The sequence below is a fragment of the Clostridium boliviensis genome (genome assembly GCF_033342255.1).
GTDB classification, from domain to species: domain Bacteria; phylum Bacillota; class Clostridia; order Lachnospirales; family Lachnospiraceae; genus Lacrimispora; species Lacrimispora boliviensis.
Genome location: NZ_JAWONS010000252.1, coordinates 1 through 115,343, shown reverse-complemented (window position 1 = coordinate 115,343; position 115,343 = coordinate 1). Strand labels below are relative to the sequence as shown.

Here is a 115,343-nt window from a genome sequence, read left to right as displayed (position 1 = left end):
AATGACGGACAGGAATACGTTTTTAACATGATCGATACACCAGGTCATGTTGATTTTAATTATGAGGTATCAAGAAGTCTGGCAGCGTGTGACGGCGCTGTCCTTGTCGTTGATGCTTCCCAGGGTATTGAAGCCCAGACACTTGCAAATGTTTATATGGCACTGGATCACGATCTGGATGTATTTCCGGTTCTGAATAAAATCGATCTTCCCAGTGCAGAGCCGGAGCGTGTGGTTGAGGAAATTGAAGATGTAATCGGCATTGAAGCCCACGATGCTCCCAGAATTTCAGCCAAGACAGGTCTTAATGTAGAAGCGGTACTTGAAGCGATTGTTGAGAAGATCCCGGCACCTGTTGGTGATCCGTCTGCTCCGCTCCAGGCCCTTATCTTTGATTCCCTTTACGATTCCTACAAGGGCGTTATCGTGTTCTTCCGTGTAAAGGAAGGAACGGTTAAAAAAGGAGACAAGGTACGTATGATGGCCACCGGTGCAGTAGAAGAGGTGGTGGAAGTGGGATATTTCGGCGCAGGCCAGTTTTTACCCTGTGAAGAACTTTCGGCGGGTATGGTTGGTTATTTAACTGCCAGCATTAAGAATGTGAAGGATACGGCAGTGGGAGATACCATAACCCATGCAGACAGGCCTTGCAAATCTGCACTGCCAGGTTATAAAAAAGTAACCTCCATGGTTTACTGCGGTTTGTATCCTTCAGACGGAGCACGTTACAACGATCTGCGTGATGCGCTGGAGAAGCTTCAGCTTAACGATGCATCCTTATTTTTTGAACCGGAGACATCTCTCGCACTGGGCTTTGGTTTCCGATGCGGATTTTTGGGCCTTCTTCACCTGGAAGTGATTCAGGAACGTCTGGAGCGGGAATACAATTTAGACTTAGTGACGACCGCCCCAGGTGTTGTATATTATGTATTCAAAAAAAACGGGGAGAAGCTGGAACTGACCAATCCATCCAACCTGCCTGATCCGACTGAGATTGAATATATGGAAGAACCCATTGTCAGTGCGGAAATTATGGTTACAACTGAATTTGTTGGAGCCATTATGAAGCTTTGCCAGGAACGCCGGGGTGTTTATCTTGGTATGGAATATATGGAAGCCACCAGAGCCATGTTAAAATATGAGCTTCCGCTGAATGAAATCATCTATGACTTCTTTGATGCACTCAAATCACGTTCCAGAGGTTACGCTTCCTTTGATTATGAACTCAAGGGCTATGAAAAGTCAGAACTGGTGAAGCTGGACATTTTAGTCAATAAAGAAGAAGTGGATGCGCTTTCATTTATTGTTCACGCAGAGTCCGCTTATGAACGTGGCAGAAGAATGTGTGAAAAACTGAAGGATGAAATTCCCAGACAGCTCTTTGAAATTCCCATTCAGGCAGCCATCGGAGGCAAGATTATTGCCCGTGAGACAGTAAAAGCCATGAGAAAAGATGTACTTGCTAAATGCTACGGCGGTGATATTTCACGTAAGAAGAAACTTCTCGAAAAGCAGAAAGAAGGTAAGAAACGTATGCGCCAGGTCGGTAACGTTGAGATACCGCAGAAGGCATTTATGAGCGTACTGAAATTAGATGATGAATAAAAAAAAATTAGAGATTTATGTGCATATTCCATTTTGTGCACAAAAATGTGCTTATTGTGATTTCTTATCTTTTCCAGGAAACAGTCAGATGCAGCAGGAATATACGGACCGGCTGCTGGAAGAGATAGAATACCAGAGTGCATATGCCAAAGAATATCAGGTCATCAGTATTTTTATTGGCGGAGGGACACCCTCTATTTTGGATTTCCATCAGATGGCTGCTGTTTTAACGGCCTTAAATCGTCAGTTTGATGTACATCCGGAGGCGGAGATTACGTTAGAAGCTAATCCGGGAACCGTGACTTGTGAGGCACTCCTTCATTACCGCGAGGCTGGTGTAAACCGGATCAGTATGGGACTTCAGTCCGCTGATGACAAAGAACTGAAATATCTGGGAAGGATACACACCTACGACGAGTTTTTAAAAAGCTTTCAGCGGGTCCGCATGGCGGGATTTGATAACGTAAATGTGGATTTGATTTCAGCAATTCCCGGCCAGACGGTGGAATCATGGAAGAATACATTAAAAAAGGTTACCATGTTAAAACCGGAGCATATATCCGCCTACAGCCTCATCGTAGAGGAAGGAACTCCGTTTTATGACCGTTACGGAGAGCATGTGGCAATGGACAATGATTCCATGTCACGAGAGGAACGGCGGAGTCTCATGGCTCTTCCGGACCTTCCTGACGAGGACATGGAGAGAGAGATGTATTACCTGACCAGAGTATTTTTAAACGAGCAGGGGTATGAGCGATATGAGATTTCCAATTACTCCAGACCGGGATATGAATGCAGGCATAACATCGGCTACTGGACAGGAGTTGAATACTTAGGTCTGGGACTTGGTTCGTCTTCCTATATGAATGGCTGCCGGTTTCATAATACAGCCAGTTATCAGGCTTATAAAAACGGCAGATTTGAAAAAACGGAAGATTTTGACCAGCTCTTAAGACAGGAGTTTGAACGGCTTACTACGGAACAAAAGATGGAGGAGTACATGTTTTTAGGACTCCGCCTGATTGAAGGGGTATCTGCTCAAGGATTTGTCAGCAGCTTTGGACAGAATATACGTCATGTATATGGTCCGGTTCTTGATAAGCTGGAGCAGGAAAAACTGCTTGAAATGAAAGACGGATACTACTGTCTGACAGAGCGGGGGATTGATATCAGCAATTATGTTATGAGTCAGTTTCTGATATAACAAAAAGGTCTGCAAAGAGAGCGGGAAATTATTCTCTCTTTGCAGACCCTTTTTTGCTTTGTTACTGAACCAGAAAAACTTCCATATTTCTGGTTCCATAAGCCCGTGTTTCCCCATGTGTGTTAAAGAAGATATCGATGTGATTTCCTTTTACACCGCCGCCGCAATCCTCTGCTGTGTAGATGACTCCGCCAATCATAAGCCGGGTGCCATAAGGAATTACTCTTGGATCAACGGATATAGTATGTCCTGCAGTAGCGACCGTGCCGGTACTGGTCCGTCCGCCCCATTTTCCGCAACAGCTCCTGCAGGGGCAGTAGGCAGTGGTTTTAAAAATGCCAAGAGAACGGATACCTGCAGCAGAGGCATAGGAACCGACTCCATATACTCTGGAACCGGAAAGCTTCTGTCCGCTGGCATAGGCCTCCACAAGATAGGAGCCATCGCTGTAGCTGCTCCATGGGACGGATATCTCAAAACCATAATTTCCCGTGCCTGTGCCCTGATCAGCTAAGTCTTTTCTGTATTTGGAGGCAGAAGCGGTCAGTTCCCCCACAACCGTACCGGTTGTCTGGCTGGTAATGGTGACATGAACCTCTTCGCAGGCAGATGGATCGGAGCTGTTCCACGCCCAGCCTCTGACACTGGTTTCATCCGCACCGTCTATAATTCCCGCAGTCTGTCCTGCAAGTGCTGCTGAGGGAAATGTTGTTAAAAATGTTATCATCAGTAAGATTCCCAGGAACCATTGAATTTTCTTAGAAATTTTCATGTAATACTTTCTTCCTTTCTTTTTTACAAAAAGTACATATGATTTAATATAATATAAATATATGTAACACATTTGTAATAAATGAGGTACAAGTACATATTTTACACTTTTTTCCAGATTTGTCAAGTTTTTGAATTAGATTCATGCCCGCAGCCACTTTTTCTTTATAAAAAAACTGCCGGAAAGCGATTGGCCCGCTTTCCGGCAGTTAATATGGAATATATTATTATCTTTCAATAACAGCAAATATCTCTTTCGGTCGTCTTCCAAAAGCAATGGCTTCTCCATAGCTTCCAAAATAAATATCTACTTTGTTACCTCTGATCCCGCTTCCGGTATCTTCTACTGTATAAATAATATCGTCAATCATGACTTTTGTTCCAAGAGGCAGAACAGTGAGATCGGCAGATAGTGTGTGCAGCGGCTGTGGAATCGTGCCGGAGTAAGTTCTCTGTTGTTTTCCTGAGCTGCTGGGGCAGTAGGCAGTTGCAGAGAATATTCCCAGTGATGCTCCTTTTTCATAAACCGGACCTGTGGGTTCGCTTTCTTCTGGCTGTACTTTCTTCTCTATGCCCGGTCCTACCTCGTCACTCATCGTGGCTTCACTTGCAGTAGCTACCGTTCCGGTACTGTTCATTTTCATTTGGTTATCCGTTTTAACACTCCAGGACTGTTGGTTTGCTGTACTTTGGCCTTCAGCGGTCTCGGCAGCCATTGCAGTAGTGGATAACAGCAGAATACAAAGGAGTGTCAGGAATCCGGTTACCCGTATTCGTCTTGAAAAACTAATCATGATTTACCTCGCAATCGTGTTGTTATGGTGTATCAACTACCATTATATTACAAAAGTGTTAAAAGTCAAGAAAAAAATGTCACAGGCTTTGTAATATTTGATAGAATTTTGATATAAATTGGACATGCAGGTAATAAAAACTTCATTTAAAAATTTTTAGGAATGTATTGACAAATGTAGAAAAAAAGAATATATTATGAAAAGAAGATGTTAGCACTCCTGAACGTTGAGTGCTAACAGAACACTCAGAAAGGAGCGTGGCAGTTTGGCTGATAAGGATCAACTGGATGGGCGAAAGATCATTATATTAAAAGCGATTATTAAAACTTATCTGGAAACAGGAGAGCCGGTAGGCTCCCGTACGATCTCAAAATATACAGACCTAAATTTAAGCTCTGCCACCATCCGCAATGAGATGTCTGATCTGGAAGAGATGGGATTTATCATGCAACCCCATACCTCTGCAGGAAGGATTCCTTCCGACAAAGGATACCGCTTCTATGTAAATCAGATTCTTCAGGAAAAGGAAGATGAGTTTACAGAGATCAAGGAATTAATGCTGAAGCGTGTGGACAGGGTAGAGCTTCTGCTGAAGCAGGTGGCAAAGCTGCTTGCACAGAATACCAATTATGCAGCCATGATCAGTGCCCCACAGTACCATCGTAACAAGTTGAAGTTTATCCAGCTGTCTAAGGTCGATGCAGGAAAACTTCTTGTTGTAATTGTGGTGGAAGGCAATATTATAAAGAACACCATTATCCCTGCTCGTTCAGAACTGAGCGATGAAGGGCTATTGAATCTTAATATTCTTTTGAATAGTGCTTTAAACGGGCTTTCGATAGAAGAAATTAATTTAGAAGTAATCAGCAGACTGAAGGTTCAGGCAGGTCCACACAGTGAAGTTGTGGATCAGGTTTTGTCGGAAGTAGCAGCGGCAATCAGAGCCGATGACGAAGATCTTCAGATTTATACCAGCGGCGCAACTAACATTTTTAAATATCCGGAATTAAGCGACGGAGATAAAGCAAGTCAGTTAATTGGTGCACTGGAACAGAAGGAACTGCTGCAGGAACTGGTAGATGATGTAAACAGTTCGGAAAGCAGTTCCGGAATACAGGTTTACATCGGAGATGAGGCACCTGTACAGACTATGAAGAACTGCAGTATTGTTACCGCGAACTATGAGCTTGGGGAAGGACTAAGAGGCACAATTGGTATTATCGGCCCTAAGCGTATGGATTATGAAAAGGTATTAAATACGCTGAGAAATTTAATGATCCAGCTGGATACAATATTGAAAAAAGAGGAAAGGTAAAGGGTAGAATATTGAGCATGGAAGATGTTAAAACAGACGGACAGCAGGTGGATGAGACGATCAGTCAGGAAGACACCGTTTCCGCTGAAAAAGAGATAGAGGAAACCTGTGAATGCAGCGAAGAAGCTGTACAGGAAGAGCCGGAGGATTCAGAGCCTGATAGCAAAGAAGATTCTGGAAAGAAAGGCTTCTTTAGCAAGAAGAAAGAAAAAAAAGATTTAAAAGATGAGAAGATAGATGAACTGACAGAACGTCTCCAGCGGTCGATGGCAGAATTTGATAACTTTAGAAAACGTACAGAAAAAGAAAAATCAGCCATGTTTGAGATCGGAGCAAAGGATATCATAGAGAGAATCCTTCCCGTAGTGGATAATTTTGAACGGGGACTGGCAGCAATTCCGGAAGAGGAAAAGGACTCACCGTTTGCTGACGGAATGGAGAAAATCTATAAACAGTTGATGAAAACACTGGAAGAAGCAGGCGTTAAGCCGATTGAAGCGGTTGGAATGCCGTTTGATCCCAATTACCATAATGCAGTGATGCATGTGGAAGATGATTCTCTGGGCGAGAATGTGGTTGCCCAGGAACTTCAGAAAGGTTACACCTATCGGGATACCGTGGTAAGACACTCCATGGTACAGGTAGCTAATTAACAACATAAATCAGAAACATACACAATTTTGTTTATCAAATAGGAGGAAAAAACTATGGGTAAGATCATTGGAATTGACTTAGGAACAACAAACAGCTGTGTAGCCGTTATGGAAGGCGGTAAACCAGTTGTTATTCCTAACAGCGAAGGCGTAAGAACAACACCATCAATTGTTGCATTTACAAAAAACGGAGAGAGACTGGTTGGTGAACCTGCAAAACGTCAGGCCGTAACCAATGCGGACCGCACCATTTCTTCCATCAAAAGACATATGGGTACTGACTATAAAGTAACCATTGACGGAAAGAATTACAGCCCTCAGGAAATTTCTGCAATGATTCTTCAGAAATTGAAAGCTGATGCAGAGGCATATTTAGGAGAAAAGGTTACGGAAGCTGTTATCACAGTACCGGCTTATTTCAACGATGCACAGCGTCAGGCAACAAAGGATGCAGGTAAAATCGCAGGTCTTGATGTAAAACGTATCATCAACGAGCCGACAGCAGCAGCGCTTGCTTACGGTCTTGATAACGAAAAAGAGCAGAAGATTATGGTTTATGATTTAGGAGGCGGTACATTCGACGTTTCCATCATTGAAATCGGTGACGGAGTCATTGAAGTACTTTCTACTAACGGTGATACTCATTTAGGTGGTGATGATTTCGACAACCGTCTGACACAGTGGATGGTTGATGAATTCAAAAAGGCAGAGGGTGTTGATTTATCCGCTGATAAGATGGCTATGCAGAGACTGAAAGAAGCCGCTGAAAAGGCAAAGAAGGAATTATCCTCTTCTACCACCACAAACATCAACTTACCTTTCATTACAGCAACAGCAGAAGGTCCGAAGCATCTGGATATGAATTTAACCAGAGCAAAATTTGATGAACTGACTCTGGATTTAATTGAACGCACCGCAGTTCCGGTACAAAGCGCATTAAAAGATGCCGGCATCACAGCAGCAGAACTTGGAAAAGTGCTTTTAGTCGGCGGATCTACCCGTATGCTGGCATCACAGGAGAAGGTAAAACAGCTGACAGGCAAAGAACCTTCCAAATCCTTAAATCCAGATGAGTGTGTGGCAATCGGCGCAAGTATCCAGGGCGGTAAGCTTGCAGGCGATGCAGGTGCAGGAGATATTCTTCTTCTTGACGTAACACCCCTTTCATTATCCATTGAGACAATGGGCGGCGTTGCTACCAGACTGATTGAGAGAAATACAACAATTCCTTCAAAGAAGAGCCAGGTTTTCTCCACAGCAGCAGATAACCAGACAGCAGTAGATATCCATGTAGTACAGGGCGAAAGACAGTTCGCAAGAGACAACAAGACTCTCGGACAGTTCCGTCTGGATGGAATTCCGCCAGCAAGAAGAGGTGTTCCGCAGATCGAAGTTACATTTGATATCGATGCCAACGGTATTGTGAATGTTTCCGCAAAGGACTTAGGAACAGGCAAAGAGCAGCACATCACTATTACTTCCGGATCCAACATGTCTGATTCCGACATTGATAAGGCTGTGAAAGAGGCTGCTGAATATGAGGCTCAGGATAAGAAGCGTAAGGAAGGCATTGATGCAAGAAATGACGCAGATTCCATGGTATTCCAGACAGAGAAGGCTTTACAGGAAGTGGGAGATAAGATCCCTGAGAATGATAAAGCATCAGTAGAAGCTGACTTAAATGCATTAAAAGAAGCGATTAACAGAGCACCAATCGAAGAGATGACAGATGCTCAGATTGATGATATTAAGGCAGGCCGTGAAAAACTGATGAACAGTGCACAGGCATTGTTTGCAAAGGTATATGAGCAGGCACAGTCTCAGGGCGGAGCAGAAGCAGGTCCTGACATGGGAGCAGCAGGAGCTTCTTATCAGGACAGCGATGTAGTAGACGGAGACTATAAAGAAGTTTAATATGAAGTCGTTTGACAGGGCTTTGGGAAAAGTGTTGTAGGAATACAGCACTTTTTCCGCAGGAATAAATTCCCTACAATTATGAGAGGTAGACCTAAGATGGCAGAAAGTAAAAAAGATTATTATGAAATCCTTGGCGTTCCCAAAGATGCAGATGATGCAGCGCTTAAGAAGGCCTATCGAGCATTGGCTAAAAAATACCATCCGGATACGAACCCTGGAGATGCTGCCGCTGCAGAAAAGTTTAAACAGGCTTCCGAAGCATATAGTGTTTTAAGTGATCCCGATAAGAGACGTCAGTATGACCAGTTTGGTTCTGCTGCTTTTGACGGAAGCGGCGGAGCAGGCGGTTTCGGCGGTTTTGATTTTAATGGATCAGATATGGGAGATATTTTCGGAGATATTTTCGGAGATATTTTTGGAGGCGGAAGAAGAAGCGCCCAGTATAACGGTCCGTTAAAGGGAGCCAACTTAAGAACCAGCATCCGGATCAGCTTTGAAGAAGCGATTTTCGGCTGTGAGCGGGAAATTGAGATCAATTTTAAGGAAGAGTGCGCTTCCTGTCACGGAAGCGGTGCAAAAGCTGGTACATCCCCGGTAACCTGCCACAAATGTAACGGCAAGGGCAAGATCATGTACACCCAGCAATCCTTTTTTGGCCAGATACAAAACGTACAGACCTGTCCGGACTGCGGCGGTACCGGCAAGGTGATTAAGGAGAAATGCCCGGATTGCTATGGAACCGGATATATAACGAAAAGAAAGAAGATCAAAGTTACCATTCCGGCTGGAATTGATAACGGACAGTCAGTCCGTCTGGCTGGAGCAGGAGAACCTGGAAGCAACGGCGGAGAGAGAGGAGACCTTCTGGTAGAGGCAGTAGTATCCAATCATCCTATCTTTAAGCGCCAGGATACCAGCATTTTCTCCACGGTACCGATTTCTTTTGTAAAAGCAGCGCTTGGCGGAACTATACTGATTAAAACCGTAGATGGTGATGTGGAATATGAAATAAAACCAGGAACCCAGACAGATACCAAGGTGCGCCTGAAAGGAAAGGGTGTTCCTACCCTGAGAAACCGTGCCGTAAGAGGGGATCATTATGTAACACTGGTAGTTTCCGTGCCTGAGCGGCTGACAGAAGCACAGAAAGAGGCCCTTAGAAGTTTTGATGATGCGATGAACGGTAATTCGGACAGCGATAAACATAAAAAGAAGGGACTTTTTAAATAAAACTTTTACATGTACATGTCACAGGAAGGGGGAAGGTATGAACGGGGTAAGAAAAAAACTGGTATGGGCAGCAGCTGTCATGGGAATGATGATCCTGCTGTCCATGAATGCAATGGCAGACTATGACAGGTCCGTGAGGGACTTTCCAGGCTGGAATGGCTCCGGAACGAAAGTTAACGGACCGGTTAACTCAGATTGCTTCTGGGATGACGAGGATGAAGACGAAGATGGTCCAGGGGACTATGATTATGTAAGAGGGTGGTACTACAGCCCTGCAGGCTGGTGGTTCCAGTATGGGGACGGAAGCTGGCCTAACAACTGCTGGAAATATATAAATGGCAGGTGGTACCGGTTTGACCAGGGAGGTCATATGCTGACTGGCTGGTATACGGACGCGGGCGGAGCCAGATATTATTTAAATCCGGTGGACGACGGAACGCTTGGCGCCATGAGAACCGGATGGCAGCTGATTGATGGAAAGGCCTATTATTTTAATACCATGTCGGATGGAACACTGGGCAGGCTCCTTTTAAATACAGTCACACCGGATGGCTATAAGGTGGGGGCTGACGGGGTATGGGTTCAGTAAGAACCGTTTCATACAAAAAAAACAGGAGAAATTTGTAATGACTGATCAGCCATTCAAATTTCTCCTGTTTTTCATTACAAATTCTAATTGCCTTTAGATTGTAATTTTGTAAAAAAGATTCTGCTCCGGTTCCGGACACTCAGGCGGGTGTGATGGAGTGTAATGCATCAAGGAATTTCGTTTACTTGATATTTTTTTTGCCCTTATATCCGGTACGGAACAAAAGTCTTTTTCATCCGTTCAATTAGTTAATGCAGCAGGAGTGATTTTTATTGCATACTTTTTAAAAAAAATTTTAAAAAAATATTTTTTTTCGGAATATACCCTGAAATGCCATGTTTTCTGCGCTTGCAACCCATATCATTGTATGTTATGATATCATGTGGTTTTCCATATGAAGAAACTTAATTCATAGAGTAATCTACAAAAGAAAGGAAACAGACGATGATTCAATATTTTATTGTGTGTCCTCTCGTTTTTCTTGCGGGCCTTATGGATTCCATTGCCGGTGGGGGAGGACTGATCTCACTGCCTGCCTATCTTGCAGCAGGAATACCGCCTCATCTTGCAATTGGAACAAATAAGCTGGGATCTGCCATGGGAACAGTGGTTTCTACGGCACGGTTTGCAAAAAATGGTTATATAAAAGTAAAGCTGTCCCTGTGTGCTGCGCTTTTGGCTATGGTCGGTTCTGTAATCGGAGCTCATTTATCCATGCTGGCCAGCGAACAGGTGTTAAAGACCATGATGCTTGTGGCTTTGCCGGTTGTTGCATTTTATGTTTTGAAAAATAAAGATATGGGAGAGCAGAAGGATAATAAGGAAATATCTGAGAAAAAAATGATTCTGGTTGCCATGGGAGCTGCCCTTATGATTGGCGGCTATGACGGTTTTTACGGTCCTGGAACGGGAACATTTTTAATACTTATTCTGACCGGACTTGCAGGTATGGATATCAGGAATGCATCCGGAACGACAAAGGTTATTAACTTATCTTCCAATATAGCGGCTCTCACAACATTTTTAATAAATGGAAAAGTATTGATTCCGCTGGGGCTTACAGCCGGCCTCTTCTGTATTGCCGGACATTACATCGGTTCAGGTCTTGTAGTTAAAAACGGTCTGAAGATTGTCCGTCCTGTCGTACTGGCAGTACTTTTGTGTCTCTTTGTAAAAATTATAAAAGGATAGGGAATTGTTATGAAATGGAAAAAATTTACACTTACTACAACAACGGAAGCTGTTGATCTGGTCAGCAGCATGTTTGATGAAATCGGAATTGAAGGAATTGAAATAGAAGACAATATTCCTCTTACAGAGGCAGAGACAAAGGGAATGTTTATAGATATTCTTCCGGAACTGCCGCCTGACGAGGGGATCGCCAGAGTCAGCTTCTATCTGGACCCTGACTCCGATACCAATATTGATGAAATGTTAGAAAAGGTGGAGCAGGGGTTAAATGAACTTTCCATGTTTACGGATCTGGGAGCTCGTACCATTGAGACCAGTGAGACAGAGGATAAGGACTGGATTAACAACTGGAAGCAGTATTTTAAACCATTTACTGTTGATGATATTTTAATTAAGCCTACCTGGGAAGAAATTCCCGAAGAACATAAAAATAAGCTTTTAATAGAAATTGATCCGGGAACAGCGTTTGGCACAGGTCAGCACGAGACAACACAGCTTTGCATCCGCCAGCTGAAAAAATATGTGACACCGGACAGCCTTGTTCTCGATGTGGGTACCGGAAGCGGTATTCTTGGAATCACTGCATTAAAGCTGGGCGCCAGAGAGGTATTCGGAACAGATCTGGATGAGAACGCCATTACAGCAGTTATGGAAAATATGGAATCCAACCACATTGATCCCGGAAAATTTCATGTTTTAAAGGGAAATATCATTGATGACAAAGAAGTAAAAGAAGCTGCCGGCTTTGAAAAATATGATGTTGTAGCCGCCAATATTTTGGCTGATGTTATTATCCCACTGCAGAAGGAAATTCCCGTTCATATGAAAAAGGGCGCTGTCTTTATTACTTCAGGCATCATTAATATGAAAGAAGAAGCGGTGAAAGAAGCCTTTGCTGCCAACGATGCTTTTGAACTGGTGGAGATCACTTATCAGGGAGAGTGGGTTTCTGTGACGGTGAGGAAGAAATAGGAGCGTGTCCTGCGGACATACCTTTATGTCCAAAAAACACGGACAGGAAAGAGGAAAAAATGTACCATTTTTTTGTGAAGCAGGAGCAGATCGGAGAGACAACTATCCGGATCTCAGGAACCGATGTGAATCATATTAAAAATGTCCTGCGCATGGGACCGGGAGAAGAAATTCTGCTCAGTAATGGAGTGGATAAGGATTACTTGTGTGAGATTGAATCTGTTTCAGCTGATGAGGTAACAGCGACGATATTAGAAGTCCGAGAAGGCGGCTCTGAGCTGCCTGTAAAACTTTATCTGTTTCAGGGACTTCCCAAAAGCGATAAGATGGAGCTGATCATACAAAAGGCAGTTGAACTTGGCGTATATCAGATTATTCCTGTTGAAACAAAGCGTGCAGTGGTGAAGCTTGATAAAAAGAAAGAGGAATCGAAAATCAAACGGTGGTCCGCTGTTTCAGAAAGCGCGGCCAAGCAGTCCAAGCGGCTTTTAATACCGGAAGTGGCAGGTGTTAAGACTCTTAGGGAAGCGTTTGAATATGCAAAGGAGTTTGATTTGCTTTTACTTCCTTTTGAGCACGCAGAAGGTATGACACACACCAGAGAGATTATCTCCCGCATAAAGCCTGGTATGAAAGTCGGGATTTTTATTGGACCGGAAGGCGGCTTTGAAGACGGAGAAGTGGAACTGGGAGGAACGTACGGCGCGAATACAATTACACTTGGGAAACGGATTTTACGGACGGAAACAGCAGGACTTTTTGTTCTGTCCGTACTTGCGTTTCAGTTGGAAAGCGTTTAAGGAGATGACTTAAATGGAAGCATATTTTGATAATTCGGCAACAACCAGAGTTCTGGAGACGGTAAAAGACATTGTGATAAAAACAATGATGGAGGATTATGGAAACCCATCTGCCAGGCATAAAAAAGGACTGGATGCGGAACGGTATATCAAAGAAGCAGCAGAAACTATAGCCGGTACCTTAAAGGTGGCTGCAAAGGAGATTGTTTTTACTTCCGGAGGATCAGAGTCCAACAATATGGCGATTATTGAGACTGCCATGGCCAATAAACGGGCAGGAAATCATATCATAAGTACCGGAATAGAGCACGCGTCCGTATACAATCCACTTGCCTATCTGGAAGAACAGGGATTTCGGGTAACCTATCTTCCTGTTAATGAAAAGGGACATATTAACTTACAGGAGCTGGAAGGTGCAATCTGTCCGGAGACCATTCTGGTTTCCATTATGTATGTGAACAATGAAATTGGTGCTATTGAGCCGGTGGAAGCAATTTCAAAAGTGATCAAGAAGAAAAATCCAAATATTCTATTCCATGTAGATGCCATACAGGCGTATGGAAAGCTTCTGATCCGGCCAAAGAGCCAGGGAATTGATCTTCTTTCAGCAAGCGCTCATAAGATTCATGGACCGAAAGGTGCAGGATTCCTTTATATTGACAAACGAGTCAAGATAAGACCTTTGATTTATGGAGGCGGCCAGCAAAGAGGGATGCGATCCGGAACGGAAAATGTTCCAGGCATTGCCGGATTAGCTGCTGCTGCAAGTTTTATGTACACCAATTACAGGGAGAAAATCCGGGGAATCATAGAGCTTAAGGACTATTTGATTGACAGACTATCTGAAATAGAGGGAGTAACGATAAACAGCTTTAAGGGAGAATTGTCGGCACCCCAGATAGTCAGTGCCAGTTTCTTAAATGCCCGCAGTGAAGTACTCCTTCACGCGCTTGAAGATCGGGAGATCTATGTGTCTTCCGGATCTGCCTGTTCCTCCAATCACCCGGCAGTCAGCGGGACCTTAAAAGGAATTGGATTAAGGCCAGAGTTTTTAGATGCCACCTTAAGATTCAGCTTCGGAGTTTTTAATACAAGGGAAGAAGTGGACTACTGCATTGATACCTTAAAGGAATTGCTGCCTGTGCTCAGACGGTATCAGAGAGGTTAAATGGGTTTTACAAAGAAAGGACAACAGATGCAATATCAATCATTTTTAATAAAATACGCAGAAATCGGTGTAAAAGGAAAAAACCGTTTCTTATTTGAGGATGCCCTTGTGGCACATATCCGCCACGCGTTAAAGCGTTTGGAGGGAGATTTTATCGTATCAAAGGAATCAGGACGAATCTATGCAACAGCAGAATCAGAGTATGATTTTGATGAGGTGGTGGAATCATTAAGCCGCATATTCGGAATTGCAGCTATCTGCCCAATGGTTCAGGTGGAAGACAATGGTTATGAGGATCTAAAACAGCAGGTTATATCCTATGTGGAACAGTATTATGAGGATAAGCATTTTACATTTAAAGTAAATACAAGAAGAGGAAACAAGCGTTATCCGGTGAATTCCGAACAGATTAACCGTGATTTGGGAGAAATAATTCTTCATACATTTCCGGAGACTAAGGTAGACGTTCATAAGCCAGAAGTAATGCTTCATGTGGAAGTCAGAAATAAAATTAATATATATTCCAAAATCATTCCGGGACCGGGAGGAATGCCGGTAGGTACGAACGGAAAAGCCATGCTTTTATTATCCGGCGGCATCGACAGTCCGGTGGCGGGTTATATGATTGCTAAGAGAGGCGTAAAGATTGACGCTGTTTACTTCCATGCTCCGCCCTATACTAGTGAACGGGCGAAGGAAAAGGTAATTGATCTTGCAAAACTTGTATCCAGATATTCCGGACCGATTCATCTTCATATTGTAAATTTTACTGATATTCAGCTCTATATTTATGATAAATGCCCTCATGAGGAGCTTACCATCATCATGAGACGGTATATGATGCGGATCGCAGAGCATCTGGCAGGAGAATCAGGGGCCCAGGCACTGATTACAGGAGAAAGCATCGGACAGGTAGCTTCTCAGACCATGCAGTCACTGGCAGCCACTGATAAAGCTTGCACAATTCCTATATTCCGTCCTGTAATTGGTTTTGATAAACAGGAGATTGTAGATGTATCGGAAAAGATCGGTACTTATGAAACTTCCGTACTTCCGTTTGAGGACTGCTGCACTATCTTTGTTGCGAAGCATCCGGTGACAAAACCGAGTATCAAGATGATTGAGCGGTCAGAAGAAAAACTGGAAGAAAAGATTGATGAGATGGTTGAGACGGCCATAAGCACTGTAGAAAAAATCTGGTGTTAGAAATAAAAAATGGGGTCCGGCTCCTTTGTAAAAGGACGGATCCCATTTGGTCATGATTCTTAATCCAATTAATCTACAATATATGGAGATAAAATGTTTAAGATTTCATCGACGGTGCTTTCGGAATGAATGTTTAAATCAATGGGTTTGGATAAATCCAGGCTGAAAATACCCATAATAGATTTTGCATCAATCACATATCTGCCGGAAACAAGATCAAAGTCTGTATCAAATTTTGTCAGATCATTTACGAAAGATTTTACTTTGTCGATGGAATTTAAAGATATACGAACTGTTTTCATGTGAGAAACCTCCTTGCGTGAGCTTTTATATTAATCAGGGAACCGCCCCTTTTTCACTTCAATACTACTGATTTATTGTATAAAAGTCAATGGTAATTTTACATGAAAATACTGAAAATTTCAGCATTATTTAGATAGGAGAAAATAAAATGAGAAAAGCAGCCCTGCATAACCTTGGTTGCAAGGTAAATTCATACGAAACAGAAGCAATGCAGCAGCTTTTGGAAAACGCAGGCTATGAAATTGTACCGTTCACAGAGGGAGCAGATGTATATATAATTAATACCTGTTCTGTTACCAATATCGCAGACAGGAAATCCAGACAGATGCTTCACCGAGCAAAAAAAATGAATCCCGGTGCAGTCGTTGTTGCAGCTGGCTGTTATGTCCAGGCAGCGGGTGAAGAGCTGAAAAAGGATGAAGCGGTAGATCTGGTTATTGGCAATAATAAGAAGACGGATCTGGTAACCATTCTGGAAGATTATTTTTCTCAGAATCAGGAAGCAGAAGAAGATACCGTGATTGATATTGGCCACACAGCAGAATATGAGAATCTTTCTATCAGCAGAATTGGAGATCACACCAGGGCTTTTATAAAGGTTCAGGACGGCTGCAATCAGTTCTGCAGCTACTGTATCATTCCTTATACCAGAGGCAGGGTCAGAAGCAGAAAACCAGAGGAAGTGGTAGAAGAGATCAGACGTCTGGCGGCTATCGGATATGAAGAAGCTGTTTTGACCGGTATCCATTTAAGTTCTTATGGAATGGATTTTCCCATGGAGGAACGAATCAGTCTGCTGGATTTAATCATAAAAGTACATGAGATTCCACAGATCAGACGGATCCGTCTTGGCTCTTTAGAACCCCGGATCATAACGGAAGAATTTGCAGATACACTTGCAGGGCTTAAAAAAGTATGCCCACATTTCCATTTGTCTCTGCAAAGCGGATGTGATGCGACGTTAAAACGTATGAACCGAAAATATACCGCCACAGAATATCTTAAAGGATGTGAGCTTCTCCGCAAAGCATTTAAGAATCCTGCGATTACAACCGATATCATAGTAGGGTTTCCGGGAGAAACCAAAGAAGAGTTTGAAACGACCAGGGAATATTTAAAGAAGCTTCAATTTTACGAAATGCATGTGTTTAAATATTCCGTCAGAAATGGAACCAGAGCGGCAGATATGCCGGATCAGATACCGGAATCCGTAAAATCTGAACGAAGCAGTGAGCTACTCGCCCTGGAACAGGAGATGTCACTTTCCTACAGGAGATCCCATTTGGGCACTGAGACCGAAGTGCTTATGGAAGAGGAATATGAGGTGGATGGAACTCGTTATATGATCGGTCATACAAGAGAATATATAAAAGCAGCAGTGCCATTTGAAAAAGGCATAAAGGGTACCATGGTAACGGGAACCTTATGGAAAATGCTGACCAACGATATTGTATTTTTAAAACACTGACAGACAAAATTTATTTTTATCTTGCCGAATCCATAATTATGGTTTAAAATAAGGAAGAACAGTTAAAGGACGTGAGAAACATGGGCGATATTCATAATACACAATTTTTTAAAGCAGTCCAGGAAAATAAGCTGGACGTAAGTCAGGTACTGGAACAGGTTTATATTGCCCTCACAGAAAAAGGCTATAATCCGGTTAACCAGATTGTGGGGTATATTATGTCAGGTGACCCTACCTATATCACCAGCCATAAGAATGCCAGAAGTCTGATCATGAAAGTGGAACGGGACGAGATTCTGGAAGAATTGATGCGGGTATATATTGATACGATGTTAAAGGATTGATGTCATATACGTCAGTCCGGTAGGTTTCAACTCTATAAGACCTTTGCAATGCAGCTGTCAGATGATGTGGAAAGAGGCGGAGTCTGACAGTTTGTTTTTATCCAGTTGGCTGCGAACCAGCTTTGTTTTGCTATACATTTTTTTAACAGTATGAGACTGGAATTTAAAAATTGAGCGCAATTCGTGCGCGGATAAAGGTAGTTTCCTGCGGACATCGTCCTAATGGACATACCTTTATGTCCAGAAAGCATGGACAGGAAAGAGGAAATATGAGGATTATGGGACTTGATTACGGTTCTAAGACTGTTGGAGTTGCTGTTTCTGACTTACTGGGTATAACCGCCCAGGGCGTGGAGACAATTACGAGAGAAGAAGAAAATAAACTAAGAAAAACCTGTGCCCGAATTGAGCAGTTGATTGGGGACTATGAGATTGAAACGATTGTTTTGGGTTATCCTAAGAATATGAATAATACGGCTGGTGACAGAGCCAAAAAAACAGAAGAATTTAAAGAAATGCTTGAACGCCGGACAGGTCTCCCTGTAGTTTTATGGGATGAGAGACTGACGACAGCCGCATCTGAGAGAATTTTAATGGAAAGCGGCGTAAGACGGGAAAACCGGAAAGCAGTAATTGACAAAGTGGCAGCAGGACTGATTCTGCAGGGATATCTAGACAGCTTAAAACAGGAGACAGGCAATGAACAGTGAAGAGAAGAAAATCACCCTGACTAATGACGATGGGGAAGAGATTGTTTTTTATGTTTTAGAAGAGACCAGAATTAATGGTATGAATTATCTGTTGGTAACAGACACGACAGATGAGGATGAAGAAGGAGAATGTTACATCTTAAAAGACTTGTCAAAACGGGATGAAGAAGAAGCCCTGTATGAGTTTGTTGAGGATGATAACGAGATAGATTATTTATTTAAAATATTTTCCGAACTGCTTGATGGAGCGGATGTAGATATTGAAAAATGATGGTAAGTGATTGAGGGACTGTTGTATGGAACAGGAAGTTTTTAAACATATGCTTCGAAAAAAAGGACTCAAGGTGACCAACCAGCGCATGCTGGTACTGGAACTCATGGCCGAGCGTCCGGGAGAACATCTGACTGCAGAGGAGATCTATGATCTGGCCAGACAGCGTTGTCCGGAGATAGGGCTTGCTACGATTTACAGGACTGTGCAGGTGCTTGTGGATTTATCAGTGATTGATAAGGTCAGCTTTGATGATGGGTTTGCCCGCTATGAACTGGGGGGCTTTAATCGTGAGTCCGGACATCACCACCACCATGCGATTTGCAACCGATGCGGTAAAGTATTTTCCTTTAAGGGCGACCTTTTAGATACTCTGGAACAGGCACTTCTTGATACAGAGGGGTTTATGGTAACAGATCATGAAGTGAAACTTCACGGGTACTGCAGGGAATGCCGGGAGGAAATGGAAGAACAGGACGGGAAATAATAAAACGGAGGTAAAAGATTGAAGAAACAAGACAATAACGCGAAAGTAAAAATCATTCCATTAGGAGGAATGGAGCAGATTGGTATGAATATCACTGCTTTCGAATACGACGACAGCATCATTGTTGTGGACTGCGGACTGGCATTCCCCACAGATGATATGCTTGGAATCGACCTGGTAATCCCGGATGTATCCTATTTAAAACAAAATTTGGACAAAGTAAAGGGATTTGTAATCACTCATGGACATGAGGACCATATCGGTGCACTCCCTTATATTTTAAGGGATATTAATGTACCAGTATACGGAACAAAGCTGACCATAGGTCTGATTGACAATAAGTTAAAAGAGCATAACCTGTTAAAAAACACAAAAAGAAAAGTGATCAAACATGGACAGTCCATTAACCTGGGGTGTTTCCGTATTGAATTCATAAAGACGAACCACAGCATCGCCGATGCTTCCGCCCTTGCCATATTCTCTCCGGCAGGCGTGATTTTACACACCGGTGATTTTAAGATTGATTATACACCTGTATTTGGAGAACCTGCTAATCTGGAGCGTTTTGCAGAATTAGGGAAAAAAGGTGTACTGGCTATGCTTTGTGACAGTACCAATGCAATCAGACCAGGATTTACACCATCTGAGAAAACCGTAGGAAAGTCTTTCGATAACATTTTCGCTGATCATAAAAACAACCGTATCATTGTAGCAACCTTTGCTTCCAATGTAGACAGAGTGCAGCAAGTTATCAATTCGGCTGCCAAATACGGACGTAAGGTTGTTGTGGAAGGCCGCAGTATGGTTAATGTAATTGGTACAGCAAGTGAACTGGGATATATTAACATACCGGAAGGAACCCTGATTGATATAGATCAGCTGAAAAATTATCCGGATGAGCAGACAGTGCTCATTACCACCGGAAGTCAGGGAGAATCCATGGCGGCGCTTTCACGAATGGCAGGCAGCACCCATAAAAAGATCTCCATTAAGCCGAATGATGTGATCATTTTAAGCTCCCATCCGATACCTGGTAACGAAAAGGCGGTCTCTAAGGTAGTGAACGAACTGTCCATGAAAGGAGCCGAGGTTATTTGTGAAGATACACATGTTTCCGGACATGCGTGCCAGGAAGAAATTAAACTGATGTATGCCCTGGTTCGTCCCAAATATGCGATTCCGGTCCATGGAGAATATCGCCACCTTATGGCTCAGAAGAAGCTGGTTGAGGCCATGGGAATACCCAAAGAGAATATCGTCATCATGTCATCAGGTGATGTGGTGGAGCTGGGACAGGAATCCTGTAAAATAGTGGATCACGTTCAGTCAGGAGGTATTCTGGTTGACGGACTCGGAGTTGGTGATGTTGGAAACATCGTATTAAGAGACAGACAGAATCTGGCTCAGAACGGTATTATTGTAGTCGTGCTCACATTAGAAAAATACTCCAATCAGCTTCTTGCAGGACCTGATATCGTATCCAGAGGATTTGTATATGTGAGAGAATCCGAAGACCTGATGGAAGAGGCAAGAACCATAGTCAATGATGCAGTACAGGACTGCCTGGAACGTAAGATCAATGACTGGGGAAAAATTAAGAATATCATCCGGGACAGCTTAAGCGATTTCCTCTGGAAGCGTATGAAGCGTAATCCCATGATTCTGCCGATTATTATGGAGGTTTAGGAGGCGAAAGGATTAGATCGTTATGAGCCGGACAACCAATGAGATAAATAAAATAACAGGAGCGGTCATTGCTGTTTCCATCAGACTTATCGTTTTAGCACTGGTCGTACTGCTGGTGTATGAGGGTGTGACAAGGGGTTATGATTTTGGACATGAAATATTTTATGCCTCCGCTGTAGAGCAGAGCCCTGGACATGATAAGAGCATTACTGTGGAAAAGGGAGCTTCAGCCGCACGGGTGGCAAAGCTTTTAAAGGGCAGCGGTTTAATCACCAATGAGTATTCCTTTATCATACAGGCGGAGTTCTTTAATTACAAGGTGAATCCGGGAGTCTATACCTTTAACACTTCCATGACCTCCAAAGAGATCCTTCAGATGATGAATGATAATACGGAGGAAAAGGAAGAGAAACAATGATTGTTAACGACAGGATAACGGAATATATAAAATCTCTGGAGACTGACCGAAGCGGACTTCTTACTAAGATCGGAACTAAAGCGAGAGAAGAAGGGGTACCCGTCATTCGGGAAGAGACTGCGGCCTTTCTGCAGACAATGACTGCAGCCATGCAGCCGCAGGCTATTTTAGAAGTGGGAACAGCTGTTGGTTATTCCACACTTTTGATGGCAGAGGTTATGCCAGAAAACTGCCATATTACTACCATAGAAAAATATGAGAAGAGAATTTTGCAAGCCAGGTCTAATTTTTTAATGGCTGGAGAAACGGAACGGATCACCCTGTACGAGGGCGATGCGCAGGAGGGATTAGAGGGGCTTAACGGCCCCTTTGACCTTGTCTTTTTAGATGCCGCCAAGGGTCAGTATTTAATCTGGCTTCCCAGGATTCTTGAACTTTTAAGGCCGGGCGGAATGCTGATTTCAGACAATGTTCTCCAGGACGGAGATATCATTGAATCCAGATATGCCGTAGAGCGTCGCAACCGTACCATTCACGGAAGGATGCGGGAATATTTGTTTGAATTAAAGCATTGCGATCAGCTTATTACATCGGTGGTTCCTATTGGAGATGGAATTACCGTCAGCATTTTAAAAGAGAAATACGAGAGAGGAGTTTCATGAGAAAGACCGAACTTTTGATTCCGGCAGGCAGTCTGGAAGTGTTGAAAACCGCAGTTATTTACGGTGCAGATGCTGTCTATATCGGAGGAGAAGCCTTTGGACTGCGTGCAAAGGCAAAAAACTTCACGAATGAAGATATCCGCAAAGGGATTGAATTTGCCCACGAACGTGGTGTGAAAATTTATATAACAGCTAACATTCTGGCACACAACGAAGATCTTTCCGGGGTTGAGGAATATTTTAATGAGTTAAAGGAAATCAGACCGGATGCGGTTATTATTTCCGATCCAGGTGTATTTGCCATTGCTAAACGAGTGATTCCGGATATGGAGATTCACATCAGCACCCAGGCCAATAACACAAATTACGGAACGTACCTGTTCTGGCACCAGCTGGGAGCAAAACGTGTGGTATCAGCCAGAGAGCTTTCCCTTGCTGAAATTAAGGATATACGTGGAAAGATCCCGGAAGATCTGGAGATTGAAAGCTTTATTCACGGAGCTATGTGTATGTCCTATTCAGGCCGCTGCCTGTTAAGTAACTTTATGACGGGCAGAGATGCAAACCAGGGAGCCTGTACCCACCCCTGCAGATGGAAATATTCCATTGTAGAAGAAAAGCGTCCGGGTGAGTATATGCAGGTTTATGAAAATGAACGGGGGACCTACATCTTTAATTCCAAGGATTTGTGTATGATTGAGCATATTCCGGAAATGATTGATGCAGGGATTGACAGTTTTAAGATTGAAGGACGTATGAAAACGGCTCTTTATGTGGCAACTGTGGCAAGAACTTACCGGAAAGCTATCGATGACTATAACAAAGATCCCGAGCTTTATAAAGCTAATATGGACTGGTATAAGTCTGAAATCGGAAAATGTACCTACAGAGAGTTTACCACCGGCTTTTATTTTGGAAAACCTGATGCTGCCACTCAGATTTATGACAACAACACCTATGTTAAGAATTACACCTATTTAGGGACAGTTGAAGCAATTGATGAGCGAGGGTACGCAAGAATCGAGCAGAAAAATAAATTTAGTGTGGGTGAAACCATTGAGGTCATGAAACCTGATGGAAGGAACTTAGAGGTTACTGTAAAGGGTATATGGAATGAAGAAGGTAAGACACAGGATAGTGCACCTCATTCCAGGCAGATCCTCTTTGTACATCTTGATGCACAGATTGATCCGTTCGATATACTTCGAAGAAGCGAAATAGAATAACGTATTATCAGATTTTTAACGCTGTCCGGTATGGCAGATTACTCAGCCGGACGGTGTTTTTCTTTTCCCCGGGCGATGTGTGGCTGTTGTAGAAACTGCCATATTGTGGTATGCTATACAATGTCTACATGGATGATAGAAAGAAGTTAGCAGAGCGGAGGCTTACCTATGATATGGATGTTATGGCTGACAGCTGTTTTATGTGTCATTTATTATATTGTGATTATCGTTTATTCAGGCTTAACCACTTCTTTTTCCCTGATTTGGCTGTTTTTTGCAGTCATATGCATGGGATTGGCAGCAGGATGGGAAGCTTATATAAAGCATAAGGATAAGGTGCCCCTATGGCTTCCGGTTTCGGTTGTTACCATGTGCTGTACCGGAGTCCTGGTATTTGCTTTGGTCGAAATTCTGGTATTTACCGGAGTAGCTGCCCGTGATACATCAAATCTGGACTATGTGATCGTACTGGGGGCCAGAGTCAAGGATACCGGAATCAGCAAGTCCTTAAAAAAACGTCTGGATAAGGCAGTGGAATATGCGGATAAAAACCCGGGCACAATCCTGGTGTTATCTGGTGCGAAGGGTGAGGATGAACCGGTTGCTGAGGCAGTTGCCATGAGAGATTATCTGGTGTATAACGGTGTGAGAGAAGAGCAGCTTATTTTGGAGACACGTTCCTATAGTACAGTTGAGAATATTGCATACAGCCGTGTAGCCATTGAAGAGGATCAGGCAAGGAAGAAGGCCCACAGGCAGAACGGCCCGGATATTATAATTCCGGGAGCCTTTGAAGAAGTGCCGGATAAGCCCATAAGAGTAGGCGTGCTGACCAGCGATTTTCATGTATTCCGTGCAGAGCAGATTGCAGAAAAATGGGGAATACCTGATATTTACGGGATATCATGCGGCTCAGATCCAGTTCTTTTTATACATTTTTGTGTGAGGGAATGCGCAGCTATATTAAAAGACAAATTAGTGGGTAATATGTAATTAATACAGTATTTCAGGAGGAAGAAATTATATATGAATCAGTTTAAAAATCTTGCAGCCTATGAGGTTGTTGAGGAAAAAGAAATTGTGGAGTTAAACGCTACAGGATGCGTACTCCATCACAAAAAAAGCGGAGCCAGAATATTTATCATACCATGTGACGACGAAAACAAGGTATTTAACATTGGATTTCGGACTCCTCCCAAGGACAGCACGGGAGTGGCTCATATTCTGGAGCACAGTGTTTTATGTGGTTCCGATAAGTTTCCGGTAAAGGACCCGTTTGTGGAACTGGTTAAGGGTTCCCTTAACACATTTTTAAATGCCATGACATATCCGGATAAGACAGTATATCCGATTGCCAGCTGCAATGAAAAGGATTTTCATAATCTGATGAATGTTTATATGGATGCTGTACTTCATCCAAATATCTATAAGGAAGAGAAAATCTTTATGCAGGAAGGGTGGCATTATGAGCTGGAGAGCAAAGATTCCGATCTGATCTATAACGGAGTGGTTTACAATGAGATGAAGGGTGCTTTTTCCTCGCCGGAAGAGGTCCTTGACCGGTTTACCAGAAAGGTGCTTTTCCCGGATAACTGCTATGGCCAGGAGTCCGGCGGAGACCCCTCCTTCATTCCTGACCTGACTTATGAGGATTTTTTGAATTTCCACAGAAAATATTATCATCCTTCTAACAGCTATATCTACCTGTACGGTGATATGGATATGGAGGAGAAACTTACGTGGCTGGATAAGGAGTATTTAAGCCGATATGACAAGACTGAGGTGGACTCCGGAATCGGAAGACAGAAGCCGTTTGAGAATCCGGTGCAGGAGGAGACTTACTATTCCATAACAGAAGGAGAATCCGAAGAGAACGCCACCTATCTTTCCATCAATACCGTAGTGGGAACCGATTTGGACCCCAGACTGTATGTGGCATTCCAGATTCTTGAATATACCCTTCTCGATGCACCAGGCGCTCCATTAAAGCAGGCGCTGATTGATGCAGGGATTGGACAGGACATTATCGGCGGGTATAACAACGGAATTCTGCAGCCATATTTTACTGTCATCGCAAAAAACGCCAGCAAAGAGCAGCTGGGTGAATTTCTGGCTGTGATCAAGGGGACCTTGAGAAAACTGGCAGATGAAGGAATTAATAAAAAGAGCTTAAAGGCGGGGATGAATTATTACGAATTCCGTTATCGGGAAGCGGATTACGGTTCAGCACCCAAGGGTCTGATGTACGGTCTGCAGTGTATGGACAGCTGGCTTTATGATGGTGATCCCATGACTCATTTACAGTACCAGGCTACGTTTGATTATTTGAAGAAGGTTGTAGATGACGGATATTTTGAACAGCTGATCCGGGAATATCTGCTGGATAATCCGTTCGAGGCAGTGTTGACTGTCAGTCCGAAGAAGAACTTAACAGCCCAGGAAGATAAAAAGACGGCAGGAAAGCTTGCAGAATATAAGGCTTCTCTTTCAGAAGCAGAGATTGGCCGGTTAATTGAACAGACAAAAGCATTAAAAGAATATCAGGAAATCCCCTCTCCACAGGAGGAATTAGAGAAGATTCCCATGCTTTCCAGAGAGGATATAAACAGGGAACCGGAACAGATTATCTGGGAGGAGAAGGAGGTTCATGGGGTTAAGGTCATCCATCATGGGATGTCCAGCTCCGGAATCGGGTATTTAAAGGTGCTCTTTGACACCTCGGTTCTTTCCATGGAGGATTTACCCTATGCAGGATTTTTAAAGTCTCTGCTGGGTTATGTGAATACAGAAAACTACACCTATGGTGATTTGACCAGTGAGATTCATTTAAACAGCGGGGGTGTCAGCTTCAGCGTCACGTCCTATCCTGATTTAAAGAACAGAGGCCAGTTTAAAGGTTATTTTATGGCAAGCGCCAGAGTACTTTATGATAAGATCGACTTCGGTTTTTCCATTCTCAATGAAATCCTGACACGTTCTCTCTTAGATGATGATAAGCGGGTGGGAGAAGTAATCAGCGAAACAAGATCCAGAGCAAGAATGAAACTGGAGGGTTCCTGCCACTCCGCAGCAGTGGCAAGAGCCACATCCTATTTTTCGCCGGCTGCATATTTTAATGATATAACAGGCGGTATCGGATATTATGAATTTTTAGAGAAGCTGGATAAGGAGTATCCAGCCAATAAGAAAATGTTCATTGCCAGATTTCAGTCCGTGGTGAAAAAGCTCTTTACAACCGGCAATATGCTGGTAAGCTATACGGCTGATGAGGAAGGTTATGCCCTTCTGCCCGATGCGATGAAAAAGCTGACTGATGCTCTGCCTTCCGGAGATGATGTGCGCCTTCCGTTTCTTTATCCGTCAGGAAACAGAAATGAAGGATTTACAACGGCTTCCCAGGTTAACTATGTGGCAAGGTGCGGAACCTTTGCAGGCACAGGACTTAAATATACCGGGGCATTAAAGATATTAAAAGTTATTTTAAGCTACGATTACCTTTGGATCAATCTAAGAGTTAAAGGAGGCGCGTATGGCTGCATGAGCGGATTCGGCCGTTCCGGCGAGGGCTATTTCGTTTCCTACCGTGACCCTAATTTAAAAGAAACAAACCGTATCTATGAAGGTGTGGTGGAATATTTAGAAAACTTCCAGGTAGAAGACCGGGATATGACCAAATATGTAATCGGAACCATCAGCGATATGGATGTGCCGTATCCGCCGTCTACCAAAGGAAACCGCGGCCTGTCCGCTTATATATCAGGTGTGACCAAAGAGATGATGATAAAAGAGCGGGAAGAGGTGTTAGATGCGTCCCAGGAAGATATCAGGAACCTGGCCTCTATCGTAAAAGCGGTATTAAGCACCAACAGTCTCTGTGTGATCGGCAATGAAGAGAGAATCACAGCGGATCACGCTATGTTTGCAGAGACTAAGAATTTATTCCATTCATAACACAAAGGAGAAACTATATGGATCATAACTATAAATCTGGCTTCGTTTCCTTAATTGGACGCCCAAATGTGGGGAAATCTACCCTGATGAATCATTTAATCGGGCAGAAAATTGCCATAACATCAGATAAGCCACAGACTACAAGAAACAAAATTCAGACTGTATATACGGATGACAGGGGGCAGATCATATTTCATGATACCCCTGGAATTCACAAGGCGAAAAACAAGCTTGGAGAATATATGGTGAATGTAGCAGAGCATACGTTAAAGGAAGTGGACGTAGTGCTGTGGCTGGTGGAACCCTCCACCTTTATCGGTGCCGGGGAGCAGCATATCGCAGAGCAGTTAAACCAGGTAAAAACACCAGTTATTCTGGTCATCAATAAGATCGATACGGTGAAGAATCAGGAAGAGATTCTTACGTTCATAAACGCCTATAAGGATATCTGCAAGTTTGCGGAGATTGTTCCTGTTTCCGCACTAAAGGATAAGAATACGGATTTAATGCTGGAGCTGATTTATAAGTATCTTCCGGAAGGTCCCCAGTATTATGATGAAGATACGGTAACAGATCAGCCTATGCGCCAGATTTCTGCAGAGCTGATCCGGGAAAAGGCTCTTCGCCTGTTAAACGATGAGATCCCCCACGGAATTGCTGTGACAGTAGAAAAGATGAAGGAACGGGACAACGGAATCATGGATATCGAAGCTAACATTGTCTGTGAAAGGGAATCCCACAAGGGAATCGTCATCGGAAAAGGCGGTTCCATGTTAAAGAAGATCGGAAGTGCGGCGCGCCGGGAAATTGAAAACCAGCTGGAGATGAAAGTGAATTTGCAGCTCTGGGTCAAAGTCCGCAAAGAATGGCGTGATAGTGAACTGTATATGAAAAATTATGGGTATAGCCAGAAGGATATTTAAAAGTGGTGGTTAACATTGAGGGAAACAGAGAAACTGACGGGGATGGTAATCAAGGTATCTCCAGTAGGAGAGATGGATAAACGTCTTGTAATACTGACCAGACAACGAGGGAAGGTCACCGCATTTGCCAGAGGAGCGAGAAGACCCGGCAATCCGTTTATGGCGGTGGCCAGGCCCTTCGCCTTTGGCCAGTTTTCCCTTTACGCAGGCAGGGATTCCTATACGCTCCAGTCTGCGGAAATCTCCAATTATTTTGATGAGCTGGCAGCAGATATGGAATGCACCTGCTATGGCTCCTACTTTCTGGAATTTGCAGATTACTATTCCAGGGAAAATATCGATGGGACTGGATTCTTAAAGCTTTTATACCAGTCAGTAAGAGCTCTTTTAAAGCCTGCTCTAAATAATCAGATGGTCCAGCGGATATTTGAACTGAAGGCCATGGTATTAAACGGAGAATATACGGAGCAGCCCCCCCGGCAGGTAAGTGATTCGGCTCACTATGCCTGGGAGTATGTGATCGCTTCCCCAATGGAGCATTTATATACCTTTACCCTGACGGAACCAGTACTTTTGGAATTCTCCCGATGCGTGGAAATCAATAAAAAACGGTACGTAGACCGGGAGTTTCATTCTCTGGAGATTTTGCAGACTATGATGGGGAGTAAAGTATTGAAATGACAGGCAGCATTTGGTATAATGCTCTCATATGTGCAAATGCAGGAGGAATTTGGATGAAAAAGAGAAAAGCGGTTCTGGCGGCTGTGCTGGCAGCAGGTATGATGACAGGCTGTCTGGGAATTGGCGGCAGCAGTACCCTGAATTCAGAGAGCAGCAGAATTTTTGTAACAGAAGAAGGAACCTTTCAGACTGCAACGGTGGAATCTTATGCGCAGCAGGATTATTACAGTGCAGATGAACTGAAATCATTTCTGGACGAAGCAGTTTCCAGTTATAACGGGGAAAATGGTCAGGACCAGGTAACCTTAGACTCCTGTACTCTGGATAACGGAACGGCAAGGATGATGTTTCATTATGCTTCCCCTGAGGCACTGATTGGATTTACAGCCAAGTATGAAGATAAGGCAAATCAGGTGGAATCCATTGCAGTAAGCAGACTGACTGACGTCTACGGCCAGAGCGAATCAGAGGGGATGACCTTTATAAAAGCTTCAGACGGGAAAAAGGCAGACAGGAAATCATTGTTGAAAAGAGGAGAAAATCAGGCGATAATAGTGACGTCGGAAAATCCGTTAACCATACAGACCCAGGGAAAGATATTGTTTGTCTCTGACAATGTGGTAATAAAAGATAAACATACAGTACAGACAACAAAGGGAAAAAGCTACATTATTTATAAATAAGAGAGGTTAAGATCATGGAAAAGACAATGGAAAAGATAGTGGGACTGGCAAAGTCAAGAGGATTCGTATATCCGGGCTCAGAAATTTACGGAGGTCTTGCAAATACCTGGGATTACGGCAATCTGGGAGTAGAATTAAAGAATAATGTTAAGAAAGCCTGGTGGCAGAAGTTTATCCAGGAAAGTCCCTATAACGTAGGAGTGGACTGTGCAATCCTGATGAATTCCCAGACCTGGATCGCTTCCGGCCACTTAGGTGGATTTTCCGACCCTCTCATGGATTGCAAGGCATGTAAGGAGCGTTTCCGCGCGGATAAGCTGATCGAAGATTACATGAGTGAACATGGAATTACCATAGAAGGTTCCGTTGACGCGTGGTCTCAGGAAGAGATGAAAGCATACATCGATGAGAAAAATATCTGCTGCCCCAGCTGCGGAAAACATGACTTTACCGATATCCGTCAGTTCAACTTAATGTTCAAGACTTTTCAGGGAGTTACAGAGGATGCGAAAAACACGGTTTATTTAAGACCAGAGACAGCACAGGGTATCTTTGTAAACTTTAAGAATGTTCAGAGAACTTCCCGTAAGAAAATTCCATTTGGAATCGGACAGATTGGTAAGTCCTTCCGTAACGAAATTACACCTGGAAACTTTACCTTCCGTACCAGAGAATTTGAACAGATGGAGCTGGAGTTCTTCTGTGAGCCTGATACCGATTTAGAGTGGTTTGCTTATTGGAAAGAGTTCTGCGTCAGCTGGTTAAAAAACTTAGGCATCAAGGATGATGAGATGCGTGTCAGAGACCATGAAAAGGAAGAGCTTTCCTTCTACAGCAAGGCAACCTCAGATATTGAATTCTTATTCCCCTTCGGCTGGGGTGAATTATGGGGAATTGCTGACAGAACCGATTATGACTTAACCCAGCACCAGAATACCTCTGGTCAGGACTTAACCTATTTTGACGATGAGAAAAAGGAACGTTATATTCCATATGTAATAGAACCGTCACTGGGAGCTGACCGCGTGACACTTGCCTTCCTTTGCGCTGCTTACGATGAGGAAGAGATCGCAGAAGGCGATGTGCGTACAGTTCTTCATTTCCATCCAGCAATTGCTCCGGTTAAGATTGGAGTCCTTCCATTGTCCAAGAAATTGAATGAAGGGGCAGAGAAAGTATTTGATGAGCTGCGCAGATACTATAACTGTGAATTTGATGACAGGGGAAATATCGGAAAACGTTACAGAAGACAGGATGAGATCGGTACACCATTCTGTATTACCTATGACTTTGATTCAGAAGAAGATCACGCAGTCACCGTCCGTGACCGTGATACCATGAATCAGGTAAGAGTTCCTATTGCAGAACTTAAGAGCTATTTCGAAGATAAATTCTGTTTTTAATAACTGAAGATCAGGGTGCAGGTAAGGGGCTGATGCCTTTTCCTGCACCTTTTGAATTTACTTTTCCAAATCAGATTCTCGTTTAGTCCAGTGCACGGTTTCCGGTTGATGGACAACTGGAGCATAGATACAATAGAGTTTCAGAGGGCGGTCTCCGGTATTAATCAGATTATGCCAGATATTGGCGGGAATTAAAACTGCGCAGCCATTGTCCAGCGGGTGTGAGTAAAAAAGGTTATATGGACTGTCACCCATATAAATAATTCCATCACCGTCTATCACACACAAATACTGATCCTCATTGGGATGGGTTTCCGCACCAATTTCATAATCCACAGGAATACTCATTAAAGTAAGCTGCATATGTTGTCCTGTCCATCTTGTTGTCCGAAAGGAAGGATTTCTTAATGTTTCGTCATGGATATTAAGAATGAGAGGAGTAGGTCCGTAGTCAGTGACATCCCAGGAATTATAGGAGTGGTGGCAGTTGGCATTACAAAAGGAATCACAATCAGACATTATGAGATCACTCTTTTCGTATTCTGTATTGTATTATATGGCAGTATTCTTTATCAGTGACTTTGAAAAAGGAAAAAATAAAATGCCGCAGGCCATAATCCAGTTGGATTAACCGGTCCTGCGGCATATTCGTTATCTCTGTCCTTTGTCGTAAGGAATTCCTTCCGCTTTTGGAGCCTGGGAATTCTTTGAGGTAAAGACAAGTACAATTAATGTTATGATATAAGGAACCATTTTGTAGAAGTAGCTTGGAATCCCCAGAGCGCTTAAAAGAGGAATTCCGGAATAGGAGGAAGCGATTGCCTTCATCAGTCCGAAGAAAAGAGAGCACAGCATAATATTCACGGGTTTCCACTGACCGAAGATTAATACTGCCAGAGCCAGGAAACCGTATCCAGCCACGTCAGCATTAAAGTTGGTGGAAGTTGGTACTACAAATACCAGGCCACCCAGACCGCCTAACGCTCCTGAAATCAGAACACCTGCGTACTGCATACGGTAAACGTTAATTCCTGCGGAATCGGCTGCCTGAGGATGTTCCCCGCATGCACGAAGTCTTAAACCAAATCGGGTCCGGTATAAAACAACTGCAGATAAAAGAAAGATGATTATACCAACGTATGTGGTAATATAAGTATTCTGAAATAACAGTGGTCCGATAAAAGGAATACTTCCTAATACCGGGACTGAGACGATGCGGAAGGTGTTGTTAAACGGAACCTGCTGTACACCCTGAATAACACGGGCTATAAAAATTGCAAAAGCAGGAGCGAACATGTTTAAGGCAGTACCGCTGATTACCTGGTTTGATTTCATATTGATGGAGGCGTAAGCATGGAACAGAGAGAATATCATTCCCGTTCCCATGGAAATTAAGATGGCGGCAATCAGCTGAAGCTGGCCGCTCATGGTATTCCCTGTTAAATTTAAAAACAGAATTCCGGTAAAAGCGCCCATGGTCATAATACCTTCCAGTGCGATATTGATAATACCGCTGCGTTCCGAAAACATCGCTCCAAGGGCAACGATCATGAGAGGAATCATGAAATACATGGTCTGCTGAAAAATAAAATAAATAACATTCATGATTTCGTTCCTCCTTTCTCTGTTTCGTTTGAGTTTGTATTTTTCTGGCTCATAAACTTTGACATAATAATCTTAACCATCAGGGCAAAGGCACTGAAGTAAATGATAACTGCAACGATTATATCAATAATTTCCGTTGAAAATTCAAACAACTGTAAATAGAAGCCGCCTGCTGTCAGGTATGCAATAAAAATTCCGGAGAACAGAACCCCGATGGGATTATTCAGACCAAGGAGTGCGACGGAAATACCTGTAAAGCCTTCCGAAGGGAGCACATCTTTAATTTCAATATGCTTTCCTGTACCTGCAAGAAACAGAAGTCCGCCTGCAAGCCCTGCAATGGCTCCTGCAATTACCATGGAAAGTATGATGCTTTTCTTTTCATCAATACCGGCAAATTTGCTGGCATCCCGGTTAAAGCCCACAGCTTTTAATTCATAACCGAATGTGGTTTTATTTAGAACCACCCAGATGAGAATGACAACCAGTATGGCGATTATAATCCCGCCGTTGACACTGGAGCCCTGAAAAATCTTATCCAGACCCATCTTTGGAATGTTGGCAGTAGCAGCCACGTTCTTTGATTCATTCCGCAGATTGTTAAACAGCGGTTTGTAGCTCTTGGTAATCCAGTTTACCAGATACATGCCGATATAATTCATCATAATAGAGGCAATTACTTCATTCACGTTGTAGTAAGCCTTTAATATTCCAGGCACCAGTCCCCACAATGCGCCCATGAGCACGCTGGCAGCCAGGGCTGCAATCCAGTGAACCGGTCCCAGTGAAGTCCAGAGAATGCCCACGTAGACGGCTCCAAAACCTCCCATGATAAACTGACCGGGAGTACCGATGTTAAAGAGACCGGTTTTAAATGCGAATCCTACGGAAAGACCGGTGAGAATAATCGGGGTAGCATAATAGAATACCTGACCGATCCCCTTGGAACCGTGGGTAAAGGCTCCTGTTAATATGGTAGCAAATCCTGGAAGCGCCTGCTCTCTGTTACACAAAAACAGGATTATCAGTCCCACAATCAGACCCAGAATAATGGCGAAAATGGAAGAGACGATACCTGTATGATCTTTGATCTGTTTCGGTTTCATATTTTGCCACCTTCTTTCTTAGCGCCTGCCATATAAAGACCTAATTCCTGAACTGTAATGTTCTGTGGGTCTAAGTCGGCCACAATGCCACCTTCGAACATGACTAAAATACGGTCGCTTAAATTCATAACTTCATCCAATTCCAGCGATATCAGTAAAATTGCGGCACCTGCATCTCGCTGCTTTACCAACTGGTTGTGAATATATTCAATGGCACCAACATCCAGTCCTCTGGTAGGCTGTACTGCAAGAAGAATGTCCGGTGCCTTTGAGATCTCCCTGGCAACAATTGCCTTCTGCTGATTGCCGCCGGACATGCTGCGCGTGGTGGTAAAGGGTCCCTCACTGCTTCGGATATCATAATTTTCAATCAGCTTCTGTGCATAATCAAAGATCTGGTCATTCTTTAAAAATGAACCGCTCTGGAATTCCTTATCGAAGTACTGCTGGAGAACCAGATTGTATGCCAGGTTGTATTCCAGTACAAGACCATGTTTGTGACGGTCCTCCGGTATGTGGGAGAGTCCATGGGTGTTTTTATACCGGATACTTTTTTTCGTCATATCCTCTCTGTTAATTAAGACAGAACCGGAATTTGGATCAGAAAGGCCGGTGATTGCATGGATCAGCTCTGTCTGCCCATTGCCGTCGATTCCGGCAATACAGACGATTTCACCTCTCCTTACCTGAAAGGAGACATCATGAACCAGCTTTTTGGTCTGTCCTTCCCGTTTGGCTTCTACGGATAAATCGTTTACCTCTAACACTACTTCGCCAGGTTCAGATGCTTTTTTCTGAATGGTTAAATTGACCTTACGGCCCACCATCATCTCTGACATCTCTTCCCTGGAGGTATCTGCCACATCTACAGTTCCAATATATTTACCGCGGCGCAGAACGGAACAGCGGTCTGCGACCGCCTTGATTTCATTGAGCTTATGTGTGATGAACAGAATGGATTTTCCTTCCTTTACAAGATCCCGCATGATCTGCATCAGTTCATCGATTTCCTGAGGGGTTAAAACTGCGGTAGGTTCATCAAATATCATGATTTCATTGTCCCGGTACAGCATTTTTAAGATCTCAACCCTTTGCTGCATACCGACAGTAATATCAGATATCAATGCATCCGGATCTACAAAAAGTTTGTACTTTTCGCTTAATTCCATAACCTTTTTTCGGGAATCATCCATTTTTAAGAATCCATGTCTGGTCATTTCCATACCAAGTACAATATTTTGTAAAACTGTAAAATTCTCTACCAGCTTAAAATGCTGGTGCACCATGCCGATACCAAGTGCATTGGCATCCAGCGGACCTGTGATTTTTTCTTCGTTACCACGAACCCGGATCGTACCTTTTTCGGGCTGGTATAATCCGAATAAAACACTCATGAGAGTGGATTTACCTGCTCCGTTTTCTCCGAGGAGGGCGTGTATCTCACCTTTTTTCAGCTGAAGTGTAATGTCATCATTGGCGATGATACCGGGAAATTCTTTTGTGATATGAAGCATCTCAATAATGTAGTCCATAAAATCCCCCTTACTTCGGTACCTATCTCTGGGACCCGGTACCAGGTTAATAAAGTTCTGAATCAAAAAGAAGATGCCGTAAGAGACCAGATCTGATATGACTGGTGAATCAAACGGCATCTCCTTTCCTTGGTATGTCAGCTGTCTGACATCGTGGTATCCCGAAGGGGCTACCTCTTCGGATTATTCTACAAAGTTAATTTTTGTTTTTTCAAGCTTTAAGTCTTTGGTCGGATCGTTATTATCCTGGGACGGCTGTACCAGGGTTACCTTGCCATCCTTTAATTCACCGAGAATTTTAGTGTAATCATCTTTTGTAAATTTGGTGAACTTGGAAGTTTCCATAGGAAGACCAATACCATCATTCTTAGCTGAGAAAATACTTGTCTCGCCGCCTGGGAACTTGTCGTCATAGAAAGCCTTCACACCATCGTATACAGAAACGGAAAGCTGTTTCATGGCAGAAGTGATAACTGTATCAGATTCGAAGCTCTGGTCTACATCAACACCGATTACTTTTTTGCCCTTTTCCTGAGCAGCAGCCATAACAGAGTTGCCAACAGCACCGCCGCAGCCGAAGATGACTTCTGTTCCGTTCTGATACCAGGATGCAGCCATGGACTGTGCTTCCGGAGTAGCAGCGAAAGCACCGGTATAGTTGTACATAATCTCAACATTGTCAATGCCCATTTCTTTCGCAGCGTAATCTGCACCCTCAGCAAATCCGTAACCATAACGGATTACTGCAGGAACTGCCATACCGCCTAAGAAGCCAAGCTTAGTATTGCCGTCTTTTACTGCAGCATAACCAGCTAAGAAACCAGGCTCGTCCTCCTGGAACAGGATAGGCATAACATTGGATTCAGTCTTATATTCAGAATAATCCCCGTTGTGTGGTTCTCCGTCAAGAAGAATAAAGTGTACATCTTTATACTGATCCTGTGCAAGGAATACCGGCTCTTCAAATAAGTAGCCAGGGCATACAACTAATTTGGCTCCGCCTTCAATAGCAAGACCAATTGTTTCTAAATAAGAATCTGTGGTACCTTCCTGAGGCTGATAGTACTTGTAGGAAATCTTGTTCTCCTCTGCGTACTTTTTCATACCTTCCCAAGCACCCTGGTTAAATGATTTGTCGTCGATAGTACCAAGGTCAGTTACCAGCGCCAGTTCATATCCGTCTGATGAATCAGACTTTACAGAAGTTGCACCAGTGGTTTCCGCAGCTTTTTCTGCTGCAGTGGTGGTTTCTGCGGAAGAGGCAGCTGTTGTGGCGGTTCCAGAGTTGGAAGAACCACATGCGCTGAGTGTTGCAGCCATCATGACTGCCATAGCTAATGCGAGAGCTCTTTTCTTCATAATTCTATTTTTCCTCCTGTTATTAATAGATTTTCAGAGATACCTTTAATGTATCATATTTTGGCAATGGAGACAATCTTAATCGACGATATTTTGATGAAAAACTAAGATAAAAATATCAGTTATTTTAAAGGAAATGATTTTACTTTTAAATGTTAACAGGCTCTTTCCTCTTTTTCCTTGTTATTTAATTAAATTATGTTAAACTATTTTAAGAATGATGCAAGGAGACTTAATTATGAAACAAGTAAATTTACTGGAAGATCCTGTGAATAAATTATTTGCAAGATACCTTCTTCCCTCAATTAGTGCAACAATGGTCACATCAATTTATATAGTAGCAGACACTCTGATGATTGGAAGAGGTGTGGGAGCCATTGGAATTGCCGCACTAAATATACTGCTGCCCCTGTTCAGTCTTTTTTTTGCCACAGGTATGCTGTTTGGAGCAGGCGGAGGAATCCTCCTTTCAGTATCAAAAGGGAAAATGAATGATTTAGCTGCAAATCAGTATTATACGGCTGCATTTTTAATGGCTGTTGTGATGAGTACAGTTTATACAGTTTTGGGGCATGTGCTTTTTACTCCTGTGACCAGGTTTCTGGGAAGTAATGAAACGATGGGCCCTTATGTGGAGGAATATGGAAGAATATTGATTTCCGGTGCTCCGGCTTTTTTATTTTCTTCCTTTTATCAGGTATTTGTGCGCAATGATAAAGCTCCCAGAGTTTCTATGACTGCTGTAGTGTCAGGGGGAGTTTTTAATATTATCCTGGATTATATACTCATATTTCCCATGAATATGGGAATGGCAGGGGCTGCGGCGGCCACTGTGACCGGTTCGGCCTTAACACTTGTGATTCTGCTGACTCACCTGGTTTCAAAAGAAAATACCCTGCGATTTGTTGCAGGAGCAAAAATCGGTCAGGCGGCGGAAGTGGTGAAAAACGGTATTTCCAGCTTTTTGCTGGATATGTGCAATGGGGTTGTCACGTTCCTCTTTAACCGCCAGATTCTTTCCATTGCCGGAGAGATGGGAGTGGTGGTTTACGGAATCATATCCAACAGTTCCTATATTGCATCATCCGTTAATAATGGTATTTCCCAGGCAGTCCAGCCCATTCTGGCAACGAATTTCGGTGCAGGTAAAAAGGCCAGGTTAACAAAAGTGAGGCAGCTGGCAGAGAGGACAGCCTCTGTATCCGGAGCTGTGTTCGCAGTGACAGGATTTTTGTTTCCGGCTTTGGTAACGGAAGCGTTTGTAAGGCCTGACCCAGAAATTCTGGCTATGTCAGTTCCAGCTATAAGAATTTATTTCTTGTCCTTTGCTGCAATGGGTATGAATATATTATACACAACATGGTTTCAGTCAGTCATGGAGCCTGGGAATGCTCTTAAAATCTGTCTGCTTCGGGGGATTTTATTAAACAGCTTCCTTGTTTTTCTCCTTCCCGTTTTCATGGGAATCACCGGAGTCTGGACAGTCATGCCTGTGACAGAAGTAATAACCTTTGCGGCGTGTCGAATTATGTTGAAGAAACAGGAGCTTTGACGAATGTGTTTTCGTATATACGAACAAAAATCGCATATCGGAAAAAGACAGACTTTGTAAGTGCTTTCAATGCAATTGTATTTAAAAAAGAGAAAATTACTTCAAATAATCAATGAAAACCTCTTTACTACCCCTTTAATTGTGCTATAATACTTTCAGGGCTTTTCCGCAATGGAAAGCGCGGGGGAGCAGCATAATTTACACTTTTGAGGAGGATTTTACTTATGGCAAGAAAATGGGTTTATTTGTTCACTGAGGGTAGTGCAGATATGAAAAACCTGTTAGGTGGCAAAGGGGCAAACCTGGCAGAGATGACCAATTTAGGTCTGCCGGTTCCGCAGGGGTTTACGATTACGACTGAGGTATGTACTCAGTATTATGAAGATGGGAAAACGATTAATGACGAGATCATGGGGCAGATCATGGATCATATCGAAAAGATGGAAAAAATCACCGGCAAAAAGTTTGGTGATAACGATAATCCTCTTCTGGTTTCCGTTCGTTCCGGAGCCAGGGCATCCATGCCAGGCATGATGGATACGATCTTAAATCTCGGATTAAATGAGCAGGTGGTGGAAGTGCTTGCTGAAAAATCTGGTAATCCCCGCTGGGCATGGGACTGCTACAGAAGATTTATCCAGATGTTCTCTGATGTAGTTATGGAAGTGGGAAAGAAGTACTTCGAAGAACTGATTGATGAGATGAAGGAAAAGAAGGGCGTGACCCAGGATGTGGACCTGACTGCAGAGGATTTAAAAGAGCTTGCAGTACAGTTTAAAGAAGAATATAAGAAAAAAATCGGTTCCGATTTCCCAATTGATCCCAAAGAGCAGTTAATGGAGGCGATCAAAGCCGTATTCCGTTCCTGGGACAACCCGAGAGCGAACATTTACCGCCGTGACAACGATATTCCTTACTCTTGGGGAACCGCAGTTAACGTTCAGATGATGGCATTTGGAAACATGGGAGAAACCTCCGGTACCGGTGTGGCATTCACCCGTGATCCTGCGACTGGAGAAAAACATCTGATGGGAGAATTCTTAATGAATGCCCAGGGAGAAGATGTAGTTGCCGGTGTGAGAACTCCGCAGAAGATCGAACAGTTAAAAGAGGTTATGCCGGAAGTATATCACAAATTTGTAGGTATCTGCAGCATTCTGGAAGATCATTACAAAGATATGCAGGATATGGAGTTTACTATTGAAGATAAGAAGCTTTATATGCTTCAGACCCGTAATGGTAAAAGAACAGCGAAAGCTGCTTTAAAGATCGCCTGTGATTTAGTAGACGAGTTTATGATCACAGAGGAAAAAGCAGTTAAGATGATTGACCCGAGAAACTTAGATACTCTGCTTCATCCTCAGTTTGATGCAGCAGTATTAAAGAAGACAGAGCCAGTTGGAAAGGCACTTGCTGCTTCTCCTGGAGCAGCCTGCGGTAAGATTGTATTCACTGCAGATGATGCGAAAGCATGGAAGGAACGAGGCGAAAAAGTAGTTTTAGTCCGTCTTGAAACTTCTCCTGAAGATATTGAAGGAATGAAGGCAGCCCAGGGTATTCTGACTGTAAGAGGGGGAATGACCTCCCATGCAGCTGTAGTTGCCAGAGGAATGGGAACCTGCTGCGTATCCGGTTGTTCTGAGATTGCCATGAATGAAGCAGCGAAAAAGTTCGTTCTTGCAGGTAAGGAATACCACGAAGGAGACTGGATTTCTCTGGATGGATCTACCGGACGGATCTACGATGGAATTATTCCTACAGTAGACGCAGCTATTGCCGGAGAGTTTGGAAGAATCATGTCATGGGCTGATAAATACAGAAAGCTGAAAGTCAGAACCAATGCAGATACACCTGCTGATGCAAAGAAAGCCAGAGAGCTTGGTGCAGAGGGAATCGGTCTTTGCCGTACTGAGCACATGTTCTTCGAGGGAGACAGAATCGACGCATTCCGCGAGATGATCTGTTCCGATACGGTTCAGGAGAGAGAAGCAGCACTGGAGAAGATTCTTCCGGTACAGCAGGGTGATTTTGAGGCTCTTTACGAGGCGCTGGAAGGAAATCCTGTTACCATCCGCTTCTTAGATCCGCCTCTTCATGAGTTTGTACCTACAGAGGAAGAGGATATTAAAAAGCTGGCGGATACACAGGGCAAGACTGTAGAGCAGATCAAGACAATCATTGATTCACTTCACGAGTTCAACCCGATGATGGGACATAGAGGCTGCCGTCTTGCTGTTACATATCCTGAGATTGCTAAAATGCAGACAAAGGCAGTAATCCGTGCTGCAATCAACGTTCAGAAGGCACATGCAGACTGGAATGTATGTCCTGAAATCATGATTCCTCTGATCTGTGATGAGAAGGAATTACGATTTGTGAAGAAGATTGTAGTTGAGACTGCAGATGCTGAGATTGCAGCAGCAGGCAGCAAATTAACATATCAGGTAGGAACCATGATTGAGATACCGAGAGCAGCACTGACTGCGGATGATATTGCAAAAGATGCAGAATTCTTCTGCTTCGGGACCAATGACTTAACTCAGATGACCTATGGCTTCTCCCGTGATGATGCAGGCAAGTTCTTAAACGCTTACTACGATACCAAGATCTTCGAGAGCGACCCATTTGCAAAACTGGATCAGACAGGTGTAGGCAAGCTGATGGAGACTGCAATCAAGTTAGGTAAAGGAGTACGTCCTGATATGCATGTAGGTATCTGCGGCGAGCACGGCGGAGATCCTTCTTCCGTTGAATTCTGCCATAAGATTGGCCTTGATTATGTATCCTGCTCACCGTTCCGTGTGCCGATTGCAAGACTGGCAGCAGCACAGGCAGCTTTAAATAATAAGTAAGATGAGATTTTCTCTGAGAGAAGAACATAGTTTTTTCCAGGAATAAGATAGAGATCCTTGTATTGACTGAAACGTTTATATGAGGGTCTCTTTTTTGCTCTTTTTTATTGACAGATAATATGGAGGGGGATAAAAAATAGAAAGTCCATGATTAAAACATGACATACAGCTGCCGCATTATGCATGTTATAATTGTTATAAAATTAATTGGGAGGAATATAACATGAATTCAGAAATAATCGCTAAAGCAACTAAGATAATTGAAGAAAAGGCTGTAGGTGGAGATGAGGGTTATTGTGCTTTAGCATTAATTGACATGGATGGCTATCCAACAACCTCAACAATATCCGTATCTAAAGCTGACGGCATAAACTGGCTTACATTCTGTACTGGTTTTGGCAGTGATAAAACCAAAAGAATTGAAAGATGCAACAAAGCAAGTGTTTGTTTTAATGCAGTTAATCATAATATTACGCTGGTGGGTACAATAGAAGTATTGACGGACCCTGAAATTAAAAAAGAAATGTGGTATCATGGACTTGAAAATCATTTCAGCGGTCCTGATGATCCCAATTACTGTGTTTTGCGTTTCACTACAACCCGCTACAATCTTTTTGTGGACTGGAAGGAAGCCAAGGGGGGCTTATAAACAAATATGAATGCGTATGATGAAGGACTTGAGGTTTTAGAAACATTATTTGCAAGAGATTATCAGTTTGCGCTGGCTACATCAAACGATAGTATTCCAGCAGTCAGATTTATTGATACTTTTTATGATAGTGGAGCCTTTTATATTGTAACATATGGAAAGTCTCAAAAAGTAAAGGAGATTGCCGGTTTAAGATTGTTTCGGAGCCTTATGAGGCAATGAAGAGCCATAGTAAAAAGACTATGGCTTTTTCAACGAGCAAAACCGGAATAATTACGAGGTATAAATAATGACCTGAAATAATGGTAGAATAAAATAATTATGCCCAGTGACAACGAAACAATAATGTCAAAGTTAAAAGGGGAAAGACTCATGAATAAAAAAAATTTCTTATCTTGTTTTTTAGTTATTGCTTTAACCGGCTGCTCCTATTCAGGAAGAACAGCAGCTGCCACAGCGCAGCCGCAAGAATGTCAGACTGCTGCCTTAGTTCAGGAGTCTTTAGACGGGACGAAGCAGGAAGACTCATGGCAGACTGCCTATAAGGATATAATAAGTCATGGGGGCGGTCATCTGCCTGACCCGTATCAATTAAGGGGTATAGATGGAATGAATCCATCGGTCTATCTGGGGACTCATGATTTTAATGGAGACGGGATTCCTGAATTAATATTGGGTGATGGGATTTCTGTTAGCGTGTATACTTATGAAAATCATGGATTGAAAAAGGAAGCGGACCTTTATGAGCCGGAAGGCTGGTATATTATTAATGAATTATACTTACAGAATAATTGCCTCATTCTAGTGAGCAATGGATCGGATGGATGCGGATATGTAGGATTTACCTGGCAGAATAGTGCCTATATTACCGGGACACATGATGATTACAATCCTGACAGGTCTTATTTGAATGATGTTGAGACTGCATATAAAGCTTTTGATGATGTATTCCATATAACAAACCTGGAAGACGACTGTAAAAGATCTTTAATTAAGAGGAATAAGGAGAGCGGTGATCTTACATGGGACTGGTCTGATGTAAGATGGTAAAATGAATAAGGTGGGCAGCAAGTTCGGGGAGGATTCTGGAGAATCCAGTCCCGGACTTTTTTTGTTGAATAATTTAAAGATACAACCAAGAATTAATAGGACTATAATGATATAAAGTGATAAAATGCCGAATAATATGGAGATTTCTCCATGTTATTCGGCATTTTTTACGTGATTCCATAAATTGATAGTTTTTTATCTACAATCATATTATGCGAAAAAATTAAAGATTCAGAAGAATTTAGTTTACAATATTACCCTTTTTTTCTTTTTGCCTTTTAGGAGGTAAGAAAATGGGAGAAAGTGTTCATGTAATTATTGAGGAAATAAAAGAAGGTAATAAGGAAAAATTCTTACTGATTGTAGATAAAATGGCACCATTGATTAATAAGTATGTACGTCTTTTATACAAAGATGAAAAAGAGGACATGCATTCAGAATTTATACTAAGTCTGTTGGAGGCCATCAATTCAATGCAATATTATAAGGATGACGGGCAATGTGTATATTTTTTAAGCAGAGCCCTAAAAAACAAATTCTTAGAACAGTATAAAAAAAGCAAGCAGCATTTTGATTCTGAGGCTTCTGTTGAGGATGAGTTTTTTACTGAGATCAGCATGGATCAGCCTGTTTACGATGACTGGATGTTTCATGAAGATCTAAAAACTATGCTTTTAAAGACGGAAGGGAAACAGGCTGTTATATTGTGGGATATCGTCTTTCATGAGGAGTCGGATGCAGTGATTGCAGACCGGCATTTGGTATCCCGCCAATACGTGAACCGGGTCAGAAGAAAATTTTATAATCTTCTGAAAGACAACTACTACAAATAAAAAAAGAAGACGTTGGAGGAGGTGCAGTTATGGAAAAAAAACTGGTTTTGGAAAAAAGCGCAATGGGAATCATCAGTGCCTGGATTATGGATCAATTCGGACTTTTATTTCCTGCTGTTTCTTTATTGACCATACTTATGATTACGGATTACATATCAGGTATGCTGGCCTCCAAAAAGGAGGCACTTGACAACCCTGACAATAATCTGTATGGCTGGAGCAGCAGGAAAAGCCGGATTGGCATCTATAAAAAGGTAAGTTATATATTCATCATTCTGGCGGCAGTCAGTACGGATTATGTCATCTATAAATTTTCTACTGAGATCGGAATTAAATTTGAGCATAAAACAATCTTTGGATTATTGGTGTCTGTCTGGCTTATAATTAATGAATTAATTTCTATTTTAGAAAATGCGGGACGGATGGGTGCCAGAATGCCTGAATTTCTCCAAAAAGTCCTCACGGAATTACGGGGCAAAATGGATAAAGACTAAAAAAAGATTACTCCTTCCGGGGGTTACTCCTGCCGGTGAATTTGGATAATATAAGGGTGGAAAATACTAATATATAAATCAGCGCCTCTAAGAAAATGTAATTTTCAAGATTCAAAAATAGAAAGCTCAGTGCAGCAAGAAAGCTGAGGAACAGTGTCCGGTCAGTTTTATGAGTAAATGTCTTGTTTTCGTCTGTGTCTACCGGGCGGTTGGGATGATCGACAGCCCCTGTGATTTTGATCAGTACCATAAAAGCAAAGTACAGCAGAAACGAAACAGGAGCTGTCAGACTGTAATATTTCACGATCAGAAGTATGAAAGTCATGGTGGCACAGGAGAAAATCAGACAGGAGAAGTACGACTTTAAATGCAGTCCTCCGTTAAAGGAACGGAGAGGAATAAACAATAAAAAGAACAGCAGACATTCTACTTCCATATGCAGGAAAGCCGCAATGCAGAGACTGCAGACCAGATTTAAAAACAGTTCCAGAAAGCTTTGAAACCCATATAAATAAATTTCATAGTCTTCCTTTGAAATAACTTCTTTTTTTAGTATATAATTAGTAAATGCGATAGACAGCCGTTCCATATTATGAGCCTCCTTTTCATTCTTCCGGTTCCTGATATAAGATCACAACCGCTTTAAATATATTTCCCCGAACCTGCGTGATGGCTTCACCGTTGCAGGCGGCTACAGCCTGCTCGATGGAAAACAGACCAAGTCCATGATGAGCAGGATTTTTCTTAGTGGTCAAAAAATGTTTCTGACCGTCTGTAAAGCGCTCCCCCTCAAAGGTATTCCAGACAACAATAGAAAGGATTCCCTTCTGATAGGACATTTCCAGTTCGATTTTCGGATGCCCGGTTTTCATCTGGCGGCAGGCTTCCAGGGCGTTTTCTAACAGGTTGCCAAGAATGATAGTTAGATTTCCGTTCTGGAAAGGCATTGTGGGGGGAATAAAAATATTGGTGCTAAATTCTATATTTTGTTTCCGGGCGACGGAACATTTATAATTTACAAGAGAATCCACCACAATATTACCGCTGTGGGATATTTCGTGTATTTTTTTTGAGTTTCCCTTTTCTAAAAGTGCGGTGAGATAAGTGGCGGCATCTTGATTTTTACCTGAATTTACCATGCCCAATATGGTGATTAAGTGCTGCTTCATGTCATGGCGCAGCAGACGGATTTGTGTATTTTGTATCTCCCGTTCCTCTGCCTGCCTGCCGCAAAGCTCTAATTGCTGTTCATAGAGCAGAGTCTTTTTTTGATACTCCGAATTTGCTGCCAGAGATTCAAACACCTCAAAAATAATATAATTAATAAGCATCATTAAAATACCGGATATAAAGGAAAAAAGAAGCTCATTTTCAGCTGTGCTGCTGATCAGAAAGACGTTATGCATAATATAGATACTTCCAGCAGGTACCATAAGCAAAATCGCCATGTACCGGAATGAAATATCACCAGTGCTTTTATGCTGCAGACAATGCCCGGTTACAATTGCAAAAACCAGCATTACGATTTTAGATATAATGGCCCCTGAGAGGCCGGCTTTATCATCTAAATGCAGCATATTTAAGATCATATGTATGATAATTTCCACCAGCATCCAGATTGCACAGATTAAAAAAGAGAACAAGGCACATTTTTTCCAGCTTTCTGAATAAGAAATACTGGTTGCAAGAAAGACAAAGATCATGTTGATCAAAAGTGTCAGTACTGGTGAGATTCCGTTTCTAATACCCAGAAACAGCTGAAAGAAATAATAGGCCACCCAGATAATATACGTCGTAGGCTTTTTCCAGGAGGGCACAAAAAATGCGTTGATGCACTTACGTATGACCAAAATATAAAATAGTGAGAGAAAAGGACTTACAACAGTGGCAGAAAGAATATTCATACTATTTTAACCCCGCTTTCTTACTGGCCAGATCACATAACTGTTTGCGGATTTTCTTTTGCCTGTCTTCACTGATCTGCAGTGTAGTTGATTTACCTCCATTTTCTATAACAAGACTGGAAAAATTCATGGTGCTGACATAATCATAATTTACGAGATAAGACTGGTGTATCCGCAGGTAACGTTGTTTGTTTCCGTTTAACTCTTTCTCCACATCATTGAGTTTTCCGTAAAAATATTCCGTTCTGCCATCTTTTAAATAAATATAAACAATACGGTTGCGGCTTTCAAAATAGACAACATCCTTTAACGCCACTTTCTTAATCTCTTTATTAAAGTTAAATTGAAAATAGACATTGCTCTCATTGATCCGTTCATACGCCTCTTTAAAATACCGGGAGAATTTTGCAGTATCCAGCGGCTTAGAAAGAAAACGGAACGGTTCTACTTCAAACAATTCTTTTAGATACTGTTCGTATCCGGAAATATAAATTAACAACGCAGTCTTGTCTTTCAGCCTGATGCGGCGTGCGGCTTCAATTCCATTTTCCTGTGACATCTCTATATCAAGAAAAATCAGGTCAAATACATTACCTAAATGCACGTATTTCGTTAGCATGGAACCGTCAAAAAATACGTCGACTTCAATATCAATACCGTTCGCCAAAGCTTCTGCCTTTATTAATTTCTCTAACATTCCTGTAAAAAGAACATCGTCATCACAAATTGCTATTCTTAACATACTTACCCTTCCCCATGTAAACTTTGTACTTTATTCTTGCAAAAATGAAACATGTATATAATGTATATCGTACGATACCTCCCATTAATTAAAAGGGAGAAATAAGAGCTTTTGTCGCATTTTGTCTAATTGATCCCATTAAAAATTACTTGCAGATTCGAAATTTCAACATGCTGTAATTTTTTCAATGGAAATATAATATTTTCTTATTGCACTAAAAATATTATATCACATTTTATTGTGAAACATGGAGGTAACAAAATTGAAACCCTATTTAATTTTAATTATTTTTCTCTGTACCCTGTTTTTAATTGTAAATCTGATCCATCTGATTCTGGAAAAAAATGATAATCGAATATCCAACAGAAAAATTTATGTAATAAATATGGTGACTGCTGCTGTCATTTCTAATTGTATAGAGTGGAGTGAAATGCAGTTTGAAAGGAGGGCTGCATTTTTGGGGGAAAGTTTTATATCCCTGCTTAATCTTATTAATATTTTGTTATGTCTGATTCTGGTGCTGTTCATGCTTTTTGTTAAGAATGACAAAGAGAGGATTCATCAGTGCCAAAATCGGGAATAATTACGAGCAGTGTCGTTTTTATTACAACTTGTCATTTTTGATCTACTGAATTTGTATAATGGCACTATCTTAATGTCTTTATAATAATGGAGGTAGAAAGAATGGAACGTAAAGGTAATATTGCAGCTAAATTCATGGAACAGGTAGCCAGAAAATCTGTAGAAATGGCTTCTCAAAGCAGATGCATGTACATCTATCACCAGCCGAAGATGCCGGCAGAGTTTAAGAAATTTAAGAAATAAGCATCAGGGCATTTTAAATTACCTAATTTTCTGCCCTACATGATAACCTTTTGAAAAAATTGGCTATAATTTTAACAGGACTTCCTCAAAGGGAACCAATCATGGAGGGCAGATAATGAGAATTCCAAAACACATCGGAATCATTCCTGACGGAAACAGGCGTTGGGCTGTGGAGAACGGAATAAAGAAAGAAGAAGGGTATGATAAGGGCATCTCGCCTGGCATGACTCTTTACCGGCTCTGCAGAGATCTGGGAGTGGAAGAAATGACCTTTTATGGCTTTACCGCAGACAACACCAAACGTCCTGCGGTACAGCGGGAAGCATTTTCCAAGGCCTGCGTGAAGGCTGTAGAGGTGCTTGCTAAGGAGAACGCACAGCTTCTGGTGGTTGGGAAGACTTCTTCCGCCATGTTTCCGGAAGAGTTAAAACCATATACTAAAAGGGTGTGTTTCGGTAACGGGGGAATGAAAATCAACTTCCTTATTAATTATAGCTGGGAATGGGATTTGGGACTGTCAGACGGGACCATAGGCCCAAAGCTTAAAACCTCGGATGTATCCAGAATGGATCTGATAATCCGGTGGGGAGGAAGAAGAAGACTTTCCGGTTTTCTTCCGGTTCAGTCCGTTTATTCGGATATGTATGTAGTCGATGATTACTGGCCGGATTTTAAAACGGATCATGTTTACAAAGCACTGGAGTGGTACTCCAGACAAGATGTGACCCTGGGGGGGTAAAAAAAGAGAATTGTATATCATGAAAGGGCAGCCTTGCGGGGCTGCCTTTTTTATGTGGTAATATGAGATTATTTATATGAAAAATCTCCAGATATTGGTAAAATATGCTATGATAATTTAGTAAAATACGATAAAATTATCTGAAATACACAACTAAAGGAGCAAAGCTTGATCGGACGACTACTAGATAGGTATAAAAGCTATCATATAGCAAAGAAAATTCTTATTATTCTGCTGGCAGGATCAATTGTGCCGTTAATGATTATGGAAACATTTACGTGTATTATTGCGGCAAGTACATTAAAAAGACAGACAGACAGCCTGATGGAGAGCAATATGAAGCTGTCTCAGAAAGGATTGGAGGATTACTTTTCCCAGTATGACAGTATTATTATGTCGGTCTACACAGAAAACCAGTATGCACTGAAACTGGAAAAATTAAATGTCTGGGACTCGAGAAATTACTATCTTATAAAAAAAGAGCTGGAAGATGATATGGAGAATATCTCATACCTGCACCCGGAAATTTTGGGAATTGCAGTGGTTACACTGAAAAAGGAGTGCATTGGTTATGATTCAGTTACCAACAGTACCATAAACAGCTTCTGTTTTCCGGCAAAAGAGAGAAGCTGGCTAAAAGTGGCAGACGAGACTTTCTTAAATACCAGGACAGTCTATTCTGATATTGTAAACCGAAGGGGGGACAACGGAAAAAACCGGAATATACTGTATCTGGGACACAGAATTGCAGATATCAACAATTACAGTCAGGGGACAGTTGGAAGTATTCTGATTTGTCTTGATGAAGAAGAGATTCGGGAGACATATTCCCAGGTGGACCGGCAGGACAGGACTGTTTCTTTTCTTTGTAATACAAAAGGAACAATTATATCCAGTAATCGGAAAGAACTTATAGGAACCCAAATTGATCCTGTTATGAAGACACGGTTTTCCAGCATTTATACGAAGCCGGTTCTCGATGGTCAATATGTACTGGTTACCATTCGGGACAACAGAGAGCTTCTGAAGGATTTTAAATATATTTTTGAAGTCATTATTTTATTAACCATCCTGATTATAATAACAAGCATTTTGATTATGCTCCGGTTTGCAAAATCTTTCCAGGTCAGGGTAGAAAAGATAACATCAGCCATGGACAAGGCTTACAAAGGGGATTATACAGTTCAGATCATCCATTCCTGGCAGGATGAATTTGGAATAATTGCAAGGCACTTTAATCACATGGTTACAAAGATAGACCAGTCGGGCAAAATGGAAAAGGAAGCTCTTCTACGGGAGAAGAATGCGGAACTTAAGGCACTGGAAGCACAGATCAATCCTCATTTTCTCTATAACACCCTGGATGCCATTAACTGGATCGCAATAGAAAATGAGCAGTTTCTCATTAGTAAGATGTTAAAGAATCTGGCAAATATTTTGCGATACAGTATACATAAAAGCAATGGAGTGGTCAGTGTAAGAAGTGAAACAGAGTATTTAAAGCAGTATATTTTTCTCCAGCAGCAGCGTTTTTCCTTTTCCTTCCACTGCATCATGGATATTGATGAGGAGGTAATGGATCTTAAGATGCATAAGCTTTTATTTCAGCCTCTTATTGAAAATTCCATTAATCACGGCTTTCCCGGTAAGTCAGGAGAGGATCTGATCACCATAACCATAAGGAAAAAAGGGGAAAGGCATCTGGTGATCCAGGTTAAGGACAATGGAAAAGGAATGGACCCTGAGCTGATTTATGAGCTTAATCATTACGATTATTCTTTAAGCTCTCTGGAGGGGAGTATCGGGGTAAGAAATGTTATCATGAGAATCAGGTATTACTATGGAGATGAGGGGCGTTTTGAAATTGAATCAGACGGAAACGGGACTACAGTCAGGGCAGAAATTTTATTTGAATAGAAGGCAGGAGGCAGAAAGGCATGAGAATTCTCGTTGTAGAAGATGAACCTAATACCAGAAACGGAATCATTAAAATTATTGAGACATATACCGGGTACAAGGTTGTGGGAGGCACAGGTGATGGTGAAACGGGACTTTCAGAGGCTTTGCGGTTAAAGCCTGATGTGGTAATTACAGACATTAACATGCCGCAGATGAACGGTCTTGTTATGATTGAACGGATGAGAAAAGAAGGGTGTGAGGCTGCCGCTGTTGTACTTACCGGTTACTCGGAATTTGAATATGCCCAGCGGGCCATCCAGCTGTCGGTTGTGGAATATCTGTTAAAACCCTTAAGCGTAGAGGATATTATTAGTGTGCTGAAGGCTGTGGAAAACAGACTGTCAAAAACCAGGGCGAAGACGGTATCACCTCAGCAGCTGTTATTTTCCTTGTTGACCGGAGAACGAAAAGAGGAAGTCATGAAGCAGTTCGCGGGAGAAATCTGCTATCAGAACGGTCAGGAGATTTCTCTGTTTTTAATTCAGTCGGAGAGTATTCTGGAGGATACCACAAAACAAATGGCCGAACTGTTAAAGGAGAGTCTGGAGGCTAACTGCCTGACCAGTTTTTTTACCTTTCTTCTGCCTTATGAAAGGCAGATATTGGTTATGATTCTAGACGGACAAAGTGTCTGGTATTTAAAAAATCTGTTTCAGACCAGGATTATTAAGGACCTGAGGGAAAAAGGAGAATTTATAATCAGTTTTGAAAGTATTAATGGAATTGGTGAATTAAAGGATACCATCAGGCAGATGCAGGATGGATTAAGCTACAGTTTTTTATTCTCTGAAAGCTGTATTATAGATCAGGAGCTGATAAATGGGCTGACATTTGAAAGGATTGATTATCCAGAGTACTTAGAGCATGGGGTAAGGAGGGAGATAAAGAATGGGAATCAGGCTGGAATCAGACGTCTGGCAGGGCTATTTAAGGAACAGGTCATCTTGCACAGAGAACGGCCTGAAATAATAAAAAACCACACGGTCCGATTTGTTATGGCGATTCTTGATACAGCAAGAGAACTGATGACAGAGAAGGATGTAGACGGACTGTATCAGTATCTTTTAAATGATATGATGAAAACCGGAATCAGAGAGATATTTTTAAATAATTACTGGAAAATCATCGGTATGGTGACAGATGAACGGGACAGCACAGCTATTACGGATAACGGGATGATATTAAATGTCATTGGATTTATACGGCAGAACTATGCAAGGGAAATATCTCTTACAGAGGCGGCGGAGCTGGTAGGAATCACTCCGGAATACTTAAGCAAGCTGTTTACCAAGGAGATGGGGATTAACTTCACTGCATTTTTGGGAGAATTCCGCATCAGCACAGCAAAAAAACTGCTCGCTTCCGGCAAATATAAAATTTATGAAGTAGCAGAACTTGTGGGATATAAGGATACCAAATATTTTAACAAAGTGTTCCGCTCCATAGCAGGAGTCTGTCCGTCGGATTACAGAAAGGGGGTATAGCTTTGAACCGGATGACTGGTAAATTACTTATTATGGCCTGGACGGTGGTTTTCCTTTTACTGATGGGAGTTCTGGTGAATTTCAGCAGGGAAACCAATGTGGTACCCTCCCCTGAAAAGTCAAAAAAAAAGCTGGTGGTTATGGCAGTTTATGAAGAGGATGAAAGTGATGAATACTTAAAAAAGGTACTTGATGAATATTCTGCAATATCGGGGAATCCCACGGTGGTCACTGAGTATGTGGCTCAGTCTGCCTTTCAAAAGCAGCTTTGCCTTTATAAGGATCAGAACAGCCTTCCGGACTTAATTATCTGTGACAGTGTGATGACGCCTGCACTTCAGTCTATGGATATTCTACGGGATCTGTCAGATTATATGACAGGGGAGAGAACCAGCCGTTTTCTGAAGCATGCTTATGGAAGCTGTGTGGTGAATGGAATCTGCTATGGGGTACCTTTTACCAGCAATCCTTATGTCATGTTTTATAACAAAGACCATTTAGCCAGATACAAAAAAAAAATTCCGGATAATATGGAAGATTTTTATAAGCTCTGCAGAGAGACCAAAAGTCTGGGTACCTACAGCTTTGGAATTGCAGTCAGGAATAAGGAAGATATTGCTTCCAGTTTTCTGCAGATGGTCTATTCGGCAGGAGGGAATCTTCGTAGTCTGGATTCGGAAAACAGCCTGAAATTATATGAGATACTTGCAAGGATGCGGGATGAGGGAATCATTGCCCAGGATGTGATTAGCTGGAATCAGAAGGATTTAATGCAGGCCTTTTCCAGTGGATATGTAAAAATTGCTGTTGCCAGGCTAAGCTCCATGTCGCTTTTAGAACACTCTGCCAGTCAGATAAACTATGAAATAGCGGAAATCCCGTATATTCAGAAGCAGACATTTCTGTTTCAGGGAGATATGATCGGGGTTACAGAGAAAGCAGATGAGCCAGAGGCGCTAAAATTGCTTGATTATATAACCTCACCGGAGGTAGCAGAGTCCTATTATAAAAACACCTATAGTCTATCGGTAAGAACCGATGTTTGTGTTAATCCGGGAAAAGTGCGGGGACTTTCAGATGGTTTTGTGCAGCGGGAGCGAAATCAGAGTGTTTTAAAAAGTACTTATTCCACTTGGTTTATTATATCTGATTCCATTGCGGGGGCAATGTCGGACTTTTTCGGGGACAAATCCATGACTCCACAGGCGGTTGCAGCCAGGCTTCAGGGAGAGATCCGAATTGCAATTCTGGAAAGGTAAGCAGAGATTAAATTTACACCCCTTTTCTAAAAATTTGGAATACACCGGGGAAAATTCTTATGCTATGATTCATCTAACAAATAAAAAGGAGAGGGTATTATGAAAAAAATGAAACGGATTCAGGCAGCAGCGCTTGCTTCAGTAATGGCGCTTTCCTTAACGGCTTGTCAGGGGGCAGGAAGTAAGCCGGAGACCCAGGGTGGAAGCACAGCGGCAGCAACACAAAAGGAGACGGAAAAACCGGCTGATAAGACAACGGAAGCAGGAAAAACAAAGATCAGCATTACCTTCCGTAATGACGGAAGCGATGTGCTGAAAAAGTGGTTTGAACATGCCTACGAAACCTATGAAAAGAAAGACTCTATTGAGCTGGATATTGCACCGATCACTGCATCAGAGGGGGATTATTTTGCAAAGGTGGCTCTGGCTCTTCAGTCGGCAGACACGGCGCCGGATATTGTATGTGAAGACACCTTCCAGCTGCCATCAGATGTGGCAGCCGGATATTTAACTGATCTTTCCGGTTATTTAAAGGACTATAAGGAATGGAATGACGGAACCTTCTACGGGGCACTTGTAGATGGCGTTACCTATGACGACGGAAGCGTATATGGAATTCCATATTGCACAGATACCAGAGGACTCTGGTATAACAAGGATGTATTTGCTGCAGCAGGACTTGACACTAACTGGCAGCCAAAAACATGGCAGGATGTTCTTGATACCTGCAAAATCATTAAAGAAAAATGTCCGGATGTGGTTCCATTCTGGTGCAATTCCGGAGTAGCAACCGGTGAAGCAACTTCCATGCAGACCTATGAGATGCTTCTTTATGGTACAGGAGAGCAGCTTCTTGACAACGACAAATGGATAGTGAAAAGCGATAATATTTTAAAATCTTTAAATTTCATCAGTACAATTTATAAAGATGGTTATGGTCCTTCCTTGTCAAAAGTTTTAAATGGTGAGGCAGGCAACATCGCCTCCAGAGAATATTTACCAAAAGGCAAGCTTGCAATTACCTTAGACGGTTATTGGATGACCGGAAATTACAAGGAAACCGGAGCTGCACCATGGCCGGAGTATAAAGATAAGCTTGGAATCGCAGCCATGCCAACCAGTGAAGGGCAGGCGCCCGGAAGCATCACCATGTCAGGCGGCTGGGCATTATCCATACCGCAGCTGTCCGATCAAAAGGATGCAGTCATGGATTTTATCAAACACTGCATGAGCTATGATGTATATTTAGATACCATCATTGCCCAGGGAAATATTGCCACAAGAACCGACATTGCGAAAGATGCTTCTTATTCTTCTCAGCCGTTTATGGAAACCTGCACCGGCTTCCTCTCAGGAGCGTTCTACCGTCCGAGAAACAGCCAGTATACTACCGTTACTACTCACATTCAGACAATGGTAGAATCCGTCGTATCCGGCACCAGTCCGGAGGATGCAATGGCACAATACAAGTCAGATGTGACCAACAGCGTAGGCGCGGAAAATGTAGTGGAAAAATAAACTCAAAATGAGGTCAGAGAGGGCAGGTTAGTCATGTACCTGCCCTTCCCTTTTACCGCATTCCAAAAGGAGGCAACTATGAAGAAAAAACAAAGCGGCCTGTTGGAAGAGGCGAACAAATCGGTACTGTTGATGCCGTCAGTCCTGCTTCTACTTGTTTTCTTTGTCGCTCCCATACTGCTTACGGTATATTACTCCTTTACCAACTTAGCTTTGTCAGGGGAGAATGCCAGGCAGTTAAAATTTATCGGACTGAGTAATTATTTTACCATGTTTAAAGACAGGACTGTCCGCATCAGCATTGTAAACACGCTGGTATTCCTGCTTGGAAGCCTGATTGGGCAGCAGGTTTTAGGTTTTATTATCGCTCTTAATATGAGAAATAAGAACAGGATTTTCAGAGGAATTGTAGGTCCCATCTTTTTAGCAGGCTGGATTATGCCTGAGGTGGTAGTAGCCCTTTGCTGCAGCACCTTTTTTGGAGACAGCGGAACTTTAAACCAGATTTTTTCTTTTTTACGCCTGCCGCAAGTGGAATTTTTATTTGCAGTTCCTATGCTTACGGTAATACTGGCAAATATCTGGCACGGAACAGCATTTTCCATGATGAACTTTCAGTCAGCTCTTGATGGAGTACCAGCAGATATTGAGGAAGCGGCAAGAGTGGATGGAGCAGGACCATTTCAGACCATGATCCGGATTATCCTCCCATGCATTAAAAATACCATTGCAACCAATACAATGCTGAATACGCTGTCCACTCTTGGAGTGTTCGGATTGATATATATGATGACAGGAGGCGGACCGGGAACAAAAACCCTCACTCTTCCCATTTTTATGTACAGACAGGCATTTATTTCCCAGCAGCTGGGATATGGAACTGCCATATCCATGATCCTCCTGGTGATTGGAATTGTTCTGAGCGTATTTTATACCAGAATTATGAGAAATGATTAAAGGAGGCAACGACATGTATTGGAAATTTCGTAAAACAATACCTTATGTGGTATTGACACTTTTAGCTGTAATATTTGCTCTGCCTCTTCTCTGGATTTTACTGGCCTCCTTTGATGTCAATGCTTCCCAGGCAGTGAAAATGCCTTCTCAGTGGACCATGGAGAATTATAAAACCATTCTGCTTAATCAGGCAAATCAGAGAGCATTTGGAAATGGGCTTCTCATTTCATTAGGACAGTCCGTACTGGTGGTGCTCATTGCCGGTTTTGCGGCTTATCCTTTGTCAAGATACGAACTTCGTTATAAAAACATATTTTTATATACGATTTTATTTATGACCTCACTTCCCATTACAGCAGTAATGGTTCCGGTTTACAAAATGTTTCTGACAGTAGGGCTGTATGATAAAATCGGAGGACTCATACTATTTCTCACGGCAACCTCCATGCCTTATGGAATCTGGCTGATGAAGAATTTTATGGATAATGTGCCAGTGGAGCTGGAGGAAGCCGCGTGGGTGGATGGAGCATCTGCCTTTGGCAGCTTAAGAAAGATTATCGCACCTCTTATGTTTCCAGGTATCTGTGTCGTATTTATTTTCACTTTTTCCGGTAGCTGGGGCAATTTCTTTGTTCCTTATATTTTGCTGCAGACTCTTGATAAGTTCCCCGCTTCGGTGACACTTTATCAGTTTTTCGGTCAGCATGGAATGGTAATCTATGGACAGTTAGCGGCGTATTCCGCAGTTTATGCAGTTCCGTCCATTGTCCTTTATGTTCTGTCTCAGAATTACATGTCAAAAGGCTTTAACATGGCCGGAGCAGCCAAGGGCTGATAAAAAAGGAGGAATTACACGTGATTTTAATAAAAGAGAGAATAGGCAAGCTGTTAAGTGATTTACAGTCTTTGATTTATAGAGAAGATATTCCGGTATCGGAGTATCGGATGCTCAAATCAGCAGAACGGTTTGAGCATGTCAGTGATTTGGATACGCAGTCCTGGGAGAAGCTTTCAAAAGAAGAACTTTGGGGTGGACACAGAGAATATTACTGGTTTGAAACGGAAGTCACCATACCAGAGGAGTGGGAAGACCAGTGCGTAATTTATGAACTGCGGACGGGACGGGAAGGCTTCTGGGATGCCACTAATCCCCAGTTTACCATCTATGTAAATGGTGTCAGACGTCAGGGACTGGATGTAAATCACCGGGAAGTACTTTTGACCAAACAGGCAAAAGCAGGAGAGACTTTTCGTATTATTTTATCTGCGTTCACGGGAGATCAGAACTTTAAGCTGGTAATGGATTCTAAAATCCGCATTCTCGACCAGGAGACGGAACAGTATTTTTATGATGTATCCGTTCCTTATGAGACTGCAAAACTGCTGCCTGACGGAGACAGCAGCTGTATTGCTATTTTAACGGCAGCAAATGAATCTTTGAATCTGCTGGATTTAAGAAAGGAGTACTCGAAAGAATACTATGAGAGTTTAAAAAAAGCTTCCGCCTATATGAAGGAGGAATTTTATAACCGGTACTGTGGCAAAGAAAGCAGGACCATATGCTGTGTGGGGCATACCCACATTGATGTTGCATGGCTGTGGACTCTGGCTGTTACAGAGGATAAGGCAGTGAGAAGCTTTTCCACTGTTCTGGAGCTGATGAGACAATATCCGGAATATATTTTTATGTCCAGTCAGCCCCAGCTTTATAAATATGTAAAAAAGAACGCCCCCGATGTGTATGAAGAGATTAAAAAGCGTGTAGCAGAGGGAAGATGGGAAACTGAAGGCGGCATGTTTGTGGAAGCGGACTGTAATTTATCCTCTGGAGAGTCACTGATCAGGCAATTTCTTCACGGGAAGGAATTCTTTCGGGAAGAGTTTGGAACAGACAACGTGATTTTATGGCTTCCCGATGTATTCGGTTATTCCGCCGCACTTCCGCAGATTATGAAAAAATGCGGAATACGGTACTTTATGACAACCAAAATCAGTTGGAATGAATTTAATAAAATGCCCTATGACACCTTTTACTGGGAGGGCATTGACGGAACTAAAATCCTGACCCACTTCAGCCCAAGCAGGGAATATAATAAGGCGGCAGTTTTAGGAGGAACAGAGACAGAGCATTTTACCACCTATAATGCGTATTTGAATTCCACCTATGTAAAAGGAGCCTGGGAACGGTATAGTCAGAAATACTTAAATAATGAAGTGCTGATGTCCTTTGGATATGGCGACGGAGGCGGTGGTCCTACAAAAGATATGCTGGAAAATCAGAGAAGGCTTGAGAAGGGAATTCCAGGCTGTCCCAAAACGAAAATGACCACTTCCAGAGGGTTCTTTGAAAATCTGGAGAATGAGGTAAAGGGACATAAGTATCTTCCTTCCTGGGTAGGGGAACTTTACCTGGAATATCACAGGGGAACTTATACCTCTATGGCGAGAAATAAAAAATACAACCGTAAGTCCGAGTTTCTTTTCGAAAATGCGGAATGTTTCGGGATGCTTAACCGGATACTGACAGATAGCGCCTATCCAAAGAAAGTCATTGACGAAAGCTGGGAAGTTATTTTAAGAAATCAATTTCATGATATCCTTCCAGGCTCATCCATAAAAGAGGTGTATGAGGATTCCAGAAATGAGTATGAGAAGATTACAAAGACTGGTAACGAATTAGTGGATCTGGCTTTGGATCAAGTGACAAAGCAGATAGCCGGGACTAAAAACACACTGGTTGTCTTTAATCCCAACAGCGTCTCAGGGGAAGGAGTGGTATCCGTAAAGCTTCCAAAAGGCATGAAAAACCCTGGAGTCACAGATGGAGATAACAGGCTTCCGGTACAGCTTACAGAAGATGGAACCGTGCTGTTTTGCCCATCCGGGGTACCGTCAAAGGGTTATCGCACATTTGTTTTGACCGAAGAGAATGGGAATGGTGTTAAAACCCTGCTCACGGCAGATGAGAGACATCTGGAGAATCAGTTCGTCCATGTTGCCTTAAATGAGAAGGGGCAGATATCTTCCATCTACGATAAGATTATGGAACGTAAAGTTCTTCCGGATCAGAAATGCGCCAATGTGCTGATGACCTACGAGGACCGCCCACATAATTATGACGCCTGGGATGTAAATAATTATTATGTGGAAAAATCCTGGGAAGTTACAGATGTTACTTCTATGGAACTTGTGGAAAACGGTCCCATCCGTGCCACTGTCTGTGTAAAGAGAAAATACCTGGATTCTGTTATTGAACAGTACATTTCCCTCACTTATAACAGTCCTGAAATTCTTATACGCAACGAGATCGAATGGAAGGAAAAGAATATTTTTATGAAATCCATCATACCCTTTGACGTTCATACAGACGAGGCTGTCTTTGATATTCAGTATGGAAATGTAAAGCGCAAGACCCACTATAATACCATGTGGGATTATGCCAGATTTGAGGTATGCATGCATAAATGGCTGGATGTTTCCGAGGGTGATTACGGAGTCAGTGTATTAAATGACTGTAAATATGGTTGTCATGTTCATAATGGAGAGATCGGAATCTCCATGTTAAAATCAGCAGTATATCCAAATCCTGACGCAGACAAGGAGCATCACAGCTTTGTATTTTCCATCTATCCTCATAAGGGGGACTGGAAAGAAGCAGGTACGCCAAAGAGGGCTTATCTTCTTAACAATCCCATGGCTGCAAGATTAAAAGAATCTGATGAAGGCAGTCTGCCAGGCGAATTCTCCCTTGTTAAAACAGATGCAGACAATGTGATTATCGAAGTGGTAAAGGAAGCAAGAAAAGGCAATGACTTGATAATCCGCTTCTATGAGACTGCAAATGAAAGAACCACAGGGGAGATGATTTTTGGAAGGGAGATCCTGGGCATCTGGGAATGCAGTATGCTGGAGGAAGAGGAACAGGAAATCCCATTTACAGAGGCCGCAGCTTCCTATACTATAAAACCTTATGAGATTAAGACCTGGAAAATAAAACTGAAATAGGTAATCTGTTCATGCTCCTTCCTGCTTGCATTAATAAACGTGCCGTAATAGAATAGATAGGAGAAATTTATGCGGGTTTACAGGGAGAGGAAGGAGCATGGTATGATTACAATTAAAAAAATGGCTGAAATGCTTGGCACCAGTACGACCACCGTTTCCAACGTGATTCATGGAAAAGCCGGGGAAGTATCGCCTGTTATGGTGGAAAAGGTGAAGAAGCTGATTGAAGAATATGACTATGTTCCAAACAGAAATGCCAGAAATCTGGCAAGGAACCGGTCCGGAATAATCGGGCTGGCTATGAAAGCCAGTGAAAATAAGTACGATAACTTTGTAAAAGATCCCTTTGCAGGGGAGTTAATTGGAGCAGTGGAGCGGTTTGTACGTGCAAAAGGGTATTTTACCATGCTCTATGTTTCCAGCGACATAGGGGAAATTATCAGCTCGGTTTCCAGCTGGAATGTGGATGGTCTGATTCTTCTTGGAATGCAGAAAGAAGATGGGGAACTGTTAAATCAGAAAATGAAAACGCCCATGGTTTTTGTAGACGCCTATTTTGAAGATGCTAATTTTGAGTATGTGAATGTAGGTCTCGATGACAGAAAAGGCGGCAGGGAGATTACGGAATATCTCCTGCAGGCCGGTCATAAGAAAATTGCATTTCTGGCGGATAACTGTATAGGAGTAGATTACCAAAGGTTTATGGGGTACCGTGACGCACTGACTGGTGCCGGTCTGCCATGGAACGAAGACAACTTTATCAGGCTGAAACCAAGCGGTGCTGATTTATCCCTTATTTTATCCCAGGCTTATGAGAGAGTTTCGGATTTTACTGCTTTTATCTGTGCATCAGATTATTATGCGGCTTATATTTTAAATGATTTAAAGGACCGGGGGATGAAAATTCCACAAGAGCTATCCATCGTGGGATTTGATGATAATATCTGCAGCCGGCTGGTAAGACCTGCATTAACAACGGTTCATCAGGACGTAACGGAAAAAAGCCGGATCACTGTGGAAAAGCTGTTTCATATTATAAACGAAGAGAATTACGGAGCCAACTTTGAACAGCTTCCGATTTTTATCGTAGAACGATCTTCTGTGAGAAAAATTTAAGGTTTCCTGTTAAGGGAGCCTTTTTTATTTTTGAAATAATTTAAAAAATGAATGAAAAAACCTTGTTATATCATTCATAAAGTGCTAATATACTTTATAAGGAACTTATGCGCATAAGTTACAATATATTTAATAAAATGCCACATTTTAACAGCATATTTAATAATGGAGGGTGAATTATGAAGAAATACTTATGGGTTATGGCATTGGCGGGAGCAGCGGCAGTTTTGTCACTTACAGGCTGTGGGAAGAGCACACAGTCTGATGGAACAGTGACGTCATCTGCGGGCAGCCAATCCGCAGAAAACGAGGGCGATAGCCAGGCAAAGTCCGGCGGGGAAGCCATTCGGATTGTTAACGGAAAGATTGAAATAGATGAGCCGTTAAAAGCCTTTGCTAAAAAATATCAGGAAAAGACCGGTCAGGAGGTTGTGATTGAGTCACTTGGAGGCGGAGTTGACATCAATGGAACCATGAAGGGCTATCTGGCAGCAGGTAACATGCCTGATTTATTCGTATTCGGGGGCGAAGGCGATTATCAGACCTGGAAGGATTATATGACTGATTTAAGCGGAGAGGAATGGGCTTCCCAGACTGAGTTCGGTTTTAAGTCAGAGGATGGGAAAACAGTAGGATTTCCTTATGCAGTAGAAGGGTATGGTATTACATATAATAAAGACGTTTTGAAAGCAGCAGGTATAGATCCTGCTTCTCTCACTAGCTATGACGGGTATAAGAAAGCCTTTGAGGCCATTGACCAGAAAAAGGGAGAACTGGGTCTGACTGCCGTATGCTCGGTTGCAGCTGAATCCGGACAGATGTACTGGTCAACAGGAAACCATCTTTTTGGTTACTATTTATCCGGCGGGTTAAAGAGAGGGGATACCACCTATATTGATCAGTTAAAATCCGGTAAGACGGATACTAAACGTCTGGGGCAGTTTGCTGATTTTATGAAGCTGTTGTTTGATTACTCAGATAAGAATACCCTGATATCCGGAACCTATGACGATCAGCTTGCGTTATGGGCACAGGGAAAAACCGCATTTATTACTCAGGGAAACTGGATTGATCCGTCACTTCCTGATTACAATGTAAAATTTGAATGTGGAATTGCACCTCTGGCATTTACAAAAGAAGAGATGAAAGGCGTTCTTGCAGACTGCCCATCATGGTGGGCTGTTTATAATAAAGGCAAGAACATTGACGCATGCAAAGCATTTTTGAAAGAGCTGGCTCTGAGCGAAGAAGGACAGGAATGTCTGGTAAGTGACTGCGGAATGATTTCTCCTTACACCACCTGTAAAGTCAGTCCTAAAACACCTCTGGCCATGAGCTTAAAGACCTATGTGGATGCAGCTAATACCTATTCCTGGGAATGGACAAAGATGCCGGAAGGAATCGCCATGAATTCCACTGGTGCCGTGTTTGAGCTGTATGCAAAAGGTGAGATTGATAAAGATGGATTTGTGAACATGATGCAGACGGCTATTGCAGACTACGTGGAAAAATAATAGGTAAGGGCGGCCAAAAGCCGCCCGTATCCATATGGCAGCGTGAAAGCAGAGATAAAGGAGAAAACGTATGGAGGGAAAAGCAAAAAAGATAATGAATGTTCTGCCGGCAGTAATAGGTATTGGTATGATTTGCTGCGGGCTGTATTTTGATTTTTACAACCGAAATTTCAGGGGAAGGGGTCCATTGCTTGCAGGAGGGCTGCTTCTGGTTATCATTGGTCTTTATCTGTTTCCGGGAAGAAAACACCGGGAGATCGTTAGTGGTTTATTTCTGCTGCCTCTCATAGGCGCTTTTTTCATAACCGTGCTGATCCCTTTCTTATTTGGCATTTTTTATTCGTTTACGGACTGGAATGGAATTAAATTTACACAGTTTGTAGGACTTAAGAATTATGGACAGATGTTTCGTGCACCGGATTATTTATATTCGCTGCTTATTACATTCTTATTTACAGTTTTTAATATGATTTCTGTTAACTTTGTGGCATTTTTTCTGGCGCTTTTATGCACCTCGGAGGTAAGAGGAAGAAATTTTTACAGGGCATCTTTCTTTCTTCCCAATTTAATCGGGGGTATTGTATTGGGATATGTGTGGCAGTTTATATTTAATAAAGTGTTTACAAGCCTGATAGCAGGAAGTGTTTCCATGCTTACCAGCCCCAATCTGGCATTTTTTGCGATTCTCATTGTTAGTACATGGCAGTACGCCGGATATATTATGATGATTTATGTCACCGGACTTCAGGGAGTTCCAAGAGATATTCTGGAAGCATCGGCGGTAGATGGGGCAGGAGCGTTAAAAAAACTTTTACATATCAAATTGCCGATGATTGCCAATACCTTTACCGTATGTATTTTCTTAACACTGGTCAATTCCTTTAAGCAGTTTGACTTAAATTATGCCATTACAAACGGGGCACCCAGCCGGATTCTGGGAGCGAAGGCAGTTGCCTCCACCGAGTTTCTGGCTCTTAATATTTATAATACGGCAATTGCCAGAAACAGATATGCCCAGGGTCAGACAAAAGCAGTGTTATTCTTTCTCATACTGGCAGCAGTCTCTCTGACACAGGTTTCTATCAGTAAGAAACGGGAGGTGGAATTATGACAGGAAATTTTAAATTCAAACGACTGGTGCCGGAACTTGCCGGTTTGGTGCTGTCGCTTTTCGTGCTTTCTCCCTTTCTTCTGGTTATATTCAATTCTGCCAAAAAGAGCGCAGATATTGTGATCAGTCCCATAGCACCGCCTTCTGACTGGGGACAGATGTTTGTTAATTTGAAAAATGTTATTGGAAATCAGAATTTCAGCTATTGGAGATCCTTTGGAAGCTCCTTATACATAACCACTGTCAGCCTGGTACTGCTGACCGTATTTTCCAGTATGGCAGCATGGGTATTGGTGCGGAATAAGACAAAATGGTCACAGGTAATTTTTATGATGTTTGTGGCATCTATGGTCATCCCCTTCCAGGTGGTAATGCTTCCTCTGTTGTCAACCTTCCGTAAGGTGTCTGAATTTACGGGGATTGCCATGTTAAGCAGTTACACTGGAATCATTATTGCTTATCTGGGTTTTGGTGGTTCTTTATCCGTGTTTATTCTTCATGGATTTATAAAGGGAATTCCAAAGGAACTGGAAGAAGCAGCATGGATCGATGGCTGCAGTCCTGAGAATACATTCTTCAAAATCGTATTTCCGCTTTTAAAGCCTGTGCAGATGACGGTACTGATTTTAAACGGAATCTGGATCTGGAACGATTATCTTCTTCCTTCTCTGATGCTTGGGCTGAATGGAAGAATTAAAACTCTGCCTGTGGCAGTAAGCAGCTTTGTAGGTTCCTATGTCAAGCAGTGGGATTTGATCCTGGCAGCAGCATTTCTGGCTATGATCCCTATTGTTATTTTGTTTTTATGCGCCCAAAGGCAGATAATTCAGGGAATGGTAGAAGGTGCAATCAAATAATGGAGAGGAGTCTGCTATGGAACGAAAATGGTGGAAAGAGGCAGTGGTATATCAGATCTATCCCAGAAGCTTTCAAGACAGCAACGGAGATGGAATCGGAGACTTAAACGGGATCAGGGAAAGGCTTGATTATTTAAAACAGTTGGGAATTGATGTGATTTGGCTTTCTCCCATTTACCAGTCCCCCAATGATGACAATGGATATGACATTAGTGATTACAAAAAGGTTATGGATGAGTTTGGAACCATGAAAGATTTTGATGATCTTTTAAAGGCTGCACATGAAAATGGGATTAAAATCCTGTTGGATCTGGTTGTGAACCACACATCCGACGAACATCCATGGTTTTTGGAGAGCCGGAAAAGCAGAGAGAACCCTTATAGGGATTATTATATCTGGAAAGAAGGAAAAGGGGAAGGAGAGCCGCCGAATAACTGGGGATCCTGTTTTGGAGGCTCTGCATGGAAATTGGATGAACAAACGGGCATGTATTACCTTCATCTGTTTTCTCCCAGGCAGCCTGACTTAAACTGGGAGAATGAGAAGGTGCGAAAAGAAGTATTTGAGATGATGGACTGGTGGTGCAGGAAGGGAATTGACGGCTTTCGTATGGATGTGATCAGCATGATATCCAAGGACCCGGCGCTTCCGGACGGAGAAGTGAAGGATGACCTTTACGGAGACTTTTCTCCTTATGCCGTTCATGGACCAAAGGTTCATACCTATCTGAAGGAGATGAATCAGAAGGTATTGTCTAACTATGATTTGATGACGGTAGGGGAGACAGCCGGTGTTACGGTGGAGGAAGCCAGAAAATATGCAGGAGCCAGGGAACATGAGTTAAATATGGTGTTTCATTTTGAACATGTGGAGGGAGATGGAGAGCTGTTAAAATGGACGGATAAAAAACCGGATCTGTTAAGATTAAAACGGATTCTGTCCAGATGGCAGGAGGAGTTGGGAGACGATGCCTGGAATAGCTTATACTGGGATAATCATGACCAGCCACGAGCAGTATCCCGTTTTGGTGACGATAGCAGCCGATACAGAGAGGTTTCCGCAAAGATGCTCGCAACTTGCCTGCATATGATGAGAGGGACTCCTTATATCTATCAGGGTGAGGAGCTTGGGATGACCAATTTCCCATTTACAGAATTAACTCAGTTCAGGGATATCGAGAGTCTGAATGCTTATAAGGAGCTTACTGGGAAAGGGCTTGTAAGCCATGAAAAAATGATGAGCTATTTACGGTGCAAAAGCAGGGATAATGCAAGAACCCCTATGCAGTGGGATAATGGTCCGGCCGCCGGATTCAGCAAAGGGGTCCCCTGGATACCCGTGAATCCTAATTATTCAGAAATCAATGCAAAGAAAGAACTGGCTGATGAAAATTCCGTATTTCATTATTACAGGAAACTTATCAGACTGAGAAAGAACTATAAGATTATTGTATACGGAAGCTATCAGCTGATTATGAAAGATGATATCAGGATATTTGCCTATATTCGAAACCTTGGAACGGAGAAACTTCTGGTACTTTGTAATTTTTCCAATGAGGAAGCAGAGTTATCTTTTCCTGAGGGTTTTAAAGGGGAAGAGGCGGAGTGTCTTATTTATAACTACGATTGTCCTCCGGATATAAGACAGGGCAGACTGCGTCCATATGAAGCAGCAGTTTACTATGCAGAAATAAAATAACCTGAATGGAGAAATATGAAATGAAAAAACAGTGGTGGCATGATAAAGTCGCTTATCAGATCTATCCAAAGAGTTTTTATGATACCAATGGTGATGGAATCGGAGATTTAAGAGGCGTAATCTCAAAGTTAGATTACTTAAAGGATCTTGGAATTGATATTATATGGCTTTCTCCCATATACCCGTCGCCCTTTGCAGATCAGGGATATGATATCTCAGATTATTATAATATTGACCCCAGGTTTGGTACCATGCATGATTTAGAAGAGTTGATAGCGGAAGCGAAGAAACGGAATATTTCTATTCTTCTTGATCTTGTGGTCAACCATTGTTCCGATGAGCATGAATGGTTTCAGAAAGCCCTAAAGAATCCAACGGGGGAATATGGCAGGTATTTTTACATCAGGGAAGGAAAAGACGGAAAAGAGCCTTCCAATATCCGTTCCTATTTCGGAGGAAGTGCATGGGAACAGATCGGAGATACCAATCTGTATTATCTTCATCTTTTTCATAAAAAGCAGCCGGATTTAAATTGGGAGAATCCCGTTGTCCGCAAAGAAATTTACGATATGATCAACTGGTGGCTTGAAAAAGGTATTGCCGGATTTCGGATTGATGCCATTATGAATATAAAAAAGGCTCTTCCTTTTCATGATTATGAGGCTGACCGGGAAGACGGGCTGGCAGACTGCAGGGCGATGTTAAACGAAAATGATGGTGTGATGGAGTTTTTAAAGGAAATGCGTGACTCGACCTTCCGCAGATATCATGCGTTTACAGTGGGGGAAGTTTTTAATGAAAAAAAGGGTGACTTGTCTGAGTTTATAGGGGAAGATGGATGCTTCTCCAGTATCTTTGATTTTAGCCAGACGGTATTCGGAGCCAGTGAAAAGGGCTGGTATGACAATCAGCCGGTTACTCCCGATGATTACAGACAATGCTGCTTTAACAGCCAGAAGAGAGCAGAGGGAATTGGTTTTCTCTCCAATATTATTGAAAATCACGATGAACCTCGGGGAGTAAGCAGATATATTCCGGAGGGAGAGTGTTCTGATGAAGCAAAGAAGATGCTTGCAACACTTTATTTCCTGTTACAGGGAATTCCCTTTATCTACCAGGGCCAGGAAATAGGAATGGAAAATGTTCCCTTTGACTCCATTGACCAGTATGATGACGTTTCCACTCTGGAAGAATACAGGGTGGCACAGTTAAACGGGCTTACCAATGAGCAGGCTCTTGAGGCTGTGAGACGTTACAGCCGGGATAATGCCAGGGTACCCTTCCAGTGGGATAGCAGTGAAAATGCCGGTTTTACCAAAGGAACGCCATGGCTTTTGGTCAGCCCCGATTACCCTGCTAATAATTTAAAGCGCCAGTTTACAGATCCGGATTCTGTTTTTCACTATTATAAAAAGCTGATTGCACTAAGAAAGTCCGAAGAATATAAGGATACCTTCATATATGGCCAGTTTATACCTGCCTATACGGATGAGGAACGGGTGATGGCTTATTACAGAATCGGAGAAGACCAAAGAATTCTTATAATAGGAAACTTTAAAATGGCGGAACAGGAAATAAAACTGGAACAGCCATACAGAAAGGTTCTGCTTCATAATTATGAAACAGTTAGCGGCAATGGAACATCGTTGTTACTGAAGGGATATGAGGTTGTTGTCCTGGAATTATAAATAATATGATTGTCCGTGGTATCGTTGACATTGGTTCTGCAGAGGAATATAATGAACGAAGGGGTATATACGTGGGTATATGCCCCTTCGTTTCTCAAACAAAGGAGGAAAATAATCATGGGTGACAAAAAATCAGATCAGCTTCATTGTCCCTGCTGCAAACGGCATTGTCCGTTTAATGATCTTCACTGCAGCAAAGGGAAGGTTTATGTAAAATCAATGAAGGCCAAAGAAGATGCAGTTTTACAAACGAAAACTTATGAACCATCTTTTGGCAGAATTCTTCTATATTATAAACTTGGATTTGACCGCCTGTTTGGGCAGAAGGATCATAAAATCAGCGGCAAAAAGCTGAGAGTCCTGGTGATGGGAGCCTTGTATAAGGCAGATCAGAAGACGGCAAAACAGCTGAAAGCGGATACAGGCATGGAAAGTGAGAAGTTAAAGGAGTGTCTGGAGAAACTTGAAAAAAAAGAATATATCATAAAAAAGAAAGAATCCCAGGGAGAACTTCATTTTTCCCTGTCGGGCAAAGGGGTTAAGGCATCAGAAGACTGGATCAATGAGGCAGATAAGGAAGTGCTGTCCCGTTTAAGTGAAGAGGAAAGAGAGCAGTTAGAACAGCTTCTGAAGAAACTGCCAATATTGTAGAATTTTGTCAGCATTGTAACGTTGCATTTTTGTCAAATTGTGTTACAATGCAACAAGAATAGAAACAGGGGGGGAACATATTGGAAATCAGGAAGAAACCAGGTTTTATCCGACTGATACTGGCATGCTTTTTTTGCACGGCAGTATTTGTTACACAACTGAATACCGCTCAAGTGGTGAAGCGTTTCGGACATCCAGGCTATGTTTCAGCTGACACTGTTACCAGTGATAACCTGTTTCATAAAAAAACAGCTGGGCTGATTGAATTCAATGATGTGCTGGGAGAGGAAACAGTCGGTGATGTTTTGCTGAACATCACAAGGCGTTCATCCGATCAGAGTATCCCCCTGGATTTTATCAGCTTAAAATCAATCTATTTATTGATCCCATTTGCGTTCTGGCAGCTTCGCACAGTCCTTTGGCAGGAGGGATCCATAAGCAGAATGTTTGTGATCCATTATATTCATAATTCAGACGGAGAGAAAGAGGCAGCAGGCAGGCTATGGCAGAAAAAATAAAATAAAAAAAGAGGAAAATTTTATGAAGCCAGGAAAGAATATGCTTGCTGCATTAGTTTTAATCATTGCAGCTTTTATTGCTGTCGCCGTATTTGGAGCGGGAGATAGTGTTAAAGGAATTTTTGACATGCGGTTTGGAATTGATATCCGTGGAGGCGTGGAGGCTATCTTTGAACCCCAGGGGTTAGACCGGAAACCTACTGCCCAGGAACTGGAATCGGCAAGAGAAGTGATTGAGAGCCGTATGGACAGTCAGAACATAACTGACCGTGAAGTAACTGTGGACAAGAATGCAGGCTATATCATCGTACAGTTCCCATGGAAATCCGGAGAGACAGATTTTAATCCGGAGGATGCGATTTCAGAATTAGGTGAGATGGCGGAACTTACATTTAAGGATCCCGAAGGAAACGTCTTAATTCAGGGAAAGGATGTGGAAAAAGCCACTCCCCAGACCAACAACTCCAAAGGAATCAAAACCTATGTGGTGTCTCTTACCTTTAACAGCGATGGATCGAAGCTGTTTGAGGATGCCACAGGAAAACTGGTGGGAAAAAGAATGGGAATCTACATGGATAATAATCTGATATCCAATCCCACGGTCAAGAACCAGATATCAGGAGGCCAGGCAGTCATTACCGGTATGAAAACCTATGACGAGGCTAAGGCACTGGCTGAGAAGATTAATGCAGGTGCGCTTCCATTCTCATTAAAAACCAATAATTTCTCCACAATCAGTCCGTCTTTAGGAAGCAATGCCCTGACAATCATGGTATATGCGGGAATTGCAGCTTTCTTTGCGATCTGCCTGTTTATGATTGTGTTCTACCGTATGCCCGGAGTAGTTGCATGTATCACTCTGGTTTTGCAGATGGTGATCCAGATGCTGGCTGTTTCGGTGCCGCAGTATACCCTGACCCTGCCCGGAATCGCGGGAATCATTCTGACTCTTGGTATGGCAGTGGATACTAATATTATTATTTCAGAACGTATTTCAGATGAATTAAAGAAGGGGACATCTGTAAAGGGAGCTGTTATTTCCGGTTATAAGAATGCCTTTTCTTCTGTGTTAGATGGGAATGTAACGACTGCGATTGTTGCCGTTATTTTAATGATCTTTGGATCAGGAACCATGTTAAGCTTTGGCTATACCCTGTTAGTTGGTATGATCGTAAATCTTCTGATTGGAGTTACTGTATCAAAGCAGTTTATCCTGTCATTGGTGCAGTCTGATTTCTGGAAGAATGAAAAGTGGTTCCGGATCAGAAAGGATAAGAAAGTTATCCCGTTTTATCAGAAAAAATATATCTTTGCCATTATTTCAGGATTGGTGATTGTGTCCGGTATCGCAGGGTGTTTCATCTTTGGAGTGAAGCTTGATACCCAGTTTACAGGAGGTGCTGTGCTGTCCTATTCCGTATCACAACAGGAGGATACTGATCAGATTCAGGCAGCGATTGAAAAAGAAACGAATCGTCCGGTAACCGTTCAGATCAAGGAAGATAATATGACCGGATTAAAGCGGCTGTCAGTAACCCTTGCAGGAAATGCAGGTATCTCTCCAGACGAGCAGAAGACGATCACGAATACAATTAACAGTACCATTGGGAAGGATGATGCCAAACTCTCCGAGACCTTTGTGGTAGAACCTTACATCGGAGCAAAGGCGCTTAAGAATGCTGCCGCTGCTATTATACTGTCAATCATTTTCATCGTAGTGTATGTATGGATCCGTTTTTCCGTTATATCCGGTCTTCCGGCAGGAATTACGGCAACGATTGCGCTGGTTCACGATGTCTTTGTGGTATTCTTTGCATTTGTATTGTTTCAGATTCCGTTAAATGATGCTTTTGTTGCTGTCGTGCTGACGATTATCGGTTATTCCATTAATGATACAATCGTTGTGTATGACAGAATCCGGGAGAATAAGAAACGGGATTTAAAAATGCCGGTTGATGAGCTGGTAAATCTAAGCACCTCCCAGACACTGGGAAGATCCATTAATACGTCCTTTACAACTGGGATTTGTGTATTAATTATTATGGTGGCTTCTGTTTATTTCCATATTGAATCCATCATGGAGTTTTCTCTTCCAATGTTCTTTGGTATCCTGACAGGCTGCTACTCATCGATCTGCGTGGCAGGTACCCTCTGGGCAATGTGGGAGAAAAAGAAAGAAAAATAAGAAAGAAATTGTGATCAACTTCTTGAATATTTTTGATAAAAATGTTAGAATGAAACAATAAACAAGCTGATATTAAAAAAAAATGTAAATATCAGAAAGCTTTGTTTATTAAACAATCATTTACAGAATAAAGGAGGATTACGATTATGCTTAACAAAGAGATAGTTGCTAAGATAAATAAACAGATTAATTTCGAACTTTACTCCGCATATATATATCTGGATATATCAAATTATTATGCTGACCAGAATTTAAACGGGTTTGCAAACTGGTTTAAAATACAGACACAGGAGGAGCGGGACCATGCCATGCTTTTCATGGATTATCTCCTTCAGAATGGGGAAAAGATCGTTCTTACGGATATTAAGGGTCCATCGTTTGAGTTCACGGATTTCCGTCAGCCCGCCATGGAAGCGTTTGAGCATGAGGTAAAAGTGACTACTGCGATTCATGATATCTACGGAGCAGCATATGATATAAAGGATTTCCGTACCATGCAGTTCCTTGACTGGTTTGTAAAAGAACAGAGTGAAGAAGAAAAGAATACGGACGAGATTATTAAAAGATATGATCTGTTCGGCAATGACGCAAAGGGGCTTTATCTCCTTGATTCAGAGCTGGCGGCCAGAGTTTATACTCCACCAACGCTGGTAATCTGATGTTACTAAAGAAAGTTAAGATTTAAATAATGAGCAGTCTCTGCCGGAATGTATGTTATTATATTCCGGCAGGGACTGTTATTTTTAATGAAGAGGGGGAAACAGGAATGAATGAGAAAATCATAGATGTATCAGAGAAAAACTTAGAGACAGAGCATATCTGCTGCGCCATTTCGGATAACAGCGATTGCCAGGTGACAGCAAAGAAAGGCTGGCTGGCAGACAGGTTTCGTGACGGACTGGTGTTTAAAAAAGTAAATGTAAGAGGGAAATGTTTTATCGAATATATTCCTGCGGAAAAAGCCTGGGCACCGGTCAATGCTTTGGGATATATGTACATTAACTGCTTGTGGGTATCGGGAAAGTTTAAAAGCCAGGGATATTCCAATCTGCTTTTAGAAAACTGTATTGCAGACAGCAGGCAAAAGGGGAAAAAAGGACTTGTGGTTCTTTCTTCAAAAAAGAAGATGCCTTTCTTATCAGATCCCGGATACTTAAAGCATAAAGGATTCCTGTTAGCAGATCAGGCTGTGCCTTATTATGAACTTTTATATCTGCCTTTTGAAGAGAATGGTCCAAAACCGGAATTTACAGTGTCTGTGAAAGAGAAAAAAACTATGGAAGATGGATTTGTACTTTATTACTCCCATCAGTGTCCCTATACTGCCAGATATGTGCCTTTGATTGAAGAACTGGCAAAGGAACGGGGCGTTTGCCTGCATACACACAGGTTTGAGTCCGCAGAGGAGGCAAAGGAGTGTCCTGCTCCATTTACTACATACAGTCTGTTTTACAATGGGGAATTTGTTACCAATGAGATTCTATCCGAAAAAAAGTTTGATCAGATACTGTTGAAATTCCAATAGAAACAGGGGATATTGCAAAGAAAATGGACACCGTCTTTTTATTATAGTAAAATGAAATAAACAAGAGAAATAAACAAAAGGAAGGAAATCAGATGGGAAAGATCGCATTGCTTGTTTCCAGAGAAGAGATGATTTATCAGGCGCATAACATTGTTCAGGAGAAAAATTATGAGATTGGTGAAATGAGAGTCATTAAAACAGAAGATACCGTCTCTGAAGCCCGCCAGTCCATTGCAAACGGTGCATCTATTATCATTGCAAGAGGTCTTCAGGCTTCTCTTATCAAGCAGTATACTGATATTCCCGTAGTGGAAATTGTGATAACAGCACAGGAGATGGCGCTGTTAGTCAGCAAGGCAAAGCAGATTTTGAAAAAGGACAATCCGATTCTTGGAGTGGTTGGATTTAAAAATATGTTTTGCGACATGTCTTACTTTGATACTATATACGGGATTGAGATGCGGACCTATTTTGCCGAAAAGGGAGATGTTCTGGAGGATATGGCCAGACAGGCAGTACGTGATGAAGTGGATTTGATCATTGGAGGTGACACGGCAGTGGGGATAGCAGGAAAGGCAGGCATGCCATCCCTGTTTCTCTCCAATACGGAGGATTCAATGAGAAATGCCCTGTCTATGGCGGAAAGTGTTGACTATGCCATGGGAGTGGAAAAGCGTAATGCTGCCCAGATAGAGACTCTTCTTGATTATTCCTTTAACGGTGTGGCAAGGCTTGATGCTTCTGGCAATATTGTGGATATCAATGCAATCATGGAAGATATACTGGAGAAAAAAAAGAAGGAAATACTTTTAAAGCCTGCCACCGAGGTGTTCCCTGAGCTTTTGGGTGAGCCGTTTTGCCAGGTTCTGCAATACGGAAAGGAATCTTATTCTCTGTTTATGGAGATCAACCGGACCTCTGTATTTGCTATTGTAGCTCCGGTGGTTATTGAAAAAAAGGTGGAGGGAGCCATACTTACCTGCCATCGAATGAAGCGCAGACAAAATAAAGGACATGATTTAAAAGGGAAAAATCACTTAAGAGGTGCTGTAGCGCTGGGAGAATTCAGTGATCTTTTACAGCAATCGGTGAGCATGCAGGATTGCCTGCGCATTGCCCGGCTGTATGCACTTTCGGAAAAGACGGTAGTCATTACAGGAGAGCCGGGAACGGAAAAACAGCTTCTGGCTCAGTGCATTCACAATGCAGGGCTTCATAAAGAGGGACCTTTTATCAATATATCCTGCGACGGGCTGGGGGAAGAGGTTCAGTATGACATGATCTTTGGGGATAAGGGCGCAGTTGTCCAGGCAAAGGGCGGGTCTTTGCTGATTGAAGATGTGCAGGCCTTAACGAAGGCAAACCAGTACCGTCTTTACCAGCTGATCCGTCATAAACACCGAATGGGAAAAGATGGGCAGCGGTACGCAGGAACAGAGGTGAGGATCATGGTGACGTCATCCGTTCCGTTCTCTGCACTGGCAAAAGAGGTGACGTTTCGGAGAGAACTATATTATCTTCTGGGAGGGCTGGCAGTTGAGATTCCAGCCTTAAGAGAACGAAAAGAAGATTTAGAGCATAAGATCCGGGAGACTCTGCGTGACTGCTGTGAACATTATTCCAGGTATCATGTGCTGACGAAAGGGGCGTTTCAGATTCTGCTTGATCATCCATGGAACGGCAATTTGATCCAGGTGGAGAATTTTTGCGAACGCCTCGTTCTCACAGCGGAAAAGAGGAGTCTTGACGAGGTTTTTGTGGAACGGCTTCTCAGTGAAATGTATCCAGGAGAAGGAAAGGAAAAATCCTTTGATGATTTTATAAGAGAGCAGGAAGTCTCATATCCCATAGAAGCCAGGAAAATCAGGGATACTCTTTTGAAACTGGGAGGAAGCCGGGAAAAGACAGCAAAAGAACTGGGAATAAGCAAGGCTACCTTATGGAGAAAGATGAAAAAATATCACCTGGAATGAAATAAAAATGAAATGATAATGAGATGTTAATGAAATTATAGAGGATTTGTATAAATGAATGCTTCCCATTCGTTGATTCCGCCCATAGCAGAACGTTCTTTTTTTATCTATAATCACAGCAGAGATGGGACATACCCATCGGTAACTGCAGACAGAATGAAAAAAGTGAGGGTAAGCATATGAAAATTGGATTTATCGGTTTAGGAATTATGGGAAGACCTATGGCAAAGAATCTGTTAAAAGCAGGTCATGAATTAGTAGTATTTGATTTTAATAAAGAAGCAGTTGCAGATGTAGTTTCCTGCGGCGCAGTTTCCACTGAGACCGGAAAGGAACTGGCTTCCCAGTGTGGAGTTGTGATTACCATGGTGCCAAACTCTCCTCATGTAAGAGCAGCAGTTTTAGGCGAGAATGGTGTAGCAGAGGGTGCAAAGCCAGGTACTGTAGTCATTGATATGAGTTCAATTGATCCAACGGAAAGCAGAGCCATCGGAGCAGAACTTGAAAAGCTTGGAATTGATATGCTTGATGCTCCGGTATCCGGCGGAGAACCAAAGGCAGTCGACGGAACCTTATCTGTCATGGTTGGCGGAAAGAAAGAACTTTTTGACAAATATTATGATATGCTTATGGTTATGGCAGGATCGGTTGTTTACGTTGGAGAGCTTGGTGCAGGAAATGTGGCAAAACTGGCGAACCAGATTGTTGTTGCTGTAAATATCGCAGCTGTATCAGAAGCTCTTACTTTCGCTAAAAAAGCAGGAACTGATCCGGAACTTGTTTATCAGGCAATCCGTGGTGGTCTGGCTGGTTCCACAGTTATGGATGCAAAAGCACCCATGATGTTAAGCAGAAACTTTAAACCTGGCTTCCGTATTGAGCTTCATATCAAGGATTTAAACAATGCCTTGAATGCAGCACATAATGTAAGCTCTCCTGTTCCTTTAACAGGTCAGTTGATGGAGATTATGCAGGGGATCAGAGCAGACGGTTTTGATAAAGAGGATCATTCCAGCATTGTGAAATATTATGAAAAAATAGCAAATACAACTGTAGAACCGCAAAAATAGGCTGGACGGAGAGGACAAAAAATCATGAATACAGATTTTATTAAAGGCGTTATTGTGCCCATCCTTACGCCTATTGACGAAAATGAGCTGATTGATGAAGCAAAATTAAGAGATCAGGTTGATTATGTAATTAATGGCGGCGTGCTTGGTATTCTGGCATTCGGAAGCAATGGAGAGTTTTATGCAGTAGAAGATGACGAGATGGAGCGCGGGCTGAAAATAATGGTAGATCAGGCAGCTGGAAGGGTTCCGGTTTACTTTGGCATCGGAGCCATCAGCACGAAAAAATGCTGCCGTCTGGCAAAGATGGCTGTGGAAAACGGTGCTGCAGGTATTTCCGTTCTTCAGCCCATGTTTTTAAAGCCTACAGAAACAGAGCTTTTTAATCATTTTAAAAGAATTGCAGAAACCGTACCACAGACCCCAATGCTGCTTTACAACAACCCGGGACGTGTAGGCTATACCATGTCCGCTGGTCTGGTTGAGCGTCTGGCAAAGGAATTCGATAACATCGTCGGTATGAAGGATACCAGTGGTGATATCACCCAGACAGCGGAATTCATTCGAAGAACCCGGGGAACAGATTTTAAAGTATTCGGCGGAAAAGATACACTGTTATATGCATCTATGTGCCACGGCGCAGTAGGCGGTGTTTGTACAGCTGCCAACTTTATGCCGGAACTGATTACGGATGTGTACAACAAATTTGCAGCCGGTGATTTAAAAGGATCTCTGGAAGCACAGTTTAAGCTAAATCCGGTCCGCCTTTCCATGGATCCGGCAAGCTTCCCGGTAGCAGCTAAGGATATGGCAAATTTAAGAGGCAGAAACGTAGGACTTCCTTATAAACCCAATATTGCCACTCCCGAAGGAACAGTTCTCAGCCAGATCAGAAAAGAGATGGAGACAGCGGGGCTCATTTAGTAATAAGAGATCATTACGGGAAACATTAATATAAGAAAAAGGCAGGCTGGTGGCTGTTGATAGGCTGCCGGCCTGTTTTTCGTTTCAGGCGTATGAAGAAAGGGGCAGGCGATGAAATTTTTATTTGCATCTGATTCATTTAAAGGATCCTTATCATCTGAGGAGATTACAGGAATCCTTACAGAAGAAGCAAAACGTATTTTTCCGGATTGTGAGTGCAGCGGAGTATCTGTGGCAGATGGAGGGGAAGGAACCATAGAGGCGGTAATTGATGCTATGAATGGCCAGATCAAAACCGTATCAGTACACGGTCCGCTGATGGAAGAGACAACTGCAGAGTTCGGAGTGTTCGATGGAAGCCATGCAGTGATCGAGATGGCTAAGGCATCCGGACTTCCCATGGTTCCGTCAGAGAAGAGAAATCCTCTTTATACCACAACCTATGGGACAGGGGAGCTGATTAAAGCTGCTCTGGATGAAGGGTACAGAAATATTGCCATTGCAATCGGTGGAAGCGCAACCAATGACGGCGGTATGGGTGCCATGACAGCTCTCGGTGTGAAATTCCTTGATAAAGAAGGAAACCAGCTGACAGGTTACGGAAAAGACTTAGGAAGCGTGGACCGCATTGATATAAGCGGACTTCACCCGGCCGTGAAAGAGACAGAATTTACTGTGATGTGTGACGTAATGAATCCGCTGACTGGGCAAAATGGCGCAACCTACACGTTTGGAAAACAAAAAGGAGGAACTCCTGAAGTCCTTAAACGTCTGGAGACGGATATGAAATCCTATGCAGGAAAGCTGCTGGAACTGACAGGCATTGATGTGGACCAGATTAAAGGGACCGGAGCTGCAGGTGGCCTTGGCGCAGCTTTGAACGTATTTCTAAACGCCAATATGAAATCCGGAATTGAAACTGTTCTGGACTTAATTCAGTTTGATTCCCTGTTAGAGGGAGTAGATTTAGTCGTTACCGGAGAAGGTAGAATGGACTGGCAGTCTGCGTTTGGAAAGGTTCCCAGTGGGATCGGCATGCGGTGTAAGAAAAGAAGGATACCGGCTGTTGCCATAGTAGGCGGCATGGGGGATGGAGCCGAGAAAATCTATGAACACGGAATTGAAAGTATCACCACCACCATTCAGGGAGCAATGGCCATAGAAGAGGCCATGGAGCGGTCTGTGGAATTATATCGGGGAGCGGCACAGCGCACATTTCGTATACTGAGAGCCGGAATGAGTTTGAAAGAATAAAAAGGGGAGAAAATGGAAAATAGTAAACAATGTATCATGCTGCCGGACGGAACTGCTGTACCGTCTAACTGCCAGATCAATCAGGTTCTTTATCATGTGGCATCCAGAGGAATTGAATACGATTTAATACCATGGATGAAAGAACACAAAGTTCCTGTGATGGCATATTGCCCTCTGGCACAGGCGGGTGATTTAAAACAGGGGCTTTATGAAAATCCGGTGCTGATTCGCATTGCAGATGCTCATCGGTGTACAGTTTCCAGTATTCTTCTGGCTTTTGTAATCCAAAGTGGAAATGTGGTGGCCATACCCCGTACAGGAAATAAGCACCATGCACTTGACAATGCAAAAGCGTGGGAAGTGGTCCTGACAGAAGACGAACTTAAAGAGATAAATCAGGCTTTTCCTGCACCAGTAAGAAAGACGTATCTGAATATTGTATAATGTTTTAATAAACTAGAGTCATTGACTGAATTCTTTTGAAATGAGGCCAGGTATGGAACAGATTGCGATTCTTCTTCCAAGACAGACCATTTTAAAATATGCGCAGAATGTATTAAAGAAAGAAAATACTGAGGTTCAGATTTTAAAGGTGGTAGAAAACTCTAATGCAGCAGCAGAGGCAAAAGAGGCAATTGATGCAGGCGCCCGTGTTATTATTGCCAGAGGGCTGCAGGCTACGCTGATTAAGGAAAGTTTAAATATTCCGGTTGTGGAAATGCCGATCACTGTGCGTGAGATCGGATTTATGATCTTAAAAGCGAAAAAAATGTTGAAAAAGGATCACCCCTCAATTGGAATTGTGGCATTTGAGAATATGTTTGAAAGCCTGGCTGACCTTGACGATCTGTTTGATTTTGAACTGCATTTTTATAAACTGAATGAGCTTGATGAGACCAGGAATTTAGTAAGTCAGGCTATTATTGATGGTGTGGACTTAATTATCGGCGGAGTAAAAACCAATCAGATAGCTTTTGAAATCGGATTTCCCAGCCTGTTTATGGAAACAGGTGAGGAGTCCATTAAAAAAGCACTCCAGATGGCAGTTCATATGCTTGAGCTGGCAGAGCTGGAAAAGCACAACAAGGCTCAGCTTGATACGCTTCTTGATACATCCTTTAGCGGAATTATTAAAATCAATGCTTATCAGGAGATTGTGGCAGTAAACCGTGTAATTGAGCAGCTGTTAGGCAAACCGAACAGTGAGGTAATCGGTTTTCCGATTGATAAGGTATTTGACGGAATCGATGCAGAAAGCATAGAGGGGATCTTAAGCGGAAGAGAAGAACTTTACTCCACATCTTTTTCCATAAAAAATCAATTGTTAATGGTGATCGGAGCCCCAATTCAGTACGATGGGCATTACAGTGGAGCCATTCTAACCTGTCATAAAGTCCGGACTACGGAGCGGGAGGAAGTGTCAGAGCAGGGAGTTAAGCTGGCTGGCAGTCATCTGGCAGGCCATAATTTTCACCATATCCGAAGAGAGTCCGGCGAGATGAAACGGTGTATAAAGCTGGCAAGAGCTTATGGTATTTCTAAAAATCCTGTTTTTATTTACGGAGAGACAGGCACGGAAATAGAAATCTTTGCGGAGGCGATTCACAATAACAGTCCTCAAAGAGGAGGCCCGTTTATCCGTATTAACTGCAGTACACTAACGCAGGAAGAGCAGAAACGAGTTCTGTTTGGTTTTGGGGAGGAGAACAGAAAAAAGTCAGGCTGTGCTTTGGAAACGGCCGCTTCTGGAACGGTATTTTTAGAAGAGGTGGACCGGTTATCGTCAGAATGCCAGTACCTGCTTTTTAAAGCAGTTCGTGACAGGCTTTTCTGGGATCATGATTCTATGGTTAAGCGTGTTCTGCCTGTACGGCTGATTGCTGCTTCCAATAAAGAACTGGCAGTACTTGTAAAACAGGGGATATTCCGGGAGGATTTATATTTTTTCCTTTCCTCTTTAAAGATTTCTCTGCCTCCGTTAAGAAAAGAGCCGGAAGAAATACGCCGTTTTACTGGGATGTATCTTGAAAAATATAACACTGCTTATTCCAGATTTGTGGAAATAAGTGAGGATGCTTTGCGGGTAATGGAGGAATATTTCTGGGAAGGAAATATACTGCAGCTGGAGAGCTTTTGTGAGCGTCTGGTACTTACTGCCCACAGAAGAAAAGTGGAAGAGGGAATGGTGAAGAGTTTATTACAGGAGCTATATCCTGTTATCAGAGAAGAAAATGGAACTGCTCAGATCGTAAAAACCCAGAATCCGGAAGCTCTGCGCATAGAGCGGCTGATGGAACAATATAACGGAAGACGGACTGAGGTGGCAGAAGCAATGAAGATCAGTACAACAACTTTGTGGAGGAAGATGAAGCGTTACGGAATTGGAGATAACTATGACTTATAAGGGCGGGAATATCCAGAATGAAATGAGGATTGCAAATAATTGCAACCCTCATTTCATTATTTGAAAGAATAAGAAAGATGACAAAAAAAGACAAAATGCTTGTGGTGTCTGCCAATAGAATGATGGAGATAAGGAAGATATAATCAGATTATAAAAGTCTATTTGGTATTTGATGAAGGAGATAAAGATGACACCAGTGATAACTAAAATGGAGGTTTATCCAGTAGCAGGAAAAGACTGCATGGAATTAAATTTAAGCGGAGCCCATGCACCATTTTTTACCAGAAATGTTGTAGTCCTGTATGCAGATAACGGAGAAATGGGAGTGGGTGAAGTACCGGGAGGAGAAAAAATCACCGATGCACTTACCGATTGTATTCCACTTGTGACAGGCACTAAAATCAGTGAATATAAGAGTACTCTTTTAAGAGTAAAGAAATATTTAGACTCCAGAGGGGAAGAGGATATAAGAGGAAACCAGACTTTTGATTTACGGACTGGAGTTCATGTAATCACAGCTATTGAGGCCCCTTGCCTGGATCTGTTAGGAAAATATTTAGATGTACCGGTCTGCGAACTGTTAGGAGAAGGAAAACAGAGAGACAGCGTACGTATGCTGGGTTACTTATTCTTTGTGGGAGACAGAAACAAGACGGATCTGCCATATGATTCCGAGCCGAATTCGGACTGTGAGTGGTACCGCATCCGTCATGAGGAAGCCCTGACTGCTGAAAAGATCGTGGCATTTGCAAAAGCCACCAGAGAAAAATACGGATTCCAGGACTTTAAGCTGAAAGGCGGCGTGCTGAAAGGAAATGAAGAGATGGATGTAATCCGGGAATTAAAGAAAGCATTCCCGGATGCGCGCATCGATTTAGATCCCAATGGAGGGTGGCTCCTTGAGGAGGCTGTTGAGTATGTCAAAGGGATGCAGGGTATATTAACCTACTGTGAGGACCCATGCGGAGCAGAGGGCGTTTATTCCGGAAGGGAGATTGTCAGCGAGTTCCGCCGCCGCACCGGTTTCCCTACAGCTACCAACATGATAGCAACAGACTGGAGAGAGGTGGGGCATTCCCTGGAATCCCAGGCAGTCGATATTATACTGGCAGATCCTCATTTCTGGACGATGAACGGTTCTGTCCGGGTTGCACAGATGTGCCATGATTTCGGCTATACATGGGGCTCCCACTCCAACAATCATTTTGATATATCCCTTGCCATGTTTACTCAGGTGGGTGCGGCAGCTCCTGGTGAATACAATGCACTTGATACTCACTGGATCTGGCAGGAGGGATTAGAGCGGCTGACAAAAGAACCTCTTAAAATTGAAAATGGCAGCATTCAGGTTCCCAAGAAACCGGGTCTGGGTATTGAGGCGGACATGGATCAGATAAAGAAAGCCCATCAGCTGTATCTTGACCACTGTCTGGGGGGAAGAGATGATGCCGTGGGTATGCAGTATCTGATCCCAGGATGGAAATTTAATCCCAAAAAACCATGCCTGGTTCGTTAATTTGACGGATTATTACTGTTTCTTATCGATTCAATCGGTATTAATTATTGGATTTATGGAAGCTGTATTGGTATAATGCGTATGAAAGAAAGAAAAATAAAATAAAACATATGCAATATGACCAAAGGAAGGAAAAGAAAGATATGGAGCACTCAGGAACACCGGTTGTTACGAAGATGCAGGTTATTCCGGTAGCAGGTTATGACAGCATGCTGATGACGTTGAGTGGAGCACACGCACCGTGGTTTACCAGAAATTTAGTAATCCTGGAGGACAGCGCCGGAAATACGGGGATCGGTGAAATTCATGGAGGAGATTATACCTGTGAAGCATTAAGAAGCTGCACCTCACTGGTAGTTGGCCAGCCAATCGGGAAATACCGCAGTATTATAAATTCAATTCATAAGGCTGGAACAAGAGCACAGGAAGATGATGGGGAAGGAATACAGACCCTGGACATCAGTAAGCTGAAGTTTGTTGTAAAAGCAGAATGGGCCATTGAGTGTGCACTTCTTGATCTGTTAGGACAGCATCTGGGACTGCCCATGTGTGAACTACTGGGAGAGGGGAAGCAAAGGGACAAGGTTGAGACACTGGGATATTTATTCTATGTCAGCAGCAAAGAAAAGGCTTCTTTACCATATCTGGATGAGAACGGCAGCAGCGATCCATGGTTTTGCCTGCGCCGTAAACAGATGCTTACTCCGGAAGCAATCGCAGAGCAGGCCAGTGTTCTTCACGAAAAATATGGATTTAATAATTTTAAGCTCAAAGGCGGTGTACTTGAGGGCGAAAAGGAAATGGAAGCAGTCAGGGCGTTAAAGTCTGCATTTCCAGAAGGCAGAATTAACATAGATCCCAACGGAGCATGGAGTCTTAAGGAAGCAATCAATCTTTGTAAACCGATGGAGGGAATCTTATCCTACATAGAAGATCCATGTGGCCCGGAATCCGGTTTTTCAAGCAGGGAGATTATGGCTGAATTTAAAAATGCCGTCAATCTGCCGGTAGCAACTAATATGATCGCAACAGACTGGAGACAGTTCTATCATTCAGCAGCGTTGAAAGCGGTGGATATCGTTCTGGCAGATCCTCATTTCTGGGGATTTGAAGGAAGTGTGCGAATGGCACAGATTCTAAATGACTGGGGACTGACCTGGGGGAGTCATTCCAACAATCACTTTGATATTACGCTGACAGCATTTGCTCATGTGGCGGCTGCAGCACCAGGGAAGCCAACTGCACTTGATACCCACTGGATCTGGCAGGATGGACAGAATCTGCTAAACGATACTCCGTCTATTAAAAACGGTTATTTAGAGGTACCTGACAGACCAGGTCTGGGAGTAACCATAAATATGGAGCGGGTTATGGAGGCAAATGCCCTGTATAACAGTCTTTCCTCTCATGACAGAGATGACGCTCTGGCGATGCAGTATTTAATACCTGGCTGGAAGTATGACTGTAAAAAGCCGGCATTGGTAAGATAAAAGGAGGAGAACAGTCAATGTTTATTAAAAAATATGGGGATATCATTGTAGGTGGATTTTTTATGATCCTGTCTGCAGGAATGATGATTATGGCAAAGATGCTGCCTAAATCAGCAATTATGGATATCGGACCGGATTTCATGCCCATGTGCATCGGAATTGTGACCTTTGCACTGGCAGCAGTCCTGGCATTTTTAAATATTAAAAACTTAAAGATACGAACAGCAGAAGCAGAAACAATGGAAAAGGAAAATCTGGATTACAAACGAATGCTGATCAGCTTTATTCTGATTCTGGTATATGTTTATTTACTTCATCCCGTAGGATTTATTGTTTCTACCATTCTTTATCTGCCTTTGCAGATGTATATTCTGGCTCCTGATGATAAGAAGAAAAAAAAGGATATTATACAGCTTGTAATCATTACTGTTATATTTACCTTTGTGGTATTCTTCCTGTTCCGGTATGGATTTAAGATCATACTGCCTGCCGGGATATTCACCATTAACTTATAGGAGGGGAAACTATGAACGCATTAATTTCTTTGGGAAGCGCGTATGCAAGAATCTTTACTCCGTCTTCTCTGATGCTTATGGCTGCAGGAGTGACTGTCGGAATTATATTTGGTTCCATTCCCGGTTTATCCGCATCTATGGCAGTGGCATTATTTCTGCCTCTTACCTTCAGTATGTCTCCTTCCATGGGAATGAATATGCTGGTTGCAGTTTATATCGGCGGTATATCAGGAGGCCTGATCTCAGCTATTCTTCTTAATATGCCGGGTACAGCCTCTTCCATTGCAACCTGTTTTGACGGGCACCCAATGGCAAAGAACGGAGAAGCCGGTAAGGCACTGGGATACGGAATTGTCTTTTCCTTTATTGGATCTATCTTTTCCTTTATTGTTCTGACATTCTGCGCTCCTTTACTGGCGGATATCGCATTAAAGTTTACTCCAGCCGAAAACTTTGGTATTTCCTTTTTTGCACTTACCATGGTTGCGGTGCTGGCTTCCGGCTCCATGGTAAAGGGTGTTCTGGCAGGTATGCTGGGACTGATCTTTGCGCTGGTGGGAATGGCTCCTATTGACGGTACGGCCCGATTTACCTTTGGGTCAAGCTCCCTGATGGCGGGCTTTGATACCCTTCCTACTTTGATTGGTATCTTTGCCATATCGGAAATTCTGATAACAGCGGAATCTATGGGGAATGGAGCGCTGGATGTGATCAGAATGAAGCCGATTAAGGGCTTTGGATTTTCCTGGAAGGATTTTATATATCAGATCCCTAATGCCATACGTTCCGCTTTGATTGGAACCGGAATCGGTATTCTACCCGGTATTGGAGGAAGTACTTCTGGAATGCTTTCTTATGTAACTGCTAAAAACATGTCAAAGCATCCGGAGGAATTCGGAAAAGGCTGTCCTGACGGAATCGTAGCAACTGAAACCGCCAACAACGCCACCATCGGCGGTGCTATGATTCCGCTGCTGGTTCTGGGAATTCCCGGAGATGGGGTGACTGCCATGATGCTGGGAGGCTTTTTGATCCATGGTTTATCAGCAGGACCTCTGTTATTTGTTAAAAATGCAGATGTGGTATACGGAATCTTCGCAGCCTGTATGATTTGTGTTACTCTGATGCTGTTAATTGAGTTCTTTGGAATCAGGGTATTTGTACAGCTTTTAAAGATTCCTAAGCACATACTGATGCCTCTGATCCTGGTTTTATGCTGTGTGGGTGCTTACGCCACCAATAACCGGATCTTCGATGTACAGTCCATAATTTTATTTGGACTGGTAGGATACTTATATCATAAGTTCAGACTTCCGACGACACCGTTTGTATTATGCTTTCTCATAGGAAAAATGCTGGAGACATATCTCCGAAGAGGAATCATGCAGTACAAATCTTTTGGAGCCTTCTTCCAGAGACCGATTTTCGACGCCTTCTTTTTTGTCGCAATCGGGGTTGTGGTTTGGACAGTTTATAAAGAATACAAGATGTACTTAAACAAAAAGGGTGTAAAGGCAGCTGAACAATCATAAAAAAGGAGAGCAGAAACTATGAAAAAAAGATTTTTGGCAGCAGTAATGGCGGCGGGGCTGGTTCTTAGCATGACAGCATGTGGAGGAAGCCAGACAGAGACAACAACAGCGGCAACAACAGCAGCAACAACACAAGCAGCAGGCACCGAGGCAGCGACCACAAAGGGGTCAGAAGCGGCAGGTACTGAGGCAGCAGCTTCTGACTGGAAGCCAACTACTACTGTATCCATCGTGGTTCCGGCAGGAGCAGGCGGTAACACAGATCTTTCCGCCCGTGTGTTTGCAGAGTATGCAAAGAAAATGACAGGTGCTGATTTTATTGTGGTAAATGCCAATGGTGCAGCCGGTTCCGTAGCAGCAAATCAGGTTCGTTCCGCAGCACCGGATGGACATACCTTCCTTTATGGACACAACCTGGTAAATGTGGCAAATATTGCAGGTGTTACCGATTATAACTATACCGCGTTTAAATTAGGACCGACATTTGCACTTGATCCGGCACAGCAGTTATACGCAAATCCGGAGAAGTTTAAGACACTTGATGAGTTTATCCAGGCAGCAAAGGCAAACCCAGGCAAGTTAAAAGCATGTACCGAAGTGGGTGCTTATACTTACTATGAGCTGCTTGCATTTGAGAAGGTGGCAGGAATTGATCTGGATCTGGTTGACGTAGGTTCCAACTCCGATAAGGTTGCAGCCATGCTTTCCGGTCAGGTGGATTTAATGCCGGGTGCTTATATTAACTGTAAGGATTATCTGGAAGCAGGACAGTTTGTCTGCCTTGGAGCTCCTACAAAAGAGCGTTATGAATTAATTAAGGATATTCCCACTTTAGCAGAGCAGGGTGTAAATTTAGTATATCCAAACTGCGAATTTTCCTTCTATTTCCCCAAGGATACATCTGATGACGTAATTGCCTGGTACGATCAGCTAGTTAAGAAAATGACCGAAGATCCGGAAGTGAAAGAGGCGATTGCCAAAGTTGAGATGATGCCTTACTACTTAAGTTCCGCTGATTCGGAAGCAAATGACGAAAAGATTTACAATGAGATTAAGCAGATTGCAGACGATCTTGCAAAATAATTTATTCAGAGATCAGTAAGACAGCCCTGGGTGTCGGTTAAGTACCGGCACCCAGGGCTGATTTTTAATGGAAATAGTTCTTTATAGAATCGCATAAGTATTGACTTGCATGACTTTGAACCCAGTTTTTTCTTGTTACCAGTGCGTTTAATCTGGTAAGCGTTGGTTCCACACTATAGTAAGCTACATGCTCACGGTCGGATGAACAGGATTCACTGATAAATGTGACGCCAATTCCCATTGCCACCATACTTCTGGTTGTAGAAATGCTGTTGGTTTCACAGACTGTACTGGGAATCCAGCCGGCATCTTCCAGAATCATGTCGGTAAGGTGCCGAAGAGTGGAACCTTTTTTCGACAGGAGGATATTCTCTTCCCCGAAATTTTTTGCAAATTCTCTGATTCCGATAGGTTTGTCCGGATTGATTTTGCGGTAGGGGTGATTAACGGGAATGGAGAATAAAACTTCTTCCTTCTTAAGAATGCTCACCTGATCAGGGGAAAAGGGAGAGATTTCATTCATTGCCATGATTCCGCAGTCGATACTTTCCTCCAGTATCATCTTTGTAAGTGACGGAAGATTGGTTTCTGAAATTTCAATGATAATATCCGGGTATTGAGACTTGAAGGCAGGAATAATATCGGTCAGCATATCAAGACCGAACTGTGACGTCACTCCTACGGTTATGTGACCGCGGTTGTCAATATTCTGGATATTCTGATAGAGAACATTTTTAATGGACATGACTTTTTTTGCAGCTTCTATATAAAGAGAGCCTGCCGGAGTGAGGGTTAACCGGCCCTTGCTCCGGTAAAACAATGGGGTTCCCAGTTCACTTTCCAGCTTTGAGAGGTACTGGCTTAAGGTGGATTGGGAGACAAAAAGTTCTTCGGCGGCTTTTGTCATGTTTTCTTTTTTGGCGATAGTCAGAATGTAAGTCAGATAGCGGGTGTCCATAAAAGTGCCTCCTTGTTTATGCGATGTGTATTGGGGTAGGGAGTATTGTTATTATTTATTATCATATCATAGTTGGGATATATTTGCATTAATTGCGTTTCTTTTGTCACAATATGTCAGCTGGTTATTCTTGCTTTCTATCACTTGGTGTGTTAGTATTGTGATAGTAAAGATAGAAAGTGATAGAAGGGGTGGAACCGTGAAGTTATATGAAAGTGAAACAATTGAGTTAAAAGAAATTTATACAGCTGATTTAAAAAAAGAAATTGTTGCTTTTGCCAATACAAATGGTGGGACAATCTATATAGGTGTTAATGATAATGGCGAGATAGTTGGTCTTGATGATGCTGATTTTGTAATGCAGCAGATATGTAATTCTATGAGAGACAGTATACGCCCTGATGTGTCCATGTTTACAAATATTGAACTGCTACAGGAAAAGACTAAATTTTTTATTAAGCTGACTGTCAGTCAGGGGACAAAAAAACCTTACTATTTGTCTGACAAAGGGCTTAAACCTACAGGAGTATATGTCAGAAGCGGGACTACATCAGCACCTGCTTCTGAAGATGCAATACGCATGATGATAAAAACCACTGACGGTGATTCATTTGAAACAAATCGATCCCTCTTTCAGGAACTGACTTTTTACAGACTGGATGAGGAGTTAAAAAAGAGAGGGTTAGAATTTACCGATATTCAAATGAAGAATTTAGGAATTCTTTCTTCTGATGGTATTTATACAAATATGGGTTTACTTGTTTCTGATCAATGTATACATTCTATTAAATTTGCCATATTCCAAGGTACAGATAAGTTGGTTTTCAGGGACAGAAAAGAATTTACAGGCTCCCTGTTTACTCAGCTTAATGATGCTTACAGGACCATTGATTTCTACAATGGGACAAAGGCTTCTTTTCATGATTTGCTTCGAACAGATGAAAGAGATTATCCGGAATATGCTGTTCGCGAAGCATTGTTAAATGCAATTGTTCACAGGGATTATTCTTTCAGCGGCAGTACTTTCATTAATCTCTATTCAGACAGACTGGAGATAATATCCTTAGGAAGCCTGGTACCTGGATTATCTTTAGAGGCAGCTATGTTAGGAGCGTCTCAATCCAGAAATGAAAAACTTGCAGCACTTTTTTACAGGATGAAGCTTATTGAAGCATATGGGACAGGAATCAGTAAAATAATAAGCTGTTATAAAGAATTTTCAGTACAGCCTGAGTTTGAAAATGTGGAAGGTGCATTTAGGGTAGTGCTGCCTAATATACATGCAAGAGTATTGATGGATAAAAATGAAAAGTATTTACCTATAATAAAATTATTTGAGAAACAAAGAGAAATTACCCGCTCCGATGTTGAAGAAACCCTGGGGTCTGGGACAACTCATGCAATTAATATGCTTAAGGAAATGCTGGATAAAGATTTGATTGGTAAGGTTGGGAATGGTAAATTAACAAAATATGTGGCGAAGTTTTAAGGATTGGATTTTTTTGATTTAAGCCTAAAAAAATGCCATGAACAAAAACGTTCATGGCATTTTTTTATCTATTCCCACTAAATAAAATTTTAATTAAAAAAATACCGCCTAATAATGATAGCAAAATGCCTGTTATTCTATAGTTGTTTGATATGATATTTAAATAATTATAATTAAATTCAAGGGGAACATCTAGTTTCTGCATTGTTAATAGCTTTAAATCCAACTTATACTCTGCTATCTTATAGCAGTTTAATATCAAAGTGAAACCAATTGCTTCAAACATAAATGTTATAACATAGTAGAAAGGAACTTTATTCATATTTACCTACTTCCATTATCTGGTTATTACTCCCAAGCCTGTTGCAACAGTAAAACCTCCTCTTCCATAATAATCACCAGAAGGTTTGCCATATACTGAATAATCATATGATTGATAAATTATATATACATCGACATACATTCCATTAGATGTATTGTTACTTTGAGATATAGTTTTTGAGACTGTAGAAGTACTTGATAAGCCATATCCTAACTGTGCTGATATTTCCTTTATAGGTGCAACCCCGACCGTGAAGGAAGCTGATTTTGAAACTTGTTTTGTATAAGTATGTGATATACTTCCTCCAGGTGAAATATAGTCAGAAGCAGTGGGAAGTGAACTCCAACTTTCGCGTGGACCATCTGTACGTTTTATAGTGGCTCCTGTATCATACCAAGCCATTAAGTGGTTGTCATTTCCTGATATTTTCTCAATTTCTATTGGCTTAACAATATCATAAATTTCAACACTTTTAATTTCATCAGGATTAAGACCTAATGCCTTTACAATTGTTTCTTTATCACGGGATTCTACACTAACTAGATTCCCCTGTGTTGTGGGTTGTGCATTTACACTAAAACTAAACATAAGTGTGAAAGCCATAAGCATGGCACTCAAAGTCTTATACTTCTTTTTTGGAATAAATAATCTCATTATAAATAAACCTCCTCTTTTCTTAAATGTAGTGCTATTTCATAGTATTTTTCTTTATAAAAACAATGGAATCCCCCCCCCTATCTAAATACTATACGGCTTTGGACAAAGATTAGAATCCAAACCCGCCTTTTAATTCCCCCCCCTACTTCTTTTATGGTTCTAGCACTCATGATATTATAGTTTATATAATATTACGGTAAATTTACTTTGTCAATAACGATTTTAAAAATTAAAATCGTTTTGTTATTATTTATGATTTTAACATTAATTGACTTTTTTATAGTTTTAATTTATAATTTGATAAAAGTCATAAAATTAGGAGGTGAATACTATGCAAGGCAATAAAGACATCAATTCATGTTTTTTTCTTACAAATAAGGAAGAATCTGCTATGAAAGTTTTGTGGGCATCAGATACTCCTTTATGTGCTACCGAAATTGCAGAAAGAATTCCTAATAGAATTTGGCCCTCAAGTTCAATACAAAGTATTTTGAGAACGCTTGAAAAAAAGGAAGCTATTGAAGTAGCTGAAATAACCAAAATCGGAAAGTCCTACGGTCGTCTGTTTCGACCAACAATATCAGCCAATGAATATGCTGTTATGCAATTTGATAGATATTATCAGGGACATGATCAGGAGGGTTTATCTTTAATATCAACGCTTTTGGGCAAAAAAAAATGCAAAAAAGAAATTGCGGAAGCTTTACAGGAACTATTAAACCAATACAGGGAGGACTAGTTTATGGGGGTAACATTGTTCTCCTTCTTGACTTCACTTATTTGGGTAAGTATTTTTGCAATAGTTATAAAATTATTAAGCAGGCAAATGATTCTATTAAGAACTTTTTCGATTTATCCTTTGATTTTTTTGATTTGTTTATGTTTAATTAGGTTCTTTTTACCAACTGAACTATTCTATACTCAAATTATCAGGTCTAAAAATTTATTGCCTTCTTTACAATATGTATTAACTTATCCTCTAATTAATTTTTACAGCAAAGGTATTACTGTTAACATATTAGAAATTTTGATTCTCATAAGCGTTGGAGTTGCATTATATAAATTTTACATTAAGATAAGTGAGTATAGAAGATTATCTAATATACTAAGTATTTTTCCGGATTGTGAAGACCAGCGCGTAAAAACAACCTTAGAAAAAATACAAAATCTTACCGGAATAAGAAAAGAATTAAAAATTATAATGCACAAAGGCATAAGGACACCGGCAATAGTCGGCTTTCATTCACAAATCATATTGCTTCCAGATATAAACTTCACTGACGACGAATTATTTAGTGTTCTATTGCATGAGTGGCAGCATTACCAACAGAGACATGTAATAATCAAATGTATTTGTGATATCATTCAGACCATATTCTGGTGGAACCCGTTTTTTAGATATTTTAACACGGAAGTGGAACACACTTTAGAGATGCACTCAGATGAAAAAGTTAGTTGTTTTTTAAATAGGCAGCAACAAAAATGTTATTTAAATGCTATAATCAAAGTCATTCAAAATCAGGAAAAAAGTCAAAAGAAGTCTATATTAACTTGTTGCTTAGTTGAAGAAGCGAAAAGTGATCGTATGGAACAACGATTTAAAATGTTACTTGAAAGTAATTATTCAAAAATCAAGAAACAAAGAAGTAAAATGCTTATTCCAATTACATTTGTTTTGCTAATGCTGTCGTATACCTTTGTTATACAACCCTACAGCGAGCCTGGTATACAAAATTACGGAATCATGACTGAAATATCAAGTAGTTATTATTTTGTAAAAACAGATTCAGGTTATAATCTTTACAACGAGCAAGGAGATATAATAGCTACTGTTTCAGTGATTGATGATAGTTTAAAGCATTTGAAAATAATAAACGAGGGGGTAAACCATGAAAAAGTTTTCCATAATTAATCTTACCTGCCTATTGGCAGCAACTATGTTTTTAGTATTTTTACCAACTAACAGTTATGCATCTGGGTATTCAAATGAACAAATGCAGGATATTGAAAATTCTGAAATACGCCTTTTGGCAGAAGAAACTGGTTATAAATATAAAGTCATTAATGGCAAACTGTATAAACGGCTCTGGTCATATACATATGCCAGATGGATTGATAAGGATTGGATATTAATATCATAACAAAACAACCGTTTCCTCAAAGTATTTGAAGTCTGCTTGCTAAACTTTGTTGTTCAAAAGTGTTCCACCAGGATTAATTCATGTTATACTAGAATCTAATTGATAACTAAAAAAGCATAAAATAGGATTAAGATGAGGTATTTAAAAAATTTGTGTTTACGAATCTGCCAATCACAATACTACCGCAGAATTAACTAGTAATAGTGGCAGTCTTATTAATATAAAGTTTAGAAAAAGAATAATGAAGGCAGAAAGTTGGAACATTTATGGCAAGTATTAAAGAAATAGCAGAGATGTCCGGTGTTGCGAAAAGCACTGTATCCAGGTATCTAAATCAGGGATCTGTCAGTGAAAAAACAGCCGGACGGATAGAAGCAGTCATTAAAAAAACAGGATATTCCCCCAATCAGTTCGCCCAGAGTTTAAAGGCGAAAAAAACGAAAATTATCGGAGTGATTATTCCAAGGCTGAACTCCAATGCAATGTCGGAAACACTGCTGGGCATTGATGATGTATTGCAGGATAACGGATTTCAGATAATCATTTCCAATACGAACCAGAATAATGCCAGAGAGATTGAAAGTATCTATTCTCTTGCAAAACAGAAGGTTTCTGGTATCATTCTGGCTGCCACGGTAATCACGGACAAGCATAAAAAAGCTTTTAATGAGATTTCAATTCCCATAGTTGTTATCGGTCAGCAGGTGCCTGGTGTTCCCAGTGTGATTCACGACGATTATGAGGCTGGGTATTGTCTGGGAAAGTATATTTTCCAGAGAGGCCATCGGTACGTCATTTATCTTGGAGTTCCTGAGACAGATGTATCAGTAGGAATAAAAAGGAAACAGGGTGTGATAAAGGCTTCCGGGGAATATGAAAATATAGTTCTTAAAGTAGAGGAAACTTCTTTCTCTTCCCAGGACGCAGTGATTATGGCAAAGAAAATTCTTACAGAAAAAAATCAGCCTACTGCGATTATTGCCGCAACCGATAACATTGCAGTGGGAGTGTTAAAAGCCTGCTGTCTTCTGGATAGAAAAGTCCCGGAACAGCTTTCAATTGTGGGAGTTGGAGGAGATAAGATTACGGATCTGGTATATCCTGGAATTACAACAGTTAAGTTCTTCTTCCAGGAAGCCGGAGGTACTGCAGCAAAAAGTCTCCTTAAGTTATTAGAACATGAAAAAACGGAAGAACTCATAGTCTCTCCCTACGAGTTAATTGAACGTTTTAGTGTTGACAAACTACAATAGAAGAAGTAAAATTAATTATAAGGAACCGGTTCCAAAACAAAGTGAAACTGTTCCTTATAATTTCACCCAATGCTGGAACCGGTTCCATTATTGCGGAAGTTGAGGTAATCTATGAAAATAAGCTTTACAAAGCCAGATGGCATAACAGAAGAGGAGTATCTGGAACTGGGGAAAAAAGTTCAGAACAGTCCATGGCGGCAAAGCTATCATATTCAGCCGGTTACCGGGCTTTTGAATGATCCCAATGGTCTTGCGTGGTACAATGGCTACTATCATTTGTTCTATCAATGGTTTCCGTTCGGACCTGTTCATGGAACCAAGTACTGGTATCATCTTCGTTCAAAAGACCTTATTATCTGGGAGGATTTAGGAATTGGGCTGGCACCGGATCAAAGCTTTGACAGCCATGGCGTCTATTCTGGAAGCAGTATAAAAAAAGATGGACTTTTGTATCTGTTATATACCGGCAATCACAGAGATGATGACTGGGTAAGGCACAGCAGCCAGTGTCTTGCAGTTATGGATCAGGAAGGCAGAATCCGGAAAGAAACCTCCCCCCTGATACAAGAGCCGCCGGAAGGAATTACTGAGCATTTCAGAGATCCAAAAGTATGGAAGGGGAAGAATGGTTATCTGATGATAACTGGTGCACAGACTATCGCACAGACAGGCACGGCATTGATTTATCAAAGCTCTGATTTAAAGAAGTGGAAGTATCGGGGTGAACTGACAGTTCCATGGAAGTCCAAAGCTTATATGTGGGAATGTCCTGATTATTTTGAGGCAGATGGCTCTGGCATTTTAATGATGTGTCCCCAGGGAATGGAAACAGAGGAGTCCGGGAATTCCAATATTTATGAATCAGGATATCTGATAGGGAGTCCTATGGATGAGGAGACATTAATCTTTGATGGAAACCGTTATGAGAAGCTTGATTATGGTTTTGATTTTTATGCACCTCAGACCTTTTTAGATTCTTTGGGAAGAAGAATCTTGTTTGGCTGGATGGGACTGCCTGAAATTTCATATCCTACTGACCGGTATGGCTGGGCCCACTGCCTGACAATTCCCAGAGAACTGACAATTGCAGAGGGGCGTATAAGACAAAATCCGGTGAAGGAAATGGAACTGCTTAGAAGTGAACCGGTCTGTGAGACCATTCTCATGGAAGATGAAAGCTATCAGGACGTAAGATTTTATGGAAGACATTATGAGCTGATGGTTCAGATCATAAATCAGACTGCAGGAATTTTTGAGATGCGTGTAAGGCAGAATAAACAGGAACAGACAACCATCCGGTATTCTGGCAAAGACCAGATGATATGTGTGGACCGAAGTGCTTCCGGAGAAGTGTTTGCGAAAGACTACGGCAGTTTCCGTAAAGCAAGGCTTAAGAACGGGTTGAGAGAGCTTCGGATATTTTCAGATGAATCCTCATTAGAAATATTTGTTAATCAGGGAGAGGTATGTTTTTCATTAAGGATTTTCCCCAAGGAATCAGGTGTTGAGACGGTATTTACAGCAAGAGAGGGTTCTGTAAAAGCAACAATTCAGAAATGGAATTTAAAAGTTTAGTTTAGAATGGAGTGTAATCATGAGCAATAAAAATCTGGCAGAAAAGATTGTGGAAAATATTGGAGGAAAGGAAAATGTGCAGAGTCTGACTCACTGCATGACCAGACTGCGTTTTGTTTTAAAAAATGAAGATAAGGCAGACAAAGAAGCTTTGGAGAAGTTAGATATTATGCAGGTGGTACGGGGCGGGGGCCAGTATCAGATTGTCATCGGGACCAATGTAAAGGATGTATATGAAGAGGTAGTAAAACTGACAGGAGAAGGAAACAGCGGTAAAGCTGATGAAGGAGGAAAGGAACAAAAGCTGTCAGCAAAGATTTTCAATGTGATTTCTGGAAGCTTTACCCCCATTATACCGGCTATATTAGGCTCCGGTATGCTAAAGGCGTTGCTTCAGATTCTTGTTTCAGCAGGGGTAATGCAGTCGTCATCAGGAACCTATGCAATTTTAACAGCTGCCTCAAATGCAGTGTTTTATTTTCTCCCGATTATTCTGGGAATAACATTTGGGACCCGCATGAAAGTGAATCCTTACATATCCGGTGTCATTGGAGCAGCCCTTCTGGAGCCAAACTATACCAGGCTTTTAACAACAGCCGGGGGGCAGACGGATTTCATGCATATACCGGTGGTATTAATGGACTATTCCTCTACCGTTTTCCCGGTAATACTGGCAATCTGTACCTATGTCCTCATTGACAGGCTGCTAAAAAAGATTATTCCAGGCGTATTTCAGGTGTTGTTTGTTCCCATGCTGTCTCTGATGCTGGTGGTGCCTATCACATTAATTGTGTTTGGACCTTTTGGTATTTATACAGGCACGTTCATTTCCAATGTATTAACAATTGCCCTGGGGAAAAATGCGGTTCTTACAAACATTGTTTTTGGTTTCATAGGGATTCCTACGGTTATGCTTGGACTTCACTGGGCGCTCATTCCTGTTATTATTAATAATTTATCCACAGCGGGTCAGGATTTTCTTCTTCCAACCGTTCAGGCGACGGCTTATGCTGGTGCAGGAGCGGCACTGGGCGTATTTTTTAAAACCAAAGATATCAAGTTAAAAGAGCTGTCATTCTCTGCATTTGTGCCTGCTTTTTTAACAGGAATTACAGAGCCTGTAATTTACGGAGTATTCTTTAAATTCAGACGGGGGCTGTTATATGCAATGTCCATGAGTGCTGTGGCAGGCGGTCTTTGCGGAATTTTCCATATATACGCTTCTCAGATGGCAGGAGGTATTATGGTTATTCCTTCCTATACTCCGGCTGTCAGCTTCGCAATTGCCATGGCTGTTGCATTTGGGGGAACATTTCTTCTGACTTATATATTTGGTTATGAATCTGCGGGGAAAGATACGGGAACGTCCGCAGGAACAGGTTCGTCACAGGAAAGCCTGACGGTGAAAAAGACAATGACTGCACCAGTAAAAGGAAAAGTTGTTAAACTTAGTCAGGTTGCAGATGAAGTTTTTTCATCAGGCACATTGGGAAAGGGAATTGGAGTGATTCAAGCCAGTGATGAGATTCTTGCGCCGGCAGATGGAGAGGTGGTTTCTGTATTCCCTACAAAGCATGCAATTGGGATTAAAACGGAATACGGCGCAGAGATGATCATTCATATTGGAATTAATACGGTTGAGCTTAATGGAAAATATTTTGATATTTTTGTGCGGGAAGGAGATAAAATCACCTCCGGCCAGGTGATTGGAACCGTGGCATTTGATAAAGTAAAAGAGGCGGGATATGATACGACTGTGATGCTGATTGTGACGAATACGGATCACTTTCAGGAAGTGAAGATAATGGAGCCGGGCAGCTTGAAAGACCCGGTAATCCAGGTTGAGTAGGAGGAATGGATAATGATAGTAAGAGAAGTCGTTAACAGTATCATCAGGGAGACAGGGGTGACTCTGGATCCGGAAAAAACCGTGGACCAGATCATTATCGGTGATCCGGATACGGAGGTTACTAAAATTGTCACTTCGTTTATGGCGACCGTTGATGTGATTTCAGAGGCGGTCAGACTGGGAGCCAATTTCATCATTACCCATGAACCGACCTGGTTTAATGGAAGGGATCAAAAAGAATGGCTATTCAATGATCCGGTTTATATAAAAAAGAAGCAGCTGATCGAAGAAAACCACCTTGTAATCTGGCGGTTTCACGATTATATGCATGCGGTTTCTGAGGATATGATTTATCAGGGCTTTGATCAGGACATGGGCTGGAGCGATTATAAAGAAAGAAAAGAATTCAGAAAAGAGGAGAAGAATCCTCTGCTGAAAGCCCAGGTGTGTTATCAGATTCCGGAGATGAAGCTTAAGGAGCTGGTGATGAAAGTGAAGAATTCTCTGGAGGTGAAATGTGCAAGAGTAATTGGTAACCAGGAGGGAATCTGCCGCCGTGTCGGTGTACTGGTGGGAGGCGGCAGCCTGGGGCTTGGCGACGAGAAAAATACCATGGATTTCATGCGCAGAGATAATATAGATACAGTTATATGCGGAGATATCACAGAATGGACGCTAAGTGCTTATATAAGAGATGCTTCCATGCTTGGGCTTGGTAAATCCATGATTATTATAGGTCATGAAAGAAGTGAGGAGTCCGGAATGAAACATCTGGTGAGCTGGCTGAAACAGCTTCTTCCGGAGCAGACCGTTTACTTTATTGATGCGAAAGAACCCTTTGATTATTTGTAATTTCGTTGTAGTTCCTTTCATTATTCTTGTGTTATAATGTTTATAAGATACGGACAGTAGTACTTATGGAAGAATGAAAGGGATGAGGGTAATGAGAATTTTATTGGTGGAAGATGAACCGGATTTAAATGGACTGCTTGTAAGAAAGCTTAAGCTGGACCATTATACGGTAGACTCCTGCCTTAATGGGCTTGAAGGACTGGAGTATCTTGAGAAGACAGATTATGACGCTATCATACTGGACACTATGATTCCGGGACTGAGCGGACCTGAGCTGTTAAAGAAAATCCGGAGCCAGGGAAAAAGCACACCGGTGCTGTTAATGACTGCAGGGGGAAATATGGAGAATTTTGTAGGCAGTCCGGAGGCAGGGGCGGATGAATATCTGCAAAAGCCATTTTCCGCATACGAGCTTTTAACGAAAGTAAGGGGCATGGTAAGGCGTCACTACGGAGATATCAGCAATATTTTTGAGGTTGGTGATTTAACGGTTAACTGCGATGCCCGCAGAGTCATAAGAAATAAACAATTTATTCGTCTTTCCTCCAAAGAATTTTCAATCCTGGAATATTTAATCCGCAATACCGGGGTTGTGTTATCCCGCGATAAAATCAGCCAGCATATATGGAATTATGATTTTGAAGGTGAATCCAATATGGTTGATGTATACATTCGGTATTTAAGAAAGAAAATCGATGAAGGACAGCCGGTAAAGCTGATTCATACAGTTAGAGGAGTGGGGTATGTTTTAAGGGTTGCTGGCAATGCAAGAAGATAAAACAGGGCAGAAATCAGGTGTATCTTAATCTGATTTCTGCCCTGTTTTTTTCACGAATTCGGGACTTTTTAACAGACCATTGCTCATGAAACTGCTAAGAAGCTGAGCCATTCTTTCTATATCAGGTTGTTCTTCCGTTGTAAAGCAATATGTTATCATTCCAATAATAGCTGACATTGCAAACTCTAAACCGTATTCCAGTATGTAATCATCTGTTTCGGTGGACTGAAGTATAGGACGTACCAGGTCTTTGTATGTATTTTTCATTTTATCCCTAAATGCCGGATCGCCGTTTTTCCCCAACAGGACGATAAGATATTGTTTGTTTTTACTAAACACTTCCACAAGATGCCTGATTGGGAAATGTATGCTTTTTATTTGTGTAATTTTTTTGTGCTTTTCAATATCTGGTAAAACAGAAGCTTCAATTTGCTCCAGCACATCGTAGACGTCAGTATAATATTCATAAAATGTACTTCTGTTATAACCTGCCTTTTCTGTAATGTCTTTTACTGTGATCTTTTCGATCCGTTTTTCACAGTAAATCTGCCAGAATGCATCTGATAAGTTTTGTTTTGTCTGCTTTGTGATTTCAGGTTGCTTTTTCAAAAAATCCCTCCCACGCTTTTAAATCCAACAGATGAACCATGATTGTTGGTTGATGAAGAATCTTAATAACATTACAATATGATAATACAACAGATTGTTGGATTAAGTAAAGTTAAAAGTTTAAAACAAGGAGGCTTTCAAATGACAGAAAGTATAGCAAATGATTCCAAAAAGCAAAAAGATAAGCTTGATCCTATGCTGATCAAAGTATCAATAATCCTGGTGTTTGGTACTCTTGCACCGTTGTTGGATTCGACAATGGTGAACGTAGCCATAAAAACAATAGCGGGCGAATTAAAAAGTACTGTTTCCGTAATTCAGTGGGTTATAACTGGATATGTACTTGCAATGGCAATAGCTGTTCCCATTTCCGGCTGGGCGATTAATCGTCTTGGCGGTAAGCGGCTGTATGAATTCTCACTGGCTATGTTTCTTGCAGGTTCCATTTTATCATCACTGTCATGGAATATAGGAACTCTGATCGGGTTTCGGCTCTTGCAGGGAATTGGCGCAGGTTTATTGATGCCGACCATGACTAACATGCTGGTTCAGATTTCGGGGGGCCGAAATATAGGACATATGGCGTCAATTGTCAGCCTGCCCATGCTTCTGGCGCCGATTCTGGGACCGGTTCTTGGGGGGATTATCGTAAACAGTCTGGGCTGGCGCTGGATCTTCTATGTCAATATTCCGGTGACCATTATCGCTTTATTGCTGGCTTTCTGGGGTATACCAGCAGATAGTCCTGCAAAGGAGAAACAGCCTCTTGATATTGCCGGCATTCTTTTGCTGTCCCCGGCGTTTGCCTTACTCATTTATGGAATTGCGCAGACAGCATCACATGATGGATTAAACAGCAGTGCAGTACTTGTTCCGGTGTTAACAGGACTGATAATGATGGCCGTATTTGCTTTTTATGCCTTACATACGAGAATTTCACCAGTACTTGATCTGCATCTGTTCAAGTCAGGCAATTTTTCTGCTACATCTTTTTTGCTATTTATGTCAGGAATTATAACAAATGGCGGAATGCTTCTGCTTCCGTTATTTTATCAGCAGGTGCGTGGTGAAAGCGTTCTCTATGCCGGGCTTATGCTGATTCCTCAGGGAGTTGGTATGTTACTTACAAGAACCCAGATGGGTAAACTGACAGACCGTATAGGAGCACGGCCAATCGTTATGGTCAGTCTTATAATCACGGCAGTTGGTACTGTGCCATTTGTTTTTGCCGATTCCGCAACAAATGGGATCCTGTTAGCTGTGGCACTTTTAATAAGGGGGGCTGGTCTTGGAGGAGTATTCATCCCGCTCATGGTCTCTGCGTATGTGGGATTAAACGGCGAGCAGATTCCTCATGCAAGTATTGCTACAAGAATACTGCAGACAATCGGCGGCGCATTCGGGTCTGCAGTTTTTGCAACAATTGTAGAGCACCAGTTAGCCAGCCGCTCTGCAGCAGGGATACACAATGCTGCAGGTGCGTATAATTATGCTTTTGGGTGGTCTGCCGGATTTACAGTGGCAGCAGTGATTCCTGCTCTGTTTCTGGCTGTGTATAAACAATCGGAGGCTTAGGCGGACCATTTCCGGCCATATTCACGGCTCAGTGCGATCAGTGCCTTTATGGCCGGTGAGATCCATTTCTTTTTATGATAAACAATCTGGGTAAAAAAAGTAAGATCTGTCTCAATAAACTTTGTGCGAAGGCTTCCGCTTTCGCTTTCTTTTTTTACGGAATAATAAGGCAGGTATGAAACACCAAGACCTGAGGATACATATTTTTTGATTGCCTCCACACTGGATGTTTCCAGTATATTGGCAGGGACTGTGTGATGCCTTTGCAGATACCGGTCAAATTCCTGGCGGTAGGTGCATTCCTTTTCTGTGTAAAGCACCATTTGCCCGGATTCAGGTAAAAAATCCTGCTGTGTATGTCCGGCTGGTGCGATCAGGCACATTCTTTCCTGGGAAAGCAGTTCCGTGCACAGATTCGGATCCATGCATTCTGGCTGAAGAACAAAACTGATATCCAATTGTCCGGCAGATAAATCCTTTAACAGCAGTTCGCAGGGACTGTTGATCATACGGACTTCCACCTGAGGATAAGCAGATTTATAAGCCATGATAAGAGGGTGTAAACGGTACAGTGTCAGGGACTCAGGGGCACCGATCCGTAAACAGCCCCGGGGGGCAGTATCGCTTCTGCCTAACTGCTCCAGGGCGTCGTATTCCTGTAATACAGAATTGGTATGTTCCAGCAGCTGTTCTCCGAATGCAGTAAGTTTAAGCGCTTTTCCGGTACGGTCAAAGACAGGACAATTGTAATAGGATTCAATTGCGCCAACCTGGAAGGTCAGGGTTGACTGGGCATATCCCAGGGCCTGGGCCGCTTTTGTATAGCTTCCCAGCTCTGCTATTTTCACCAATGTTCGTAAATTTCGTATTTCTATCATATTGTAATCCCCCTTCCGGTTCTTCTCCCATTATTTTATCATCAATAATTTTGAAGTCAATATTTAATAACTTCAATTATACAAAAGTGAGTTTTTTTATTATGATGGATATGACAGAAGGGAGAGAAATTTATATGAAGAAAAAATTGAATGTTTTTACGGTAAGCGGACTGATGACAGGACCGATTCTGGGGTCCGGCATTATCTTTCTGCCGCCTCTTGCTTACGATAAACTGGGACAATACGCTATTTTTGCCTGGTTGATCATGATGTCACTGAATTGTTTGTTTGCATATGTTTTTGCAAAAATGACAATTACTGCATCGGATAACCGTGGGATCAGCGCGGTGGTCGGAGATACATTTGGTACCAGATTTGGAGCTCTTGCTGCCAATTACCTTACGGCTGCCGTCTTTTTCGGGCCAGTTGCAGTGGCGCTGACTGCTTCAGAGTTTATTCTGCCGGCTGGTAATGAATTAAATACATGGAAAGCAGCCGGTGCGGTTCTTCTCATCTGTGCAGTCATTGTGATATCGGGGGTCTCCATTATGGGGAAATTCATGCTGGTTTTATCCAGCATAACAGCAGGTCTGCTGCTGGCAGGCAGCGGAGCAACGCTATTTCAGTTACCGGCTCTTACCGTACCTGGCAGTCTCCCTGCGCCAGGGGACTTTGGGCAGACACTTCTGCTTATTTTCTGGGCGATTGTAGGCTGGGAGATACTGGGCAATTATGTTGAGGATGTGGAGAATCCGAAACTGACCATCATGCGTGCCATGCTGATCAGTCTCACAGCAGTTGTCCTGGTTTATCTGCTAACGGCTTTTGCATTTCAAAACAGTCCCAGTCATTCCATGCCGGATCTGCTGATTCCGGTGACAGGCAGATTTTCAAAAGTCGTTTTTTCCGGGCTGGCCGCAGGTCTTTGCATCTGCACTATTTCCACTTTTACAGGGGGTGTTGTCCGGCAGACAACGGTACGTTTTAAAAATGCGGGATTGCCGGAGATTTTTCATCATAAATGGATGATCGCTCTGATGCTTCTCATTGTGGATTATATCGTTCTTTTTCTTCATGCAGCTGGGATACTGTCTTTTCAAAACATTATAGGCATTGCAAATGCCATGTTTATCGGCAATGCGGTTCTTGACCTTGCCTGTGGTTTTAAACTCCTGAATCATATTCTGATTCGGATAGGAATAGGAATCCTGCTGTTTTTACTTTTGTTGATTTTCCTGTTTTCGTCAGGTTATGCGCTGGTGCTGTTTCTGGTAATTACCTGTGCAAGTCTGATCTTACCGGTTCCCATCCGTAAACCGGTATTCTGATCTCTGGTGGTTGAAAAAGTCTTGTACTTTTTATTTGCAAATGTTATAATCCTCCCAACATACAAAACGAGAGAACGATGGAGTCTCAACTGCACAGAAGTCAGTTGTGGCTCCTTTTGCATTTTTCAAACAGCTGTAACCAGAGAGAAGGAGGAAGATATATGAATGATAAAAGTAAATTTTTTGCAATTGCCATAACCAGAACCTGCGGAAGCGGCGGAGGAAGCTATATAGGTAAAAAACTGGCTGCTGATTATGGAATTGATTATTACGATAAAAAAATTCTGAAGCTGGCTACAGAGGATGGGGGAGTGAACAAAACCATATTTGAAGAAACAGATGAAAAAATGAATAAGACAGTGTTGTATCAGGCATTTAAAAAGGTATATAATGGAGAGATCATCCCTGCAGAGAGCGGAAATTTCTTATTAGATCAGAGTTTATTTAATTATCAGGCAAAGGTATTAAAAGAGCTGCTTAACCGGGAATCGTATGTATGTGTGGGAAGAGCGGCTGATTTTGTATTAAAGGAGGAACCCAATGTAGTGTCCGTTTATCTGGACGCTTCCTATGAGTTCCGGGTAAAGCATGAGATGGCAAGACAGGGAATTTCGCAAGCGGAAGCAAAGCATTACATTGACCAGCTGGACCGGTACCGCAATGCCTATTATCTGTATCATACCGGAAAACAGTGGAAAAACCCGCGGAATTTTGACCTGTGCCTGAATACGGAGCGTCTGGGATTTAATAACTGTACAGATCTGATTGAAGAATATATCAGGATGAAATTTGGCATTTGCCCGGAAAAAAAGGAGAGGTTATGAAAGAGCTTGCTTATTATGACGGAATAATAGCAGCACCGGAGGAGCTGATGGTTCCTTTTAATGACAGAGTGCATTTTTTTGGCGACGGAGTTTATGATGCAACGGTGGGAGGTAATCACCGCATTTATCTGCTGGAAGACCATTTAGACCGTTTCTATTCCAGTGCAAATGCTCTGGACATACGGATTCCCATGGCAAAGAAGGAACTTGGAGAGCTTTTGACAGAGCTTTTAAAACAGGTGGAAGGGGAGACTCATTTTGTCTATTGGCAGATCACCAGAGGTGCTGCTCCCAGAAACCATGTATATGACGGTCAGATGACCGGAAAGCTCTGGGTTATGATCCGCCCCAGCCAGCTGCGGGACCCGGATGTACCAATCAGTCTGATTACAGCAGAGGATACCCGTTTTCTTCACTGCAACATCAAAACATTAAATCTTCTGCCATCCGTCATGGCATCCCAGAAGGCTGATAAGCTGGGAGCCCAGGAAACTGTGTTTCACAGGGGGGAGATAGTGACAGAGTGCGCCCACAGCAATATTTCCATTCTAAAGGACGGAATCTTCTATTCCCACCCCAACGACCAGTATATTCTGCGTGGAATCTCCAAGTCCCATATGATTGAAGCTTGCTACCGCCTTGGAATCCAGGTTTTAGAGCGTCCCTTTACTCTTGAAGAACTGATGGCTGCCGATGAGATTCTTGTGACCTCCTCCTCTAATTTCTGTCTTCATGCAAAGGAAATTGATGGGGTGCCAGTAGGAGGAAAAGATCCGCTGCGATTGAAACAGATACAGAATGAGGTGGTTGAAGAATATTTAAGATATACAGGGAAGAAAAGTATGTTTGATGATATAAGAAACTAAAAGTAAATCCCCCGGAGATCCGGGGGATAATTGCTTATTCTGACATGGAATCTGCGATGGTATTAGCCAAAGCTGCGATTTCAGACAGCTGATCCTCTTTCACAGAAGATTTTACAGTAATGGTCTGATCCAGAATCGTCATATTTTTCATTCCGGAGATGATTTCGGTCATTTTCTTGCCTGCCATAACGCCCCAGGTTCCATTCTCAATCAGAGCAACGGTACGGTTTTGTACGTTGTGAGACTTCATATCCAAAAGCAGATGTTCCATGTTACTGAAGATGCCTGCATTGTAGGTTGCAGAAGCAAATACCAGATGGCTGCAGCGGAACGCCTCTGAGATGATATAGGATGGGTGAGTTACGGATACATCGTACATAACGATATTGCGGATTCCACGTTCTGCAAGGCGGCACGCCAGGATATTGGCAGCATTCTCCGTGTTGCCGTAAATGGAACCGTATGCAATCATGATTGCTTTTTCTTCCGGTTTGTAGCTGCTCCAGGTGCAGTACTTGTCCATGTACCAGCAGATATCAGAGCGCCATACCGGTCCGTGAAGAGGGCAGAGAAGCTGAATATCCAGATCTTCTACTTTCTTTAATAATGCCTGGGTATTGATGCCGTATTTGCCCACGATGTTGGAATAGTATCTTCTGGATTCATCAAGCCATTCCCGCTCAAAATTCAGTTCGTCAGCAAAGAGATTGCCGTTCATGGCCCCAAAGGTACCGAAGGCATCTGCTGAAAACAACATCTTATCTGTGGAATCATAGCTAACCATTACTTCCGGCCAGTGTACCATGGGAGCCAGGTAGAAGGTAAAACTGTGCTTTCCTGTTGAGATGGTATCCCCTTCCTTTACTATAATAGCTCTGTCATCCACTCCGAATTCATAAAACTGGTTGATGATGGGGATCGTCTTCGCATTACATACGACTTTGACGTCCGGATATTTCCGAACCATATCTCCCAGGGTCGCGCAGTGGTCCGGTTCCATGTGATTAACAAAAATATAATCCAGATTCCGTCCGTCTAAAACTGCTTCTACATTCTCTAAAAACTGTCCGGTTATGGCTCTGTCAACCGTATCAAACAGTACGGTTTTCTCATCCAGCAGAACATAGGAATTATAAGAAATTCCCTTGGGAATGGGATATGCATTTTCAAACAGTGCCAGACGGCGGTCACTTCCGCCAACCCAGAACAGATCATCGTTAATTTTTTTGATACAGTACATGTTGCAGCCTTCCTTTCTATTGCTCGTTCTAGTATCTTGTATAAAGTATACTATATTTTTAACAAAATGTCATGACCTTTTTCTATAAAAATACTAGGGATTAGGGACTTTTCCCAAACCGCACTTTTTATTAAGACAGGCAAAATGAAATCTGTTATAATATGGTTCAAACATGGAGGTGAGATGCATGGATGAAAAGAAAAAAATAGTCAGTAAGATCATTGATTATGTTGAAGGAAATTTATCTGCACCAGAAAGACTGAAGGTGGAGGAAATTGCACGTCATGCCGGTTATTCCAGATTTCATATTAACCGGATGTTTTCAGAAGTAACGGGCTGTACCATTCACCGCTATATTAAGGAACGAAGGCTTAGTGAGGCTGCAAAAAAGCTGGTTATGGATGAGGATTCCATTGCAAAAATCGCTCAGGATGCGTTATATCAGTCCCAGCAGGCATTTTCTTATGAATTTAAAAAGGTATATGGATGTACGCCTTTGACATACAGAAAAGCAAGAATTAACAAAGAACTGAGGAGAAAAGCAGTGGTGGCAAAACACTTTGCAGGCTGGAGGTGCGCAGCGTGAATATGGTTCCTTATGTAATCGAGCAGACTGGTTTGGGAGAGCGCAGTTATGATTTGTTTTCCCGCCTTTTAAAGGACCGGATTATATTTCTTGCAGAAGAGGTAAACGATGATTCGGCGAAACTGATTATAGCGCAGCTGCTTTTTTTGGAATCTCAGGATCCGGGGAAGGATATTTCCTTTTACATTAACAGTCCGGGAGGCTCAATCACCGCAGGCCTGGCAATTTATGACACCATGAAGTACATCCGCTGTGATGTAGCTACTATCTGTCTGGGACTGGCAGCCAGCTTTGGGGCATTTCTTCTGGCAGGAGGAACGAAGGGCAAGCGGTCTGCTCTCCCCAATGCGGAGATCATGATCCATCAGCCCGGCATATCCGGAGGGATTGGGGGGAAGGCGTCAGATATCTTTATTTTCTCGGAAAAACTGCAGAAAGACAAGAGACGATTAAACCGGATACTTGGGGAGAATACCGGTCATTCGGAAGAAGAGATTGAACGGGATACAGACAGAGATCATTTTATGTCTGCAAAAGAAGCAAGAGAGTATGGAATTATTGATGCAATTGTAGAAAATAAAAATAAAAAATAAAGTCAGCCTGAGGGGTTTAATCTAAAAAAAGGATTGAACCCCTTTCCGTTTTTTGCTACAGTAAGACGTATGAAAGGAGGCGAGAAGGAATGAAGAATGAAAAAGAAGCAATATTGGTAAGTGCGTGTCTTTTAGGAGCAGACTGCCGTTATGACGGTAAGAATGGAAAAGATGAAAACGTCCTGGCACTGCTTGATCAGTACCATCTGATTCCTGTCTGCCCGGAACAGCTGGGAGGTATGGGAACGCCACGGCCTCCGGCTGAGCGGTATGGTGAAACTGTGATTAACCGGCAGGGGCAGGATGTAACCGCCTTTTTTGTAAAAGGGGCGGAAGAAACCTTAAAGTTTGCTGAAATTTACAGATGCAAAAAAGCAATATTAAAAGAACGCAGCCCCTCCTGCGGTCATGGAATGATTTATGATGGAACGTTTTCCGGGGAAAAGATACCGGGGAGCGGGGTTACTGCAGCATTACTGGAGAAAAACGGAATTGAAGTGATTGGGGAGAGCAAAATCCAGTCTCTGAAATCCGGATCGGACAATTAATCAGGTACAGTAAGGAGTATATCATGAAAACAGAGATAACGAGACAACAGGCCTTGCAATTACTCATAAAATATAATCAGGAGCCATTTCATCTTCTTCATGCGCTGACGGTGGAAGGAGCCATGCGGTGGTATGCGAAGGAACTGGGCTATGAGGAGGAAGAAGATTTCTGGGGGCTGGCAGGTCTTCTCCACGATGTGGATTTTGAGAAGTATCCAGAGGAACACTGCACAAAAGCGCCGGAACTTTTGAAAGAAATCGGTGCTGAAGCGGAGTTGATTCATGCCATTTGCAGCCATGGGTACGGAATCTGTTCTGAGGTAGAGCCAGAGCATGAGATGGAGAAAGTTCTTTTTGCAGCAGATGAACTGACCGGTTTAATCGGTGCAGCTGCCAGAATGCGTCCTTCCAAAAGCGTGATGGATATGGAAGTGTCCAGCTTAAAGAAAAAATATAAGGATAAAAGGTTTGCGGCGGGCTGTTCCAGAGATATTATAGAGACCGGTGCAAATAATCTGGGCTGGCCTCTGGAGGATCTTTTTGAAAAAACAATACTTGCCATGCGTTCCTGCGAGGAAGACATAAACCGGGAGGTGGAAGCTTTGAAGGGAAAATAAAACCTGTGACAATCTTTAATTTCACAGATGTCTACAAACGGCAGGATTTCTACAAAAAGATTCCCTATGACTGGGTTGACTGTACGGATTTATCCGGTGTCCATGGATTTTGTGACGGAGCATCCTTAACGGAAATTGAGAGGAGAGCTAAAAAAGCGGGAGGCAGCTTCCGCTTTCTGGACTGCGGAAATTTTCATTATGTCAGCTATGTTCTCCAAAAAAGCTGTAAAGAGCCGTATGACCTGGTTGTATTTGATCATCATGCAGATCTTATGACATCCAGTTTTGGAAGTCTGCTTTCCTGCGGAAACTGGATTCGGCAATTATTAGCGGAAAATGCTTTTTTAAAGCAGGTTATTTTAATCGGTGTGTGTGACGAGCTGGCTTATGCAGTGAAAGAGGAGTTTAAAGACAGGGTGAAGATCTATCCGGAATCCCGGATGTCACAAATGGAGTGGGTTTGGGATTTTGCAGCATTATTGAAGGAACCGGTGTATCTGTCGATTGATAAAGATGTATTTTCTTCCAGTGAACTGACTACGGACTGGGACCAGGGAAGTATGACACTGGCACAGCTTAATCAGGCATTGCAAATGATCTGCAGGAAAGAACCTATACTGGCAGTGGATATCTGCGGGGAATATAACAGCATCAGCGGAGGAAACAGACCGATTGAGGAATTGGATAAACGAAACAGTCTTGCCAATGAAGCAATTTTGGAGATGTTTCTGGAAAAGAGAATTTATGCATAATGATGGAAAATTATACATAATTAGCGAAAACCACTTGACAGCTGGTGACAATTAAGATATTATTTCCGTTAAATATGTAGATATTAACCTGTATCAGAGGAGAAAGACGCCATGAAAAAAGTTGTGAAATTCGGAGGAAGCTCTTTAGCCAGCGCCATGCAGTTTGAGAAAGTGGCAAATATCATCCGTGCTGACAAGAGCAGAAAATATGTAGTTCCATCTGCACCGGGAAAGAGAAACGTCAAGGATGAAAAGGTAACAGATCTGCTGTATCAGTGCTATGATGCGGCGGCAGCAGGTAAAAGCTACAAAAGTATTCTGGAAAAAATCAAAGATCGTTACATGGAAATTATCAGCGGACTTTCCCTGGATATGAGTCTGGACGGGGAATTTCAGACAATAGAAAAGAACTTCTTAGAAAAGGCAGGGCGGGATTATGCAGCTTCAAGAGGTGAATATTTAAACGGTCTGATCATGGCGCAGTATCTGGGATTTCCATTTATTGATGCTGCAGAGGTAATCTTTTTCGACGAAGACGGCAATTTTTTAGCAGATCGGACCGACCAGGTTCTTTCCAAACGTTTAGGTCAGACTGAGACTGCAGTGATCCCCGGATTTTACGGCTCAAAGCAGGATGGTACCATAAAGACTTTTTCAAGAGGCGGCTCCGATGTGACAGGTTCGGTTGTTGCGAGAGCGATTCATGCAGACATGTATGAGAACTGGACGGATGTATCCGGCGTTCTGGTTGCAGACCCGAGACTCATTAAGGACCCGGAAGTAATTGAAACAATTACATACAGAGAATTAAGAGAGCTGGCTTATATGGGTGCCAGCGTACTCCATGAAGATGCAATTTTCCCTGTGAGAAAAGAGGGAATCCCCATCAATATCCGCAATACAAACAAACCGGAAGACAAGGGAACCTTAATCGTGGAAAGCACCTGCAGACAGCCCCGCTATACCATTACCGGAATCGCAGGAAAGAAAGGCTTTTGTTCTATTAATATTGAGAAAGCCATGATGAATGCGGAGGTAGGATTTGGGAGAAAGGTACTGGAGGTATTTGAAAATTACGGAATCAACTTTGAGCATATGCCTTCCGGTATTGATACCATGACGGTTTTCGTTCATCAGTCTGAGTTCGAGGAATATGAGCAGTCTGTTATTGCCGGAATTCACAGAGCGGTAGAGCCGGATTTTGTGGAGATGGAATCCGATCTGGCACTGGTTGCGGTTGTTGGCAGAGGCATGAAGGCGACCAGAGGGACTGCGGGAAGAATTTTCTCTGCTCTCGCCCACTCCAGAGTCAATGTTAAGATGATTGATCAGGGCTCCAGTGAGTTAAATATCATTATCGGTGTGAAAAACAGCGATTTTGAGGAAGCCATCAAAGCAATTTATGATATTTTTATCACCACTGAGGTTTAGCTCTTTTAAGAGAAGGCAGGCTTTATTAGTCTGTCTTTTTTATATGTAAAATCGTAAAAAAAACTATGGGACAGAAAACAAATATGTTACAATAGTAAGGAAAGCAACTATTGGTTCAATTGCAAATCTTATCATGCGGAGGAAAAATATGCAATATCGTGATTTTGGAAAGACAGGACTAAAGGTTTCAGCACTCGGGTTCGGAGCCATGCGGCTTCCTCTTACCGGAGAAAATCAGGTAGATGAGAAGCGTGCGGTAGCGATGATCCGCCATGCCATTGATCAGGGGGTTAACTATGTTGACACCGCTTATCCCTATCATGAGGGAGAAAGCGAGAGGATAGTAGGAGAAGCGCTGCAGGAGGGATACAGGGAAAAAACCTGTCTGGCAACGAAATGTCCGGTATGGAAGCTTGAAAAGGAAGAAGATTTTGAAGAAGTTTTAGACGAGCAGTTAAGCAAGCTAAAGACTGATCATGTGGATTTTTATCTGCTTCACGCTTTAAGCAGAGACCGGTTTGAAGAAAAGATTAAAAAACTGAAACTGGTGGAAAAAATGGAAAAAGCCAGAGCAGATGGAAAAATTAAATATATTGGTTTTTCCTTCCATGATTCATATGACGTATTTCAGGATATTATAGATTATTATGATGGATGGGATTTTTGTCAGATTCAGTATAATTATGTGGATCTGACACATCAGGCTGGCTTAAAGGGACTTCGTTATGCGGCTTCAAAAGGTCTTGCAGTAGTAGTTATGGAGCCACTTTTAGGTGGAAGACTGGCAAATCCCGCACCTCATGTAAAAGAAGCGTTAGGCAATGATAAATCCAGCGTTGAATATGCTCTTGACTTTATATGGGATCAGCCGGAAGTCAGCCTGCTTTTAAGCGGGATGAGCGATGAAAAACAGCTGGAAGAGAATCTTTTGTTTGCAGACAGAAGCTCTATTGGAATGGTATCGGAAGAAGAACGTGGGATGTACCAGAAGGCAAAGGAAATTTTTGATTCCATGGCACTTGTTGGCTGTACCGGCTGCCGCTACTGCGTTCCATGTCCATTTGGTCTTGAGATCCCGGAGATCTTCTCCTATTATAATATGACCGCAGCCCATAAAGAGGGAGAAGCAAAAAAAGGTTATGAAGGTCTGAAGATTAAGGCTGACAGCTGCAAAACCTGCCACAGATGTGAAAAAGAATGTCCGCAGATGATAAAGATCAGCCAGGTCATGCCGGAAGTAGCAAAGGTGTTTGAAAAGATACAGGCTTAACGGAAACCAGTAAGGAGGGACTGTTTATGCTGGAGAAAATTGATTTATCAAAGAAAATTGATAAGGAAACCTACAAAAAGATAAAAAAGGAACAAAGTGAAAAGCTGGGAATGCTGCAGCGGCAGTGTAAGGAAGCCGGGATCCCTGTTATGATCGTATTTGAGGGTATGGGGGCTTCTGGAAAAGGGACCCAGATCAACCACTTAATTCAGGCCCTCGATCCCAGAGGTTTTGATGTCTATGCCAATGATAAATCAACGGAAGAGGAGCGTATGCGTCCCTTCCTCTGGCGTTTCTTTACAAAGCTGCCCGCCAATGGAAGAATCGCTGTTTTCGACAGGAGCTGGTACCGCCAGGTAACCATGGAGCGTTTTGCAGGCAAGATTGCAGAACAGGATCTGCCTGCAGCTTTTCATGATATCCAATCCTTTGAACGGCAGGTCACCGATGACGGTATGGTGATTATCAAACTGTTTCTCTACATTTCAAGGTTAGAGCAGAAGAAGCGTTTTAAAAAGCTGGACAGCTCAAAGGAAACCAGCTGGAGGGTGTCAAAGGAAGACTGGAAGCGCAATACGGAATATGACCGTTTTATAGAAATCTGTGAAGAGATGCTTCAGAACACGGATATGGATTATGCGCCATGGACCATTATTGAGGCGACTGATAAAGACTTTGCCGCAGCCAAGATTATGTCCTGTGTGGCAGAGTGTCTGGAGGATGCGCTGAATAAAAAGCGTTTAAATGGAGGAACAAAGGAAAAGGATGTTCCTGTCCGCTCAGAGAGTTTTCAGGCAGGGGTGCTTTCCGGTGTGGATTTAACAAAGTCCATATCAAAGGAAGAATACAAGAAAGAGATCGACCGTCTGCAGAAGAAACTGGAATTTCTTCACAGCCAGATTTACCGTATGCGAATCCCTGTAGTGCTGGGGTTTGAAGGCTGGGATGCAGCAGGAAAAGGCGGAGCCATCAGACGTCTTACCAGCCATCTCGATCCCAGAGGCTACAAGGTCTATCCAACATCTGCTCCCAATGATACCGAGCGGGTTCATCACTATTTGTGGCGCTTCTGGAATCATGTGCCAAAGGCAGGGCATATCGCCATCTTTGACCGCACCTGGTACGGTAGAGTACTTGTGGAGCGGGTAGAAGGATTTTGTGCAGAGAGCCAGTGGAAGCAGGCTTATCAGGAAATTAATGAAATGGAAAATCATTTGGCAAATGCTGGTGCTGTTGTCCTTAAATTCTGGCTCCATATTGATAAAGATGAACAGGAAAAACGCTTTAAGGAGCGCCAGGAAGATCCGTTAAAGCAGTGGAAAATTACGGAAGAAGACTGGAGAAACAGAGAGAAATGGGATCAGTATGAATCGGCTGTTAATGAGATGCTGGTCCGTACCTCTACGACCTATGCTCCCTGGGTTGTAGTAGAAGGCAACTGCAAATATTATGCAAGAGTCAAAGTTTTAAAAACTGTGGTGGAAGCGTTGGAAGATAAGATAAAAGAAGTGAATAATCGTACCTGACCACTTGTGTTTTCCTCTCATTTCGTGTAAAGTAGGAGGAAGTGAAGTAAGGCAGGAGGAAAGGGCATGAATACGGTTCTAATCGTGGGCGGGGGCGCTGCAGGGATGCTGGCTGGAATAGCAGCAGCCATGAAGGGCAGTACCGTCCACATTTTTGAGAAAAATGAAAAGCTTGGAAAAAAAATATATATTACGGGAAAAGGCCGGTGTAATGTAACCAATGCCTGTGATACCGAGGAGCTGTTTGGTAACGTTGTGACCAATTCCAAATTTCTTTACAGCAGTTTTTACGGATTCACCAATTTCGATATGATGGAGCTTTTAGAAACCCTTGGCTGCCCGTTAAAAACGGAACGGGGAAACCGGGTATTTCCTGCATCGGACAAGGCTTCTGATGTGATAAAAGCATTAACTAACAGGCTGATGGAACTTGGGGTTACGGTGCATTACAAAAATAAAACGGAAAAACTGCTGATGGATCAGGGGACAGTGAAAGGGATTGTTGTAAGTGACAGCTCAGGGAAAAAGTCCTTTTATGGAGATCGTGTTATTATCGCCTGCGGAGGCTGTTCCTATCAGGCAACCGGCTCCACAGGAGACGGCTATGAACTGGCAAAAGGAGCCGGCCACACCATGACTTCCTTATCTCCTGCACTGGTTCCTTTTGTGGTGGAAGAACCTGTGATTAAAGAGCTTCAGGGACTTTCTCTGCGTAACGTAGAAGCTTCAGTTATGAAAGGCAGCAAGGTCATTTACAGAGAATTCGGAGAGATGCTTTTTACCCACTATGGAGTCAGCGGACCGGTTCTCCTAAGCGCCAGCAGCTATGCGGCAAAGGAACTGAGGAAGGGTCCTCTTACACTTTCCATTGACTTAAAGCCGGCCCTGACAGAGGAACAGCTGGATGCCAGAATTTTAAGAGATTTTGAAGCATCCATGAATAAGCAGTTTAAGAATGCCCTGGGTGGCTTATATCCGGCAAAGCTGATCCCTGTTATCATTGATTTTAGTGGAATTTCTCCGGAAAAGAAGGTCAATGAGATCACAAGGGAGGAACGGCAGTCACTGATTCGTGTAACCAAGGCGTTTACCATGACCCTGACTGCATTGAGGGGCTACAATGAGGCGATTATCACCCAGGGAGGTGTTTCCGTAAAAGAAATAAATCCTTCCACACTGGAATCCAAACTGGCTCCAGGTCTGTATTTCGCAGGCGAGGTTCTGGATCTTGACGCAGTCACAGGAGGATTTAACCTTCAGATTGCCTGGTCCACGGGCTGGGCGGCTGGCAGTGCGGCAGGAGAGGAGAGGAACGAAAGATGACAAACGTTTATAATATCGCAATCGACGGACCTGCCGGGGCAGGAAAGAGTACCATAGCCCGGGCTGTTGCTGAGAAGCTTAATTTTGTATACGTGGATACAGGGGCGATGTACCGTGCCATGGCCCTGCATTTTTTAAGAAATGGCATATCTGCTTCTGATGAAGCGGATATTTCCCTTGCTGCCGGTAATGCCAATGTAACACTGTCCTATGAAAACGGAGTACAGCAGGTGATTTTAAACGGAGAGAATGTATCAGGCCTGATCCGTTCAGAAGAGGTGGGAACCATGGCTTCCGCTGTATCCGTGCATTTAATGGTGAGAGAAAAACTGGTGGAGCTTCAGAAAGAGCTTGCGTCGCGGGAGAATGTAATTATGGATGGCAGAGACATCGGAACCTGTGTGCTTCCGGACGCGGATCTTAAGATTTATTTAACTGCCAGCAGCCAGGTCCGGGCAAAAAGAAGATATTCAGAGCTGAAAGAAAAAGGCCAGGAATGCAGCCTGGAAGAAATTGAACAGGACATTATCAGGCGGGATTACCAGGATATGAACCGGGAACATTCCCCATTAAAACAGGCAGAGGATGCGGTACTTCTGGATTCCTCGGATATGACAGCTAAAGAAGTAATAGACCGCATTCTTATGCTGTTTAAAGATAAACTGAAAGAGAGGAGCTGATGTATGGAAGTTATTGTAGCAAAATCCGCCGGATTCTGCTTTGGAGTTAAGCGTGCCGTTGACCAGGTGTACGAGCAGCTGAAACGGAACGATAAGCCGATTTATACTTACGGTCCCATCATTCACAATGAAGAGGTTGTAAAGGATTTAGAGGAAAAAGGCGTAAAAGTAATTGAAAATGAAGAGGAATTGAAAAAGATTCACGATGCTGTTGTGGTGATCCGGTCCCATGGGGCAGGAAAGCGCATTTATGATATCATGGAAGAAAACGGAATTGAAATTATCGATGCAACCTGTCCGTATGTGAGGAAGATTCACAGGATCGCCCAAGAGCAGAATAAAGAGGGCAGGCGCCTGATTATAATCGGGAATGAATCACACCCGGAAGTCGAAGGTATTAAAGGCTGGGGAAATGACAATACTCTAGTGGTGGAAACACCCGAACAAGTGGAAACATTGCCGCTCACCCAGGGAGAGAGGCTGTGTATTGTATCACAGACGACATTTAATTACAAGAAATTTCAAGATTTAGTTGAAAAAATTTCTGAAACGCGGTATGATATACTTGTTTTAAATACGATTTGCAATGCAACACAGGAAAGACAGGTGGAAGCAAAGCGGATAGCTTCAGAAGTGGATGCCATGATTGTTATTGGCGGAAAAAGCAGTTCCAATACCCAGAAGCTGTACGAGATATGCCGAAGGGAATGTAAGAATACTTACTATATCCAGACACTAGGTGATTTAGATCCTGATTGTGTAAATTCTGTGCGCAGCGTAGGTATTACAGCCGGGGCTTCAACCCCGAATCATATTATCGAGGAGGTTCATACTAATGTCAGAGTTAAGTTTTGAACAAATGTTAGAGGAATCATTGAAAACCATACGTACAGGAGAGATCGTCACTGGTAAAGTCATCGACGTAAAAGAAGATGAAATCGTCTTGAATATAGGGTACAAGTCTGACGGCATCATCCCGCGTAGCGAGTACACGGATGATCAGAATTTAAATCTTACAACCGTTGTACAGGTTGGAGAAGAGATGGAAGCGAAAGTCACTAAGGTGAATGACGGTGAAGGTCAGGTTGCTTTATCCTATAAGCGATTAGCAGCAGACAGAGGCAATAAAAGACTGGAAGAAGC

At 42.4% G+C, this 115,343-nt stretch carries 108 protein-coding genes (1 of these 108 running past the window's edge); 92 read left to right on the top strand and 16 right to left on the bottom strand.

Annotated elements, in window-relative coordinates; all coding sequences use genetic code 11:
- Together lepA and hemW are read left to right on the top strand one after the other, a co-directional pair.
- Positions 1-1,605, top strand: partial view of a translation elongation factor 4 gene (lepA, locus tag RZO55_RS17510; protein WP_318065549.1) — the 3' portion only. It extends 210 nt beyond the left edge of the window; the window shows 1,605 of its 1,815 coding nt (coding positions 211-1,815); its start codon lies off the left edge, out of view; the stop codon is at positions 1,603-1,605.
- The gene (gene hemW / locus RZO55_RS17505) at positions 1,595-2,809 is read left to right on the top strand and encodes a radical SAM family heme chaperone HemW (protein ID WP_318065548.1); all 1,215 of its coding nucleotides are present in this window, start codon (positions 1,595-1,597) and stop codon (positions 2,807-2,809) included. Before lepA ends, hemW begins: the two co-directional genes overlap by 11 nt.
- Positions 2,810-2,870: 61 nt before the next feature.
- Here the strand turns inward: hemW and RZO55_RS17500 are convergent, their stop codons facing one another.
- Together RZO55_RS17500 and RZO55_RS17495 are read right to left on the bottom strand one after the other, a co-directional pair.
- A complete protein-coding gene (locus tag RZO55_RS17500) occupies positions 2,871-3,581 on the bottom strand; it encodes a 3D domain-containing protein (RefSeq protein WP_318065547.1) in 711 nt (236 codons plus the stop codon).
- A 226-nt stretch (positions 3,582-3,807) separates the two neighbouring features.
- Positions 3,808-4,374 (bottom strand): 3D domain-containing protein, encoded by a 567-nt coding sequence (locus RZO55_RS17495; RefSeq protein WP_318065546.1) that lies wholly within the window; start codon positions 4,372-4,374, stop codon positions 3,808-3,810.
- Between the two features lie 265 nt (positions 4,375-4,639).
- Between RZO55_RS17495 and hrcA the strand changes: the two genes are divergently transcribed.
- The 10 genes from hrcA (at position 4,640) to thiI (ending at position 15,415) form a co-directional block, all read left to right on the top strand.
- On the top strand, positions 4,640-5,689 hold the full coding sequence (hrcA, locus tag RZO55_RS17490; protein ID WP_318065545.1) for a heat-inducible transcriptional repressor HrcA: 1,050 nt from the start codon (positions 4,640-4,642) through the stop codon (positions 5,687-5,689).
- 17 nt (positions 5,690-5,706) lie between these two features.
- Entirely contained in the window at positions 5,707-6,342 is a 636-nt protein-coding gene (gene grpE, locus RZO55_RS17485) for a nucleotide exchange factor GrpE (protein ID WP_318065544.1), read from the top strand.
- 54 nt (positions 6,343-6,396) lie between these two features.
- A complete protein-coding gene (gene dnaK / locus RZO55_RS17480; protein WP_318065543.1) occupies positions 6,397-8,256 on the top strand; it encodes a molecular chaperone DnaK in 1,860 nt (619 codons plus the stop codon).
- A 99-nt stretch (positions 8,257-8,355) separates the two neighbouring features.
- On the top strand, positions 8,356-9,489 hold the full coding sequence (dnaJ, locus tag RZO55_RS17475) for a molecular chaperone DnaJ (protein ID WP_318065542.1): 1,134 nt from the start codon (positions 8,356-8,358) through the stop codon (positions 9,487-9,489).
- 37 nt (positions 9,490-9,526) lie between these two features.
- Positions 9,527-10,078: a glucan-binding protein gene (locus tag RZO55_RS17470; RefSeq protein WP_336624323.1), complete on the top strand. Its 552-nt coding sequence runs from the start codon at positions 9,527-9,529 to the stop codon at positions 10,076-10,078.
- A gap of 444 nt (positions 10,079-10,522) precedes the next feature.
- Complete coding sequence (locus RZO55_RS17465) at positions 10,523-11,269, top strand: sulfite exporter TauE/SafE family protein (protein WP_318065541.1); 747 nt, start codon at positions 10,523-10,525, stop codon at positions 11,267-11,269.
- Positions 11,270-11,278: 9 nt separating this feature from the next.
- Entirely contained in the window at positions 11,279-12,241 is a 963-nt protein-coding gene (gene prmA, locus RZO55_RS17460; protein ID WP_318065540.1) for a 50S ribosomal protein L11 methyltransferase, read from the top strand.
- Between the two features lie 59 nt (positions 12,242-12,300).
- Positions 12,301-13,041, top strand: coding sequence for a 16S rRNA (uracil(1498)-N(3))-methyltransferase (locus RZO55_RS17455; RefSeq protein ID WP_318065539.1), 741 nt, complete (start codon positions 12,301-12,303; stop codon positions 13,039-13,041).
- Positions 13,042-13,054: 13 nt separating this feature from the next.
- Positions 13,055-14,209 carry a cysteine desulfurase family protein gene (locus tag RZO55_RS17450; protein WP_318065538.1) on the top strand — a complete coding sequence of 385 codons (1,155 nt, stop codon included), beginning with the start codon at positions 13,055-13,057 and terminating at the stop codon, positions 14,207-14,209.
- Positions 14,210-15,415, top strand: coding sequence for a tRNA uracil 4-sulfurtransferase ThiI (thiI, locus tag RZO55_RS17445; RefSeq protein WP_439100060.1), 1,206 nt, complete (start codon positions 14,210-14,212; stop codon positions 15,413-15,415). It abuts the gene before it with no gap.
- Between the two features lie 68 nt (positions 15,416-15,483).
- Here thiI and RZO55_RS17440 read toward each other — a convergent pair whose 3' ends face one another.
- Positions 15,484-15,717 (bottom strand): HPr family phosphocarrier protein, encoded by a 234-nt coding sequence (locus tag RZO55_RS17440; RefSeq protein WP_318065537.1) that lies wholly within the window; start codon positions 15,715-15,717, stop codon positions 15,484-15,486.
- Between the two features lie 149 nt (positions 15,718-15,866).
- Here RZO55_RS17440 and mtaB point away from each other — a divergent pair, with 149 nt between their 5' ends.
- The 15 genes from mtaB to RZO55_RS17365 all read left to right on the top strand — a co-directional run bounded on the left by mtaB (position 15,867) and on the right by RZO55_RS17365 (position 30,631).
- On the top strand, positions 15,867-17,186 hold the full coding sequence (gene mtaB, locus RZO55_RS17435) for a tRNA (N(6)-L-threonylcarbamoyladenosine(37)-C(2))-methylthiotransferase MtaB (RefSeq protein ID WP_318065536.1): 1,320 nt from the start codon (positions 15,867-15,869) through the stop codon (positions 17,184-17,186).
- A gap of 80 nt (positions 17,187-17,266) precedes the next feature.
- Positions 17,267-17,530: an IreB family regulatory phosphoprotein gene (locus tag RZO55_RS17430; RefSeq protein ID WP_097005555.1), complete on the top strand. Its 264-nt coding sequence runs from the start codon at positions 17,267-17,269 to the stop codon at positions 17,528-17,530.
- 269 nt (positions 17,531-17,799) lie between these two features.
- A complete protein-coding gene (gene ruvX / locus RZO55_RS17425; protein WP_318065535.1) occupies positions 17,800-18,240 on the top strand; it encodes a Holliday junction resolvase RuvX in 441 nt (146 codons plus the stop codon).
- Positions 18,230-18,511: a DUF1292 domain-containing protein gene (locus RZO55_RS17420; RefSeq protein ID WP_318065534.1), complete on the top strand. Its 282-nt coding sequence runs from the start codon at positions 18,230-18,232 to the stop codon at positions 18,509-18,511. Before ruvX ends, RZO55_RS17420 begins: the two co-directional genes overlap by 11 nt.
- 49 nt (positions 18,512-18,560) lie before the next feature.
- On the top strand, positions 18,561-18,998 hold the full coding sequence (locus RZO55_RS17415) for a Fur family transcriptional regulator (protein WP_336624322.1): 438 nt from the start codon (positions 18,561-18,563) through the stop codon (positions 18,996-18,998).
- Positions 18,999-19,016: 18 nt separating this feature from the next.
- The gene (locus RZO55_RS17410; protein ID WP_318065532.1) at positions 19,017-20,684 is read left to right on the top strand and encodes a ribonuclease J; all 1,668 of its coding nucleotides are present in this window, start codon (positions 19,017-19,019) and stop codon (positions 20,682-20,684) included.
- Between the two features lie 22 nt (positions 20,685-20,706).
- A complete protein-coding gene (locus tag RZO55_RS17405; RefSeq protein ID WP_318065531.1) occupies positions 20,707-21,102 on the top strand; it encodes an endolytic transglycosylase MltG in 396 nt (131 codons plus the stop codon).
- On the top strand, positions 21,099-21,764 hold the full coding sequence (locus RZO55_RS17400) for an O-methyltransferase (RefSeq protein ID WP_318065530.1): 666 nt from the start codon (positions 21,099-21,101) through the stop codon (positions 21,762-21,764). Before RZO55_RS17405 ends, RZO55_RS17400 begins: the two co-directional genes overlap by 4 nt.
- Complete coding sequence (locus RZO55_RS17395; protein WP_318065529.1) at positions 21,761-22,990, top strand: peptidase U32 family protein; 1,230 nt, start codon at positions 21,761-21,763, stop codon at positions 22,988-22,990. The genes RZO55_RS17400 and RZO55_RS17395 overlap by 4 nt, the downstream gene beginning before the upstream one ends.
- 168 nt (positions 22,991-23,158) lie before the next feature.
- Positions 23,159-23,983, top strand: a complete 825-nt coding sequence (locus RZO55_RS17390) for a YdcF family protein (protein ID WP_318065528.1) — start codon at positions 23,159-23,161, stop codon at positions 23,981-23,983.
- A gap of 33 nt (positions 23,984-24,016) precedes the next feature.
- Positions 24,017-26,941: an insulinase family protein gene (locus RZO55_RS17385; RefSeq protein ID WP_318065527.1), complete on the top strand. Its 2,925-nt coding sequence runs from the start codon at positions 24,017-24,019 to the stop codon at positions 26,939-26,941.
- A gap of 17 nt (positions 26,942-26,958) precedes the next feature.
- Complete coding sequence (era, locus tag RZO55_RS17380) at positions 26,959-27,864, top strand: GTPase Era (RefSeq protein ID WP_318065526.1); 906 nt, start codon at positions 26,959-26,961, stop codon at positions 27,862-27,864.
- Between the two features lie 15 nt (positions 27,865-27,879).
- Positions 27,880-28,545, top strand: coding sequence for a DNA repair protein RecO (recO, locus tag RZO55_RS17375; RefSeq protein ID WP_318065525.1), 666 nt, complete (start codon positions 27,880-27,882; stop codon positions 28,543-28,545).
- Between the two features lie 53 nt (positions 28,546-28,598).
- Positions 28,599-29,228, top strand: coding sequence for a hypothetical protein (locus RZO55_RS17370; protein ID WP_318065524.1), 630 nt, complete (start codon positions 28,599-28,601; stop codon positions 29,226-29,228).
- A 14-nt stretch (positions 29,229-29,242) separates the two neighbouring features.
- Complete coding sequence (locus RZO55_RS17365; RefSeq protein WP_318065523.1) at positions 29,243-30,631, top strand: glycine--tRNA ligase; 1,389 nt, start codon at positions 29,243-29,245, stop codon at positions 30,629-30,631.
- Between the two features lie 57 nt (positions 30,632-30,688).
- On the opposite strand, the gene RZO55_RS17360 is transcribed toward RZO55_RS17365, so the two are convergent.
- Positions 30,689-30,994, bottom strand: a complete 306-nt coding sequence (locus RZO55_RS17360) for a cupin domain-containing protein (protein WP_318065522.1) — start codon at positions 30,992-30,994, stop codon at positions 30,689-30,691.
- A gap of 54 nt (positions 30,995-31,048) precedes the next feature.
- Here RZO55_RS17360 and RZO55_RS17355 point away from each other — a divergent pair, with 54 nt between their 5' ends.
- The gene (locus tag RZO55_RS17355; RefSeq protein WP_318065521.1) at positions 31,049-31,210 is read left to right on the top strand and encodes a hypothetical protein; all 162 of its coding nucleotides are present in this window, start codon (positions 31,049-31,051) and stop codon (positions 31,208-31,210) included.
- A 72-nt stretch (positions 31,211-31,282) separates the two neighbouring features.
- Here the strand turns inward: RZO55_RS17355 and RZO55_RS17350 are convergent, their stop codons facing one another.
- The 4 genes from RZO55_RS17350 to RZO55_RS17335 all read right to left on the bottom strand — a co-directional run bounded on the left by RZO55_RS17350 (position 31,283) and on the right by RZO55_RS17335 (position 36,233).
- Positions 31,283-32,236, bottom strand: coding sequence for an ABC transporter permease (locus RZO55_RS17350; protein WP_318065520.1), 954 nt, complete (start codon positions 32,234-32,236; stop codon positions 31,283-31,285).
- Positions 32,233-33,342 (bottom strand): ABC transporter permease, encoded by a 1,110-nt coding sequence (locus tag RZO55_RS17345; protein ID WP_318065519.1) that lies wholly within the window; start codon positions 33,340-33,342, stop codon positions 32,233-32,235. Before RZO55_RS17345 ends, RZO55_RS17350 begins: the two co-directional genes overlap by 4 nt.
- Positions 33,339-34,874, bottom strand: coding sequence for an ABC transporter ATP-binding protein (locus RZO55_RS17340; protein ID WP_318065518.1), 1,536 nt, complete (start codon positions 34,872-34,874; stop codon positions 33,339-33,341). Before RZO55_RS17340 ends, RZO55_RS17345 begins: the two co-directional genes overlap by 4 nt.
- A 183-nt stretch (positions 34,875-35,057) precedes the next feature.
- Positions 35,058-36,233 carry a BMP family lipoprotein gene (locus tag RZO55_RS17335; protein ID WP_318065517.1) on the bottom strand — a complete coding sequence of 392 codons (1,176 nt, stop codon included), beginning with the start codon at positions 36,231-36,233 and terminating at the stop codon, positions 35,058-35,060.
- Positions 36,234-36,471: 238 nt separating this feature from the next.
- On the opposite strand from RZO55_RS17335, the gene RZO55_RS17330 reads away from it, so the two are divergent.
- The 7 genes from RZO55_RS17330 (at position 36,472) to RZO55_RS17300 (ending at position 43,663) form a co-directional block, all read left to right on the top strand.
- The gene (locus tag RZO55_RS17330; RefSeq protein WP_318065516.1) at positions 36,472-37,785 is read left to right on the top strand and encodes an MATE family efflux transporter; all 1,314 of its coding nucleotides are present in this window, start codon (positions 36,472-36,474) and stop codon (positions 37,783-37,785) included.
- 224 nt (positions 37,786-38,009) lie between these two features.
- On the top strand, positions 38,010-40,637 hold the full coding sequence (ppdK, locus tag RZO55_RS17325) for a pyruvate, phosphate dikinase (RefSeq protein ID WP_318065515.1): 2,628 nt from the start codon (positions 38,010-38,012) through the stop codon (positions 40,635-40,637).
- Positions 40,638-40,860: 223 nt separating this feature from the next.
- Positions 40,861-41,286, top strand: a complete 426-nt coding sequence (locus RZO55_RS17320; protein WP_318065514.1) for a pyridoxamine 5'-phosphate oxidase family protein — start codon at positions 40,861-40,863, stop codon at positions 41,284-41,286.
- Positions 41,287-41,292: 6 nt separating this feature from the next.
- Entirely contained in the window at positions 41,293-41,508 is a 216-nt protein-coding gene (locus RZO55_RS17315) for a hypothetical protein (RefSeq protein WP_318065513.1), read from the top strand.
- A gap of 150 nt (positions 41,509-41,658) precedes the next feature.
- Positions 41,659-42,336 carry a hypothetical protein gene (locus RZO55_RS17310; RefSeq protein ID WP_318065512.1) on the top strand — a complete coding sequence of 226 codons (678 nt, stop codon included), beginning with the start codon at positions 41,659-41,661 and terminating at the stop codon, positions 42,334-42,336.
- A 293-nt stretch (positions 42,337-42,629) separates the two neighbouring features.
- Positions 42,630-43,169: a hypothetical protein gene (locus tag RZO55_RS17305; protein ID WP_318065511.1), complete on the top strand. Its 540-nt coding sequence runs from the start codon at positions 42,630-42,632 to the stop codon at positions 43,167-43,169.
- Between the two features lie 29 nt (positions 43,170-43,198).
- Positions 43,199-43,663 carry a phage holin family protein gene (locus tag RZO55_RS17300; RefSeq protein WP_318065510.1) on the top strand — a complete coding sequence of 155 codons (465 nt, stop codon included), beginning with the start codon at positions 43,199-43,201 and terminating at the stop codon, positions 43,661-43,663.
- A gap of 7 nt (positions 43,664-43,670) precedes the next feature.
- Here the strand turns inward: RZO55_RS17300 and RZO55_RS17295 are convergent, their stop codons facing one another.
- From RZO55_RS17295 to RZO55_RS17285, 3 genes are read right to left on the bottom strand one after another with little or no spacing between them, the layout of a single operon-like run.
- The gene (locus tag RZO55_RS17295) at positions 43,671-44,252 is read right to left on the bottom strand and encodes an accessory gene regulator B family protein (protein ID WP_318065509.1); all 582 of its coding nucleotides are present in this window, start codon (positions 44,250-44,252) and stop codon (positions 43,671-43,673) included.
- A gap of 16 nt (positions 44,253-44,268) precedes the next feature.
- Positions 44,269-45,513, bottom strand: a complete 1,245-nt coding sequence (locus tag RZO55_RS17290; protein ID WP_318065508.1) for a sensor histidine kinase — start codon at positions 45,511-45,513, stop codon at positions 44,269-44,271.
- Between the two features lie 55 nt (positions 45,514-45,568).
- Complete coding sequence (locus RZO55_RS17285) at positions 45,569-46,309, bottom strand: LytR/AlgR family response regulator transcription factor (protein WP_318065507.1); 741 nt, start codon at positions 46,307-46,309, stop codon at positions 45,569-45,571.
- A 262-nt stretch (positions 46,310-46,571) separates the two neighbouring features.
- On the opposite strand from RZO55_RS17285, the gene RZO55_RS17280 reads away from it, so the two are divergent.
- The 32 genes from RZO55_RS17280 (at position 46,572) to RZO55_RS17125 (ending at position 85,680) form a co-directional block, all read left to right on the top strand.
- Positions 46,572-46,892 (top strand): hypothetical protein, encoded by a 321-nt coding sequence (locus tag RZO55_RS17280; protein WP_318065506.1) that lies wholly within the window; start codon positions 46,572-46,574, stop codon positions 46,890-46,892.
- A 101-nt stretch (positions 46,893-46,993) separates the two neighbouring features.
- Positions 46,994-47,134 carry a cyclic lactone autoinducer peptide gene (locus tag RZO55_RS17275; RefSeq protein ID WP_318065505.1) on the top strand — a complete coding sequence of 47 codons (141 nt, stop codon included), beginning with the start codon at positions 46,994-46,996 and terminating at the stop codon, positions 47,132-47,134.
- Between the two features lie 115 nt (positions 47,135-47,249).
- The gene (locus tag RZO55_RS17270; RefSeq protein WP_318065504.1) at positions 47,250-47,873 is read left to right on the top strand and encodes an undecaprenyl diphosphate synthase family protein; all 624 of its coding nucleotides are present in this window, start codon (positions 47,250-47,252) and stop codon (positions 47,871-47,873) included.
- A gap of 168 nt (positions 47,874-48,041) precedes the next feature.
- Complete coding sequence (locus RZO55_RS17265; RefSeq protein WP_318065503.1) at positions 48,042-49,790, top strand: sensor histidine kinase; 1,749 nt, start codon at positions 48,042-48,044, stop codon at positions 49,788-49,790.
- Positions 49,791-49,810: 20 nt separating this feature from the next.
- Positions 49,811-51,316, top strand: a complete 1,506-nt coding sequence (locus RZO55_RS17260) for a response regulator transcription factor (RefSeq protein WP_318065502.1) — start codon at positions 49,811-49,813, stop codon at positions 51,314-51,316.
- A gap of 11 nt (positions 51,317-51,327) precedes the next feature.
- Positions 51,328-52,575: an ABC transporter substrate-binding protein gene (locus RZO55_RS17255; RefSeq protein ID WP_318065619.1), complete on the top strand. Its 1,248-nt coding sequence runs from the start codon at positions 51,328-51,330 to the stop codon at positions 52,573-52,575.
- A gap of 99 nt (positions 52,576-52,674) precedes the next feature.
- On the top strand, positions 52,675-54,093 hold the full coding sequence (locus tag RZO55_RS17250) for an extracellular solute-binding protein (RefSeq protein ID WP_318065501.1): 1,419 nt from the start codon (positions 52,675-52,677) through the stop codon (positions 54,091-54,093).
- A gap of 78 nt (positions 54,094-54,171) precedes the next feature.
- Complete coding sequence (locus RZO55_RS17245) at positions 54,172-55,050, top strand: carbohydrate ABC transporter permease (RefSeq protein WP_318065500.1); 879 nt, start codon at positions 54,172-54,174, stop codon at positions 55,048-55,050.
- A 13-nt stretch (positions 55,051-55,063) separates the two neighbouring features.
- A complete protein-coding gene (locus tag RZO55_RS17240) occupies positions 55,064-55,885 on the top strand; it encodes a carbohydrate ABC transporter permease (protein WP_318065499.1) in 822 nt (273 codons plus the stop codon).
- A 20-nt stretch (positions 55,886-55,905) separates the two neighbouring features.
- The gene (locus tag RZO55_RS17235) at positions 55,906-59,055 is read left to right on the top strand and encodes an alpha-mannosidase (RefSeq protein WP_318065498.1); all 3,150 of its coding nucleotides are present in this window, start codon (positions 55,906-55,908) and stop codon (positions 59,053-59,055) included.
- A gap of 102 nt (positions 59,056-59,157) precedes the next feature.
- Entirely contained in the window at positions 59,158-60,171 is a 1,014-nt protein-coding gene (locus RZO55_RS17230) for a LacI family DNA-binding transcriptional regulator (RefSeq protein WP_318065497.1), read from the top strand.
- A 179-nt stretch (positions 60,172-60,350) separates the two neighbouring features.
- Positions 60,351-61,685 carry an ABC transporter substrate-binding protein gene (locus tag RZO55_RS17225; protein ID WP_318065496.1) on the top strand — a complete coding sequence of 445 codons (1,335 nt, stop codon included), beginning with the start codon at positions 60,351-60,353 and terminating at the stop codon, positions 61,683-61,685.
- A 70-nt stretch (positions 61,686-61,755) separates the two neighbouring features.
- Positions 61,756-62,796 (top strand): carbohydrate ABC transporter permease, encoded by a 1,041-nt coding sequence (locus tag RZO55_RS17220; protein ID WP_336624321.1) that lies wholly within the window; start codon positions 61,756-61,758, stop codon positions 62,794-62,796.
- Entirely contained in the window at positions 62,793-63,653 is an 861-nt protein-coding gene (locus RZO55_RS17215) for a carbohydrate ABC transporter permease (protein WP_318065495.1), read from the top strand. Before RZO55_RS17220 ends, RZO55_RS17215 begins: the two co-directional genes overlap by 4 nt.
- 16 nt (positions 63,654-63,669) lie before the next feature.
- Positions 63,670-65,352 (top strand): glycoside hydrolase family 13 protein, encoded by a 1,683-nt coding sequence (locus RZO55_RS17210; RefSeq protein ID WP_318065494.1) that lies wholly within the window; start codon positions 63,670-63,672, stop codon positions 65,350-65,352.
- 20 nt (positions 65,353-65,372) lie between these two features.
- A complete protein-coding gene (locus RZO55_RS17205) occupies positions 65,373-67,040 on the top strand; it encodes an alpha-glucosidase (RefSeq protein ID WP_318065493.1) in 1,668 nt (555 codons plus the stop codon).
- A 117-nt stretch (positions 67,041-67,157) separates the two neighbouring features.
- Entirely contained in the window at positions 67,158-67,691 is a 534-nt protein-coding gene (locus tag RZO55_RS17200; protein WP_318065492.1) for a hypothetical protein, read from the top strand.
- Positions 67,692-67,771: 80 nt separating this feature from the next.
- On the top strand, positions 67,772-68,209 hold the full coding sequence (locus RZO55_RS17195) for a hypothetical protein (protein ID WP_318065491.1): 438 nt from the start codon (positions 67,772-67,774) through the stop codon (positions 68,207-68,209).
- Positions 68,210-68,231: 22 nt separating this feature from the next.
- Entirely contained in the window at positions 68,232-70,394 is a 2,163-nt protein-coding gene (gene secD / locus RZO55_RS17190) for a protein translocase subunit SecD (RefSeq protein ID WP_318065490.1), read from the top strand.
- Between the two features lie 146 nt (positions 70,395-70,540).
- Positions 70,541-71,053, top strand: a complete 513-nt coding sequence (locus tag RZO55_RS17185) for a ferritin (RefSeq protein ID WP_318065489.1) — start codon at positions 70,541-70,543, stop codon at positions 71,051-71,053.
- 107 nt (positions 71,054-71,160) lie between these two features.
- Positions 71,161-71,919, top strand: a complete 759-nt coding sequence (locus RZO55_RS17180; protein ID WP_318065488.1) for an N-acetyltransferase — start codon at positions 71,161-71,163, stop codon at positions 71,917-71,919.
- 92 nt (positions 71,920-72,011) lie between these two features.
- On the top strand, positions 72,012-73,892 hold the full coding sequence (locus RZO55_RS17175) for a PrpR N-terminal domain-containing protein (protein WP_318065487.1): 1,881 nt from the start codon (positions 72,012-72,014) through the stop codon (positions 73,890-73,892).
- Between the two features lie 137 nt (positions 73,893-74,029).
- The gene (garR, locus tag RZO55_RS17170) at positions 74,030-74,962 is read left to right on the top strand and encodes a 2-hydroxy-3-oxopropionate reductase (protein ID WP_500683311.1); all 933 of its coding nucleotides are present in this window, start codon (positions 74,030-74,032) and stop codon (positions 74,960-74,962) included.
- A 24-nt stretch (positions 74,963-74,986) separates the two neighbouring features.
- On the top strand, positions 74,987-75,886 hold the full coding sequence (locus RZO55_RS17165) for a dihydrodipicolinate synthase family protein (RefSeq protein WP_318065485.1): 900 nt from the start codon (positions 74,987-74,989) through the stop codon (positions 75,884-75,886).
- Positions 75,887-75,997: 111 nt separating this feature from the next.
- Entirely contained in the window at positions 75,998-77,140 is a 1,143-nt protein-coding gene (locus RZO55_RS17160; RefSeq protein ID WP_318065484.1) for a glycerate kinase family protein, read from the top strand.
- A gap of 12 nt (positions 77,141-77,152) precedes the next feature.
- Complete coding sequence (locus RZO55_RS17155) at positions 77,153-77,584, top strand: aldo/keto reductase (RefSeq protein WP_318065483.1); 432 nt, start codon at positions 77,153-77,155, stop codon at positions 77,582-77,584.
- Positions 77,585-77,636: 52 nt separating this feature from the next.
- Positions 77,637-79,544 (top strand): sigma-54-dependent Fis family transcriptional regulator, encoded by a 1,908-nt coding sequence (locus RZO55_RS17150; protein ID WP_318065482.1) that lies wholly within the window; start codon positions 77,637-77,639, stop codon positions 79,542-79,544.
- Between the two features lie 187 nt (positions 79,545-79,731).
- Positions 79,732-81,060 (top strand): enolase C-terminal domain-like protein, encoded by a 1,329-nt coding sequence (locus tag RZO55_RS17145; RefSeq protein ID WP_318065481.1) that lies wholly within the window; start codon positions 79,732-79,734, stop codon positions 81,058-81,060.
- Between the two features lie 143 nt (positions 81,061-81,203).
- The gene (locus RZO55_RS17140) at positions 81,204-82,550 is read left to right on the top strand and encodes an enolase C-terminal domain-like protein (protein ID WP_318065480.1); all 1,347 of its coding nucleotides are present in this window, start codon (positions 81,204-81,206) and stop codon (positions 82,548-82,550) included.
- Positions 82,551-82,567: 17 nt separating this feature from the next.
- Positions 82,568-83,065 carry a tripartite tricarboxylate transporter TctB family protein gene (locus RZO55_RS17135; protein ID WP_318065479.1) on the top strand — a complete coding sequence of 166 codons (498 nt, stop codon included), beginning with the start codon at positions 82,568-82,570 and terminating at the stop codon, positions 83,063-83,065.
- 11 nt (positions 83,066-83,076) lie between these two features.
- Entirely contained in the window at positions 83,077-84,597 is a 1,521-nt protein-coding gene (locus RZO55_RS17130; protein WP_318065478.1) for a tripartite tricarboxylate transporter permease, read from the top strand.
- Between the two features lie 18 nt (positions 84,598-84,615).
- Positions 84,616-85,680, top strand: a complete 1,065-nt coding sequence (locus RZO55_RS17125; RefSeq protein ID WP_318065477.1) for a tripartite tricarboxylate transporter substrate binding protein — start codon at positions 84,616-84,618, stop codon at positions 85,678-85,680.
- A gap of 64 nt (positions 85,681-85,744) precedes the next feature.
- Here the strand turns inward: RZO55_RS17125 and RZO55_RS17120 are convergent, their stop codons facing one another.
- Complete coding sequence (locus tag RZO55_RS17120; protein WP_318065476.1) at positions 85,745-86,638, bottom strand: LysR family transcriptional regulator; 894 nt, start codon at positions 86,636-86,638, stop codon at positions 85,745-85,747.
- Positions 86,639-86,663: 25 nt separating this feature from the next.
- On the opposite strand from RZO55_RS17120, the gene RZO55_RS17115 reads away from it, so the two are divergent.
- Complete coding sequence (locus RZO55_RS17115; RefSeq protein WP_318065475.1) at positions 86,664-88,127, top strand: RNA-binding domain-containing protein; 1,464 nt, start codon at positions 86,664-86,666, stop codon at positions 88,125-88,127.
- A 337-nt stretch (positions 88,128-88,464) separates the two neighbouring features.
- Here RZO55_RS17115 and RZO55_RS17110 read toward each other — a convergent pair whose 3' ends face one another.
- A complete protein-coding gene (locus RZO55_RS17110; protein ID WP_318065474.1) occupies positions 88,465-89,103 on the bottom strand; it encodes a hypothetical protein in 639 nt (212 codons plus the stop codon).
- Positions 89,104-89,437: 334 nt separating this feature from the next.
- Here RZO55_RS17110 and RZO55_RS17105 point away from each other — a divergent pair, with 334 nt between their 5' ends.
- The 8 genes from RZO55_RS17105 (at position 89,438) to RZO55_RS17070 (ending at position 97,554) form a co-directional block, all read left to right on the top strand.
- Complete coding sequence (locus tag RZO55_RS17105; protein WP_318065473.1) at positions 89,438-89,845, top strand: BlaI/MecI/CopY family transcriptional regulator; 408 nt, start codon at positions 89,438-89,440, stop codon at positions 89,843-89,845.
- A gap of 3 nt (positions 89,846-89,848) precedes the next feature.
- A complete protein-coding gene (locus tag RZO55_RS17100) occupies positions 89,849-91,018 on the top strand; it encodes a M56 family metallopeptidase (protein WP_318065472.1) in 1,170 nt (389 codons plus the stop codon).
- Positions 90,996-91,247: a hypothetical protein gene (locus RZO55_RS17095; RefSeq protein WP_318065471.1), complete on the top strand. Its 252-nt coding sequence runs from the start codon at positions 90,996-90,998 to the stop codon at positions 91,245-91,247. The genes RZO55_RS17100 and RZO55_RS17095 overlap by 23 nt, the downstream gene beginning before the upstream one ends.
- 266 nt (positions 91,248-91,513) lie before the next feature.
- Positions 91,514-92,500 carry a LacI family DNA-binding transcriptional regulator gene (locus tag RZO55_RS17090; protein WP_318065470.1) on the top strand — a complete coding sequence of 329 codons (987 nt, stop codon included), beginning with the start codon at positions 91,514-91,516 and terminating at the stop codon, positions 92,498-92,500.
- A 111-nt stretch (positions 92,501-92,611) separates the two neighbouring features.
- Entirely contained in the window at positions 92,612-94,075 is a 1,464-nt protein-coding gene (locus RZO55_RS17085; protein WP_318065469.1) for a glycoside hydrolase family 32 protein, read from the top strand.
- A 19-nt stretch (positions 94,076-94,094) separates the two neighbouring features.
- The gene (locus tag RZO55_RS17080; protein ID WP_318065468.1) at positions 94,095-95,924 is read left to right on the top strand and encodes a beta-glucoside-specific PTS transporter subunit IIABC; all 1,830 of its coding nucleotides are present in this window, start codon (positions 94,095-94,097) and stop codon (positions 95,922-95,924) included.
- Between the two features lie 12 nt (positions 95,925-95,936).
- The gene (locus tag RZO55_RS17075) at positions 95,937-96,776 is read left to right on the top strand and encodes a Nif3-like dinuclear metal center hexameric protein (protein WP_318065467.1); all 840 of its coding nucleotides are present in this window, start codon (positions 95,937-95,939) and stop codon (positions 96,774-96,776) included.
- A 91-nt stretch (positions 96,777-96,867) separates the two neighbouring features.
- Entirely contained in the window at positions 96,868-97,554 is a 687-nt protein-coding gene (locus tag RZO55_RS17070) for a response regulator transcription factor (RefSeq protein ID WP_318065466.1), read from the top strand.
- 24 nt (positions 97,555-97,578) lie between these two features.
- Here the strand turns inward: RZO55_RS17070 and RZO55_RS17065 are convergent, their stop codons facing one another.
- Positions 97,579-98,163 carry a TetR/AcrR family transcriptional regulator gene (locus tag RZO55_RS17065; RefSeq protein ID WP_318065465.1) on the bottom strand — a complete coding sequence of 195 codons (585 nt, stop codon included), beginning with the start codon at positions 98,161-98,163 and terminating at the stop codon, positions 97,579-97,581.
- Between the two features lie 141 nt (positions 98,164-98,304).
- Here RZO55_RS17065 and RZO55_RS17060 point away from each other — a divergent pair, with 141 nt between their 5' ends.
- Entirely contained in the window at positions 98,305-99,738 is a 1,434-nt protein-coding gene (locus RZO55_RS17060; protein WP_318065464.1) for an MDR family MFS transporter, read from the top strand.
- Here the strand turns inward: RZO55_RS17060 and RZO55_RS17055 are convergent.
- Entirely contained in the window at positions 99,735-100,616 is an 882-nt protein-coding gene (locus RZO55_RS17055) for a LysR family transcriptional regulator (protein WP_318065463.1), read from the bottom strand. The two genes, RZO55_RS17060 and RZO55_RS17055, sit on opposite strands and share 4 nt — an antisense overlap.
- A gap of 134 nt (positions 100,617-100,750) precedes the next feature.
- On the opposite strand from RZO55_RS17055, the gene RZO55_RS17050 reads away from it, so the two are divergent.
- The 3 genes from RZO55_RS17050 to RZO55_RS17040 all read left to right on the top strand — a co-directional run bounded on the left by RZO55_RS17050 (position 100,751) and on the right by RZO55_RS17040 (position 103,634).
- The gene (locus tag RZO55_RS17050) at positions 100,751-101,944 is read left to right on the top strand and encodes an APC family permease (RefSeq protein ID WP_318065462.1); all 1,194 of its coding nucleotides are present in this window, start codon (positions 100,751-100,753) and stop codon (positions 101,942-101,944) included.
- Positions 101,945-102,105: 161 nt separating this feature from the next.
- Complete coding sequence (locus tag RZO55_RS17045) at positions 102,106-102,768, top strand: cytidylate kinase-like family protein (protein ID WP_318065461.1); 663 nt, start codon at positions 102,106-102,108, stop codon at positions 102,766-102,768.
- Positions 102,765-103,634, top strand: coding sequence for an aminotransferase class IV (locus tag RZO55_RS17040; protein WP_318065460.1), 870 nt, complete (start codon positions 102,765-102,767; stop codon positions 103,632-103,634). Before RZO55_RS17045 ends, RZO55_RS17040 begins: the two co-directional genes overlap by 4 nt.
- Positions 103,635-103,668: 34 nt before the next feature.
- On the opposite strand, the gene RZO55_RS17035 is transcribed toward RZO55_RS17040, so the two are convergent.
- Positions 103,669-104,874 (bottom strand): FprA family A-type flavoprotein, encoded by a 1,206-nt coding sequence (locus RZO55_RS17035; RefSeq protein ID WP_318065459.1) that lies wholly within the window; start codon positions 104,872-104,874, stop codon positions 103,669-103,671.
- Between the two features lie 187 nt (positions 104,875-105,061).
- Here RZO55_RS17035 and RZO55_RS17030 point away from each other — a divergent pair, with 187 nt between their 5' ends.
- The 12 genes from RZO55_RS17030 to RZO55_RS16975 form a co-directional block, all read left to right on the top strand.
- A complete protein-coding gene (locus RZO55_RS17030; RefSeq protein WP_318065458.1) occupies positions 105,062-105,460 on the top strand; it encodes a helix-turn-helix transcriptional regulator in 399 nt (132 codons plus the stop codon).
- On the top strand, positions 105,457-106,053 hold the full coding sequence (locus RZO55_RS17025; RefSeq protein WP_318065457.1) for an ATP-dependent Clp protease proteolytic subunit: 597 nt from the start codon (positions 105,457-105,459) through the stop codon (positions 106,051-106,053). The genes RZO55_RS17030 and RZO55_RS17025 overlap by 4 nt, the downstream gene beginning before the upstream one ends.
- An 89-nt stretch (positions 106,054-106,142) precedes the next feature.
- Positions 106,143-106,601, top strand: coding sequence for a 2-thiouracil desulfurase family protein (locus RZO55_RS17020; protein WP_318065456.1), 459 nt, complete (start codon positions 106,143-106,145; stop codon positions 106,599-106,601).
- A gap of 23 nt (positions 106,602-106,624) precedes the next feature.
- On the top strand, positions 106,625-107,218 hold the full coding sequence (locus tag RZO55_RS17015; RefSeq protein ID WP_318065455.1) for an HD domain-containing protein: 594 nt from the start codon (positions 106,625-106,627) through the stop codon (positions 107,216-107,218).
- Positions 107,219-107,223: 5 nt separating this feature from the next.
- On the top strand, positions 107,224-107,970 hold the full coding sequence (locus RZO55_RS17010) for an arginase family protein (RefSeq protein ID WP_318065454.1): 747 nt from the start codon (positions 107,224-107,226) through the stop codon (positions 107,968-107,970).
- 111 nt (positions 107,971-108,081) lie between these two features.
- Positions 108,082-109,401 (top strand): aspartate kinase, encoded by a 1,320-nt coding sequence (locus RZO55_RS17005; protein WP_318065453.1) that lies wholly within the window; start codon positions 108,082-108,084, stop codon positions 109,399-109,401.
- A gap of 148 nt (positions 109,402-109,549) precedes the next feature.
- On the top strand, positions 109,550-110,671 hold the full coding sequence (locus RZO55_RS17000) for an aldo/keto reductase (protein ID WP_318065452.1): 1,122 nt from the start codon (positions 109,550-109,552) through the stop codon (positions 110,669-110,671).
- A 26-nt stretch (positions 110,672-110,697) separates the two neighbouring features.
- Entirely contained in the window at positions 110,698-112,197 is a 1,500-nt protein-coding gene (gene pap, locus RZO55_RS16995; protein ID WP_318065451.1) for a polyphosphate:AMP phosphotransferase, read from the top strand.
- 66 nt (positions 112,198-112,263) lie between these two features.
- Entirely contained in the window at positions 112,264-113,520 is a 1,257-nt protein-coding gene (locus RZO55_RS16990) for a BaiN/RdsA family NAD(P)/FAD-dependent oxidoreductase (protein ID WP_318065450.1), read from the top strand.
- The gene (gene cmk / locus RZO55_RS16985) at positions 113,517-114,200 is read left to right on the top strand and encodes a (d)CMP kinase (RefSeq protein ID WP_318065449.1); all 684 of its coding nucleotides are present in this window, start codon (positions 113,517-113,519) and stop codon (positions 114,198-114,200) included. Before RZO55_RS16990 ends, cmk begins: the two co-directional genes overlap by 4 nt.
- A gap of 3 nt (positions 114,201-114,203) precedes the next feature.
- Entirely contained in the window at positions 114,204-115,055 is an 852-nt protein-coding gene (gene ispH, locus RZO55_RS16980; protein WP_318065448.1) for a 4-hydroxy-3-methylbut-2-enyl diphosphate reductase, read from the top strand.
- The coding region (locus tag RZO55_RS16975; RefSeq protein ID WP_318065447.1) for a S1 RNA-binding domain-containing protein at positions 115,036-115,343 on the top strand (308 nt) is incomplete at its 3' end. The genes ispH and RZO55_RS16975, both read left to right, overlap by 20 nt.

Excerpts from the sequence above, each read along its gene's own strand:
- hemW (WP_318065548.1), top strand. The coding sequence starts at position 1,595 with ATGATGAATAAAAAAAAATTAGAGATTTATGTGCATATTCCATTTTGT.
- RZO55_RS17500 (WP_318065547.1), bottom strand. The coding sequence starts at position 3,581 with ATGAAAATTTCTAAGAAAATTCAATGGTTCCTGGGAATCTTACTGATG.
- RZO55_RS17495 (WP_318065546.1), bottom strand. The coding sequence starts at position 4,374 with ATGATTAGTTTTTCAAGACGAATACGGGTAACCGGATTCCTGACACTC.
- grpE (WP_318065544.1), top strand. The coding sequence starts at position 5,707 with ATGGAAGATGTTAAAACAGACGGACAGCAGGTGGATGAGACGATCAGT.
- dnaK (WP_318065543.1), top strand. The coding sequence starts at position 6,397 with ATGGGTAAGATCATTGGAATTGACTTAGGAACAACAAACAGCTGTGTA.
- dnaJ (WP_318065542.1), top strand. The coding sequence starts at position 8,356 with ATGGCAGAAAGTAAAAAAGATTATTATGAAATCCTTGGCGTTCCCAAA.
- RZO55_RS17470 (WP_336624323.1), top strand. The coding sequence starts at position 9,527 with ATGAACGGGGTAAGAAAAAAACTGGTATGGGCAGCAGCTGTCATGGGA.
- RZO55_RS17465 (WP_318065541.1), top strand. The coding sequence starts at position 10,523 with ATGATTCAATATTTTATTGTGTGTCCTCTCGTTTTTCTTGCGGGCCTT.
- prmA (WP_318065540.1), top strand. The coding sequence starts at position 11,279 with ATGAAATGGAAAAAATTTACACTTACTACAACAACGGAAGCTGTTGAT.
- RZO55_RS17455 (WP_318065539.1), top strand. The coding sequence starts at position 12,301 with ATGTACCATTTTTTTGTGAAGCAGGAGCAGATCGGAGAGACAACTATC.
- RZO55_RS17450 (WP_318065538.1), top strand. The coding sequence starts at position 13,055 with ATGGAAGCATATTTTGATAATTCGGCAACAACCAGAGTTCTGGAGACG.
- thiI (WP_439100060.1), top strand. The coding sequence starts at position 14,210 with ATGGGTTTTACAAAGAAAGGACAACAGATGCAATATCAATCATTTTTA.
- RZO55_RS17440 (WP_318065537.1), bottom strand. The coding sequence starts at position 15,717 with ATGAAAACAGTTCGTATATCTTTAAATTCCATCGACAAAGTAAAATCT.
- mtaB (WP_318065536.1), top strand. The coding sequence starts at position 15,867 with ATGAGAAAAGCAGCCCTGCATAACCTTGGTTGCAAGGTAAATTCATAC.
- RZO55_RS17430 (WP_097005555.1), top strand. The coding sequence starts at position 17,267 with ATGGGCGATATTCATAATACACAATTTTTTAAAGCAGTCCAGGAAAAT.
- ruvX (WP_318065535.1), top strand. The coding sequence starts at position 17,800 with ATGAGGATTATGGGACTTGATTACGGTTCTAAGACTGTTGGAGTTGCT.
- RZO55_RS17420 (WP_318065534.1), top strand. The coding sequence starts at position 18,230 with ATGAACAGTGAAGAGAAGAAAATCACCCTGACTAATGACGATGGGGAA.
- RZO55_RS17415 (WP_336624322.1), top strand. The coding sequence starts at position 18,561 with ATGCTTCGAAAAAAAGGACTCAAGGTGACCAACCAGCGCATGCTGGTA.
- RZO55_RS17405 (WP_318065531.1), top strand. The coding sequence starts at position 20,707 with ATGAGCCGGACAACCAATGAGATAAATAAAATAACAGGAGCGGTCATT.
- RZO55_RS17400 (WP_318065530.1), top strand. The coding sequence starts at position 21,099 with ATGATTGTTAACGACAGGATAACGGAATATATAAAATCTCTGGAGACT.
- RZO55_RS17395 (WP_318065529.1), top strand. The coding sequence starts at position 21,761 with ATGAGAAAGACCGAACTTTTGATTCCGGCAGGCAGTCTGGAAGTGTTG.
- RZO55_RS17390 (WP_318065528.1), top strand. The coding sequence starts at position 23,159 with ATGATATGGATGTTATGGCTGACAGCTGTTTTATGTGTCATTTATTAT.
- RZO55_RS17385 (WP_318065527.1), top strand. The coding sequence starts at position 24,017 with ATGAATCAGTTTAAAAATCTTGCAGCCTATGAGGTTGTTGAGGAAAAA.
- era (WP_318065526.1), top strand. The coding sequence starts at position 26,959 with ATGGATCATAACTATAAATCTGGCTTCGTTTCCTTAATTGGACGCCCA.
- RZO55_RS17370 (WP_318065524.1), top strand. The coding sequence starts at position 28,599 with ATGAAAAAGAGAAAAGCGGTTCTGGCGGCTGTGCTGGCAGCAGGTATG.
- RZO55_RS17365 (WP_318065523.1), top strand. The coding sequence starts at position 29,243 with ATGGAAAAGACAATGGAAAAGATAGTGGGACTGGCAAAGTCAAGAGGA.
- RZO55_RS17360 (WP_318065522.1), bottom strand. The coding sequence starts at position 30,994 with ATGCAGCTTACTTTAATGAGTATTCCTGTGGATTATGAAATTGGTGCG.
- RZO55_RS17355 (WP_318065521.1), top strand. The coding sequence starts at position 31,049 with ATGGATATTAAGAATGAGAGGAGTAGGTCCGTAGTCAGTGACATCCCA.
- RZO55_RS17350 (WP_318065520.1), bottom strand. The coding sequence starts at position 32,236 with ATGAATGTTATTTATTTTATTTTTCAGCAGACCATGTATTTCATGATT.
- RZO55_RS17345 (WP_318065519.1), bottom strand. The coding sequence starts at position 33,342 with ATGAAACCGAAACAGATCAAAGATCATACAGGTATCGTCTCTTCCATT.
- RZO55_RS17340 (WP_318065518.1), bottom strand. The coding sequence starts at position 34,874 with ATGGACTACATTATTGAGATGCTTCATATCACAAAAGAATTTCCCGGT.
- RZO55_RS17335 (WP_318065517.1), bottom strand. The coding sequence starts at position 36,233 with ATGAAGAAAAGAGCTCTCGCATTAGCTATGGCAGTCATGATGGCTGCA.
- RZO55_RS17330 (WP_318065516.1), top strand. The coding sequence starts at position 36,472 with ATGAAACAAGTAAATTTACTGGAAGATCCTGTGAATAAATTATTTGCA.
- ppdK (WP_318065515.1), top strand. The coding sequence starts at position 38,010 with ATGGCAAGAAAATGGGTTTATTTGTTCACTGAGGGTAGTGCAGATATG.
- RZO55_RS17320 (WP_318065514.1), top strand. The coding sequence starts at position 40,861 with ATGAATTCAGAAATAATCGCTAAAGCAACTAAGATAATTGAAGAAAAG.
- RZO55_RS17315 (WP_318065513.1), top strand. The coding sequence starts at position 41,293 with ATGAATGCGTATGATGAAGGACTTGAGGTTTTAGAAACATTATTTGCA.
- RZO55_RS17310 (WP_318065512.1), top strand. The coding sequence starts at position 41,659 with ATGAATAAAAAAAATTTCTTATCTTGTTTTTTAGTTATTGCTTTAACC.
- RZO55_RS17305 (WP_318065511.1), top strand. The coding sequence starts at position 42,630 with ATGGGAGAAAGTGTTCATGTAATTATTGAGGAAATAAAAGAAGGTAAT.
- RZO55_RS17300 (WP_318065510.1), top strand. The coding sequence starts at position 43,199 with ATGGAAAAAAAACTGGTTTTGGAAAAAAGCGCAATGGGAATCATCAGT.
- RZO55_RS17295 (WP_318065509.1), bottom strand. The coding sequence starts at position 44,252 with ATGGAACGGCTGTCTATCGCATTTACTAATTATATACTAAAAAAAGAA.
- RZO55_RS17285 (WP_318065507.1), bottom strand. The coding sequence starts at position 46,309 with ATGTTAAGAATAGCAATTTGTGATGACGATGTTCTTTTTACAGGAATG.
- RZO55_RS17275 (WP_318065505.1), top strand. The coding sequence starts at position 46,994 with ATGGAACGTAAAGGTAATATTGCAGCTAAATTCATGGAACAGGTAGCC.
- RZO55_RS17270 (WP_318065504.1), top strand. The coding sequence starts at position 47,250 with ATGAGAATTCCAAAACACATCGGAATCATTCCTGACGGAAACAGGCGT.
- RZO55_RS17260 (WP_318065502.1), top strand. The coding sequence starts at position 49,811 with ATGAGAATTCTCGTTGTAGAAGATGAACCTAATACCAGAAACGGAATC.
- RZO55_RS17255 (WP_318065619.1), top strand. The coding sequence starts at position 51,328 with ATGACTGGTAAATTACTTATTATGGCCTGGACGGTGGTTTTCCTTTTA.
- RZO55_RS17250 (WP_318065501.1), top strand. The coding sequence starts at position 52,675 with ATGAAAAAAATGAAACGGATTCAGGCAGCAGCGCTTGCTTCAGTAATG.
- RZO55_RS17245 (WP_318065500.1), top strand. The coding sequence starts at position 54,172 with ATGAAGAAAAAACAAAGCGGCCTGTTGGAAGAGGCGAACAAATCGGTA.
- RZO55_RS17240 (WP_318065499.1), top strand. The coding sequence starts at position 55,064 with ATGTATTGGAAATTTCGTAAAACAATACCTTATGTGGTATTGACACTT.
- RZO55_RS17230 (WP_318065497.1), top strand. The coding sequence starts at position 59,158 with ATGATTACAATTAAAAAAATGGCTGAAATGCTTGGCACCAGTACGACC.
- RZO55_RS17225 (WP_318065496.1), top strand. The coding sequence starts at position 60,351 with ATGAAGAAATACTTATGGGTTATGGCATTGGCGGGAGCAGCGGCAGTT.
- RZO55_RS17220 (WP_336624321.1), top strand. The coding sequence starts at position 61,756 with ATGGAGGGAAAAGCAAAAAAGATAATGAATGTTCTGCCGGCAGTAATA.
- RZO55_RS17215 (WP_318065495.1), top strand. The coding sequence starts at position 62,793 with ATGACAGGAAATTTTAAATTCAAACGACTGGTGCCGGAACTTGCCGGT.
- RZO55_RS17210 (WP_318065494.1), top strand. The coding sequence starts at position 63,670 with ATGGAACGAAAATGGTGGAAAGAGGCAGTGGTATATCAGATCTATCCC.
- RZO55_RS17205 (WP_318065493.1), top strand. The coding sequence starts at position 65,373 with ATGAAAAAACAGTGGTGGCATGATAAAGTCGCTTATCAGATCTATCCA.
- RZO55_RS17200 (WP_318065492.1), top strand. The coding sequence starts at position 67,158 with ATGGGTGACAAAAAATCAGATCAGCTTCATTGTCCCTGCTGCAAACGG.
- secD (WP_318065490.1), top strand. The coding sequence starts at position 68,232 with ATGAAGCCAGGAAAGAATATGCTTGCTGCATTAGTTTTAATCATTGCA.
- RZO55_RS17185 (WP_318065489.1), top strand. The coding sequence starts at position 70,541 with ATGCTTAACAAAGAGATAGTTGCTAAGATAAATAAACAGATTAATTTC.
- RZO55_RS17180 (WP_318065488.1), top strand. The coding sequence starts at position 71,161 with ATGAATGAGAAAATCATAGATGTATCAGAGAAAAACTTAGAGACAGAG.
- RZO55_RS17175 (WP_318065487.1), top strand. The coding sequence starts at position 72,012 with ATGGGAAAGATCGCATTGCTTGTTTCCAGAGAAGAGATGATTTATCAG.
- RZO55_RS17165 (WP_318065485.1), top strand. The coding sequence starts at position 74,987 with ATGAATACAGATTTTATTAAAGGCGTTATTGTGCCCATCCTTACGCCT.
- RZO55_RS17160 (WP_318065484.1), top strand. The coding sequence starts at position 75,998 with ATGAAATTTTTATTTGCATCTGATTCATTTAAAGGATCCTTATCATCT.
- RZO55_RS17155 (WP_318065483.1), top strand. The coding sequence starts at position 77,153 with ATGGAAAATAGTAAACAATGTATCATGCTGCCGGACGGAACTGCTGTA.
- RZO55_RS17150 (WP_318065482.1), top strand. The coding sequence starts at position 77,637 with ATGGAACAGATTGCGATTCTTCTTCCAAGACAGACCATTTTAAAATAT.
- RZO55_RS17145 (WP_318065481.1), top strand. The coding sequence starts at position 79,732 with ATGACACCAGTGATAACTAAAATGGAGGTTTATCCAGTAGCAGGAAAA.
- RZO55_RS17140 (WP_318065480.1), top strand. The coding sequence starts at position 81,204 with ATGGAGCACTCAGGAACACCGGTTGTTACGAAGATGCAGGTTATTCCG.
- RZO55_RS17135 (WP_318065479.1), top strand. The coding sequence starts at position 82,568 with ATGTTTATTAAAAAATATGGGGATATCATTGTAGGTGGATTTTTTATG.
- RZO55_RS17130 (WP_318065478.1), top strand. The coding sequence starts at position 83,077 with ATGAACGCATTAATTTCTTTGGGAAGCGCGTATGCAAGAATCTTTACT.
- RZO55_RS17125 (WP_318065477.1), top strand. The coding sequence starts at position 84,616 with ATGAAAAAAAGATTTTTGGCAGCAGTAATGGCGGCGGGGCTGGTTCTT.
- RZO55_RS17120 (WP_318065476.1), bottom strand. The coding sequence starts at position 86,638 with ATGGACACCCGCTATCTGACTTACATTCTGACTATCGCCAAAAAAGAA.
- RZO55_RS17110 (WP_318065474.1), bottom strand. The coding sequence starts at position 89,103 with ATGAGATTATTTATTCCAAAAAAGAAGTATAAGACTTTGAGTGCCATG.
- RZO55_RS17105 (WP_318065473.1), top strand. The coding sequence starts at position 89,438 with ATGCAAGGCAATAAAGACATCAATTCATGTTTTTTTCTTACAAATAAG.
- RZO55_RS17100 (WP_318065472.1), top strand. The coding sequence starts at position 89,849 with ATGGGGGTAACATTGTTCTCCTTCTTGACTTCACTTATTTGGGTAAGT.
- RZO55_RS17095 (WP_318065471.1), top strand. The coding sequence starts at position 90,996 with ATGAAAAAGTTTTCCATAATTAATCTTACCTGCCTATTGGCAGCAACT.
- RZO55_RS17090 (WP_318065470.1), top strand. The coding sequence starts at position 91,514 with ATGGCAAGTATTAAAGAAATAGCAGAGATGTCCGGTGTTGCGAAAAGC.
- RZO55_RS17085 (WP_318065469.1), top strand. The coding sequence starts at position 92,612 with ATGAAAATAAGCTTTACAAAGCCAGATGGCATAACAGAAGAGGAGTAT.
- RZO55_RS17080 (WP_318065468.1), top strand. The coding sequence starts at position 94,095 with ATGAGCAATAAAAATCTGGCAGAAAAGATTGTGGAAAATATTGGAGGA.
- RZO55_RS17075 (WP_318065467.1), top strand. The coding sequence starts at position 95,937 with ATGATAGTAAGAGAAGTCGTTAACAGTATCATCAGGGAGACAGGGGTG.
- RZO55_RS17070 (WP_318065466.1), top strand. The coding sequence starts at position 96,868 with ATGAGAATTTTATTGGTGGAAGATGAACCGGATTTAAATGGACTGCTT.
- RZO55_RS17060 (WP_318065464.1), top strand. The coding sequence starts at position 98,305 with ATGACAGAAAGTATAGCAAATGATTCCAAAAAGCAAAAAGATAAGCTT.
- RZO55_RS17055 (WP_318065463.1), bottom strand. The coding sequence starts at position 100,616 with ATGATAGAAATACGAAATTTACGAACATTGGTGAAAATAGCAGAGCTG.
- RZO55_RS17050 (WP_318065462.1), top strand. The coding sequence starts at position 100,751 with ATGAAGAAAAAATTGAATGTTTTTACGGTAAGCGGACTGATGACAGGA.
- RZO55_RS17045 (WP_318065461.1), top strand. The coding sequence starts at position 102,106 with ATGAATGATAAAAGTAAATTTTTTGCAATTGCCATAACCAGAACCTGC.
- RZO55_RS17040 (WP_318065460.1), top strand. The coding sequence starts at position 102,765 with ATGAAAGAGCTTGCTTATTATGACGGAATAATAGCAGCACCGGAGGAG.
- RZO55_RS17035 (WP_318065459.1), bottom strand. The coding sequence starts at position 104,874 with ATGTACTGTATCAAAAAAATTAACGATGATCTGTTCTGGGTTGGCGGA.
- RZO55_RS17030 (WP_318065458.1), top strand. The coding sequence starts at position 105,062 with ATGGATGAAAAGAAAAAAATAGTCAGTAAGATCATTGATTATGTTGAA.
- RZO55_RS17020 (WP_318065456.1), top strand. The coding sequence starts at position 106,143 with ATGAAGAATGAAAAAGAAGCAATATTGGTAAGTGCGTGTCTTTTAGGA.
- RZO55_RS17015 (WP_318065455.1), top strand. The coding sequence starts at position 106,625 with ATGAAAACAGAGATAACGAGACAACAGGCCTTGCAATTACTCATAAAA.
- RZO55_RS17005 (WP_318065453.1), top strand. The coding sequence starts at position 108,082 with ATGAAAAAAGTTGTGAAATTCGGAGGAAGCTCTTTAGCCAGCGCCATG.
- RZO55_RS17000 (WP_318065452.1), top strand. The coding sequence starts at position 109,550 with ATGCAATATCGTGATTTTGGAAAGACAGGACTAAAGGTTTCAGCACTC.
- pap (WP_318065451.1), top strand. The coding sequence starts at position 110,698 with ATGCTGGAGAAAATTGATTTATCAAAGAAAATTGATAAGGAAACCTAC.
- RZO55_RS16990 (WP_318065450.1), top strand. The coding sequence starts at position 112,264 with ATGAATACGGTTCTAATCGTGGGCGGGGGCGCTGCAGGGATGCTGGCT.
- cmk (WP_318065449.1), top strand. The coding sequence starts at position 113,517 with ATGACAAACGTTTATAATATCGCAATCGACGGACCTGCCGGGGCAGGA.
- ispH (WP_318065448.1), top strand. The coding sequence starts at position 114,204 with ATGGAAGTTATTGTAGCAAAATCCGCCGGATTCTGCTTTGGAGTTAAG.